Source organism: Pseudomonas sp. JC1203 (assembly GCF_056175065.1).
In genome coordinates this window covers 357,224-462,749 of sequence record NZ_JBWCAM010000003.1, presented here as the reverse complement: position 1 = coordinate 462,749, position 105,526 = coordinate 357,224, and the positions used below count along the sequence as shown (strand labels likewise).

Genomic DNA, 105,526 nt, shown 5'->3' with positions numbered 1-105,526 from the left:
AGCTCCGACGTGCTGGTGGTGATGGTGCAGACCGCCGCCGAAGGCTGCTCGCGCTACGAGACCATGCAGCCGATGGACGAGCTGATGTGGCAGCTGGACAACACCGCGGGCGTGCAGTCGACAGTGTCGCTGGTCACCGTGAGCAAGCAGGTGATCAAGGGCATGAACGAGGGCAACCTGAAGTGGGAAAGCCTGTCGCGCAACCCCGAGGTGCTCAACAGCTCGGTGGCCCGCGCCGACGGGCTGTACAACGGCAACTGTTCGCTGGCACCGCTGCTGGTGTTCCTCAACGACCACAAGGCCGAGACCCTCGACCGCGCCGTGGCGGTGATCAAGCAGTTCGCCGCCAGCCATGACCACGACGGCCTGCAGTTCCAGCTGGCGGCCGGCAACGCGGGCATCGAGGCGGCCACCAACGAGGTGATCAAACAGGCCGAGCTGACTATCCTGATCCTGGTGTACATCTGCGTGGCGGTGATGTGCCTGATCACCTTCCGCTCGTTCGCCGCCACGCTGTGCATTGTGTTGCCGCTGGTGCTGACCTCGGTGCTGGGCAACGCGCTGATGGCGTTCATGGGCATCGGCGTGAAGGTGGCGACCCTGCCGGTGGTGGCGCTGGGCGTTGGCATTGGCGTGGATTACGGCATCTACATCTACAGCCGCCTGGAAAGCTTCCTGCGCGCCGGCCTGCCGTTGCAGGAAGCCTATTACCAGACGCTGAAATCCACCGGCAAGGCGGTGCTGTTCACCGGCCTGTGCCTGGCGATCGGCGTGTGCACCTGGATCTTCTCGGCCATCAAGTTCCAGGCCGACATGGGCCTGATGCTGACGTTCATGCTGCTGTGGAACATGTTCGGTGCGCTGTGGCTGCTGCCGGCGCTGGCGCGGTTCCTGATCAAGCCGGAGAAGATGGCGGGCAAGGCGGGGGGATCGATATTCGCGCACTGACGCGGCCTACCGCCGCTGCTACACGGCACCTCGCGTAGCAGCTGCCGCAGGCTGCGTCCGGGCGTTACGCGGACGACGGGGTCAGGTGTTGGTCTTGAGCTTGGTCCACAAGCGCGTGGTCAGCCGGGCAATGGCCGGCGGCAGGTCCTCGACGATGAACACCCGCTCCATCACGTCCTTGGGCGGGTAGATGGCCGGGTCGTTCTTCACCGCAGGCGTCAGGTAGGCATCCGCCGCGCTGTTGGGGTTGGCGTAATGAATGCTGTTGCTGATGTTGGCGATCACTTGCGGCGTCAGCAGGTAGTTCATGTAGGCGTAGCCGTTCTTCTCGTGGGGCGCGGCCTTGGGCATCACCACCATGTCCATCCACAGGGTCGAGCCCTCTTTTGGAATCGAGTAGGCGATGTCGATGCCGTTGTGGGCCTCCTTGGCGCTGGCGGCGGCCTGGACGATGTCGCCGTTGAAGCCGATCACCGCGCAGATATTGCCGTTGGCCAGGTCGCTGACGTACTTCGAGGCGTGGAAATACTGAATGTACGGACGGATTTTCAGCAGCGCGGCCTCGGCCTGCTTGTAGTCGGCGGGCTCATGGCTGTGGTGCGGCAGGCCCAGGTAATTGAGGGTGATGGGCAGCACCTGGGTGGGGTTGTCGATGATCGCCACGCCGCACTGGCTGAGTTTATTGATGTTGGCTTCGTCGAAGAACAGGCTCCATGACCGGGTAACGTCGGTGCTGCCGAAGATCGCCTTGATCTTTTCGACGTTGTAGCCGATGCCGGCGGTGCCCCACATGTATGGGAAGCCGTACTGGTTGCCGGGGTCATTGGTTTCCAGTTTCTTCATCAGCACCGGGTCGAGGTTCTGCCAATTCGGCAGTTGGCGCCGGTCCAGCTTCTGGATGGCGCCGGCCTTGATCAGGCGCGAGAGGAAGTGGTTGGACGGGCTGACCACGTCATAGCCGGAGTTGCCGGTCATCAGTTTCGACTCCAGCACCTCGTTGCTGTCGTGCAGGTCGTAGGTGGCCTTGATGCCGGTGGCCTGGGTGAAGTTCACCAGGGTGTCGTCGGCGATGTAGCCGTTCCAGTTGGAGATGCTGACCTGTTCGTCGGCACCCGCGGCGAGCGCGAGGGTGGAGACCAGGGTTGCCGTGTAAAGCGTGAGTGCGCGCATGTTCTTGGACCTGTCGGGTTGACGTTATTGTTGTTCAGATTTCGCTGCGGGCGCGGACTGTTTCCACGCGCATGCGCAGCCACGCGCCGATATCCAGCAGCGGCTTGGGCGGCAGCCAGCCAGGGCGGGCGCGCTCGAGCACGGCCGACAGCAGCGGCGAGCGTTGGTCGCTGGCCAGCTCCGCCAGCAGCCGGCCCCACAGGGTGCCGCGGGCCACGCCCGAGCCGTTGCAGCCCGCCACCGCGTACAGGCCGCGTTCGACCTCGGCGAAGTACGGCTGGCCCGAACGCGAGGCGCTGAGGTGGCCGGTCCAGGTGTAGCGAATGTCCTCGGCGGCCAGCCACGGGAAGCGCCGTTGCAGGCCTTGCAGGTGGTGCTGACGGCGCTGCAGCAGTTGCGCGGCGGTCAGGTCGGTGCCGCGGTATTCGGCGGTGTTGCGGATCATCACCCGGCGGTCCGGGGTTAGCCGCACGGTGGCGCCCAGCGGGCGGGTGGACAGCACGCCCCACGGCGCGACGTCGCCCAGTTCCTGCTCGCTCAAGGGGCGGGTCAGGCTGGCGCTGAGCTCCATGGGGAAGGTGGCGCTGGCAGCAAGGCCGCTGCGGGCGATGAAGGCGTTCAGGCACACCAGCACCCGTGGTGCGCTGACGCTGCCATGCTCGGCCAGGGCGCGGAACCCGCCGTTGGCCAGCCGCTCAAGGCCGGTGACTGCGGTGTGTTCGTGCACCGTGACCGTGGCGGGCAGGGTGTCGAGCAGGCCGCGCACGTACTTGGCCGGCTGCAGCAGGGCATTGCCGCCCGCGCACTCGATGGCCGCCTGGTAATGGCCGGTGCCCAGGCGCTGCTGCAACGCCGCGCCCTGCAGGAAGCTGGCCTCGGCACCCACGGCGCGCAGGGTGGCCAGGGTGGCGTCGATGTCAGTGAGCTTGGCCGGGTCGTTGACCGCGAACAGGTAGCCGTCGTCGCGCAACTCGCAGTCGATGGCCAGGCGTGCCAGGCGCTGGCGCAGTTCGTCATTGGCGGCGCGAGAAATGGCGGTGTCCGCCTGGTAACCGGCGAAGCCTGGCTGGCCGATCAGTTCGTGGCCAGCTGGATGCTCGTGGGCCACGGCGAACCCGGAATTGCGTGCCGAGGCGCCCTGGGCGGCGCGTTGCCGGTCGAGCACGATGATGTGCGCCTGGGGGTGAAGTCCTGCCAACGCATGGGCGGCGTTGAGCCCGGTGATGCCGGCGCCGATGATCAGGAAGTCGGCCTGGCGGCTGCCGTTCAGGCGAGCGCGCGGGGCGGCGCTGCCCGCCAGCGCTATCCAGCCACAGTGATTGTTCATGGTTTGCCTCGATAAGAACCCGGCCTTCGCCAGCATGCAGAATATGCATGCTGGCTTTCAGTGGTCGGCCGTCGTGGCTACAATTTATGAGGTGGTGGAGGCTGCGGCCAACGTTAAATTCTCATTCGTCTATTCGGAAAACGCATGGATAACATTCGGCACGTGCCGTCGCTGCAAGGCTTGCAGGCTCTGGTGGAAGTGGCGGACAGCGGCAGTTTCACCCAGGCCGCCACAGTACTGTGCCTGACCCAGAGCGCGGTCAGCCGCAAGGTGCAGCAGTTGGAAAGCCATTTCGGCGTGCCGTTGCTGCTGCGCAACAGCCGAGGTTTGCAGGTCACGCCCGAGGGCGAGCAGGTGCTGGCCAGTGCGCGGCAGATCATTGGGCAGTTGCAGGCACTGCATGAACGCCTGTCGCCGCAGAAGCGGCCGTTCCGTATTCGTATGCACGTGTCGTTGGCGGTGCGCTGGCTGCTGCCCAAACTCAGCGATTTCTACCTGCGCCACCCCGAGGTGGCCCTGGCCATTGAGACCGTGGCCACCGAGGTGGTGGAACCGTCCAGCGACAGCGATGCGTTCATCCTCTACCTGCCGCAGCCGCCCGCTGACCCGGCCTGCCTGACCCTGTTCGAGGAAGCGCTGGTGCCGGTGTGCGCGCCGGGCCTGGGGCCGTTGACGGCTTTCGATGACCTGCAGCGGTTCGCCTTGCTGCACCGCTCGGCCGACCGCCAGGCCTGGCGCGAATGGCTGGCGGCGCATGGCGACCGGCCGCTGGACGCCTACCGGCACATCCCCTTCAACCTCGACGAACTGGCGCTGGACGCTGCCGCCCGAGGACTGGGCGTGGCCGTCACCGACCAGACCCTGGCCCAGGAGTCCCTGGACCGCGGGGTGTTGATAGTGCCGTTCGGCCCGGCGTTGCGTACCGGCGGCGTCTACGCCCTGTGCCCGCAGCCCTCGGCCGCCAGCCACCCGGCCTGCACACAGGTGATGCAGTGGTTCCAGGCCCAGGCCGCCCCTACGCCGCACTTGTAGCCGCAGCCTTCGGCAGCGGCTACAGGGCGCGTTGGGTCAGTGATCGTGGCGGTGGTGAATATCGGGAAAGTGCGCGTGGCTGTGGCGCAGCGGCTGGTGCTGGTGCGAGTGCACGTGGGGCTCCACGCCGTCCCAGGCGAAATCATGGCTGTGCTGGTGGTGCTCGTCATGCACGTGGGGGTGGGTATGGGCCATCGGGTCGTGCTGGTGTTCGTGGGCGTGGTGTTCGGTGAGGTGAATCCACACGCCCACGGCCATCAGCGCCGCCGCCAGCCAGAAGCTCGCGGTGACCGGCTCGCCAAGCACCAGGAGGGCGATGGCCGCGCCCAGGAACGGCGCCGTGGAGAAATACGCGCCGGTGCGCGCCGAGCCCAGCCCGCGCAGGGCCAGCACGAACAGCACCAGGCTGACGCCATAGCCCAGCAGGCCCACCAGCAGGGTAGGCGCCAGCAACGCCAGCCCCGGCAGCTGCGCGCCCAGCAGCAGCGCCAGGGCGGTGTTCACCGCGCCCGCCACCAGGCCCTTGATGCCGGCCAAAAACAGCGCGTCCGAGGCGGACACTTTGCGCGTCAGGTTGTTGTCGATGGCCCAGCACAGGCACGCCGCCGCCACGCCCAGCGGGCCCGGCAGGCCGGGCAACTGCAGGCCGGCGCCCGGCCAGGCCAGCACCACGCCGCCGGCGACGATCACCGCCATGCCCAGCACGATGCGCCGGTCGGCGTTTTCCTTGAACACCACCCAGGCCAGCAGCGCGGTCAGCACCGATTCCAGGTTCAGCAGCAGCGAGGCACTGGCCGCCGGGGTGCGTGTCAGCGCCAGCATCAGCGCCACTGGCCCCAACACCCCGCCAAAGCCGATGGCTCCCAGCAGCCACGACCACTCGCCGGGCGCCAGTCGCGGGCGCTGCCAGCCCTTGTCGCGCAGCAGCCGCACGGCCAGCAGGCCGACGCCGCTGCCCAGGTACAACAGGCCGGCCAGCAGCACCGGGTGAATGGCCAGGCCGAGGAGTTTGGCCAGCGGCGTGCTGGCGCCGAACAGCGCGGCGGCGGCCAGGGCGTAGAGGATGCTGATGGGCATGGCAAAAACCGAAGCAGGCTGGACAGACCCCCATCATACCCGTAGCAGCAACTGTCTTGTGGGAGCGGGCTGGCCAGCGAGCTGTTGGGGCCAAAAAGCTCGCTGGCAAGCCAGCTCCCACAGTGTGTACCTCGGCACACCGGGGCGAAGCTGGACGCCGCCTTCGGCAGCTGCTACGGGGGCGTGCTACCCGCCGATCGCGTCGTCTGCATCGCGGCCAAGGCCGGCTCCTACCCCGCACGCAACGCGGTTTCTGTAGCAGCGGCCGCAGGCCGCGTCCGAGGCGTCGCGCTTTTCCCGGCACATTGCGGTGAACCTGACGCCGCCTTCGGCAGCTGCTACAGGGGCGTGCGCCCCGCCGATCGCGTCGTCTGCATCGCGGCCAAGGCCGGCTCCTACCCCGCACGCAACGCGGTTTCTGTAGCAGCGGCCGCAGGCCGCGTCCAAGGCGCCGCGCTTTTCCCGGCACACTGCGGTGAACCCGGACGCCGCCTTCGGCAGCTGCTACGGGGGCGTGCTACCCGCCGATCGCGTCGTTTGCATCGCGGCCAAGGCCGGCTCCTACCCCGCACGCAACGCGGTTTCTGTAGCAGCGGCCGCAGGCCGCGTCCAAGGCGCCGCGCTTTTCCCGGCACATTGCGGTGAACCTGACGCCGCCTTCGGCAGCTGCTACAGGGGCGTGCGACCCGCCGATCGCGTCGTCTGCATTGCGGCCAAGGCCGGCTCCTACGTACTGTCAGGGTAGGTACGGCAGCAGGCGCTCGGTTTCCTTGCGCACCACCGCGTAGCATTCGCAGCTCAGCTGTTCCAGGCGGGCGCGGTCGAGCACTTTGATGTGCCCGCGGCTGTATTCGATCACGCCCAGGCGCTGCAGCTTGCCCGCAGCGTCGGTGACGCCTTCGCGGCGCACGCCGAGCATGTTGGCGATCAGTTCCTGGGTCATGGTCAGCTCATCGCCCGGCAGCCGGTCCAGGGACAGCAGCAGCCACCGGCACAGCTGCTGGTCGATGGAGTGGTGACGGTTGCACACGGCCGTCTGCGCCATCTGCGTGATCAGCGCCTGGGTGTAGCGCAGCATCAGCAACAGCATGTCGCCGTGGCGGTTGAACTCGTCCTTCAGCCGCTGCCCAGGCAGCCGCCAGGCGTGCCCGGCGCTTTGCACGATGGCGCGGCTGGGGGTGCTTTCGCCGCCCATGAACACCGCCACGCCGATCAGGCCTTCGTTGCCCACCACCGAAATCTCCGCCGAAGCGCCGTTTTCCATCACGTACAGCAGCGAGACAATGGCGTTGGTGGGAAAATACACATGCCGCAGGGCGTCGCCGGATTCGTACAGCACCTTGCCCAGCGGCAGGTCGACCAGGGTCAGGTGCGGCCGCAGGCGCGCGAGCGCCTCGGCGGGCAGGGCGGCGAGGAGGTGGTTCTGGTGGGGCAGCGGGGCGTTTGGCATGAGCACACCATACGCCTGTTTTCAGGCCTCCCCACGGACTCTCTGCTTGCCATCGGCGCTCAGTACCACCGCGCTCTCGGTGCCGCGCTTCACGTCGAAGTGATGCACCGTGCCTTCAAATCGATACTCCAGGCTGTACCCAGCCCAGTCCGCCGGCAGCAGCGGCTGCAGGCGTAACGTCGTGGCCTGGCGCCGCACACCCAGCAATGATTCGAGGACCAACCGGTACATCCACCCTGCAGAGCCGGTGTACCAGGTCCAGCCGCCACGCCCGGCATGGGGGCCGGCGCCGTAGACGTCGGCCGCCATCACGTAGGGCTCAACCTTGTAGCGGTCGATCAGCGCCGGGCTGCCCTGGCGCACCGGGTTGATCAGGCGCATCAGCTCCCACGCCTTGTCGGCGTCGCCCAGGGCGGCGAAGGCCATGCTCGCCCACACGGCGGCATGGCTGTACTGGCCACCGTTCTCGCGCACGCCCGGCACGTAGCCCTTGATATAGCCAGGGTCCAGCTGGCCCTTGTCGAAGGGCGGGGTCAGCAGCTGCACGATGCCGAGATCACGGCGTACCAGGTTGGTGTCCAGCGCCGCCATGGCCTGGCGCGCCCTGGTACGGGGCGCCGCTTCGGACAGCACGGCCCAGCTCTGGGCGATGGAGTCGATACGGCATTCGTCGTTGCTGGCAGACCCCAGCACCTGGCCGTCGTCGAACCAGGCCCGGCGGTACCAGGCGCCGTCCCAGGCATGGGCGTCCAGCTGGGTTTGCAGCGCGCTGGCGCGTTCGCCACAGCGCAGGGCAAAGGCGCTGTCGCCATGGCGCTGGGCCGTCACGGCGAACTGCTGAAGCACGTCGTAACCGAAGAATCCCAGCCACACGCTTTCGCCCAGGCCGCGCTCGCCCACCCGGTTCATGCCGTCGTTCCAGTCGCCGCTGCCCATCAGCGGCAAGCCATGGGCGCCGCATTGCAGGCCGTGGTCCAGGGCCCGCTGGCAGTGCTGGTACAGGCTTTCGGGCTGGCCGCAGATGCCGGGCAGGTCGTAATAGGACTCTTCGTCCGGGTTCAGCAGCCGGCCCTGGGCGTAGTCGACGCGCTCGTCCAGCACCCCCAGGTCGCCGGTCACCTGTACATAGCGGCTGGTGGCCAGGGGCAGCCACAGCAGGTCATCCGAGCAGCGGGTGCGGACGCCGCGGTCCAGTGGCGGGTGCCACCAGTGTTGCACGTCGCCTTCGCGGAACTGATGGCGGGCGCACAGCAGGAGGTGGCTGCGCGCCGCCTCGGGTGCGGCGTGCAGCATGGCCATGCTGTCCTGCAGCTGGTCGCGGTAGCCGATGGCGCCGCCCGACTGGTAAAAGCCGCTGCGGCCCCAGAAGCGGCTGGCGATGACCTGGTACATCAGCCAGCCGTTGAGCAGCACGTCCAGGCTTGGGTCAGGCGTCTTGACCTGCACGGCGCCCAGGGTGGTGCGCCAGTGCGCGCGCACGTTGTCCAGCTCCACGGCTGCCGCGCGGGCGCCACGGTACTGCTGCACGCGGCGGGTGGCGGCGGTGGCGTCGTGTTCGGCGCCCAGGCGGAAAATCACCTCCTGGCTGGCGCCGTCGGCCAGCGCCAGGCTGACCTGCATCACCGAGCAGGGGTCCAGGCCACCGCCACTGCGCCCTTGCAGGTGGGAGCGCGACAGCGCCGCCGGCGCCTGCAGGCTGCCATGGCGGCCGAGGAATTCGGCGCGGTCGCAGGTGATGCGCCGCCCCGGCTCGTCGGTGTCGAGAAAGGCCACGCGCTGGCTGAATTCGATCGACCAGGCATTGCGGGCGAACAGCGCGCCGCTGAACGGGTCAGCCTCGGTCACCACGTGCATGGCCGACTTGCTGCGCAGGTCGCCCAGCACCCACTCCACGTAGCAGGTGGCCGACAGGCGTCGTGGGCGGCCGCTGCTGTTACGCACGATCAGCCGCGAAAACTTCACCGGCGCATCCAGCGCCACGTACACCCACAGTTCGCTGTGCACGCCGTCCTGCTCATGTTCGAACACGCTGTAGCCGAAGCCGTGGCGGGTGCGGTAGCGGCCGCTGCCCGGGCACGGCTGCGGCGTGGGCGACCAGAAACGACCGCTGTCTTCATCGCGCAGGTACAGGGCCTCGCCACTGCCGTCGCTGACCGGGTCGTTGTGCCAGGGGGTAAGGCGGTACTCGTGGGCATTCTCCGCCCAGGTGTAGGCGCTGCCCACTTCTGACACCAGGGTGCCGAACTGCGGGTTGGCCAGCACGTTGACCCAAGGCGCTGGCGTCGGCTGGCCGGGGGTGTGGTCGATGATGTATTCGCGGCCGTCGGTGCTGAACCCACCGTAGGCGTTGGCCAGCAGCAGCGCCGGGTCCGGTTCCGGCAGCGGCGCCTGCACCGGCAGGGTCACCAGGCTGGCATCGAAGCGCGGCAGCGCCGGTTCGCTGCGCCGCCGGTGCACCTGCTCCGCCAGGCTGCCGAGGCTGTCGCGCAGCACCAGGCGCGCCACCGACAGCAGCAGGGTACGGTCCTCGGCCGACAACTGCTGGGCCGGGCGCACGAAAATGCCGCCCGGGCGGTCCACCAGGCTGGCTTCGCTGCCCGAGGTCACCAGGCCCATGATCAGGTCCTGCAATACCTGCCGGTAACCCGCCTGGCTTTCGTTCCAGATCACCAGGTCGACGGTCAGGCCTTTCTGCCGCCAGTAGGCGTGGGCCTGCACCATCTGCCGCACCAGTTCCAGGTTGGCGGCGTCGCCGATCTGCACCAGCACAATGGGCCGGTCGCCGGAAATGGCCTGGCCCCACAGCCCCGACTGGTTGCGGCGGTTGCTCAGCAGGGTGGCGCTGGCGGCGCGCAGCCCGGCGTTGGCGTAGATCACCGACGCGGCCATGTGCTCGAACATGTGGGCGTCGGTGCTGGATGCGTTTAGCTGGCGCAGCAGCACCTGGCTGTGGGTCCAGGCCAGGTCGAAGACGCGGTCGGCCAGGTGCCGGTCGCGGTATTTGTGGATCAGTTGCACGCAAGCCTCGCGGCTGGCGGCAAGGCCTGTCACCAGGTCCAGGGTCGCCGTCTGCCCCGGGTCCAGGGTAATGCGGCAGCGTACCGCGACAATCGGGTCCAGCACCGGGCCCTGCCTGCCGCTCAAATGTTCGACGCCCGGGTCGAGGGCCGCAGGCGCCATCAATGTGCGGTTGCGCCCAATGAAGCGGGCGCGGTCGGTTTCGTAGGAAATGCTGTCGATATCGACGCCATGGGCGGCCAGCAGGTGGCACAGCCATGGCAGCGTCTCAAGCTGTGAGCGCGGCCGGCGGGTGCAGACAATGGCCTGCAGTTCGGGCAGCAGTTCGGTCTGCACGAACAGCTTGCTGAACGCCGGGTGCAGGGCGTCCTCCAGGGCCGGGGCCAGTACCACTTCGGCGTAGCTGGTGAGTTCCAGGGTGCGCCGGCTGCGGCCGCGGTTGGTGAGGTGCAGGCGCCGCAGCTCGACGTCGTCCTCGGGCGACACGACGATCTCGGTGTGGCAGTCGAAATGCCGTTCGCGCAGGCGGAACTCGGCTCGCGCGTCACTGAAAATCGCTTCCTGGCTATAGGGGGTATGCAAGGTTGGCTGGTGGCTGGTGGACCAGAACGCGCCGCTGGCGACGTCGCGCAGGTAGCAGAAGGTGCCAAGGTTGTCGTTGACGCTGTCCTCGCGCCAGCGGGTCACGGCCAGTTCATTGCAACGGCTGTAGCCGGCCCCGGCGCTGTTGACCATCACGTGGTAGCGGCCGTTGGACAGCAGCTGGACGGCGGGGCGCTGCTGCGCGGGGTCGTTGAATACCCGCAGCACTGCTTCGCCGTGGCGGGCACTGTCGTCGCTGGCGCTGGTGTGGTCGGCCTGCAGGTAACGCGCGGCGTTTTTCGGCACGCGCTCCTGCAGCAGCAGGGCGCAGGCCTGGAACTGCGGGTCGGACTCGAAACGGCGCTGCATGGGCCGCTCCAGCAGCACCGAGGTCAGGGCCAGCAGGCTCATGCCCTGGTGGTGGGCCATGAACGAACGCACCACCGCCTGGCGTTGCCCCGGCGGCAGGCGCGCCTGGGTGTAGTCCACTGCCTCGTACAGGCCCAGGCGGCCGCTCAGGCCTTGTTCGTCCAGGCGTTGCAGGTTGCGGCTGGCCGCTTGCGGGTCGACCATCAGCGCCAGCACGCTGGCGTAGGGCGCCACCACGCGGTCCTCGCCCAGGCCGCGCTTGAGCCCCAGCCCCGGCACGCCGAACGCGCGGTACTGGTAATTGAAGGCGGCGTCCTGGGCGTTGTACGCCGACTCGGAGACGCCCCACGGCAGCCCCAGCTGGTTGCCGTATTCAACCTGGCGGGCCACGGCAGCCTGGCAGCTCTGGTCCAGCAGGGTGCCGGCGTAGGTGGGCATCACCAATAGCGGCATCAGGTATTCGAACATCGAGCCCGACCACGACAGCAGCACCGGCACGCCGCCGTTGCTGGTCAGCAGCCGGCCCAGGGAGAACCAGCTGGCCTGGGGCACCTGGCCCTGGGCGATGGCGACGAAATGGGTGAGGCGCACCTCCGACGCAAGCAGGTCGTAGTAGGCGCTGTCCAGGCGGCGTTCGCTGGCGTTGTAGCCAATGGCGAAGAGGTCTCGCGGCGCGTCGTAGAGAAAACTGAAGTCCATCACTGCCATGGCGGCGACACGGGCGGCCAGGGTGCTGGCCAGCCGGGCCAGGTCTGCGGGCGGGGCGCTCAGTTCCTGGTGCAGGTCCAGGCACTGCGCGTGCAGCGCCTGGTGCCAGTAGGTGACGTCTTCGGCGCTGCCGGGCACGGGCAGCGCAATGCCCCGTTGCAGCAATTGCAGCAGGGCGGGCTGGGCGCCATCGTCGGCGTGTAGCCAGGCCTGCGTGTCGCTGCGCAGGTCGTCGACAACCTGCGCCGGCAGGTCGGCAGCGGCGCAGGCGGCCAGCAACACATCCAGGGTGTCCAGCAAGCCGTTGACCACCGGCTTGCCAGCGGCGGGCCCCGCTGCCAGCGCCAGCAGGCCGGGGCGCAGGGTCAGCAGCAGGCCGGCGAGGTTGCCGCTGTCCACGGTGCTTATATACAACGGCGCCAACGGCGTCAGCGCCTGGGTGTCATACCAGTTGTAGAAATGGCCGCGGTAGCGTTCCAGGCCTTCCATGCTGGTCAGCATCAGGTCCAGGCGTTGCAGCAGGCGGCCACGGCCCAGGTAGCCAAAATCATGGGCGGCCAGGTGCGCCAGCAGCGCCATGCCCAGGTTGGTGGGCGAGGTGCGGTGGGCCACGTGGGCGTACGGGGGCTCCTGGATATTGTCCGGTACCAGCCAATGGTCGTCGGCGCTCACGTATTGGTCGAAGAACGCCCAGGTTCGCCGGGCCAGGGTGCGCAGGAAGCGCCGCTCCTCGGCCGAGGGGTCGAACACTGCCAGGGTCGAGGGCCGGCTGACCCACCAGGCCAGGGCAGGCCCGGCCAGCCACAGCAGCAGGAAGGGCGCGGCCACGCCCAGGGTCATGGGCCGGGCCAGCAACATCACGCCCAGCCCAACCGCCAGCAGCGGGCAGGCCCACAGGCTGCAATACAGGCCGAGCAGCTCGTTGCTGCCGCTGCGCTCCACGTCCCGGGAGGCGCTCCATTGCAGCAGGTGGCGTTTGCTCACGGCCATGCGCCACAGCGTGCGGGCGATGGCATCCAGGCTGAACGCCGCCTCGAACGGCAGCCACGCCAACGCCAGGCCGCTGCGCACGAACTGCAGCCCGGCGCTGCGCAGGGCAGCGGCCAGGTGTTGGCGCCATGATGCTTCGGTGGACTTGTGCAGCACCCCCAGCAGGCTGTCGAGCAGTGGTTGCACCAGCAGCAGGGCCAGCACGGTCAGGGTCCAGGCCAGCGGCTGGGCACTGCCCAGCCAGCCCCACAGCAGCAGCGCCAGTACGGCGGCCGGCTCCAGGCTGCGGCGCAGGTTGTCGAAAATCTTCCAGCGTGCCAGGGCATTCAGGCCGGTGCTGCGCCAGCCACCCGCAGCGCCCCTGGCCCACGGCAGCAGCCACGGCAGCAACTGCCAGTCGCCGCGTATCCAGCGGTGGCGGCGCTTGACGTCGGTGCTGTAGCCGGACGGGTATTGCTCGAACAGTTGCACATCGCTGAGCAGCCCTGAATGCGCGTAGCAGCCCTCGATCAGGTCGTGGCTGAGAATGCGGTTGGCCGGGAAGCGACCGTGCAGCGCCTGCTCGAAGGCGTCGACATCGTAGATGCCCTTGCCGATGAACGAGCCGTTGTCGAACAGGTCCTGGTACACGTCGGACACCGCGCGGGTGTAGGGGTCGATGCCGGCGTCAGTGCCGAACAGGCAGGCGTACAGCGAGCGGGCGGCGCTGGGCAGGCTGATGCCCACGCGCGGTTGCAGGATGGCGTAGCCGGCCACCACCTTGCCGGCCGCGTCCAGGCGGGCGTGGTTGAGCGGGTGCTCCATGGCGCCGACGAACTGCCGTGCGGTGTCGCGGGGCAGCTGGGTGTCGGTGTCCAGGGTGATCACGTAGCGCACGCGGCCCAGAGCCTCGATGGCGCCGACGATCAGCGCAAAGCCTGCACGGTTGCCCTCGCGCAGCAGGCTGTTGAGCTCTGCGAGCTTGCCGCGCTTGCGCTCGGCGCCCATCCACACCTGCTCGGCGGGGTTCCACAGCCGTGGCCGGTGCAGCAGGAAGAAACGCTCGCCAGCAGGGCCCGGATAGGCCTGGTTCAGCGCCTCGATCAACTGCCTGGCCTGGGCCAGCAACGCTTCATCCCCCGGCTGGCTGGCGGCCGGGGCATCCATGAAGTCGGTCAGCAGGGCAAAGTGCAGGTGTTCGTCGCGGTTGGCCAGGAAGCGCACGTCCAGCTCTTCCACCAATGCCTGCAGGTCGGCCACGCTGGCGATCAGCGTGGGTACCACCACCAGGGTGCGCGCGGCGGCGGGTATCCCTTCGCTGAAATCCAGGCGCGGCAACTGGCAGGGCGGTACGGTGAAGGTCACCAGGCCGTTGACCAGATTCATCGCCAGGCGGCTGGTCAACAGCAGGGCCGGCAGGGCCAGGAGTAACAGGGTCAGGCCGTCGACGGCGGCCAGCAGGGGCCACGCCAGCAGCAGCGACAGCAGGGCCACCGGGCCAAGGAAAAACGCCAGCGGCGCCTCGCGCAGCAACCGCTGCCCACGCTCAGCGAAAGGTACCTGGGCGTGCAATTGCCGTTCAAGCGTCGCCAGGCCGCTGCCTATCAGGTAATGGCCGACATGCCCGGCCACCGGGTCGCCCGGGGCCAGGCGGTGCTGGTCCATTGCCAGGGCCAGCACCGCCATGGCGATGTTGGCCTCGGTGTGGCGGCAATGGCGGGCCAGGCGTTCGATCACATGGCGGTAGTGGTCGCGGCTGGCGAAGTCCATGGCCGCATAGACACCCGCCGGGTCCTCGCGCAGGGTGCGCTCCACATGGCTCATGCGCTCGACGAACTCACGCCAGTCGGTGGTCGCCAAGCCGCGCAGGCTGGCGACGCTGTTGCTGATGGACACTTTGTCGGCGGCCTGCTGCTGGGCGTCCAACTGCACCAGGCGCTCGATGGTCTGCCCGGACTCGGCCAGCATCTGCTCCACCCAGGTCAGCGCCTGAATCAACAGGGCGCTCTGGCCTTGCAGGCGGCGGGTCAGCTCGGCAACGAAGGCCGGCGACATGGTCGGTTCCGAGCGGGCCATGTCGGCCACCGCCAGCACCACGTTGCGTGGGGCGTGCTCGGCGGTGTCGGTGAGCCGGTCCGCCCAGTCATTGGCCAGGTTGCGGTCGGCCCAGTTGGCCATGACCCGTGAAGCCACCCGGCGCAGGTTTTCGATAAGCGCCAGGCGCAGCATGATGGCAATGCCCCACAGCTCGCCCAGGGTCAGGGCCGTCACCGTCTGGTAGGCGTCGACAAAACGCACCAGGCTGTCCTCGTCGACGCGGCCGTCGCCGTGGGCAATGGTTTCCAGGGCAATGTCGTAGACCCGTGGCAGCCCGGCGCAGGGGCCATTGGCCAGGCGCGGCAATTCACGGCTGTAGCCTTTGGGCAGGTGGCTGCGGGCAATGCGGATGTGTTCCTCCACCAGGTAATAATTATCCAGCAGCCATTCCGCTGCCGGGGTCACGCGGCGGGTAGAGGGGTGAGCGCGGGCCAGCGCTGCGCAGCTGTGCGCCAGGGTGGCGTGGTTGTCGCCAAGGCGCGTCAGCAGCGAATCACTGCCGCCACGCGGGCTTAGCGCATGCTGGCGCGCCAGCAGGATGCCGTGGTCGGCCATCTGCTCGGCGCTGAACAATTCGGCGCGCAGGATGGCCTCGTAGGTGAAGTTACGGGGTGTGGGTGGCAGCAGCCGGGCGAGCAGTTGGGGCCAGAAAGCATTCATGGAGATCCTTGCCATGGGGCAGGATTTCAGTGTGGGCGGGTGGGGTGACGAGGTCTGTGCGTTAGCGTACAGACGCGGTGGCAAACCGCAGTTGAAATCCAGCCGTCCCCCGGTAAACCGGGTGTGATCTGGCTTTTGACGTGGCTTTTGACGTGGCTTGTGATCTAGCTGTTGATCTTGATTGTATGCCCCGTAAAGCGCCCGCGCCGGAAGGAGGGGACCCGTAGCGCAGCGTAGGGCCCAAGCAGGGGCAAGCGTTTTTTGCTTACTTTTTTTGGCGTCTGAAAAAAAGTGAGTCGGCGTAAGGCCGAAACGGTCGGTGGTCGCGCCGCGAAAATGGATATATTCGAAATCGCCGAAGCGGGAAACCAAATCCGTGACCATCAGCGCGCGCCCGCGCTACGGCGCTTGGTAATCGGCAAGCGTCGCCCGCATCACCGTCCTAATCCCCAGCACCCCACGAAACGCCAACAACGCCTCATTCATCGCAGCACGCACGCTTTCAACCTCCACACCCACCGCCCGAGTAATGTAAGGCAGGGTCGGGCTCTGCCGCGTACGCCCAAGAATACGCACGCCGGCCACCTCCTCGGCAGGCAGGTAGGCGAAGGTCACGCTGTCGATGGCCGCCAGGTCGGCCTTGCCGGTCGCCACCCAGGCCAGGCTTTGCCGGTGGCTGCCGCTCAGGCTTTCACGGCCGAAGAACTGCCCGCGCGGGGCCAGGGCTTCGAGGGTGTCGTACAGCAAGTGCGTGCCGCTGTTGGAGTCGCGGCTGTTCAGCGCCACATGGCTGCCACGCCATTGCTCAAGCGCGTGGCGGGGGTCGTCGCGGCGCACCACCAACAGGCTGCAGTGCATGCCATCGCGGGCATCAGGCAGGTCGAAGCAGGGGCGGCCGATGACCTGCACCTGTTCACCCAGGCGGGTTCGCAGCGGGTAGCCGCAGGTCTGCGCCAGCAGCAACCGCGGGTGCAGCCACAGGTCATACAGGTCGCCGGCGAAGCGCTCGCGCGCGCCAACGCCCAGCAGTTGCAAGGTCAGCGCCAGCCATTGTTCGCTGGCTTCGCGCACGGCGGCGGGCGCCACGTACATGGGCAGTTCGGCGATTTGCGCGACGGTCACGGCTGGGCTCCTGAATGCCAGGGGTGCCGCGGGCTGTCGATGGGGCGCAAGCCGTGGCGGCGGAACAGTTCACCATAGCCGCTCACCAGGAACTGGCCACTGCGGTGCAGCCAGTCGTCGCGGCGCGCGGCGTACACCCGGGGCAGGTAGTACCAGGGCAGCCCCGGCAGGTCATGGTGCACCAGGTGCAGGTTGAGGTTGAGGAACAGCCAGCGCCACGGCCAGCCGGCTTCGTTGAGTACCGAGCGCTGCTCCGGCGCGGCGGCAGGGCGGTGCTCGTAGTAGGAGCGCACCATGGACAGTGCCAACGCCAGCACGCTGGCCAGCAGGTAGGTGCCAATCGACAGGCCCTGGCCATGTACGTAGGCCAGCAGCACCGTCACCCAGGCGCCATGGCACAGCCACATGCCCCAGCCTTCGCCGCGGCGCAGGCGTGCCAGTTGGCCACGCACCAGGCTGACCAACGCCAGTACCGGCCCCACCAGCAGGCGCCCGCACAGGGTCTTGTTCAGCCAGTGCAGGCACCGCTCGGCATGGCTGCTGCGGTCCCAGGCGTGGTCGCCCAGGTAACGGCTTTCAGGGTCCAGGTCGGGGCGGGTCAGTTCGCTGTCGCGGTGGTGGCGCAGGTGGTCGTCGCGGTACAGGGTGTAGGGGTACCAGATGGCGATGGGCGCGTAGCCCAGCAACTTGTTCAGCTGCGGCCAGCGGGTTGGGTGGCCGTGCAGCAGTTCGTGCTGCAGTGACATCCACAGGGTGATCAGCGGCACCAGCAACAGCAGTGTCACGCCCTGGCCCAGGTGTGGGCTGGCGTGCACCAGGCCGAACCAGCCGGCCCAGGTGCCCAGCAACAGCAGCCAGGTAGGCCAGTCGCTGCGGGCGGTCCGGGTGGCAAGCAGGTGGTTGATATGCCGCTGGTGGGCGGCGTCGAGGTAGGCAGGCATAAGGTGCGACCGGCAGTGCTGATGGCCGCACCTTAGCAAGTCTGGTTATGTGCGAATAATCATATTGTGCTACTTGCATAGAACCAGAGTGCATTAAACCTCATGCGCCTGCCGCGGGATTCAATCATGGCCACCACCGGCCGCCCGCGCGGCCTATCGCGGCCAAGGCCGGCTCCTACATCTGTTGCAACGTGCCATGGCCGGATAGGGCGGCGTTGTGAGGTCAGAACCGGTAGGAGACCCCCGTGGTCACGCCGAAGCCGTCGCCGACGTAGAAGTTCGCCGAGTCCACGCCCTTGAGGTCGTAGGTGCTCTGGGTGGCGGTGACGTAGTGCTTGTCGGTGAGGTTGCGGGCGTCGAGGAACACGTTCCAGCGCTGGCCCGGGGCCTGGTAGCCGACCTTGGCGCCGAAGATGGTGTATTCGGGAGCCTTCACGGTGTTGGCGAAGTCGGCGTAGTAGCTGGAGGCATGGTTCATGTTCAGCTCGCCATAGAAGCCGCTGGGGTGCTGGTACTGCAGGGCGGCCTGGTACACCTGGCGGGGCAGGCCGGGCAGCTGGTTGTGGCCGAAGGTGGGGTCGTTGCGGAAGTAGAAGTCGTTCACCGTGAATGCCTGGCGCCAGTTGACGCTGGCGCCGTGGCTGCCGGTCCACAAGCGGGTGTTCAGCCCCAGCTCCACGCCCTGGTGGATGGTGCCCGAGGCGTTGGTATCGGAGATCACCTGGTTGGAGGTGGCGGTGGCTTCGGCGATCACCGCCGACAGCAGCTCGCCTTGCACCCAGGAGCGGTACACCGTCAGGCTGCCGTCGAAAATGCCCTGGCTACCGCGGATGCCCAGCTCCACGGTGTTGGCCTTCTGCGCGTGCAACGGGGTGACGTAGGGGTTGGATACCGGCCCTGTGGAGTAGTACCAGGTCACCGGCGGGTCGATGGAGCGGCTGACGTTGCCGTACACCTGCAGGCCCGGCGCGAGCGCGTAGCGGAAGCCGATGCGCGGGGCCAGGTTCCAGTCGTCGTAGTCCACCGCGCTGGGGAATTCGCTGGTGTTGGCGTTGGTGGAATAGGTGCTGCGCACGTCGCGCTTGGTGTTAGCCAGCGACAGGCCGGTGGTCAGCCAGGTGCGGTCGGTGAGCTGCAGTTCGTTGCCCAGCGAGAACACCGTGTCGCGCGAGCTGGCGAAGTCGTACTTCTGCACCAGCGCCCAGGTGTTGGGGTCGCGGACCTTCTCGTTACCGGGCATCAGCGTGGTGTTGCTGAAGCTCAGGGTGGTATCGCTGGGCAGGCCGAACAGGCTGTCGCCCTTGCGCAGGTAGCGCACCGAGGTGGAGAGGTCGGTGGAGTCCCACTGGCCGGGGTTGGCGTAGTAGTGCAGGCCGTCGGTGAGGGTGTAGTGGTGGTAGCCCAGGCCCACTTCCAGCTTGGAGTTGTCGTCGAAGGTGTAGGTGGTGGTGCTGCCCAGCAAGGTGGTGCCGGGCTTCTTGCGCACCCAGCGGTAGTTGTTGGCGGTGGGGTCGTGCTTGATCTGGTAGAGGGTGAGGGGGCTGGCGTTGGTGTTGACCTCGTCGCGGTAGCGGAAGGTCACGCGGGTCTCCAGCTTGTCGTTGAACACGTGGCCGAAGTTGGCGATCACGTCGTTGCCGTGGTTGGGCGAGTCGTCCTGGTAGCCGCGCCGTTCGTTGTGCAGTACCGACAGGTAGTAGTCGCTGTCGCCGACCACGCCGCCGGTGCTCAGCTGTTCCTTCTTGTAGCCGAAGCTGCCGCCTTCCAGCCGTACGTAGTTGCCCGGCGAGGTGTAGCCGGTGTGGGTCACCATGTTGATGGCGCCGCCCAGGTTCAGCGCGCTGTACTCGAAGGCGTTGGCGCCCGACAGTACCTCGGTGTGGTCGACGGCGGCCATGTCCAGCAGGTCCTCCTGGGTGCCGCCGGGGCCGGTGATGGGGATGCCGTCGTACAGGTACTTGATGCCCAGCGCATAGCCGCCGTAGAAACTGTCGAGGCCCGAGCCGCGAATGGATATCTTCGCGGCGCTCTGGCCGCTGGTGGCCTGGGCGTACACCCCCGGCTGGTAGGCCAGCACATCCTCGGCGGTGGCGGCGCGGCCTTTTTCCACCTCCTTGTTGTCGACCACGCTGGTGGCGCCGGCCACCTTGTTCAAGCGCGCCTTGTCGGCCTGGGCGTCGGTCTGGGCATGGCCGGTGACTTCCACGGTGCCAAGGCTTGGGGTGGTGTCATCGGCGTGGGCGGGGTTGGCAAGGATGGCCAGCGTGATGGCCGCGGCCAGTGGCAGGCGGGCGAAGGCGCGCGTGCGCGCCGGGTGGTTCATGGTCAAGTGCAATACCCCTGAGAGTCCATAGTCTGTGAGGAGCATCTATGTGAATAGTCTGGCTCGCAGGTGCTACAGCAAATGCCGTACCAGCCGGGCTAGAGCGGTTTCTGCGGGTTTGCGCGGGGTGGCGAGGTGGGCTGGGGGGCAGTTTGTGGATGGGCTGTTGCCACGGCGACAGCGACCGCGTAACGGCCGGACGCCGCCTGGCGGCAGCTGCTACGAGGTCTGCGCGGGGAGGTGGGCGACCAGGTAGTCGATCAGCACGCGGCACTTGGGTGGCAGGTAACGGTTGGGCGGGTACAGCAGCCAGGCGGTGCCGTGGTAGGTGGTCTCGTAGCGCCACTGCGGCAGCACTTCCACCACACGGCCTTCGGCCAGGGCCCTGGCGGCGGTGAAGTACGGCAGGCAGCCGATGCCAAGGTCGGCCAGCACGGCGTCCAGGCGCACTTCGCTGTGGTTACTGGCCAGGCGCCCGCTGACGTTGACCAGCACCTTTTCGCCGCTGTCACGGTGGCGCAGCTGCCAGCGGCTGTCCCCCGGGGTTTCGCCCAGGTAGATGCAGCTGTGCCCGGCCAACTCGTCGGGGTGCTGCGCAATGCCGGCTTGCGCCAGGTACTGTGGGCTGGCGCACAGTTGCTGGTGCACCTCCATCAGCGGCCGCGCGGCCAGGCCTGGCGGCGGCGCGTCGGTGATGCGCACCAGCAGGTCGAGGTCGTCGGCCATCAGGTCGCTGGGCTGGTCGCTGAGCAACAGTTGCACGTCCACCTGCGGGTAGCGCTGCAGGAAGCCGGGCAGCAGCGGGCTGATGATCTGCCGCCCCAGAGCCTTGGGCGCGCTCAGCTTGACCAGGCCCTGGGGGCTGCTGACGAAGCGCTCGGCGATTTCCTGCACGCCACGCGCCGCGTGCACCACCTCGCGGCAGCGGGCATAGACCTCGTTGCCCACTTCGGTGACGCGCAGCTTGCGGGTGGTGCGCTCCAGCAGTTTCACGCTCAGGGCCTGTTCCAGCGCCGCCACCTGGCGGCTCACGGCAGAGGCGGTCAGGCCAAGGTGTTCGGCGGCTGCCGAGAAGCTGCCCAGTTCCACCACCTTGGCGAACACGGACATCAGTGGCATCAGCCGGTTGGTGGATTCATTCTCGTGGCGCACAACTGTTGTCCTGGTGAGGGGGCTAATCGCCCGGCGGGCGCCCGACGATAATCCGCAGGCCGCGCTGGAATGTCCAGCCGCTTAGACCAAGGTTGTGGGCCATGCCGTTATCGAAAAGCCGAATGAGTGAATGGATGCTGTTGTTGGTGGCGCTGATCTGGGGCACCAGTTATGGCGTGGCCAAGAGTGCGCTGGTGTTTTACCCGGTGCTGGGTTTCCTGTGTGTGCGCTTCATTCTCACCTTCGTGCTGCTGACGCCCTGGCTGCGCCAGCACTGGCGCGTGGCGCTGAAACCGGGGCTGCTGCTGGGCGTGTTGCTGTGGGCCATTTTTCTCGCCGAGACCTTCGGCGTGGCGCACACCACGGCCAGCAACGCTGCGTTCCTGATCAGCCTGTGCGTGGTGCTGACGCCGCTGGTGGAATGGGCGATGTTCAAGCGCCGGCCCAGCGCCCAGGCGTTTGCCTGTGCCGGCCTGTCGTTGCTGGGCGCGTTGCTGCTGACCGGCGGCGCCAGCATCAGCTTGAACGCGGGTGACTGGCTGATGCTGCTGGCCGCGTTGCTGCGCGCGTTCATGGTGTGCAGCACGCGCAAATTGCTGGTGAACAAGGACATCCCGGCACTGGCGCTGACGGCGGTGGAAGTCGGCGTGGTGGGCTTTGGCTGCCTGTTGTTGCTGGTGCTGACCACCGGCGCCATCCCGCCGCTGCCCAGCACCTGGTCGTTCTGGGGCGCAACGGTGTACCTGGTGCTGTTCTGCACGCTGTTCGCGTTCTTTGCGCAGATATCGGCCCTGGGCCACACCAGCCCCAGCCGCGCCTCGCTGCTGATGGGCACCGAACCGCTGTTCGGCGCCTGCTTCGCGGTGCTGTGGCTCAATGAACAACTGACGATGATGGCGTGGGCGGGCGGGGTATTGATTGTGCTGGCGTCGTTGTGGGGCACACGCCCCGAGAAAGCGCCCGGCGTGCCGGTCCCCGGGGCGCCCACATCCGCGTAGCAGCGGCCGCGGCAGCGGCTACGCGTTAGTGGTTGTGGGCAGGGCTTCGTCGATGATTTCTATCCAGTGCCGCACGGGGGTGCGGCCGGCGCTGTCCAGGTGCGCCTGGCAGCCGATGTTGGCGGTGACAATGACGTCCGGGTGGCCGCTTTCCAGCGCGCCCAGGCGGTTGTCGCGCAACTGCCGGGCCAGCGCCGGCTGCGTCAGCGAATAGGTGCCCGCCGAGCCGCAGCACAGGTGGCCATCGGGCACCGCGCTGAGGCTGAAGCCCAGGCGCGTCAGCACGCCTTCCACCGCGCCGCCCAGTTTCTGCGCGTGCTGCAGGGTGCACGGGCAGTGGAAAGCCAGGCGCAGCTCGCTGCGCACCGCCAATTCGTGCAGCGGTTCATCACGCAGCACCTCCACCAGGTCCTGCGCCAGGGCACTGACGCGCCGGGCCTTGTCGGCGTAGTGCGGATCATCCTTGAGCAATACGGCGTACTCCTTGACGAACGCGCCGCAGCCGCTGGCCGTCTGCACGATGGCTTCGACCCCGGCCTGCACCGCCGGCCACCAGGCATCGATGTTGCGCCGCGCGCGGTCCAGGCCGCGAGGCTGGGCATTGCCGTGGAAGTCCACGGCCCCGCAGCAACCGGCGTGGGGCGCAGGAATCAGGCTGATGCCCAGGCGGTCGAGTACCCGCGCGGTGGCGGCGTTGGTGTTGGGCGAGAAACCCGGCTGCACGCAGCCTTCTAGAATCAGCATGCGCCGTGGGTGGCGGATGGCCGGGCGCACGCCGGCAGGCCTGGCCGTGCGCGGCAGCTTGGCCTGCAGGCCGCCGGGCAGCCACGGCCGCAGCACCTGGCCGGCGCGGGTCAGGGCGGTGAACAGGCCGGGGTGCGGCACCACGGCGCGCAGGCCGCTGCGCAGCAGGCGTTCGCCCAGGGGGCGGGGCACCTGCTGCTCGATGAAGTCGCGGCCGATGTCCAGCAGGGTGTGGTACTCCACGCCCGACGGGCAGGTGCTCTCGCAGTTGCGGCAGCTTAGGCAGCGGTCCAGGTGGGTCTGGGTGGCGGCGGTGATGGGCGCGCCTTCGAGCATTTCCTTCATCAGGTAGATGCGCCCGCGCGGGCCGTCCAGCTCGTCGCCCAGCAACTGGTAGGTGGGGCAGGTGGCGTTGCAGAAGCCGCAGTGCACGCAGCTGCGCAGCACCTTTTCCGCTTCGGCGGCGCGGGGCAGCAGGCGCGCCTGTTCGCTGAGGTGGGTTTGCATGTCAGAGCTCCGGGTACAGGCGGCCAGGGTTGAAAATGCCGTGGGGGTCGAGCTGCGCCTTGAGTTGTTGGTGGTAGCGCAGCAGGGCCGGGGCCAGGGGCTGGAACGGTGTGCCGCAGGCGCCGCTGCTGAAGCAGGTGGCGTGGCCGCCCAGGGCGCCGACCGTTGCGCGGAGCTGCACCGCGTCGGCATCGGACTTCAGCCAGCGCTGGGCGCCGGCCCAATCCAGCAGCTGCGTGCCTGGCAGCTCCAGCAGGCCGATGTTGAACGGCAACGACAGCCGCCACAGCGGTCGTGGATCACGGAAAAACGGCAGGCGCTGCTCGCGCAGGTCGGCCCAGAACTGTTCGTCGGCGGCGTTGCAGCCCAGCCGCTCGCGGGCTGCGGCCACCGAGCCTTCGCCACCTTCCAGGCGCAGGTGCAGTACCTCGCCGTCGTGGCAGGCGCCGCTGATGGGCAGCGCCTGTTGGCCCCATTCGGTCAGGCGTCGCAGCGCCTCGCCAGGGCTGAGGTCGAGCGTGAGGCTGGCGCTGCAGCGCGGTTTTGGCAGCACTTTCAGCGACACTTCGGTGAGCAGCCCCAGGCTGCCGAAGCTGCCTGCCAGCAGGCGCGAGAGGTCGTAGCCGGCGACGTTCTTCATCACCTCACCGCCAAAGCGCAGGTGCGTGCCGGTGCCGGTGATCACCCGCGTGCCCAGGACAAAATCGCGCACCGCGCCGCTCCATGGCCGCCGTGGCCCGGCAAGCCCGGCGGCGACCATGCCGCCGACCGTGGCCTGGCCGTCGAAGCCCGGCGGCTCGCAGGGCAGCATCTGCCCGGCTTCAGCCAGCGCGGCATTCAGTTCGCTCAGCGGCGTGCCTGCGCGCACGCTGACCACCAACTCGGTTGGGTCGTAGCTGACGATACCCCGGTGCCCGCGGGTGTCCAGCGGCGTGCCCGCAGTGGGCCGGCCAAGGAACGCCTTGCTGTCGCCGCCGCGGATGCGCAGCGGCGTGGCGCTGGCGATGGCCTGGTGCACGGCGTCCAGCAGCGTGTCCAGGCTCATCAGAAGCGCTCCAGGTCCGGGAACGGCAGCTGGCCGTGGTGAATGTGCATGGCGCCGAATTCGGCGCAGCGGTGCAGGGTGGGGATGTTCTTGCCGGGGTTGAGCAGGCCGCTGGGGTCGAACGCGGCCTTGATGGCGTGGAACACGGTGAGTTCGTCGGCGTTGAACTGCGCGCACATCTGGTTGATTTTCTCGCGGCCCACGCCGTGTTCGCCGGTGATGCTGCCGCCTACTGCCACGCACATTTCCAGAATCCTTCCGCCCAGCGCCTCGGCGCGCTCCAGCTCGCCGGCCTGGTTGGCGTCGAACAGAATCAACGGGTGCATGTTGCCGTCGCCGGCGTGGAAGACGTTGGCCACGCGCAAGCCGTATTCGGCCGACAGCGCGGCGATGCCCTTGAGCACCCCGGGCAGTTCGCGTCGCGGGATGGTGCCGTCCATGCAGTAATAGTCCGGTGAAATGCGCCCCACGGCGGGGAAGGCGTTCTTGCGCCCAGCCCAGAAGCGTACGCGTTCGGCCTCGTCAAGGGCCTGGCGCACCTCGGTGGCGCCGGCCTCGCCCAGCACTTGGCGCACGCGCTCGCAGTCTTCGTGCACGTCGGCTTCCACGCCGTCCAGCTCGCACAACAGAATCGCCTCGGCGGCCACCGGGTAGCCGGCGTGAATGAAGTCCTCGGCGGCGCGGATGGCCAGGTTGTCCATCATCTCCAGGCCACCGGGGATAATGCCGGCGGCAATGATATCGGCCACGGCGCGCCCGGCGTTTTCCACCGAGTCGAAGGCGGCCAGCAGCACCTTGGCCACCTGCGGCCTGGGCAGCAGGCGCACGGTCACTTCGGTGACCACGCCGAGCATGCCTTCGGAACCGGTGAACAGCGCCAGCAGGTCGAAGCCGGGGCTGTCGAGGGCGTCGCTGCCCAGGGTCAGGGGCTCGCCTGCCACGGTCAGCACCTCAAGCTTGACCAGGTTGTGCACGGTGAGGCCGTACTTGAGGCAGTGCACGCCGCCGGCGTTTTCGGCGACGTTGCCGCCGATGGAACAGGCGATCTGCGACGAGGGGTCTGGCGCGTAATACAGGCCGAACGGCGCTGCTGCCTGGGAAATCGCCAGGTTGCGCACCCCCGGCTGCACCCGGGCGGTGCGTGCCTGCGGGTCGATGTGCAGGATCTGGTTGAAGCGCGCCAGCACCAGCAGCACACCCTGCGCCAGCGGCAGGGCGCCGCCGGACAGGCCGGTGCCGGCGCCACGCGGCACCACCGGCACGTGGCGCTGGTGGCAGATGCGCAGAATGGTCTGCACCTCGTCCAGGTGCCGGGGCAGGGCCACCAGCAACGGCGTGGTGCGGTAGGCCGAGAGGCCGTCGCATTCGTAGGGCTTGAGGTCTTCGCTGCGGTACAGCAGGTCAAGGTCGGGCAGGGCGCCGATCAGCGCGTTGATCAGGCCCTGTTTGTCGACCTGCGGCAGGGCACCGTCCAGGCGCTCGTCGTGGAGGATGTTCATGGCCAGGCATCTTGTTGTTGTGATGCCTGCAAGCGTAGCAGTTGCGGTCGCCATGACGCGGCCTGGCGGCCGCTTGTAGCAGCTGCCGCAGGCGGCGTCCGGCGCCCCGGGTGGTCAGCGTTTCTTCTTGAAGAACTTGTTGATGTAGTACCCGGGGCTCAACAGGTCCTTGGGGCGTGGCTTGTAGTGGGTCTTGTGGCGCTGGTTGGGGTCGGCTGCGGGCAGGTCGGCGGTGTAGTAATACAGCGCGATGGAGCGCCGCGAGCGGTCCGGCGGGCAGGTCAGCGGCTCGGGGTGGCCGTGGTTGCTGTCGGGGTCGGTGTTGAAGATCACGCAGCGGTTGTACACCGGCAGCACCTTCTTCAGGCAGTTGCGCATGGGCTTGTCCCACAGCTCCAGGTGGCCGCCGTAGGCCTCTTCCCAGTCGGGGTTGAGGTAGATGATGGCGTTGATGCGCCGCTGCACCTTGAGCTTCTTGTTCAGGCGGAAGTCCGAGTGCACGCCCAGGAAGCCGCCCGCCTTGGTCTCGTGCAGGCCGCCACCGACGAAATACGGGTCGGGGATCAGCCCTTCGATGCCGGTCAGCTGTTCGAGGAAGCTGAGCATGGGCGCCGAGTTGAACACCGCGAACACCGACCGCAGATAGGGCGGGCATTCGTTGGGGCTGATCTGGCGCTTGAGCTGGCCCTTGTAGCCGCGCTCGTACAGGGTCTCGTTGGCGGTAGCTTCCACCGGGAACTCGGCGCAGATGCGCTGGATCAGCTCGTCGGGCAGAAAGTCATCGAGCACGATGTGCGCGAATGGCGACGCCGAACGGTATTCATCGGCCAGCGCCTGCCCCAGCTGGGTAGCGCCTGCAAGGTTGAAATCCAGTTCCGGCACGGCGGTGATGGGCAACGTGTGCATTGCAACTCCTTGAATGGGGGGCAGGGTTCAACCGTGCCAGCAGCGGTACCAGCCGTCGTGTTCGCTGACCTGCAGCTGGGTCTGGTACAGGTTCGACAGCTGCTCGCTGGTCAGCACCTGGGCCTTGGGCCCGTCGGCGATGATGCGGCCCTGGCTGATCAGCACCACGCGCTCGATCTCGGGGATGATCTCGTCGATGTGGTGGGTGGTGATGATCATCGCCCGGTCGTCGTGGCAGAAGTCGCGCATCAGGCTCAGCAGGCTGAGGCTGGCGCCCATGTCCAGGCCCGCAGTGGGCTCGTCGAGAATCAGCGCGCGCGGGTTGTGCACCAGCGCGCGAGCCAGCAGCAGGCGGCGTTTCTGCCCGGTGGACAAGCGCTGGAACATGCGTTGCTCGTCGATCTGCATGCCCAGCTGGGCCAGCAGCTCACGGGCGCGGGCCACCTGCTCGGCGTTGGGTTGCAGGTGCGCATGGCTGCCCATGGCGCCGAAGAAGCCGGAAATAACCACGTCCAGCGCCGAGGTGTAGGGCGTGTAGTCTTCCTGCATGTCCTGGGAGACGAAGCCGATCTTGGCGCGCAGATCCCACAGGTTGAAGGTTTCATGACCGAACAGGCGCAGGAAGCTGCCGGCGCGTTCCACCGGGTAGAGTTCGCGGTTGATCAGCTTGAGCAGCGTGCTCTTGCCAGCGCCATTGGGGCCCAGGATGGCCACGCGCTCGTTGTAGCCGATGTGCAGCGACAGCTGGTCGAACACGCGGTTTTCCTGTTGGAAGGCGGTGACCTGGTTCAGTTCGATCATGACAAGCCTTGGGCAAAGGGCGGGGGCGTCATTGAAGCAATCACGCGGCCTTATTGCAACGGGGGCTAGCGGTAGCCCTGCGCCTGCAAATCGAACAGCTGCGCATAGCGCCCGCCCGCCGCCATCAACTGCGGGTGGTTGCCTTCCTCCAGCACCCGGCCCTGGTCCAGCACCATGATGTGGTCGGCGCTGCGCACGCTGGAAAAGCGGTGCGAGATCAGCAGCGTCATGCGCCCGCGCGCATACTCGCGGAAGTGCTCGAACACCGCAGCCTCGGCGCTGGCATCCAGGGCGGCCGTGGGTTCGTCGAGGATCAGAATGTCCGCGTCGCGGCGCATGTAGGCGCGTGACAGCGCGACCTTCTGCCATTGCCCGCCCGACAGCTCCTGGCCGCCCACGAACCAGCGGCCCAGCTGGGTGGCGTAGCCGTGCTGCAGCTGCTCGATGAAGTCGGCGGCGATGCCTTGCGCCGCGGCATCGCGCCAGCGGCCCTGGTCATCGAAGGCGCGCACGTCGCCCACGCCCAGGTTCTCGCCCACGGTCATCTGGTAGCGGATGTAGTCCTGGAAAATCACCCCGATGCGTTGGTGCAGGGCGTGCTCGTCCCAGTCCTGCAGGTCGCTGCCGTCCAGCAGGATACGCCCCTGGCCCGGTGTATAGAGGCGGGTCAGCAGCTTGATCAGGGTGGTCTTGCCCGAGCCGTTCTCGCCCACCAGCGCCAGGCTGCGCCCCGGCGCCAGGTGCAGGTTGATGCCGCTGAGGGTATCGCGGCTGGCACCGGGGTAGCGGAACCCCAGCTGCTGGCAGCGCAGGCCATCGCCGGGCACCACGCCCTGCTTCAGCGTGCCGCGCGCCGGCGCTACCGGGTGGCCCAGGTACTCGTACAGGTCGGACAGGTACAGGCCGTCCTCGTACAGACCGGCGATGGCGCCCAGGCTGGCGCTGATAGCGCTCTGGCCCTGCTTGAACAGCACCAGGTACATGGTCATCTGGCCCAGGGTGGTCTGGCCGTCGATGGTGTCCAGCACCACCCAGGCATAGGCCAGGTAGAATGCCACGGTGCCCAGCAGGCCGAGGGCAAAGCCCCAGCCGTCGCGGCGCAGGGTCAGGCGGCGGTCTTCGGCGTACAGGCGGGTGAAGTTGTCGCGGTAACGCTGCAGCAACAGCGGCGCCAGGCCGAACAGCTTGACCTCCTTGGTGTGCGCCTCCTGCGACAGCAACGCCTCGAGGTAACCCTGCTGACGGGTTTCGGGCGCGCGGCGCTTGAACAGCCGGAAGGCGTCACCGGAAAAATGCGCCTCGGCAAAGAACACCGGCAGCGCGCCCAGCACCAGAATCGCCAGGGCCCAGGGCGAGAAATGCACCAGCAGCACTGCGAAGCTGATCAGCGAGATCAGGTTCTGCACCAGCCCCAGGCCCTTGGTCACCAGCCCCAGCGGCCGGGTGGAGGCGTCGCGGCGCACGCGCACCAGCTTGTCGTAGAAGGCCGAGTCCTCGAACTGCAGCAGCGACAGGGTCTGCGCCTTTTCCAGGATCAGCAGGTTGACCTTCTGCCCCAGTTGCACCCGCAGCAGCGCCTGCTGCACCGACAGCCCACGCTGCGCCGCCGCCAGCAGGCCCAGCACGCCAGCCTCCGCCAGCACATAGCGCAGCACCGGCCACAACGGCGCCTGGCCGCTGCTGGCGTGCAACTGCATAGCCGCCAGCACGGCATCGACAATGCGCTGGCCAATCCACGCCGCCAGCGCCGGCAGCATGCCCGCCGCCAGCGTAGCCAGCACCAGCCCGGCAAACAGCGGGCGCGAGGTGCTCCACACCAGCGCTACGGCGCGGCGGGCCTGGTCGGGAAACGTGGTGAAGCGATCAACAACAAGCATGCAGGAAGCAATTCCCCAGGAAAAAACGCGCGCCCACTGTAGCAGCTGCCGCCAGGCGGCGTCCCGGCACACCGCGCTGCGCCCGGTTCTGACGCGGCCTGACGGCCGCTGCTACGGGGGTGGGGATCGACGGCGGTGCAGCAGGGCCAGTATGCCCAGCAGCTGGATCACGGCGATCGCCCCCAGCACCTTCCATCCCGTGGCACCCAGCGTGCACAGCCAACCCACCAGCCACACCAGCCCCACCACGCACGCCGGCACCAGGCACAGCACGTACGCCGCTCGGATCAGCGTCCGATACCGGTGGATCCAGGTGGGGGCGGCTTCCATGTGCGCATGGTCGTCCAGTGCGCTGAGGCCCTGCAACAGCTCGATGAGCATATCCAGCATGGTGTGTCAGCGGCCTACCTGCAAAAGAACCAACTGTAGCAGCTGCCGCCAGGCGGCGTCCGGGTGCCACGACTCTATGTCTCGGCCCAACGGCCCCAGATTATCGCTGGTAACAATTCGCGCCTAGGTCCAGTCAGGCCACGGCGGCTATCATGCCGGCCCTCAGTTGTTTCGATTCGAGGCGGCACAATGTGGGAAGCAGGGAAGCTATGGGCGTTGACGGATAAAGTAGGGACGGTGCTTACCATCGTCAGTTTTTTCCTGACGGTGGGCATCTTGTTGTGCGCGGAATCAATAAGCAGCAGTTTGAAAAACAAGGTCAGGGTACCTGAAGCGATTTTCGAACTGTCGGGGCTCATGACGGACATGCGCGCGGTGCTAAGGGCCTGGGACCCTGCTGAAGGTGAAAGTGAGGCTGGCAGACAAGAGTTGAATGTTCTGATGCATCAGGCTGTCGCTTATCTGCAAAACATACGGCCCAGGTTGGACCCCCTCCAGAAGAACAGTGCTGACGAAGCGTTGCACACCATCGTCAGGACGACGGGTTACCTATGGTGGAAGCAAAAACAGTATCACGCATTCTCATCATCTCGCGCCTGGGATGTTCATAACAAGTTGCAGGGCTTTTCGGTTCACCTCAAAACCCTTGTAAAAGATAGATCGGCGGGTGGTATATGAGAGACAGGTTGGCAGGCAATTTGATCCTGAAGCTTATCGAGGAAACTTCACGCCGCTCGATCGCGTGGTCCATCGAGGAAGTACCGGAGTGGTTTGGCGGAGACTCGGATGAAATGATCAACCTGTTTCTCGTTACTTCCTATCGGCAGCAACGCATAGCGCTCTATGAGGCCAGGTTCAGGCATTTTGTCGATGAACAGAACTTTAGCTGGCTCTCCAACGTGCGCATCGCCCTGCTGGATAACGCTGGACGCCTGTTGTGGCGATATGAGGGCGATGACAAGGAGCTGCAGGAGCTGTTCCAGGACGCTCGCAGGTCGCTCGCCGAGGTTGACGCTTTTCTGAAACAGTTTCGTACGCTTTAAGCGTGAAGGCCTTGGTTCTCGGCCTTCACTACACATCCTGCAATACGCGCTTTTGAGCAGTTAAATTCCGGAGGCCAGCGGCCTCACTCCCCACCCTTCATCCGCCGCGCCACCAGGTACAGCCCCAGCCCCACCAGCGCCGTGGCGGCGCCAATGTAGCCGGTGCTGGTCCAGCCCAGCCCTGCGGTAATCGCCATGCCGCCCAGCCACGGGCCCAGGGCGTTGGCCAGGTTGAAGGCCGCGTGGTTGGAGGCGGCGGCAAGGCTCGGCGCCTCGTGGGCGATGTCCATCAGGCGGATCTGCAGCGGCGAGGCCAGCGCCACCATCGTGCCCACCAGGCCAATGCCCAGCATCACACCGGGCAGTGAACCTGCGGCGACGGGGAACAACAGCAGCACGGCCATGGACCATACCAGCAGCAGCCCGACGGCGCGGAAGCCCAGGCGGTCGAACAGTTTGCCGCCGGCTATGTTGCCGATGATGCCGCCCACGCCAAACGCGGCCAGGCCGAAGGGAATCCATTCCGGCGCCACGCGGGTGACGTCGAGCATGGTCGGCGCCAGGTAGCTGAACACGCAGAACATGCCGGCGAAACCAATGGCGCCGATGCTCAATGCCATCCAGATCTGCGGCTGTTTGAACGCGCGCATCTCCTTGCGTGGGTCGCTGCGCGGCTCGTCATGGCGGTCCGGCACGAAGCGCCAGATCAGCGCGATGGTAGCGATGGCAATCGCGCCCACCAGGGCGAATGCCGAGCGCCAGCCGAAGAATTGCCCCAGGAAGGTGGCGATGGGGTTGCCCAGCAGCATGGCCAGGGTCAGCCCCATCATCACCCGTGCCACGGCGCCAGCGCGCTTGTTGGCGGGCACCATGCTGGAGGCAACCACCGCCGCTATCCCGAAGAACGCGCCGTGGGGCAGGCCGCTGATGAAGCGGAATGCCACCAGGCTGCCGAAGGTGGGGGTGAAGGCCGTGGCCAGGTTGCCGATGGCATACAGCGCCATCAGCAGCATCAGCAGGTGCTTGCGCAACAGCTTGGCACCCAGGATGGCCAGCAGTGGCGCGCCCACCATCACGCCCAGGGCGTAGGCGCTGATGGCGTGGCCCACCTGCGGTTCGCTGAGGTGCAGGTTGGTGGCGATGTCGGGCATCAGGCCCATGATGGCGAACTCACCGGTGCCGATGGCGAAACTGCCCACCGCCATGGCGGCTTCCATTTTGGCGGCGGCGCGCGCAGGCAGTACAAGCCCCGGGGATTGCTGGATGGTCATGCGTCGCTCCGTTCTTCAGGGCTGGCAACAGGGAAAACCGCCAATGATAGCGAAATGGCGTCAAGAGCGTCTAGAACGGGGTTTTACGCAGGAGTTCCACGCACACGTGGCTACGGCGGACTTGCGGCGGCGTGCTTGTGCCGCCGGCAGCGTTCGGAGCAATAACGTACCTCATCCCAGCACCGCGCCCATTTCTTGCGCCAGGTGAACGGCAGCCCGCATACCGCGCAGGTCTTGACTGGAAGCTGGCTTTTGTTCAAAAAGTTCTCCTGTGTCCTTCAACCACCGAGGAACCGCCATGTTCAGTCACATCACCCTTGGCAGCAACGACCTGCCCCGGGCGCTGCACTTCTACGAGCAGGTGTTGAAACCGCTGGGCATAACCTTGCTGGCGCACCGCTTCAACCCCGAACGGGTGTTGTTCAGCCGGCCTGCCGACTCAGCCAATACCGTGTTCTGCGTCTACAGCCCGCTCGACGGCGAACCGGCCACGGTGGGCAATGGCACCACGGTGGCTTTCGAAGCGGCCTCACGCGCCCAGGTCGATGAGTTCCATGCCGTGGCCATGGCACTGGGGGCCACGGATGAAGGCGCGCCAGGCATTCGTGCGCATTATGCGCCCGATTACTACGGGACGTACGTGCGCGACCTGGACGGCAACAAGATCTGTTGCGTGTGCCACGCTAGCGGGTCAGTTTCAGCCAGGAATTGACTTTGCCGGTATTCGGGTCGACGAACCAATAGCCGTCACCCGCCACCTTCACCTGGCTGCATTCTGTGGGGTAGTCCTTCATGATGATGCATACCGTGCCATCCTTCAGCGTCCACCTCTCGGTCTCCGGCGGCTGGGGACTCATGGTAAATACATCAGTGCCATCGGCGGCGAAGACCAGCGAGTAGGGGTTGCCCGTACGCGTAGTGCCATAGAACGTCTTGCCCACCAACGCATCCCGCACCTGCCCATCGGTCAGGGCTGTCGCGCCCGGCGGCACGGGCGGTGGTTCATGGCTGCCGGGGCTGGCGCAGCCGGCCAGCAGAAGGATCAACGAGGCGGCGGCGAGCTTGTTGTTATTCATGGCACACCCTCTTCAAACGGCCGAAAAGGATTTTTTCGGCGTAAATCAAAGCCTAGATGAACGCATTCCCATCCGGGATCCATTGCGCCGAACGGTTGACGTCCACGCACCTTCGGCCCTCGACTACACTTAATGTCCCCTGCGTAATATTGCTTACAGGAGGGTGCGAAATGGACGAGGCAAAACTCAACGAGTTCATGGGCAGGCTGGTGTCCGACATGGGCGCCGCCGCCATGCTCGCCAACGTGATTCTGGGCGACGAACTGGGGCTGTACCAGGCCATGGCCGACAGCCAGCCCGTGACCCCGCAGGCACTCGCCGCCAGGACCGGCTGCAACCAGCGCCTGGTGCACGAATGGCTCAACGCCCACGTGGCGGCAGGCTACATGGAGCATCAGGACGGCCTGTTCGTGCTGCCCGAAGAGCAGGCCCTGGCGCTGGCCATCGAGGACTCGCCGGTGTACGTCGCCGGCGGCATGATGGTGGTGGCGTCGATGTTCCATGACAAGGACAAGCTGGTGGCCGCCATGCGCGGCAATGGCGGCCTGGCCTGGGGCGACCACCACCCGTGCATGTTCAGCGGCACCGAGCGTTTTTTCCGGCCCGGGTACAAGTCATTCCTGGTGGCGCAATGGCTGCCGGCGCTGGATGGGGTGGTGGCCAAGCTCGCCGCTGGCGCCAAGGTGGCCGACATCGGCTGTGGCCACGGCGCCTCCACCATCGTCATGGCGCAGGCGTTCCCGGCCTCGCGCTTCAGCGGCTTCGACTACCACGCGCCGTCCATCACCACCGCCACGCAACGCGCCAGGGACGGTGCCGTGGATGACCGCGTGCACTTCACCCAGGCCACGGCGAAGGACTTTCCCGGCAGCGATTACGACCTGATCTGCTACTTCGACTGCCTGCATGACATGGGCGACCCGGTGGGCGCGGCGCAGCACGCCTACCAGGCGCTGAAACCGGACGGCACGGTGTTGCTGGTGGAACCCTACGCCAACGACACCCTGGAGCAGAACATCAACCCGGTGGGCCGGCTGTTCTACGCTGCGTCCACCTTCATCTGCACGCCCAACTCGCTGTCCCAGGAAGTGGGCCTGGGCCTTGGCGCCCAGGCCGGCGAGGCGCGCCTGCGCGACGTTTTCAGCGCCGCAGGATTCAGCCAGTTCCGCAGGGCCACGGAGACGCCGTTCAACCTTATTCTTGAAGCGCGCAGGTGACCTCACAGGAAAACGATAATCCAGTATATTGACATTTAAGTTCTATATACTGGATTATCGCCGGACCTTCTCGCTCCGGCATCTTCATGGACATCAACACCCGTATCGCCACTCGCGTCAGCACCTTGCGCAAAGCCCTGCGCCTATCTTTGGAAGCGCTGGCGGAAAAAAGCGACGTCAGCCGCTCGATGATCTCCCTGATCGAACGCGGGCAAAGCAGCCCCACCGCCGTGGTCCTGGAAAAACTTGCCACTGCGCTGGGCGTGCCATTGTCCGCCTTGTTCGAGGCGCCGGCCGAAGAGGCAGGGCAGTTGCTGCGCGCCGCCGACCAGCTGCAATGGCGTGACCCGCAATCGGGCTACATCCGCCGCAACGTATCGCCCAGCGGCGCGCAGTCACCCATCCAGCTGGTGGAGGTGCAGTTCCCGGCAGGTGCGTCGGTGGCCTATGAAACGTCCACTCGCGATGTGCGGGTCGATCAGCAGGTGTGGCTGCTGGCCGGGCGCATGGACATTCATGTCGGCGAGCAGCGGTATCAGCTCGCGACCGGTGACTGCCTGGCGTTCGCCCTGGAGCAACCGACCCGCTTTCACAACCCGCATGCCGAACCGGCACGCTACGCGGTGATCATCGTCACCGACCACCGACGCTAAGGACAGCCCCATGCTCATTAAACGCCTGGCCCACCTCGACGACGCCACCTGCGCGCAACTCGCCGACATTCTGATTGATTGCGTGGAAGGTGGCGCCTCGGTCAGCTTCATGCTGCCCTTGTCGCGTACCCGCGCTGAAGCCTTCTGGCAGGGCCTGCGCGCCAGTATTGCCGCTGGCGAGCGGGTGTTGCTGGTGGCCGAGGACGAACACGGGCAATTGCTGGGCACCGTGCAAGTGGTGCTGGCCCAGCCGGAAAACCAGCCGCACCGCGCCGACATCGCCAAGCTGCTGGTGCACCGTCGCGGCCGCCGGTTGGGGGTAGGGCGAGCGTTGATGGAGGCGGCAGAGCGCGAAGCCATCGAAGAGGGCAAGGGCGTGCTGGTGCTGGACACCGCCACCGGCGGCGAAGCCGAACGCTTGTACCAGCGCCTGGGCTGGCAGGTGACGGGGCAGGTGCCCGGGTATGCGCTGTGGCCGGCGGGCGGGCTGTGCGCGACAACGATTTTCCATAAGTGGGTAGGTGGTTTCCAGTAAGGCGACCACCCCCCGTAGCAGCTGCCGCAGGCTGCGTCCGGCCCCCACCCGCCTACCCGCAACGCCAATGCCGTGGCTTGCACAACCACGCGCATCGAGCCTTGCCAAGCCCACCCTCCAAAGTTAATGATATGCATTACCAATGACTTTCCCCGGTCGATGTCGATGCCTGATCTTCCTCATACCCCTGCCATCGGCGCGCTTTACGCCCAGCACCACGGCTGGCTCAAAGGCTGGCTGCGGCAACGCACCCGCTGCAGCGAGCAGGCGGCGGACCTGGCGCAGGACACCTTTGTGCGCTTATTGCTGCAACGCGAGACCGCCATTCTGCGCGAGCCCCGAGCCTATCTGAGCAACATTGCCCGCGGTTTGCTGATCGACAAGCTCCGCCGCCGGCTGCTCGAAGACGCCTACCTGGAAGCCCTGGCCTGTGCCCCCGAGCCGGTCGATATTTCGCCCGAGCAGCGCCTGCTGCTGATCGAAAGCCTGATGGAAATTGACCGTCTGCTCGACGGCCTGGGCCCGCGCACCCGTGAGATTTTTCTCATGGCGCAGCTCGACGGCCTCAGCTACGTGGAAATCGGGCGCCGCCTGCAAGTGTCCGTCACCACCGTGAAAAAGCACGCGGCGCGCGCCATGACCCACTGCCTGCTGTTGATGGAAGACTGAGCCATGCTGCCCAAACCCCTGGACCTGGCCACGCTTGAGTCTGCCGCCGGCTGGTACGTGGACCTGCGCGCGGACGCCGATGACCCTGCGCTGCGGGCGGCCCACCAGCACTGGCTGGCCACGGATGCCCGGCATCGCCGGGCGTGGGACCGCGTGCAACGCCTGCAGGGCAAGTTCGATGAGCTGGCGAGCCCGTCGCTTGCCCGCGCCACCATGAAGGGCGCCGGGGCCAGGCGCCGCGACGTGCTCAAAGTGCTGGGCATACTGCTGGCGGCAGGCGCTGCTGGGCCACTGGCCTGGCATTCCGCCGCCGGCACGCGCTGGGCGGCGGACGTGCGCACGCAAACCGGTGAGCGCCGGCTGATCCGCCTGGAAGATGGCAGCCAGTTGCAGCTCAACACCGCTACGGCCGTGAACATCCGTTTCAGCGAGACCTTGCGCAAAGTGGTGCTGGTTTGTGGCGAGATCATGATTGAAACGGCGCAGGACCCCCGGCAGCGGCCTTTTGTGGTGCACACCGACGCGGGTAGCCTGCGCGCATTGGGCACGCGTTTCGTGGTGTATAGCGACGCGGCCGGCACACGCCTCAGCGTCATCAGCCACGCGGTGGAGGTGCGCCCCGCGCAGCAGCCGCAGGTCATGGCCACCGTAACGGCCGGGCAACAGCTCGGTTTCACCGCTGCCGCCCTGGGTGTTGTCGCGCCTGCAGACCCACAAGTGGACGCCTGGACGCGCAACATGCTGGTGGTCAGCAACTGGCGCCTGGCGGATTTTGTCGCGCAGGTGCAGCGCTACCGCCCGGGGTACATGAGTTGCGCGCCAGCGGTCGCCCCGCTGCGGATCTCGGGCGCCTTCAACCTGGGCAGTACCGACGCGATTCTGGAAAACCTGTGCCGGACACTGCCGGTCAGGGTCCGGCAGTTCAGCCCTTATTGGGTACGCATCGAAGCGGCATGAGCCTGGGGGTTATCGATTCGAATTCTCGTTCGGCTAGATAGGTAGGGGCGCTCAGACGCCTGCCACTGCCAACGAAGACAAGGAAACAGGATGTCCCTGCAATCAAGCACCGTTTACCGCCGTGCAACCTCCGCCAACCCTTTGCAACCTTGCCTGCGGCGCGCCGTGCATGCCGCGGCGTTCGGCCTAGCGGTGGGTGTGGGGTTGCCCGCGATGCTCGCCAGCACGACGGCTGCGGCCCAGGCCGAGGTCGCGCGTGAAGTGGCATTCGCCATTGCCGCCGGGCCGCTGGAGCAGGCGCTGGCGCAGTTCGCCGCCACTGCCGGTATCAGCGTCTCGTTCGAACCGGGTATCACCCACGGTCGCCAATCACCTGGGCTCAACGGCCGGTTCACGGTCGACCAGGGCTTGCGCCAACTGCTGGCGGGCACCGGTGTCGAGGGTGCCCGGCTGGCCAACGGTGGCTACGCGCTCAGCCTCGCGCCGTCCGCCAGCAATGCCCTGGAGCTGGGCACCACCACCATCAACGGCCAAGGCATGGGCGAGATGACCGAGAACACCGGTTCCTACACCACCGGGGCGGTGAGTGTCGGTTCCAAGACCCCGACCAGCCTGCGCTACACCCCGCAGTCGGTCACGGTGATGACCAGCCAGGCCATCCAGGACCGCGACGTCACCAGCCTTGAGGATGCGTTGCGGCTGACCCCGGGGGTCACCGTGCAGAAAACCACCAGCGACACCTACGAGTTCTACTCGCGTGGCTTCAACATTGACAACATCCAGATTGATGGCGCCGCGCCCATGGCGTTGTCGTCGGTGGCCACCAGTTTCTATTCGCGCAAGCTGTACAACCTGGCCGAGTACGACCACATCGAAGTGCTGCGCGGTGCCGGTGCGCTGTTCGGTGGCGTGGGCGACCCGGGCGGGGTAGTGAACCTGGTGCGCAAGCGCGCGTTGCCGGACTTCCAGCTGAAGTTCGAAGCGGCCGCCGGCACCTGGGACAATTACCGCAGCCAGCTGGACCTGACGGGGCCGCTGACGGATGACAAGCGTGTGCGCGGCCGCCTGGTCACGGCCTACACCGACCGCCAATACTTCACCGACAAGCTGGCGACGCAAAAGCCCACGGTATACGGGGTGCTGGAGTTCGACCTGGACCCGGCCACCACCTTCACCCTGGGCGGCATGTACGAGGAGGCGCACTCGAACAGTTCGCTGGGGCTGCCGCGCTATACCACCGGCGCCGACATCGGCCTGCCGCGCCACACCAGCCTGGGGCAGAACTGGTCCTATATGGACAACACGTCCCAGGAGATCTTCACCAAGCTGGACCACTACTTCGATAACGACTGGAAGCTCAACGTCTCGTACACCAACACCCGTGACGCGGGCAAGGCGCAGGCGGCGGTCACCGGTAACGCGGTGAACCCGGTGACCCTCGCAGGCCCTGTGTGGCGTGCCAGTTACAACGTCTATTCCACCAGCCAGGACCTGATCGACAGCAACCTTTCCGGTACCTTCGATGCCTTCGGCCGCCAGCATGATTTCGTCCTGGGCGCGGACTACCAGCGCGTCACCAGCCGCTGGCAAGGGTCAGGGGCGTTCACCGGCACCGGCGTGGCGCTGGATATCTTCGACCCCGGCTACTGGAAACCCACGTCTATCTCCCTGGTGACGCCGCGCGACTACAGCCCCAATACCCAGGAGCAGTACGGGCTGTACTCACGGGTGTCGCTGCACCTGGCCGAGCCGTTCCGGCTGATCCTGGGCGGGCGGCTGGCGCGTTACCACTTCGAACAGGTGTACACCAACGCCGGCGTGGTGCAGAGCGACATCGACATGCGCGAGCCCACGCGGTTCGTGCCGTTCGCCGGCGCCACCTATGACCTCGATGAGCACTGGTCGCTGTACAGCAGCTACTCGAAAATCTTCAAGCCACAGCAGAGTTACCTCAAGGGGCCGGTAGGCAGCGGGCAGGTGCTCGATCCGCTGGTGGGCAACACCTATGAGGTCGGTATCAAGGGCGAGCTGTTCGACGGCCAGCTGAACACTGGCGCGGCGGTGTTCTACACCAAGCGCAAGAACGGCGCGACACTGGACACCCAATACCCCGAGGCCAGCGTGCTGTACGGCGGCAGTTGCTGCTACGTGAACGAGGGTGAGGTGGTGAGCAAGGGGATTGAACTCGAGGCCTCGGGCGAGCTGATGAAAAACTGGATGCTCATGACCAGTTACGTCTACAACTACAACCGCAACCGGACCGCCGGCAGCGCGTTGAGCACCATCACGCCCAGGCACCAGGCCAAGGTCTGGAGCACCTACCAGCTACCGGGCGAGCTGGCCGACTGGACGGTGGGTGGCGGCGTCGACCTGCAGAGCGCCACGTACGTCAGCGGCACTTCGGTGCAGGTCGATGGCAACGGCAACGTGGTTGCCAGCGGCATTCCATTCGACTACAAGCAAAGTGGCTATGCGATCTGGAGTGGGCTGCTCAAATACCGCGTCGACAACCATTGGACGGTTGCCCTGAACGCCAACAACCTCTTCGACAAGACCTACTACCAGACGGTCTCCAGCGCGGCGAACGGTAACTTCTATGGCGACCCCAGGAACTACATGCTGACCCTGCGGGGCGAGTTCTGACAGCAATTGCCTGTGTTCGGCCGCTGCTACAGGTGCCGCGCGCTGGCCCCGGCGTACACTGAAGATCTTCAGCGTGGAAAAGGGCCAGCGCAGCCTCCGGCAGCGGCTACACCAAACCGCGTAGCAGCTGCCGCAGGCTGCGTCCGGCTACGGCGCGGTATACCTGGGGATGCGCGGTGTGTTCGGACGCGGCCTAGGGGCCGCTGCTACGGGTGCGGTGCGCGATCTGTAGCAGCAACTGTCTTGAAATGGCGTCGTCTGCATCGCGACTAAAGTCGGCTCCTACGCCGTACGTGGTAGGAGCCGGCCTTGGCAAGGGGTATCCGCATTCGCGTGGCAGCTGCCGCAGGCTGCGTCCGGCTATGCCGCGGTATGCCTGGGGATACGCGGTGTGTTTGGACGCGGCCTGGGGGCCGCTGCTACGGGTGCGGTGCGCGATCTGTAGCAGCAACTGTCTTGAAATGGCGTCGTCTGCATCGCGACTAAAGTCGGCTCCTACGCCGTACGTGGTAGGAGCCGGCCTTGGCCGCGATGCAGGCGGCGCGGTCCATGGGGTAACCGCATTCGCGTAGCAGCTGCCGAAGGCTGCGTTCGGCGGCGGTCCTGCGTTGCTCCAGGACGCGGCCTCCGGCCGCTGCTACAGGTGCCGCGCGCGATCTGTAGCCGCTGCCGCCAGGCTACACCAAACCGCGTAGCAGCTGCCGCAGGCTGCGTCCGGCTATGCCGCGGTATGCCTGGGGATATGCGGTGTGTTTGGACGCGGCCTTTGGCCGCTGCTACGGCTTTAGAAGTCCCAGCGGGTGGTGAGCATCACGTTGCGCGGTTCACCGTACACGGCCGAATTATAGAAGCCGATGTTGGTGTAGTAGTACTTGTCGAACAGGTTGTTGAGGTTCACCGTGGCCGACAGTTGCGGGGTGATCTGGTATTTGGTCATCAGGTCCGCCACCCAGTAGGCCTTCTGCTCGAAGGTTTCATACTCGTCATGGGGCGAGTTCCAGATCGCCTGCCAGGCCTTGCTCTGCCAGCGGCCGCCACCGCCCACGGTCCATTGGCTGAGTGCACCCGGCAGGTTGTAGGTGGTGTACAGGGTGAGCTGGTTCTCGGGTTCGAAGGTCGAGATTTTCTCGTTGTTGTCGTCGCGCACCACCTTGTGGGTGAAGCCGGCCTGCAGTTGCCAGCCCTTGGCCAGTTGCCCGGACACCTCCGCCTCGAAGCCCTTGGTTTGCGCGTCCGTGCCCTTGAAAGCGTAGTTGGGCGGCGTGGGGTTCTGGTTGTTGTAGGCGTCATCCGAGACCGGGCGGTTGCTTTCCTTCACCTGAAAATACGCCAGGCTGGCGTTGAGGCGGCCGTCGAAGAATTCGCCCTTGATGCCGGTTTCATAGTTCTCGCCCTCATCGGGGTCGATCAACTTGCCGTTGCGGTCGAGGTTGTAATAGTCCTGCGGGATAAAGATGTCGGTGTAGCTGGCATACACCGAGAAGTTCTTCGTCAGGTCGTAGACGGCGCCCGCATACGGAATGATCCGGCCGTTCTCGCGGTAGGTGTCGGTGGTGCCGGTGAGGGTGTAGTTCACCAGCCGCCCGCCGAGGATGAAATGCAGGTCGTCGGTGACCGCCAGGCGTGTGGCCAGGTAGAGGCCGGTCTGGCGAATCACGTCGTCATTCACCATCTGCGCCGTGCCCCAATAGGGTTTGTCGACGTTGCCGTGCCAGTTGTAGAAGTCCAGCTGGTTACCGCTTGGGAAGGTCACGTCCCAGTAGCCCTTGCCATCCCAGTGGGCCTTGCTGATGGAGCCGCCCAGCACCACCTCGTGCTCGCGGCCGAACAGGTTGAACGGGCCGCTGACATAGGCATCGGCGGCGTCGCTGGTGGTTTCGCCGCGGTAGCGCTGGGCGGTGATGTGGGCGGTGCCGTCAGCCTCCGGGGTGTTGCCCTGGATAGTGCCCATCTGCGCGTCGTAGCCGTTGAGCTTGTGGTCCAGCTGCAGCTTGCTCACCCAGCCATCGCCCAGCTGATGCTCGACGGTGGCGAACAGCGTGCGCGTGTACTGCCGCCAGCTGCTCCAGTCGGCGGCGTTGCTGAACGAACGCTTGACGCTGTTGCGCTCGCCCTCGGCGTTGATGAGCGGGAAGCTGCCCGACCAGGTGGAACCGCGCGGGGTGTTGTCCTGGTAGTCACCGCCCACGGTCAGCAGGGTGTCGGGTGACAGGTCGAATTCGAGGATGCCGTAGTACACCTCGGCCTTGCTGCTGTAGCGGTCCATGAACGACTGCTTGTCCTGGAGGGCGGCGACGGCGCGGCCACGGACATTGCCGGTGGGCGTGAGGGGGCCGCTGACGTCCACCTCGCTGCGGTAGTTGTCCCAGGAACCGGCGCCCAGGCTTACGTGGCCCTGGAAATCGGCCGTGGGTTTCTTGCGGATGAGGTTGATGGTCGCGCCCAGCGAGCCTGCGCCCACCAGCAGGCCGGGCGAGCCCTTGAGCACTTCGATGCGATCGTAGATGGCCATGTCGCTGAGCGTATTGCCCGCCGAGTAGCCGACGTTGCGCACTGCCGAGGGTATGCCGTCGTATTGGAAATTGTTGATGGAGAAGCCGCGGGCGTAGTAGTTCGAGCGGTCGCTGTCGTACGCCGACACGGTGATGCCTGGCGTGTGCCGCATCACGGCATCGACGTTGTCCAGGGCGAAGTCGTCCATGTGCTGGCGGGTCACCACCGTCACCGACTGCGGGGTTTGCCGGGGGCTGAGCACCAGGCGGGTGGCGGTGCCCAGCAGGCCGGGGGTGTAGGAGCCGGTGCCCTCGGTGATGTTGCCCAACTGGTTGCTGGTAATTTCGGTAGGCGCCAGGTCCAGCGCAGCGCTGGCGGGTGCCGCCGGCACCAGCACGAAACCGTCGGGCTGTTGCACCGCGTCCAGGCTGCTGGCTGCCAGCAGTTGGTGCAGCGCCTCGTCGGCGGTGAAGCGCCCGTGCAGGCCGGCGCTGCGCTTGCCGGCCAGCAGCTGTGGGTCAACGACGATGTTGACGCCGATGCTGCGGCTCAATTGGGTCAGGGCACTGTCCAGGCTGCCGGCCTGGATGTCGATCTGCAGCGGGTCGGCCGCCTGGGCCAAAGGGGCGCAAAGCCCGCCCAGGCTGCCGCAGAGCAGGGCGCGGCGCAGGGCCAGGTTGAGCAGCCGGGGGCGAAACGAAAGGGTGGCGCGCTGGGTCACGTCGGGAATCTCGATGGCAAGGAATGGGGCGTTCATGTAGCTATGCCGTCCCAGCTCCCAAACTCCATCAGCGTGCGTGAAGTATTTTTTCAAGCGGCGCTCACGCGCAGCCAGTAACGGCTGACCTGGCGCACCCGCCAGCCGTACGCCCGGGCGATCAGCGCAACGGATTGCTCGGGGTTCACCGTGCTGAAATTGCCACTCACCGGTGCATTGGCCAGCGTGGCCTCCCACCCCAGGTAGCCGACGCGATAGCGCCCCAGTTCCGCCAGCACCTGCGACAGCGGCAGGCTACGGGCGATCAACATGCCGTCGCGCCAGGCACCATGCTCTGCGCCAGGGGCGGGCAGCGGCCGGGCGCCGGCCTTGCCCACCAGCCATTGCTCGCCGGCGGCAACCGGGAACGGCGCCCCGGCGGCCTTGGCGGTGACCATGACCAGGCCCTGGGCGACCGTGACGCAGGTGCCGTGGGCCATCAGCCGCGCTTCGAAGCGGGCGTCGGTGGCTGCCACTTCGCAGTCCGGTGTTTCCAGGCGCCACGGTTGCGGGTTGCCAGGGGCCGTGGCCAGGGCCAGTTCACCGCGCAACAGCGTCAGCCGGTGCACCTCTTCCAGCGCCAGGCTGGCGGCGCTGTCGGTGTTCAGGTCCAGCACGCTGCCATCGGGCAGGGTCCAGCGCCGGTGTTCGCCGGTGCGCGTGCTGTAGTCGGCGATCAGCCGTTGCCAGGGCGCCTGGCGCTCGGCGGTCCAGCCGGTGGCGCCCACGGCCGTCGCCAGCATCGCAAACTTGAGTAGCTGGCGCCGCTGCAGGCGGGTGTCGGGTAGTTTGTTCAGGGTGGCGCGCGCAGCCTGCGCCGGCAACGCGGCAAACTGGCCGTTCAGGCTTTGAATGCGCAGCCATGCGCTGCGGTGCAGTTCATCCGCCGCCAGCCAGCGTTCGAACGCCTGGCGCGCCTGGGCGTCAGGGGTGTTGAAGGTGATTTTCAGCGACCAGCCGATGGCGGCGTCGAGCACCGCCGGGGGGATTTTCGGCGAAATGCGGCTCACGACAGGTCATCGCCGAAGGTCGCCGCGTAGCACTGGCGCAACGCCTGGGCGATGTAGCGCTCGACGCTGGGCACCGAGACGCCCAGCTCGCGGGCGATGGCGGGGCATTTCAGGCCGTCCAGCTGGGCCAGCAGGAACGCCTGGCGGACGATGGGGCGCAGGGTGTCGAGCAGGCGGTCGATGGTCATCAGCGCCTCGATCACCAACAGCCCGGTCTGCGGCGAAGGCGCCTCCTGGGCCGGCAACTCGGCCACGGTTTCAAGCCACGCCCGCTCTATGTCCCGGCGCCGCCACAGGTCGATTACCAGCCCACGTGCCACGGTGTGCAGGTAGGCGCGTGGCTGCGCCAGGGGCTGCAGCTTGCGCCGTTGCAGCAGCCGCACGAAGGTGTCCTGGGCAAGGTCGGCGGCATCCGCCGTGTTGCTCAGGCGCTGGTACAGCCACCCGCGCAGCCAGGCACTGTGGTCACGGTAGAGTTGTTCGACGAGTGCCGGGTGGTCGGAGCGCTGCATGGCGGATCCTGCGAGAGGTCTATTTGATAAACGATCGCATTATCATCTGTCATGTGGCGATTGGGAAGTGGGGCGGTGTTGTCGGACGCGGCTTGTGGGAGCTGGCTTGCCAGCGAGCTGTTGGGGCCATAAAAGTTCGCTGGCAAGCCAGCTCCCACAAAGACAGGTGCCGGTAGGTTCTACCAGCTGTACTTGACGCTGGTCAGCAAGGTGCGGCGCAGCCCTGGGTAGCACTCGTAGGTGTCGTCGCAGGTGGCGACGTATTCGGTGTTCAACAGGTTCTGCGCGTTCACCGACAGGGTCAGGTGCTGGTTGATCGGGTAGCTGGCCCCGGCATCGAACAAGGTGTAGTTGTCGATGTGGAAGGTGTTGGCGTTGTCGCCGTACAGCGCGCCGGTGTAGCGCGCGCCGCCGCCCAGGCTGAGGCCGTCCAGCAGGGTGTCGTGGAAGGTGTAGTTCAGCCACGCCGACGCCATGTGCTTGGGAACGTTGGCCGGGCGGTTGCCCTGGTCGCCGTTGTTGCTCTTGGTGATCTCGGCATGGGTGTAGGTGTAGGAGGCCAGCAGGTCCCAGTTGCGGTCCAGGCGCGCCTTGACCTCGGCCTCGATGCCATGTGACTGCTGCTCGCCGGAGGCCACCGAGAAGCCGGTGGTCACGCCGCCTACCAGCTGGTTGGTGAGCACGTTGGTCTTGGTCAGGTCGTAGGCGGCCACGGTCATCAGGATGGCGTCGCTTGGCTGGTACTTCACGCCCACTTCCCACTGGTGCGCCATGCTCGGGTCGAAGGCGCTGCCGGTGCTGCTGGTGCCGGTGTTGGGGTTGAACGACTCGGCGTAGCTGACGTACGGCGCCAGGCCGAAGTCGGTGAGGTAGGTCAGGCCCACGCGGCCGGTGAAGGCGTTGTCCTTCTGGTTGGTGGAAGCGCCCACGTGGTTGTCGAGGTCATTGCGCACGTAGTCGTAACGGCCGCCGGCGGTCAACAGCCAGTGGTCGTCGAACTTGATCTGGTCCTGCAGGTAGCCACCCACCTGCTGGATGGTCTGGTCGTAGTCGATGGAACTGAGGCTATTGGCGGCGCTGGGGCGGGCGATGCTCTGGCCGTATTGCGGGTTGTAGATGTTCAGGGTCGGCGCCAGGGTGCGCCAGCGGCTGATATCGGCGTCCTGCCAGGCGTAGTCCACGCCCATCAGCAGTTTGTGGACCAGGGGCCCGGTGCTGAAGTCGGCCTGCACCTGGTTGTCGAGGTTGAAGGTGTCCATGTGCTGGTCGAAGCGGTCGGCGATGCGCGAGGTGGTGCCGCTGGCAAGGTCGACGGCGGTGGGCAGCAGGTTCTGGAAAATCAGGTCCACCTGGCCGTAGCGGGCGTTCTGGCGGAACTCCCAGGTGTCATTGAAACGGTGGCGGAACTCGTAGCCCAGGGTGTATTGGTCCTGGTCCAGGTGATTGAAGCTGTGGTCGCCCATCAGCGTGCTGGTGGTGTGGCCGGTGGGCGTGCTGTAGGCAAACAGCGAGCCGCCGTTGTGGTCGCGCAAAAAATCGGTGAGCACGGTCAGGCTGGTGTCGGCGTCTGGCGCCCAGGTGAAGGAGGGCGCGATGTACAGGCGGTCGTCCTCTACCTGGTGGCCGTCGGCGTATTTCACCTGGGTGTCGGCATCGCGGGCCAGGCCCACCACCCGGTATAGCAGGCTCTGGTCATCGTTCAAGGCGCCGCCCACGTCGAACTGGCCCTGCAGGCGGTTGTTGTTGCCGCCGGTCAACTGCACTTCGTTGACGTGGTCGGCTTCAGGCTTTTTGCTGACGCGGTTGACGATACCGCCCGCATCGCCCTGGCCGAACAGGCTGGACGCCGGCCCGCGCGACACCTCGATGCGGTCGTAGGCATAGGGCTCGCTGCGGAAGAACGCGTAGCTGTTGTTCTGCTGGCGCAGGCCGTTCAGGTAGTCACTGGTGGCCTGGCCGTTGAAGCCGCGAATGTACAGCCAGTCGAAGCCCTTGGGGTCCAGGCCGTAGGCTTCCACCTTCACGCCTGGCACGTAGCGCAGGGCATCGGTGACGGTTTGCGCGCCCTGGGCCTGGATCTGCTGGCGGGTGATGACGGAAATCGACTGCGGAATCTCGATGATCGGCGTGTCGGTCTTGGTGCCCGCGCTGCTGCGCGTGGCCACGTAGCCTTGCTGCACGTCCGCGACGTCAGCGGCCTTGCCCGAGACGCTGGTGGGGCTCAGTTGCACGGCGGCGTCCACCATCGGCACCAGCGAGTAGCTGCCGTTGGCCAGCAACACCGCTTGCAGGCGCGTGCCGGCCAGCAGCTGGCGCAGGCCGGCGTCCACTGCGTAGCGGCCGTGCAGGCCGGGCGAGCGCTGGCCTTGGGCGGCCTGTGGGTCGTAGGAGATGTTCACGCCGGTGCTGGCGGAGAACTGCTCCAGCGCCGCGCCCACGGTGCCTGCGGGAATATCGAAGCGGAGGTCCGCAGCGGTTTGGGCCCAGGCCGCGGGGGCCACCAGCAGCGCCGTCATCGGCGCGGCCAGGGTCAGGCTCATCAGGCCCTGGCGCACCGCGCGCTTGAGCAGGTCAGGTCCATGGGTGGTTGGCTTGCGTACAGACATGTGTTTTCCCTTCGCCCCTGTGGCAGTCGTGGTGGCGTTAATCGCCTCTTCACTACCAAGTCGAACGAGATTCGAAATCGACAACACCCCCTGCAGCTATTTTTTTGCGCAGGCTTCAAGCCGGCTCCACGCGGGCCCAGTACGGGGTGAAATGGCGGATGCGCACGGGCAGGGTGGACGTCAGGTTGGCCAGCACGGCGTTGACGTCGGCCAGGTGGAAGGCGCCGGAGATGCGCAGGTTGGCCACCCCCTCGGCGCAGCCCAGGTAGCCGGGCCGGTAGCGCTGCAGTTCGCCGATCAAGTCGGCCAGGCGCCAGTCGTCGGCCACGAGCATGCCGTGGGCCCAGGCATCGGCCTGGCGGCTGGCCGGCTGCACGGCGCCCACCTGGTCGGCGCCAAACAGCAGCTGCTGGCCGGCGTCCACGCGCACGGACGGCAGCAGGGTGGCGGTGCGCACTTCAACCGCGTGCTCCAGCACGCACACCCGGGTGTGCTCGTCCTCGCTGCGCACCACGAAGCGCGTGCCCAGGGCGCGAATGCTGCCCTGTGGCGTATGCACCACGAACGGCCTGGCCTGGGTGTCGCGGGCGGTTTCAACCAGGATCTCGCCGCGCAGCAGTTGCAGTTCGCGCAGCTGCGGGCTGTAGTGGATATTCACCGCGGTGGCGGTGTTCAGCTGCAACTGGCTGCCATCTTCCAGCTGCACCCTACGCTGTTCGCCGGTGGCGGTGCGCTGGTCGGCCACCAGCGCCGGCAGCGGTGTGAGGCGCCAGGACAGCGCCGCAGTGCCGCCGGTGGCCAGCAGCAGCGTCAGCACCTTCAAGGTTTCGCGGCGCTTGAGGCGGGCGCTGCCCAAGGTTGGCCGCGCCACCCCGGGGCCCACCCGTTCCAGCCGCTCCTGCAAACGTGCCAGCCGCTCCCACGCCTGGCGATGGCCCGGGTGCGCAGTTAGCCACCGGTGGTGCGCCTCGCGGGTGGCCTGGCTGCATTCGCTGCAGCGCAGTTCCACGTACCAGCGCGCGGCGGCTTCCAGCACGGCATGATCCAGCGCCATGGGTTACTCCTCAGCCGCCAGCAGGCAGTGGGTCAGCGCCCTTGCCGCATGCTTCTTCACGGTGGTCACTGACACGTTCAGCTCGCGGCCGATCTGCACGTAGCTGAGGCCGTCGAGCTGGGCCATCAGGAAAATGTCCCGGGTCCGCGGGCCCAGGCCGTCCAGCAACTGGTCGATCTCCAGCAGGGTTTCAATGATCAGGTGGCGCGTTTCCGGCGAGATATCCTCGGCTTCGGGGCGCAGTGCCAGGGTTTCCAGGTACGCCTGCTCCAGCGCCCGGCGGCGGAACATGTCGATCATCAGGCTGCGGGCGATGCTGCTCAGGTAGGCGCGCGGCTCCCGCAGCTCCGGCGCCTTGCGCTGCAGCAGCACGCGAATGAAGGTGTCCTGCGCCAGGTCCGCGGCATGGTCGAAACAGCCCAGGCGTTTGCGCAGCCAGCCGCAAAGCCAGTTGTGGTGCTCGCTGTAGAGGGTTTCGATGGCCTGGTGCTGCGTGCGGTCGGACATTGCTCATACCTGAGACGAAGAATCATATGAAAATGAATCTCATTTTCTTCAGTGTCCAAGGTTTTGGCAATACGTGGTAGCGATTTGCAGCCAATTTGTATCAGGCGGGAGTGAATGCAAGGCCTGGCGGTACCCCAACGGTAGCCGCTGCCGTCAGGCTGCGGCTACAGGCGGGAACGCGTTTAGATTCCCATCTCGATGGTTTCCGGGTCTGGCCCCAGGCGCCCGGTCTGCTTGAGCTGGGCAATCGCCTGCAGTTCCTGGGCGCTCAGCTCGAAGTCGAACACGTCAATGTTGGCGGCAATGCGCTGGGCATTGGACGAGCGTGGAATCACCACGTGGCCCTGCTGCAGGTGCCAGCGCAGAATCACATGGGCCGGGGTCTTGCCGTGGCGTTTGGCGATGTCGGCGAACAGCGGCAGCTGCAACAGCTCGCCGCCCTGGCCCAAGGGGCTCCAGGACTCGGTGACGATGCCCTTGTCGCGGCACCATTGGCTGAGCTCGGCCTGGTTGAAGTCAGGGTGGATTTCGATCTGGTTCACCGATGGCACCACGCCGGTGTCGTCGATGATGTGGGTGAGGTGGTCGGCGTTGAAATTGGACACACCAATGGAGCGCACGCGGCCTTCCTGCTGCAGGCGCACCAGGGCTTTCCACGTTTCGCGGTAGGCACCTTTCTTCGGAATGGCCCAGTGAATCAGGTACAGGTCCAGGGTCTCCAGGCCCAGGCGTTGCAGGCTGGCATCAAACGCGCGCAAGGTGCTGTCGAAACCCTGGTCGGCGTTCCACAGCTTGGTGGTGACGAAAATCTGTTCGCGGGGCAGCTCGCTGTCGGCGACCGCGCGGCCCACGCCGGCTTCGTTGCCGTAGATCATCGCCGTGTCGATATGCCGGTAACCGGCGGCCAGCGCGGCCTTGGAGGACTCGTAGGCCTGCGCGTCATCCAGCTGCCAGACGCCAAGGCCCAGCTGCGGAATCTGTACGCCGTCGTTGAGGGTGATCAGTGGTGCGGATGGCATGACGAACTCCTGTTCAGGCTTGATTGAAAAGACTCTGGAGTTCGAGAGGGTAGTGCCGCACAAAGTTGCATTTCAAGGCAGGGGGGCAAATCTTCACGTGGGCGCCGTCATGTTTTTCCGAAGACGTGATCCGGCAGCTCTATCTGGAAGCGCACGTCGTGTTGCTCGAATTCCGGCACCTGGCGCAGCAGGGCGCTCAAGAAGGCCTTGATGGCGTGCTTGCCCTGCACGCGGCTGACGATGCCCACCGACTCCACATAGGAAATTTCCAGCACGTTTTCGTTGCTGGCCAGGGCTGCGGCAGGCGCTGCCCCGGGGTTCAGCTGATAGCCCTTGCGGGGCAGGGTCTGCAGGGTATGACGGTCGAGCTTGAGTAGGCGGCGCAGGGTGTTTATCTGCACGGCGAGGTTGTTTTCCGCCACGCACACGTCGGGCCACGCTGCGGCCAGCAGGTCGCGTTTGCTGACCACCCGATTGGCGCTTGCGATCAACCGCTCAAGCACATCGAACGCACGGCTGCCCAACGGCACTGGCAGGCCATCTACAAAGGCTTCACGCCGCTCCATCGATACATTTGCCGCACCCACGCGAATCATGGCCGTTCCCCGACTGGCTGGTAAGGGCCAGTGTGCCCGGCCTCAGACCAAGGGTGGAGAACGATCGGGCCATGTAAGAGTCCGATTGGGCCGTAGGTCTGTATGAAATGTGTTCCAGCGAAGGTCAGGCAAGGCGAAAACAGGCGAGGAAGCGGAGTTTACGGGTTGTAAATGAGCATTCCGAGCCTGTTTTCAACGCAGCATGGGCGAGCTGGGATACATTTCGTACAGAGCCTAGCGCGCCTTGCGCAGCGCGCTGGGGGCCAGGCCAAGATAGCGCTTGAACAGGCGCGCCAGGTAGGAGGGCGACTCCAGGCCAACCGCCAGGCTGATGTCGAGAATTGACAGCGACGTGGTCGAGATCAGCCGGGCCGCGCTTTCCACCCGGGCGCGGTGGGTGAACTCCAGCAGGGTCTGCCCGGTGACGGCCTTGAACACCCGGGTTAGCTGGCGCCGGGACAGGTGGAACTCATGGCCGATGGACGCCACCGTCAGTTCGCCGTCGAGGTTGGCCCGCACGTAGCGCTGAATGTCTCGCACCAGCAGGTCCGGCTGTTGGCGTTCGATGGGCTGCGGCTGGCCCGGCTGGCAGGCAATCAGCCGCGCACATTCGTTGAACAGCAGGTGGTTGAGCTGCGGCAATTGGCGCTGGAACGCCTGGGCCGAGGTGCTGCGTTGCAGCTGGTCGTGCAGGCGCAGGATGCTGTCCAGCGCCGCGCTTGCCTGCCAGACGCCCGTGCGGTCCACTCGTTTGCCAAAACCTGCGTAGCTGCAGGCGTGCTCTTGGTGCCGAACGTACGCGGGGTCTACGTACAGCGTCAGGTGTTCTTCCCGGCCAGGCGCTGCCTGGGTGGCGTGGGCGAATTCGGCCGGCACGAAGGAAAAGCACTGGTTCGACAGGTAGGCGTCCTGGCTGCTTTCGGTAGACAGGAACAGGCCACCCAGGCGCGGCAACAGCAGCATCGCGCCGTCATGCGCATGCCAGTCCACGCTGTAGCCGCTGGCGTTGCTGGTTTCCAGGTGAAACAGCCCAGTGGACGAGCCGTTGAGCTTGGGGGACAGGTAGGCCATGAAGCTGATTCCAGAGCGCTGTGATCAATATCCTACCTGACCGTTCTGCGCTATTGCGCGAGAAAATCCCGGATCGCCGCTATCGTCTGCGTGGGGGCCTCTTCCATCAACCAATGCCCGGCGCCCGGCACCACCACTTCGGTGACATGGTCGGCGGCGTTGCGCATGACGATGGCTTCATTGCTGCCAAATGATTTTTCCCCGCCAACCGCCAGCACCGGCATGGTCAGCCGAGCCTTCAGCGACGCCTGGTTGTCCACCGCGTCCTGGCGGATGCTGCGAAACTGCGCGAACGCCGCGTGCATGGCCCCCGGGCGGGCGTAGAGCCTGGCGTAGTGCTGGCGGGTGGCTTCGTCGATCTTGCCGGGGGTGCCGGCGAATTCGTTCCAGAAGCGGTCCAGGTAAATACGCTCACGGCCTTGCACCAGGCGTTCGGCATCCGGCCCGCCGAAGTCGAAATGCCACAGCAGCGGCGAGCGGACAATCTCGTTCCACGGCGGAACGCCCGGCACGGGCGCGTCCATCACCACCAGGCGGTCGGTCTGTTGCGGGTAGCGGGAGGCATAGGCGAAGGCAACCATGGTGCCGATGTCATGGCCGATCACCACCGAATGCTCGATGCCCAGGCTGGCAAGTAGGGCACGTATGTCGCCTGCCTGGGTTTTCTTCTCGTAGCCGCTGTCGGGAATCGATGACAGGCCCATGCCGCGCAGGTCCGGCACCACCACGGTGTGGTCCCGGGCGAGGTCGGCGGCCAGCGGTGCCCACATGTCACCGGTGTCGCCAAAGCCATGCAGCAGCACCACCGCCGGCCCCTTGCCGCCGACACGCACGTGCAGCGTGGCGCCGGGCACCTGCACTTCCTGTACGTGGAAGGCAGCGGGGAAGGGCATTACATCGGCATGGCCGGGCAGGCTGAGGGCCATGAGCACGGCAGCGGCAAGCAGGGCGCGGATCATCGCGGGTACTCCGGTGGAGGGGTGTGGAGGAGCGTAGTCCGCTTTCCGGCAACCACCCGGGTGCGTTGCCGCAACCGTCACTTCCTGAAGTCTCAAGCTACCTTCTATCACTACGCTGGCAGCGACTGCGGAGGTGACGGTGGACCGGTTTCTGGAAATGAAGGTGCTGTTGGCTGTCGTCGAGGCGGAAAGCTTTGCCGCGGGCGCCAGGCTGGTGGGCATGTCGCCCCCCAGCGTTACCCGGGTGATCGCCGGGCTGGAGGCGCGCCTGGGCACGCTGTTGCTGGCGCGCAGCACGCGCAGCCTGCGGCTGACCGAGGCGGGGCGGCGCTATGTGGAAGACTGCAAGCGCATCCTGCTGGAGCTTGAAGAGGCCGAGGCGTTGGCCGCCGGCAGCACGCTGCGCGCGCGGGGCAACCTGACGGTGACGGCGCCAGTGATGTTCGGGGAGTTGTTTTTGATACCCCTCATCAGCGAATACCTGGCCCAGCACCCGGACGTCACCATCAACGCCATCCTGGTGGACCGTGTGGTGAGCATGGCAGAGGAGGGCGTCGACGTTGCCATCCGCATCGGCGCCTTGCCTGACAGCGGTTTGCAGGCTGTGCCGGTGGGCACCGTTCGCCCGGTGGTGTGTGCGGCGCCGGCTTTTCTGGACCGCGTGGGCAGGCCGGCGTTGCCCGCGGATGTGCTGGCGCTGCCGGTGGTGATGTCGTCGGCCAGCAGCCTGCTCACCGAATGGCATTTTCAGGAAGGCGATCAACCGCTCGTGCTGCACCCGCAACCGCGCCTGCTGGTCAGCTCCAACCAGGGGGCCATCAATGCGGCCCGGCTGGGCGGGGGGCTCACCCGGGTGCTGTCCTACCAGGTGGCGCAGTGGGTGGCGAAGGGTGAACTGGAGGTGGTGCTCGAAGCGTTCCACACGCCGGCGCTGCCGGTGAACATTCTGTACCAGGCAGACCGTCAGGTGCTCGCCAAGGTCCGCACCTTCGTCGACCACTGCGCCCGCCGGTTCCTCGCCGATGCGGCGTTGCAAGCCGCCGTGATGAGCTAGCCAATGAGCCGCTACCGGGAAATGCACACTTTTGCGGCGGTGGCGCAGGCCGCCAGCCTGGCTGCCGCGGCCCGGCAGTTGCAGCTGTCGCCGGCCACCGTGATGCGCACCGTCGCCGCGCTGGAGGCGCGCTTGCACAGCACGCTGCTGGTGCGCGGCCCACGCGGGGTGACGCTGACCCCGGCAGGCCAGCAGTTCGCCCGCAGCTGCGAGCATCTCCTGGCGCAAACCGAGGTGGCCGAGCGCTCTGCCGCCGGCCTGCATGCCAGCCCCGAGGGCCGGCTGACGGTGGCCTTGCCGCTGCTGCTGGATGCGCAGGTTTTCGTCCCCATCGCCCACGCCTACCTGGAGGCCTTCCCGTGCGTGCGCTTGGTTATCCAGGCCAGCGCAGGCGTGCCCAGGCTGCTCAGGGACGGCATTGACGTGGCCATCGTTGTCGGCCCGCTGCCCGACTCTTCGGAGTTCGCCATCAGCCTGGGCGCAGTGCGGCCCATCGTCTGTGCGGCACCGGCTTATCTGGCGCGGTGGGGGCGCCCCGACACGCCCGAAGCGCTGCAGGCGCACCGCGCGGTGGTGGCTACCTCGGCGGCCCATGAGGCGCCGTGGCGTTTCCCTGGCAGTGGTTCCAGCCGCCGGGTGAAACCTGCACAAGTGCTGGGCTGCACGACCTTGCGCGGGGCCATCGACGCCGCCACTCAGGGCGTTGGGTTGATTCGCTGCATGAGTCACGAAGTCCACCGTGAAGTGCGCAGCGGCCTGCTTGTGCCGCTGCTCACCGACTTCGCCGAGGCCCAACTGCCGGTGCAGCTCATTTACCGCCATGGCCGCCGCGCCGAGGCGCGCGTGCGCACCTTCGTCGACTTCGCCGTGCCCCTGCTGCGCGCTCATCCAGCCTTTGTGCCGTGAGTGTTTGCGGGGGTTTATTCCGCAAAACGGAATTATGGATTGCGCAGCCTGGTGATTCTGCTGCGCGCTGGATGGGCGCAGCATCGCCACACCCATTGTCAGCCCCCTGCAGGAGACATCCCCATGCAAAACGCCATCAAACTGTACCGCCACCCCTTGTCCGGGCACTCGCACCGGGTGCAGTTGCTGCTTTCGCTACTGGGGCTGCCTACCGAGCTTGTGCTGGTGGACCTGGCCAAGGGCGAGCACAAACAGCCTGCGTTCCTGGCCATCAACCCGTTCGGGCAGGTACCGGTGATCGACGACAACGGCACCGTGCTCAGCGACTCCAATGCGATTCTCGTCTACCTGGCGAAGACGTACGGCAGCGGCAGCTGGAACGCCCGCGAGCCGCTCGCCGAGGCGCGGTTGCAGCGCTGGTTGTCGGTGGCTGCCGGCCAGTTGGCCTACGGGCCAGCGGCGGCGCGGCTGATCACGGTATTCGGCGCAGCCTTGAATGCCGACGAGGTGATCGCCCGCGCCCATTCGCTGCTCAAGCTGATGGACAGCGAACTGGCGAACAGCCCGTTCCTGGCGGGCCCCGAGCCGACCATTGCCGACGTGGCCAACTACAGTTACATCGCCCACGCGCCGGAAGGCAACGTGTCGCTGCACGAGTACCCCCATGTTCGTGCCTGGCTGCAGCGTATCGAGGCGCTGCCCGGGTTCGTGCCCATGCAGCGCACCGCTGCGGGCTTGCACGCCAATTGAGGAGCATGCGCCATGGACCATCCGCCAACGTCGCCCTGGCATGCTGGTGAGAAGCAGCTGCAGGCACTGTTCCATGCCTCCGAGCGCATGGATGAGATAGGCCCGCGGGTTATCCGCGACTACATGCCCGACCAGCACCGCGAGTTCTACCACCAGGTGCCGTTCATGGTGGTGGGCGCAGTGGACGGCGAAAACCGCCCCTGGGCCACGGTGCTGGAAGGGCCGGAAGGCTTTGTCAGCTCGCCCGACCCGCAGCACTTGCGCCTGGCGGTGCGCCCCGCCGCGCAAGACCCCGCCACCCCTGGCCTGCAGGTGGGGCAGGCGATCGGCATGCTCGGCATCGAGCTGCACACCCGGCGGCGCAACCGCATCAATGGCGTGATCCAGCACACGTCGGCGCAGGGCCTGGAGGTGGCGGTAGAGCAGTCTTTCGGCAATTGCCCCAAGTACATCCAGGCGCGCGGGTACAAGCGCAGCCCCGAGGCTGAAGGCGGCGATTGCGCGCGCCAGGACTTCGACGCGCTGGACGAGCACAGCCGCGCGCTGATCAGCGCAGCCGACACGTTTTTCGTCGCCAGCTACGTCGATCAGGTCCAGCATCGCTCGGTCGACGTGTCGCACCGCGGTGGCCGTCCCGGTTTCATCAAGGTGCAGGGCAACCGCCTGACCATTCCCGACTACGCCGGCAACCTGTTCTTCAACACCCTGGGCAACCTGCAGCAAAACCCGGTGGCCGGGCTGCTGTTCATCGACTTCGCCAGCGGTGACCTGCTGCAACTGACCGGGCGTACCGAACTGCTGCTGGACAGCCCCCTGATCAGCGCCTTCGAAGGCGCCGAGCGGCTGTGGGCGTTCGAGGTGCAGCAGGCGGTATTGCGGCCTGGCGCGATGAAACTGCGCTGGCAGTTTCAGGACTATGCCCCCACCAGCCTGGCCACCGGCACGTGGGCGGAAACCGACGAGCGCCTGCGCCAGAACGCCCAGCGCCGGCAGTGGCAGCAGTGGCGCGTGACCCGGGTGCAGCAGGAGAGCAGCGACATTCGTTCGTTCTACCTGGAGGCGCCGGGCGCCGCCGTTATCCCGTTCGTGCCCGGGCAGCACCTGCCCGTGCGCATAGCGGCTGGCGGCGAGGGCGCGCTGGTCAGGACGTACAGCCTGTCCAGTGCGCCCTCGGACGGCCAGCTTCGCATCAGCGTCAAACGCGAGGGCCAGGCGTCCAGCTACCTGCACGACCAGGTGCAGGTGGGCGACCTGTTGGACGTGCGGCCGCCGGTTGGCGGCTTCACCCTGCTGGAGGGCAGCCAGCGGCCGGTGGTGTTGCTGGGCGCCGGGGTGGGCATCACGCCGATGATCTCGATGGCCCGGCACCTGGTGGCGGAAAACCTGCACCAGGGCGGCGCGCGGCCCATCCACCTGTTCCAGAGTGCGCGCACCCTGGCGCAGTTGCCGTTCCAGCAGGAGCTTGCCCAACTGCAGCAGAACCCGGCCGCGTTGCTGCACGTTCACCGTGCGCTCAGCAGCCCCGGTGCCGATGCGCTGCCCGAGCGTGACTACCAGCTGGCTGGCCGCCTGGGTTTTGCCCAGGTGCAGGCGCGGCTGCCGCTGGACGACTACGACTTCTACCTGTGCGGCCCGGCCGGTTTTCTGCAAGCCATGTACGACGGCCTGCGCGGCATCAACATCGCCGACGAACGCATTCACGCCGAGGCGTTCGGCCCCTCGGCCCTGCGCCGCGCGGCAGCGTCACCGCCGGCTGCCGTGCCGCAGCCGCCTGCCGCCAGCGCGCCGGTGCCGGTGTATTTCAGTGCGTCGGGTATTGAAGGCCGCTGGAAACCCGGTGGCGGTACCTTGTTGGAACTGGCCGAAAGCCGCGGCCTGCAGCCCGAATTCAGCTGCCGCGGCGGCTCGTGCGGCACCTGCGGTACCCGGCTGGTCAGCGGCAGCGTGCATTACCCCAACCCGCCGGCGCAGTTGCCGGCGGCGGGTACGGTACTGATCTGCTGCGCGGTGCCGGCGCACAGTGAAGGCGATGCGCAGGCGTTGGTGCTGGATTTGTAGCGTCCCGTAGCAGCTGCCGCAGGCTGCGTCCGGCCTCTGCGCGGTCCGCCCGCCAATGCGCGGCGGCCGCTGCTACGGGGCCCTGTGTACCTCGTTGATCGTGATGCAGACGACGCCGTTTCAAGGCAGTTGCTGCTACATCCTGTGGGAGCTGGCTTGCCAGCGAGCTGTTGAGGCCCTAAAAACTCGCTGGCAAGCCAGCTCCCACAAAGACAGTTGCGGCTACGGGCGCGGTGTCAGAAGCGGTATTTCGCTGTCACCATCATGTTGCGCGGGCTGCCGTAGCTGTCGCCACCGTAGCTGATGTCGTTGGCGATGGACTGGTAGTACGTGCGGTCGAAGATGTTGTTGGCGTTGAGCTGCAGGTCCAGGTGCTGGTTGACGCGGTAGCCGGCCATCAGGTCGGTGACGGCATAGGCGCCCTGTTTCAGGCGGTAGATGCTGCCGTCGGCCACCTCGAAATCGTTGTACAGGCGGCTCTGCCAGTTGACGGTGCCACCCACGCGCAGGTTCTGCAGCGGGCCCTGGAACTGGTAGGTGGTGGTCAGTTTGAACTGGTGCTCAGGCACGTCGGTGTCGAAGCGCTGGTTGACGTTCTGCGGGTTGGCCTCATCCTTCACCGTGTGGATGCGCGCATAGGTATAGCCGCCGCCCACCTGCCAGTTCTCGGTCAGCGCGCCTTGCAGTTCCAGGTCCACGCCCTGGCTGCGGATCTCGCCGGAAGGCTCGTAGCAGCTGGCTTGCGGGCAGTTCGGCACCACCACCTGCACGGCGCGGTTTTCCTGGTCGACACGGAACACCGCCAGGCTGGCGTTCAGCGCGCCGTCGAAGTATTCACCCTTGATGCCGATCTCGTAGTTCTTGCCCACGATCGGCTTCACTGGCGTGCCCGAAGTGCCTTTCTCGGTCTGCGGGGTGAAGATGTCGCTGTAGCTGGCGTACACCGAGTGGTGTTCGTCCAGGTCGTAGATCAGGCCGGCATAGCGGGTGACGTTGCGGGTGACCTTGTAGTCGCCATCGCCATCGCGGTTGTCGTAGTCATACCAGTCCAGGCGGCCGCCCAGGATCAGTTTCAGCGGGTCGGCGAGGCTCAGGCGGGTGGTCATGTACACGCCGTCCTGGGTGGTGACTTCACGGCTGCTGCCAGCGTGCAGGAAGTCCGGTTTGCCGCCATCGATCGGCCAGTCGAGGCTGTAGGGGCTGTAGCTGTGGGTGGTGTTGTCGAAGATGCGTTCGCTTGCGCCCAGCACCAGTTCGTGGGTACGGCCGAAGGCTTCGAAAGGCCCGCTGACGAAGGCGTCGACGCCGGTCTGGTGTTCATTCTGGCCAGCCTGGTACACGGTGCGCGCCAGGGTGTTGTTGACCCAGCGCGACTGGTAAGAGCCGGAGAACAGCGCGTTCTGCGCCGAATAGTTGGCGTTCACCTGCAGCTTCCAGCCGTTGGCCAGCAGGTGGCGCAGTTCGGCGAATACCGTGTTGATCTCCTGGTCCTTGTTCTCCCAGTGCGTGCCAGGGTTGTAGGAGCGCGGCAAATCCAGGTGGTGGCCATCCTGGCCGACCATGGACGAGCCCCAAAAATAGTTGGTCTTGTCCTTCTGGTGCGAGAAGCCCAGGGTCAGGGTGGTGTCTTCGCTGAGGTCAGCCTCGGTGACCGCGTAGAACAGGCCGTGGTCCTCCTGCACGCCGTCGATGAAGCTGTTGGCGTCGCGGTATGAAGTCACCACCCGGCCGCGCAGGCTGCCGCTGTCGTTCAGCGGGCTGGAAGCGTCCACCTCGCCACGGTAGTCATCCCAGCTGCCGGCGGCGCCGGTCAGGGTCACCTGCTGGTCGGCCAGCGGCCGCTTGCGCACCAGGTTGATAGCCGCCGAAGGGTTGCCCGAACCCGTCACCAGGCCGGTGGCGCCGCGCACGATCTCCACCCGGTCAAACATCGCCAGGTTCGGCTGGGCGCCCACCGAGACGCCGTTGTAGCCGCTGGGAATGCCGTCATACATCAGGTTGTCGATGTCGAACCCGCGCGCCGTATACGTCTGCCGGCCGGGGCCGCTGGAAAAGTTCAGGAACAGCCCGGGGGTGGCGCGCACCACGTCGTTGATGCTGGTCATGGCCTGGTCGTCCATGCGCTGGCGGGTCATCACCGTCACCGCCTGGGGCGTTTCGCGCATGGTCAGCGGCAGCTTGGTGGCGGTGGACATGGCGCCGGTGGTGTAGGAATGAGTGCCCTCAGTGGTGCTGCCCAGGTCGCTCAGTTCAGTGTTGTTGATGGCGGTAGCGCTCAATTCAATCGCCGTTCCCGTGGTTTTCTCCTGCTCCTCGCTGCGTTCATCGGCCAGTGCCGGGGTGAGGGTGGCCATGCACACGGCCATAGCGAGGAGGTTGCGGGAGGGGCTGAAACTGCGGGACGACATCAACTGCGACATGAAGGCTTCCTGGCTCTACTGCTGATAACGATGATGGTTATGAGAATCATTCGCTAAAAATTGTGTCAGGATTTGATACAGATAAACAGGGTTTCATGAAAAAAAGTTCAGAAATGTTCTGGTGTCGTGTCAGCGCGCGGTCGAGGTGGCCGTCAGCAGCAGGGACTGTGGGACGGGGCTTTGCGGGTGTTGCGGCTCTTGTAACGACGCCAGGCGAAAGCCGGCCATGTCGAGGGCGTTGATCCAGCTGGCCAGCGTGCGGAAGTACCACGGCATCGGCTGCCAGTGGCCCGTAAAACCCGCGAAAGTTTCCTCGCGCCAGCCATCCTGATAATCCCCCGCTGCCGCGGCCCACGGGTGCAGCGTCTGGATCACCAGCGCGCCGCCGGGGGTGAGGAGGGCGTGCATGGCCGCCAGCAGCGGGATGATGTCCTGGTGCAGCAAGGCAAAGTTGGCGCACACCAGGTCATAGCCACTGCCGATGTCCACCGTCGCGTCCACCAGCGCGGCGTAGCTTGCCACGTGCACCGGCGAAGCGCCCGCCGCCCTTGCCGCGTTCACCAGCGTGGCATCGCCATCCACCCCTACCGCCGCGACGCCGCGCTGGGCCAGCGCCCGCAGCAGCCAACCTTCGCCGCAGCCCAGGTCCAGCACACGCTCTGGCTGGCGCCCCAGCACCGCCAGCAGCATTGCCTGGTCAGTGACCTGGCGGCGGCTTTCGATGGTGCCGTTGCGAATCGCGTCGATCCAGGCGCCGGCGTTGTGGTGCCAGCTTTGCAGCAGGGCGGATTCAGGGGTGGGCATGGCGCGGTCCGGGATCAAAAAACAAAGCATAGCCAACCCCCGTAGCAGCTGCCGCCAGGCTGCGTCCGGCCCCCCACCTCAACGGCTTTTAACCCACAACCCAAACTCCCGCATCACTTCCACCACCGGTGCCAGCCGCCTGCCGTCCTCCGTCAGTTCGTATTCAACGGTCACCGGCACGGTAGGAAACACAGTGCGCTTGAGCAGCCCCGCTTCTTCCAGCGCCCGCAGGTCAAGGGTCAGCATGCGCTGCGAAATGGCCGGCATGTCACGCCTCAGGGCGTTGAAACGCTTGGGGCCCTCCAGCAGGTAAGAGGCGATCAGCAAGCGCCAGCGGCCACCCAGCAAGCGCATTGCTTCTTCCACCGAACAACCGGATACGTTGTTTTTCATCAGCTCAAATCCCGGGCAAAGTAGGTATACATTTTGTACCTATACTACAAAATACTGCCTTCTTCTTATTTTATACTCGCGCTCTAGAATGGGCCGAAGCCGCCACTGCGCCGATATCCGCGTGGCGTTTTCCCACGTTCTGGAGTCCATCAATGAAGCTGTACTACATCCCCGCGTCCTGCTCGCTGTCCCCCCATATCGTGCTGAACGAGTTGGGCCTGGAAGCGGTATTGATCAAGGTCGATCACAAGAAACACCTCACCGATTCGGGCGCCGATTACCTCGCGGTCAACCCCTTGGGGTACGTGCCCGCTCTTGAGCTGGAAGACGGCGCCGTGCTGCGTGAAGGACCGGCGATTGTTCAATACCTCGCCGACCTGAAGCCCGAGTGCGGGCTTGTGCCACCGGCAGGCACCCTGGCGCGATATCGGCTGCAGGAGTGGTTGAATTTTCTATCGGCGGAAGTGCACAAGGGCTTCATTCCCTTACTGTACGCAACCCTGGCCGGTTCATACGTGGCCACCGCCAAACCCAAGCTTGAACAGCGCTTTCAATGGATCGATGCTCAATTGTCGGAAAAGCCGTACCTTATGGGGGAGGCCTTCAGCGTGGCGGACGCTTACCTGTTCGCGCTGACCGGCTGGGGGCAGGCCAGCTGGTTGACCAGCTACTACAAGGCCGACATCCACTTTGATCAGCTTGATAACCTGCGCGCCTGGCATGAGCGGGTCAAAGCGCGGCCTGCCGTTCAAAAAGCGTTGCGTGAAGAAGGGCTTGCATGACCACGACCACGTCACTGGCATTCCACAAAATGCACGCCAATGGCGACGACTTCGTCATCGTCGATGCCCGGCGCGTGCCCGTCGCCACCACCGGGCAGCTTGCCCAACGATTGGGTGACAGGCACCGCGGCATCGGCTTCAACCAGCTCGCCGTCATGCAGGCCTGCGAAAGCGCCGACGCACAGTTGCTGTTCTGGAACGCCGATGGCTCGCCCTTGGCTACCTGCGGCAGTGCAACCCGTGGCGCCGCTGACTTGTTGATGCGTGAAGGCAACACCGCCTCTGTGGTACTGCGGACCAGCCGCGGTTTTTTGACGTGCACGCGTACCGCCACCGGCGACATCGCCGTCAGCATGGGCCAGCCCTCGTTGGGCTGGGCTGAAGTGCCCCTGGCCAGGGAAATGGACACCCGCGAGCTGCCCATTCCCGGCAGTCCGGCGGCCGTGAGCATGGGCAACCCGCACTGCACCTACTTCGTGGACGACCTGGCCACGGTGGACGTGGCCGCCCTGGGCCCTGCGCTGGAACACCACGCGCTGTTTCCGGCGCGAACCAACGTGCATTTCGTCCAGGTCATCAACCGCCAGCACATCCGCCTGCGCATCTGGGAACGCGGCGGCGGAGTGGCGCTGGGCTCGGGTTCCTGCTCGTGCGGCGCCGCGGTAAACGGCATGCGCCGGGGCCTGCTGGACAGCGCGGTGCGGGTTGAATGCGATGGCGGCAGCACCACGGTTGAGTGGGATGGCGAGGGGCCGGTGATGTTGATAGGGCCAGTGGAGCAGCTGTATTCGGGCCGCCTGGCGGACGGGCTTTACCTCCCGTAGCAGCTGCCGCCAGGCTGCGTCCGGCCCCGACGCGGTCCACCTGAAAACACGCGGCGGCTGAGACGCGGCCTGGTGGCCGCTGCTACAGTTGCTCGCAAACTTCAGCGTACCCTCAGGTAACCGTAATGGACTACACCACCCACCTCGATAGATTTGCAGCCGCCATCCAGGCCACCGACTTCCAGGCCATCAAGGATGCCTCGCAGATACCGCCCGCATTTCGCCTGGCCCAGGACGGCGGCCTCACCAGCCACTACACGCCCTTCGAGTACATCAATGCCACGGCCAAAGTGGTGTTGGTGGGTATAACCCCCGGGTTCACCCAGTGGAAGAACGCCATGTGCGCGGCCCAGGCGGAGCTCGCCATGGGCTCGAAGGCTGACAAGGTGTTGCAGACTGCCAAACGCACCGGCGCGTTCAGCGGCGCCATGCGCCCGAACCTGGTGGGGTTGCTGGACCGTATCGGCGTGCACACCTGGCTGGGGTTGGAGTCCTGCGACAGCCTGTTCAGCCACCATGCACATTGGGTGCAGTCGACGTCGATCCTGCGCCATGCCATTCACGTCGCTGGCGAAAATTACAGCGGCGCGCCAAACATGATCCGCCAGCCGCTGCTGCAGCAGCAACTGCTGGAGCACTTCGCCCCGGAGGCGCGTGCCTTGCCGGACGCGGTCTATATTCCGCTTGGGCCGAAGGTCAGCGAAGGACTGGATTGGCTGGCACGCCAGGGCGTGATTGCCAGCGACCGAATCCTTCACGGTTTGCCACACCCCTCCGGCGCCAACGCTGAACGAATTGCCTACTTCCTCGGGCGCAAGCCTGCCGGGCAGCTTTCGGTGAAAACCAATGCCGGCAAGCTTGATGCGCTGCGCGAGAGTTTGACTGCGCAGGTGTTGGCCCTGCGGTAGCACCAACTACCGCGCGCCCCCCCGTAGCAGCTGCCGCAGGCGGCGTCCCGAGGCCCACCAGGTTCACTGCGGTGCCTGTTACGCGGCCTGGCCGCCGCTGCTATGGGGTCCGTGTCACCCAGGCGATTGCTGCCAGCGCCATGCCTGCCACGTTCAAGGTCACCGGGTTGAAGGCATCCATCAGCATCGAAGGTTGCACCAGCGCCACATCCACCAATAACGCCAACAACGCCACGCCCGTCACCAGTAATGGCCAACTGCGCCCAGGAGCCAACACCAACAACACCGCCAGCGCCAGTTCGGCCATTCCGGCCGCCTGTGAAAACCACAGCGCATCCCCCAGGCCATGGGCCTGCAGCAACGTGCGCTCCCCAGGGGCCGTCATGATCAGCTTGGGCACCAGCCCATGGTAGGCAAACATGAACGCCAGGCCGCCGCGCCCCAGCCAGTGCGCCCGGCGCAGGCGGTTCATGCCGGCGCCTTGAGAAAGCGCCGCTGATGGTCCGCCGTGGGCATCAGGCACACGTCATATTTGCCGAACAGGCGGTAGCGGTTGAGCGCGATGCGGTCGTAGGCCCAGTCGCGCAACCACAATGGGCAAACGCGCAGCGCCCGCAACGCCGGCCAGGGCGTGGGCAGCAGCGCCACCACCGCAAAAAACGCCTCCGAGCGCACCCAGTAATGGTGATCGCGGATGACCGCCATGGTGTCGAATGCATCCACCGGCAAACCGGCCCACGCCAGCAACGCCTGCCCCTCGGGCGACTGCACCGTGGCCAGGCGAACCCGCTGGCTGCGGTCATGGCGAATCAGAAACTTCGCCCAGCCGTTGCAAAGCTTGCACACCCCGTCGAACAGCACCACGGTTTCACCAGGGGCCAGCAGCGGGGCGGGGGTGGGGCGGTGCAGGGTGGTGGGCATGGGCAGGGCTCGTTGGTGGGGCTTAGGGAAGCAGTGTAACCCGCTATTCATTCATTGCACTGCGGCGCCAAGAAGCGGCCTGGTGGCCGCTGCTACGGGGCCGTGGACATCTCTACAGACCCAAGCACATGCTTTCTTGATTGCAAAATGATATCGTTTTACTTTGTCCAAGATCGTGTCAGTTCGACACATGGAATCCCGATTGGGAAAGGAAACCTGAATGTCATCCCTGCAAGCCGAAATGCTTATTGAACAGAAAGTGGCAAACGCCAAGAAGTCCACTGGCGTTGCCTACCTGTTGTGGTTTTTCGTGGGCGGCTTCGGCGCACACCGTTTTTACCTGGGTAAAACGGGCACTGCTGTGGCTCAACTGATCATCACCGTTATCGGTTGTTTCACCATCTTCCCGCTTATCATTACCGGCCTTTGGTTATTGGTGGATGCGTTCCTGATTCCAGGCATCATCCAGGAGCACGCGGAAAAAGCGCGCCGCGAGGCACGCCTTGAAGTAGCGTTGATTCAACAGAATCAAGCGTGATGCCCCCTGTAGCCGCCGCCTGACAGCCGCGGCTACAACCCCGCCAGCGCCAAACTCACCCCCAAACCGATCAACGCCGCACCAATTACCCTGTCCAGCAACTTTTGCCTCGCCAGCAAACGCCCGCGCAACGCCTCCGACGAAAAGAACATTGCCACAACACTGAACCACCCCCAATGCGCCAGCGACATGAATAGCCCATAGCCCAAATCAGTCGCCAAACTGTTGCTGACCTGCACCACCTGGCTGTAAGTGGCAACCACGAACAGCATCGTCTTGGGGTTCAGCGCGTTGGTCAAAAAACCCATGCCGAACGCCTTGCCAGCAGACGGGCGCGGCCCGCTGGCCATGCCCACCTCCAAGGCCGACATGCTGCTCAACGACTTCCAGCCCAGGTAGATCAGGTAACCGGCACCCAGCAGCTTCATCGCCATGAACACCATCGGCGAGTGGATGATGATGAGTGCAATGCCTAACACCGTATAAAACACATGCACCTGCACCCCGCAGGCAATGCCCAACGCTGCGATCAGCCCGCTGCGGCGCCCGTAGGCGTAGCTGTTGCGGGTGACCATCGCAAAGTCCGGCCCTGGGCTGATCACCGCCAGCATCGTGATCGCCGCTACGGCCAACAACTCATTCATACCAGTTCCTCATTTTGCACGACGTTTTCGCACAGGTACCCATGCGCCATGCCGCGCAGATTGGCGCTTTGCGATGGTGAATAAAAACGATTTATAGTGCCGTGAATCTGTGAGAAATCATCGTCTATATGAAACTGCCAGCGCTCACCGCCTTCCACTTCTTCACCGTCGCCGCCCAAACCCAGAGCTTCGTCCAGGCCGCCCGCCTGCTGCACGTCACCCACGGCGCCGTCAGCCGCCAGGTGCGGCTGCTGGAAGAAGGCATCGGCGTGGAGCTGTTCGACCGGCGCAACCGCGCCATCTTCCTCAACGACGCCGGCCGGCTGCTTTACAACGTCACCGGCCCGTTGTTCGAACAGCTCGAAGGCGCCGTCGACACCCTGCGCCGCGACGCTCGCGAAGAGGTGTTGGTTGTCTCCTGCGAGCCCACCATCGCCATGAAATGGCTCATCCCGCGCCTACCGAACTTCCACGCCGCCCACCCGCACCTGCAAGTGCAACTGCTGACCGCTGGCGGCCCCATCGACTTCGCCCGCACCGGCGCCGACGTGGCAGTGCGGCGCGATGACTTCTACTGGGGCGAGGCGCTTTACAGCGAAACCATCTGCGAAGAATGGATAGGCCCGGTGTGCACGCCAGCGCTATGGCCCGCAGGCCAACAGCTGGACGGCATGCGCCTGTTGCGCAGCAAGACCCGGCCGTTGGCGTGGGAGCATTGGCTGCGGTTGGCGGAAGTGGCCGCACCGGCATCGACGCGGTTGGAATACGAGCATTTCTACCTGTGCATCCAGGCGGCTGCGGCGGGGTTGGGGGTGGGGTTGTCGTCGTTCCTGATGGTGCAGGATGAACTGGCGGCGGGGCAGTTGGTGGCACCGTTCGGGTTTCAGCGAGATGGGTCGAAGTATTGCCTGCTGGCGCCGCGGGGGTTCGACGAGGGCGGGAAGGGATGGTTGTTCCTGCAGTGGATTCGCACACAGATGGCAGCGATAGAGCCCACGTAGCAGCTGCCGAAGGCTGCGTCCAGAGCTCAAGCCAAATTCCGAAACCAGCAAATTTCCCTTCCCCCAGCCATTTGATTTCGATTGGCCCTCAGCCCGTCTGGCGCGGAGCTGAGCCTGGTGGCGCCGATGGCATTAGCTGAGTTGCGAATAGCTGCTCGGTCGAAGAAGGGTAAACCGAGCTGCTGACCTGCTATTTACACTTAACCAAAACAACCCGACAAGTCCCCGGCGTCCCCCCGGACCTACCCGCATAAGTAGCGCAATCACGCACCGCCTTCCCCTCGGCAGCCTTTGCACTAGGCCCCCAAGCCAACCCGCCTTCACCCTGCGTAGGCAGCGCCTTCGCGTAACAGCGCGAACGATCGCTCGCGCATCCCGTCATCAGCAGGGCCAGCAAAGCGGGCAGCGCCCAGGTCAGAACGGTACGGCCGGTAATTGTGTTCATTGCGATTCCATACGGCAAAAAGCGGCGTCATCTGGCGGAGAAGCCAAACGTGAGGCAATCATTATGCGGCAGGTGGCGCGGACTAAAAGATGAATTCTCAGCGGGGGCGGCTTCAGGGCGGGGGTGTGGCTGAGGGCCAGCGCAGCCTGCGGCAGCGGCTACGGGCCGCTGCTGCAGGCGAAGGCGTTACTTCGCCGCAATCAGGGCGTCGACCAGGCCTTTGGCGCCTTCGATGTGGTGCAGGGTGGACCACACCAGGCCCTTTTCAACGCCGTCGCCGTCGGTGAGTTCGTAGGCGGAGTCGTAGGCGCAGCGCAGCATGTGCGCCAGGTGGCACAGTGCGTCCTCCAGGCTGATGCCGGCATTGACGCTGAAAAACGGCTGCTGCCGTGAGTCGCGCATGCCGAATGGCACTGCGGCGGTTTGCAGAAATTCGCTCATGTTCAATATCCCTTTGTATAAACCAGCGTGGCGGCCCGGCGCGTAGGTGAAGTGGGGCAGCCACGTGCAGCGCGTTGCGATTATCAGGCTTTACGCCAGCGCCAGAATTGCCACCATCGAGTGGGTGCGCGGGTGAGGAGGGCTGCGTTGCGTCGTGCGACCTCCAGCAGGGTGCTTTGATGCACGAAATATTCAACCACACGCTTGGGGTCTGACTCGATGCGGGGCAAAGGGAAGGCGTAGAGCGGGTGATCGGGGGTGAGCTTTTTGCTGAAAGGTGGATCGGGTGTTGGCTTGACCATGATGGAACTCCCAACGGATGGAAAGACCCTCCACTGCATCGTGACCAAACGAATAGGTGGCGGCTGTGCGAGGGTTGGTCAACCGGAGTTGGGCACCCGGCGCATCCGAGGATGCCCCGCGCACAGCTGCCATAAAACTTCACACTCGCCGTAATGGCGAGCATGGATGGCGACGCTGGTGCGCCCAATTCCCGGGTGACCAAACCCGGCCGCTCTTGTGCAGCGGTGGCGGGAGGTTAGTCAGCGAGGAATGCAGGCGCAAGTGTGAAAATGTAAGCTAATTATACGATTATCGCTGAATTTGTAGGAAATTTCCTAGGAATTTCCTGATGGTGTTTGTTTCTGAAGATGTGCTGGGGACCGGGACGCAGCCTGGCGGCAGCTGCTACGGGAGAAGTGGGTGGCAGCTGTGTGCGGGTTGGTCAACCGGAATTAGGCCACCGGCGCATCCGAAGACGCCCCACACACAGCCCTCAGCTTGTCCATGGGCTCGGTGTATGCCATGGTTGTCGCCTGACAACCAATTACCTCGCGCCATGCCAGCACCAAGCCACGGAGCAACAGAGATGGAATTTACCTTCACTCTCAAGTACCACCTACCCACCCACGATACCGACACCGACGCACTTACCGAGCGCCTGGCAGAGCAGGGGTGTGACGATGCATTGGTAGGCGTAGGCCAGCCCGGGCGACTGGGGCTCGAATTTGTACGCGAAGCCGCTTCGGCCAGGGAAGCGGTTGAAAGCGCGTTGGCGGATGTTCAGCGGGCGGTACCCGAAGCCCTATTGATTGAGGCAACGCCCGACCTCGTGGGACTTACCGATGTTGCCGAGGTGATGGGGGTAACGCGGCAGAACATGCGCAAGCTGGTGATCAGTTATCCAACCTTTCCAACGCCGGTGCATGAAGGCAGCTCTGCGATCTGGCATCTGGCCGAGGTGCTGGGGTGGATGGAGGGTAAGGGATACCAGCAGGTTCCGCGCGTTGTCCTGGATGTGGCGCGTGTGGCGATGCAGGTGAATATCAGGAAGGAAAATGCGCGTGTGGCGGGTGATCCTGCGATGGCCGTTCTGGCGTTTTAAGCGTCTGCGGGCCAGCGCAGCCTGACGGCAGCGGCTACGCGAAATCTGTAGCAGCGGCCGCAGGCCGCGTCACGGGCGCCGTGGTCCGGCAGGCACACCGAGGTGCTCTTTTCGCGGGCAGAGCCCACTCCCACAGCAGTGCCAACCCCACAGGTTGCATTGGGATGACTCACGTCACCGCGTAGTATTTACGCACATAGCTCGTACTCAACCATCCACAAGAAGTGCCCTTGGCCACAAACACCGTATCCCCGGCATGCACCACCAGTTCCTCGCCACCAGCCAACCGCAGCGTCACTTTCCCTTCGGTCAGGTGCATGAACTCGTGGCACAAATGCCCACGGCCATGGCGCTCATAAGCCGTCGAATCCCACACGCCAACGCGTAACGGGCACTCTTCGAACGCCCCCTGCGCCCGGCACTGCGGCGCGCGGCTGATCAGTATCTTGTCATCGGGCGGCGCCGACGGGCTCAGGTGCAAGTCGCGATGCACCACGGTCAAGCCAGGTACCACCGCAGCCTCGGAGCGCGTGGCGGCAAACCAGGCCCATAGCCCATCGGCGCTGGCGTCCAGTGAAAACGCCGTACCCCGCGCAATGACCAGGCAACCCCCGGCCTTCAGCACAATCGTCTGTTCGCCGCTGGTGAACTTCAGTTCGCCTTCGTGCACTACCAGCGTCTCGGTGAACGGGTAGGCCGCCACGTCATACCGGCCAGAGACTGCCGCCAGCCCTGCGGCGTACCCCTGTTCATCGCTGAATACGGTGCTGCGATGCGCACCGAACGGGTCGCCCTCGGCCAGCCCGCCGGCTTCACCGCTTTGAAAGGCGGCACGGCCATCCGCAAACGCCAACACCACTGCAACTGAACCCGACATGTCACTTCCTCGATTAATCAACCAATGGCCTGTGTCACCAACGCGAACGGCTGTACGCCTTCGCACGCCTGCGGAATTTCGCCGCGGCTCATGCAGGTGACGGTGTCTATGGCGGGCAGGCCGACGCTGTCCAGGTAGCCTTCCAGGCCGCAACCCACGGGGATGTCGATGCGCACGAAGGCATCCGGCACGGTGGCCAGCAGCTGCGCGATCAATGCCTGCGCCTGCGCAGCATTTTGTGCCACCACCGGGCCGATGCAGCGGCCACGACCGAAGGGCCGCAGTACCGCAAACGCCTGCAGCTGGCCGTCCACATCAAGGCCCACGGCCTGCTCGATGTCGGGGAATACGGCGTGCATCACCGCGCCGCGGTCCAGGCCGGTGGCGGCGCTGGCCAGGTAGCTCATGCGCGGGTGATCGTCTGCGCTCAGGGTGCGGCCAGCAGAAGCTGCTGCAACCACGCCAACGGTACCCTGGCGCTGCTGGATCTGCCCGAACTCGACGAAGCCCATTTTCCGGTACAGCGGTGCGCCGGCCACGGTGGCATTCAATAGCGCGGTGCGCGGGCCCACGCTGTCCAGCGCCAGGTCCATCAGGCGGCGGCCGATGCCGTGGCCCTGGTATTCATCGCTGACGATGACCAGGCCAATGGTCGACCAGCCGCCCTGGTGGCAGGCGAAGGCCGAGCCGATGACGCGGCCCTGGTCCAGGGCCACGAAGCCGTCTGCCACGCTTTGCAGCATGGCCCAGTCCTGGGCGCGGTGCGGCCATTTCAAGGCGACGGATAAAGCATGGGCGGCCGGCACGTCGGCGGCGGTCATGGCGCGGTACTGGTAATCAGTCATGCAAAGGCTCCGTTTGAGTCGCGATGGCGCCTTGTATCGCACCTGCGGCAAGGGGGTGGCAATAGGGCAGGGCAAGTTCGGCAGATTGTGCAGCGCCATGACGGCCGAGCCACATTAACTGCTTCAACCCGGACGGCCGCCAGCAGTAAATACCAGGCACACGCCATGTTAAGGCCTGTGAACCTACCTGGCGCCCGTCTTGCATTGGTCTACGCTGACGCAGATTCTGCTGTGGTTTATTGGGGCCGCCCGCGCCATCCCCGTATTTCGGGCCCAAAACAGCGCACTTTTTTGCGGTTTGCCCGCGTGTGGAGCAGGAAGCACGCTCTGCTGCCGGAACGCGTCAAAACGGTTTTTTGTGTTTTCAAGGCTGCGCTTTAAACGCCATCTGCTGAATTCACGGTGTTGTAATGAAGTCGCTGCGCAACGGAGGGGTTGCCCTCCTTAGGACTGTATACCGGGCCTTTGCGCCACAGACTTCCACGAACTCAGGAACGGCACCATGAGCTTTCTTCGCCCTAAATTCATTACCTTCGACTGCTACGGCACCCTCACCAACTTCCACATGGGCACCATGACCCGCGAGCTGTTCGCCGACCGCGTGCCGGCAGAAAAGATGGACGCCTTCGTCAAGAGTTTCTCGGCCTACCGCCTGGATGAAGTGATGGGCGACTGGCAGCCCTACGACGTGATTCTCAAGAACGCCCTGGAGCGCACCTGCAAACGCTGGAACGTGGCATTCAAGGAAGCCGAGGCGCGCCTGTACTACGACGCCGTGCCTACCTGGGGCCCGCACCCGGACGTCACCGCCGGCCTTGCGAAAATCGCCGACAAGATCCCGCTGGTGATTTTCTCCAACGCCAGCGACTCGCAAATCATGTCCAACGTCGACAAGCTGGGCGTGCCGTTCCACAAGGTGTTCACCGCCGACCAGGCCAAGGTCTACAAGCCGCGCCTGGCCGCCTTCGAGTTCATGCTGGACAACCTGGGCTGTGGCCCGGAAGACGTGCTGCACGTGTCCTCCAGCTTCCGTTATGACCTGTTCTCGGCCCACGACATGGGCATCAAGAACAAGGCCTTCGTCGCCCGTGGCCACGAGCCTGCGGCCAACGCCAGCTACGAGTACAACCAGATCGCCGACATTGGCGGGCTGCCGGGCCTGGTCGGTCTCTGACCCTTGCCCCTGGCTGCCACCGGTGGTGGCAGCTGCATTCAACCGTGGCCCGCAGGAGCAATACATGAGCAGTGAATCCTACTGGTTGGACACCGCACCGGCCTTTGGCCTTGGCCAGGTTGGCCCTGTTGAAGGGCAGGTGGACGTGGCCATTGTCGGCGGCGGCTTTACCGGCCTGTCGGCGGCCCGCGCGCTGGCGATGAAGGGCGCACGGGTGGCGGTGTTCGAGGCGGGCCGGGTGATTGGCGAGGCGTCTGGCCGCAACGGTGGCCAGTGCAACACGGGGGTAGCCCAGGATTACGCGGCGCTGTCGGCCAAGCTGGGCGCCACCCAGGCGCGCGAGTTCTACCAGGCGTATGAAAGCGCGGTGGCCAGCGTTGACGAGATTGTGCGCAGCGAAGGCATCGCCTGCGACTACCAGCGCAACGGCAAGTTGAAGCTGGCGGCCAAGCCCGAGCATTTTGCCGGCATGGCCAAGACTTATGAGTTGATTCGCCGCGAGGTGGACGCCGACGTCGAGCTGCTGTCGGCAGGGGATGTACGCCGCGAGGTGGACTCGGATCAATTTCACGGCGGCCTGTTGCAGCGCAACGGCGTGCAGATGCACGTGGGGCGTTTCGGCGTGGGCCTGGCCGAGGCGGCGGCGCGCAAGGGCGCGCTGATTTTTGAGCAGGCGGCGGTCAGCCAGTGGCAGGCCAGCGCAGGCGGCTACCAGGTGCACACCGCGCGCGGTTCGGTGCAGGCCGGGCAGTTGCTGCTGGCCTCCGGGGCATCGCAGGTGGGTGACTTGAACTGGTACCGCCGGCGCATGGCGCCCGTGGGCAGCTTCATCATCGTCACCGAGGTGCTGCCCCAGGCGGTGCTGACGCGCTTGCTGCCGGCCCAGCGCTCGTACGTGACCAGCCGCATCATCGGCAACTATTTCCGCGTTACCCCCGACAACCGCCTGCTGTTCGGCGGCCGGGCGCGCTTTGCCATGTCCAGCCCACGCTCGGATGCGAAAAGCGGCGAGATTCTGCGCGCCGCCCTGGCGCAGATGTTCCCCGAGCTTGCCCAGGTGCGCATCGACTATTGCTGGGGCGGCCTTGTGGACATGACTGCCGACCGCTTGCCGCGTGCAGGCTCCCACGACGGCATTTTCCACTCCATGGGCTACAGCGGCCATGGCGTGCAGATGTCGGTGCACATGGGCCGGGTGATGGCCGATGTGCTGGACGGCAACGCTGCCGCCAACCCGTGGCGCAGCCTGGATTGGCCGGCCATTCCGGGGCATTTCGGCAAGCCGTGGTTCTTGCCGTTGGTGGGCGCGTATTACCGCCTGCAGGACCACTTGCACTGATTGAACCTGCTTTCGCTTCAAGCACGTTCGCGGTCAACCGCGAGCCCTTCGTGTAACCCGATTATCGACAGGTAGAACCGACATGACAGACAAAAAGGTCGAATCCCAGCTCATCACCGGCCCCGACAGTGTGCGTATTTTCGAAGGCTTGAACCGTGGCATGTCGCGCCGTGAAGCGCTGCGCATGCTGGGTGTGGCGGGCATCATGGCCAGCAGCGTGGGCGGTTTGCTGGGCGGCGCAGGTTCGGTGTTCGCCGCCGAGGCGGATGCAGGCGCCGCTACCATGGGCAAGAAGGGGGGGCGCATTCGGGTGGCGGGCATGTCCTCGTCCACCGCCGACACCCTTGACCCGGCCAAGGGCGCGCTGTCCACCGACTACGCCCGTCAGTACATGTTCTACAACGGCCTGACCCGTTTCGACTCGCACCTGGTGCCGCAGCTGGAACTGGCCGAGAAAATCGACCATACCGACGCCAGCCTGTGGATCATCACCCTGCGCAGCGGCATCACCTTCCACAACGGCAAGTCGCTGACCGCCGATGACGTGGTGTTCTCGCTGGCCCGCCACAAAGACCCGGCCACTGGCTCCAAGGTGATGCCGCTGATGGAGCAGTTCGCCGAGATCAAGGCCACCGGCCCGCTGGAAGTGCAGATCAAGCTGACTGCACCGAACGCCGAGCTGCCGTCGATCCTGGCGGTGTCGCACCTGTTGATCGTGCCGGCCGGCACCACCGACTTCAACCTGGGCATCGGCACCGGGCCGTTCACCGTCAAGGAGTTCCGCCCAGGCGTGCGTTCGGTGGCGGCGCGCAACCCCAACTACTGGAAGCCGGGCCTGCCGTACCTGGACGAGATCGAGTTCATTGCCATCTCCGACGAGCCGTCGCGGGTGAACGCGCTGCTGTCGGGCGACGTGCACATGATCAACGAGGTCAACCCGCGCTCCACCCAGCGCATCGCTGCCAGCGCCGGGCACAAGGTGGTGGACGCGCCGTCGGGCAACTACACCGACATGATTTTGCGCCAGGACCAGATGCCTACCCAGAACGCCGATTTCAGCCAGGCCATGAAGTACCTGCTGGACCGCGAACAGGTGAAGTCGGCGGTGTTCCGTGGCTACGCGGTGGTGGGCAACGACCACCCCATTGCGCCGGGCTCGCGCTACTACAACGCCGACCTGCCGCAAACCCCGTACGACCCGGACAAGGCGCGCTTCCTGCTGAAGAAAGCCGGCATGAGCAGCGTGAAGATGCCGCTGGTGGCGTCGCCGGCGGCCACAGGTTCCGTGGACATGGCGGTGCTGCTGCAGCAGTCGGCCAAGCAGGCAGGCCTGGACCTGACCGTGAACCGCCTGCCGCCGGACGGGTACTGGTCCAACCACTGGATGAAGCACCCCATCAGCTTCGGCAACATCAACCCGCGGCCGAACGCCGACATCATCTTCTCGCAGTTCTTCCAGTCCACCGCGCCGTGGAACGAATCGGGCTGGAAGAACGAGCAGTTCGACCAGTTGCTGATGACCGCGCGCGGCGAGACCGACGACGCCAAGCGCAGCCAGATGTACAAGGACATGCAGACCCTGGTGCACGACCACTGCGGCATCGGCATTCCGGTGTTCATCAGCAACATCGACGGCGTGGATGCGCGCATCAAGGGCTACGGCAGCAACCCGCTGGGCGGCTTCATGGGCTACATGTTCGCCGAGCAGGTGTGGCTGGACGCGTGACCTGAGCTTTAGCGGGCCTGTGGGAGCTGGCTTGCCAGCGAGCTTTTCCAGGTCCCCAAAAGCCTGGTGTTTGCGGGGGGGGGGGGCCGGGGGCGGCCCCGCGTGTTTTCCCCGCCCCCCAAAAGCTCGCGGGCAAGCCAGCTCCCACAAAAACGGTGCAGGAGACGTACCATGCACAACACTCTGTACTGGCTGATCGCGCGGCGCCTGGGGCTGGTGGCCCTGACGCTGCTGATTGTGTCGATGGTGGTGTTCGCCATCACCGCGGTGCTGCCCGGCGACGCCGCGCAACAGGCCCTGGGCCAGTTCGCCACGCCTGAACAGGTGGCGGCGCTGCGCACCCAGCTGGGCCTGGACCAGCCCGGCATCGTCCGTTACCTGCACTGGCTGGGTGGCCTGGTCACCGGCCACCTGGGCGAGTCGGTGTCCAACGCCATGCCGGTCAGCGAGCTGATGGCCGGGCGGCTGCCCAACACCCTGATGCTGGCGGCCGTGACCGCGCTGGTGTCGGTGCCGGTGGCGCTGACCCTGGGCATCGTCTCGGCCATGCGCCGTGGCGGGCGCCTGGACAGTGTGCTGAGCTTCTGCACCCTGACCCTGGTGGCCGTGCCGGAATTTCTGGTGGCGACCCTGGCGGTGCTGATTTTCGCCGTCAAGCTGCGCTGGCTGTCGGCCTTGTCGTTCGCCGCCGAGGTGCACACGCCGATGGAATTCCTGCGCGCCTATGCCTTGCCGGTCGTCACCCTGTGCTGCGTGATCGTGGCGCAGATGGCGCGCATGACCCGCGCCGCGGTCATCGACCAACTCGACAGCCCCTACGTGGAAATGGCCCGCCTGAAGGGTGCCAGCCCCGTGCGCATCGTGCTGCGCCATGCCTTGCCCAACGCCATCGGCCCCATCGTCAACGCCGTGGCGCTGAGCCTGTCGTACCTGCTGGGCGGCGTGGTCATCGTCGAGACCATCTTCAACTACCCCGGCATCGCCAGCCTGATGGTGGACGCGGTCACCAACCGTGACATGGCCCTGGTGCAGGCCTGCACCATGCTGTTTTGCGCCGCCTACCTTGCGCTGGTGCTGGTGGCCGACGTGGTGGCAATCATCTCCAACCCGAGGCTGAGACAGCGATGAACAACGTGATTGGCAAGACCGCTGGTTTCAAACCCCTGGCCCGCCCGCGCACCCCGGTGCTGGGCGTGGTGGGCGCCGTGGTGTGCCTGTTCTGGCTGCTGGTGGCCATATTCGGCGGCCTGCTGGCGCCCCACGGCGTGGGTGACGTGATCTCCAACAACGTCTTCGACGACCTGGGCCGCGCCTTCCCGCTGGGCACCGACTACCTGGGCCGCGACATGCTCAGCCGCGTGCTGATCGGCGCGCGTTTCACCGTCGGCCTGGCGCTGGTGGCGGCGGTGCTGGCCAGCACCGTGGGCACCGCGCTGGCGCTGTTGTCGGTGGTGTCGTCGCGCTGGCTGGACGGCTGCGTCAGCCGCATCATGGACGCGCTCATCTCCATCCCCAGCAAGATGCTGGCGCTGGTGGTGGTGTCGGCGTTCGGCGCCTCGGTGGAGCTGCTGATCGCCACGGCGGTGCTCAGCTACGCGCCGGGCTGCTACCGCATTGCCCGTAGCCTGGCCACCAACATTGAAGCGCTGGAATACGTGCAGGTGGCACGCACCCGTGGCGAGCCGCGCTGGTACATTGCCTGCGTGGAAATTCTGCCGAACATGCTCAACCCGGTGCTCACCGACCTGGGGCTGCGCTTCGGCTTCATCGTACTGCTGCTCAGCGGCATGAGCTTCCTGGGCCTGGGCGTGCAGCCACCGGACGCCGACCTGGGTTCGCTGGTGCGCGAAAACATCGGCGGCCTGAGCCAGGGTGCACCGGCGCTGGTGATTCCAGCGCTGGCCATCGGCTCCATGACCGTGGGCATCAACCTGCTGATCGACAGCATTTCCAGCCGTCGCCAGCGCAGCAAGGGAGGGCACTGAATGAGCCATCTCATCCAAGTCAAAGACCTGCGGGTGAATGCCTGTGGCGACCACGGCGAGACCGAGATCGTCAAAGGCGTGAGTTTCAACCTGGAACGCGGCGAGGTGCTGGCGCTGATCGGTGAGTCCGGTTCGGGCAAGACCACCATCGCCCTGTCGTTGCTGGGCTATGCCCGCCGCGGCTGCCGCATTGCCGGTGGCCAGGTGCGGGTGGGCGACGACGACCTGCTGGCCCTGAGCGAAAGCGAGCTGCAGGCCCTGCGTGGCAACCGTGTGTGCTACGTGGCGCAAAGCGCGGCCGCAGCCTTCAACCCGGCGCAGAAGCTGATTGACCAGGTGCTGGAAGGCGCGCTGATTCACGGCGTGGGCGGCACTCGCGAGCATCTGCGGGTGAAGGCCATCGAGCTGTTCCGCGACCTGGCCCTGCCAGACCCGGAACACATCGGCGAGCGCTACCCGCACCAGGTGTCGGGCGGACAGTTGCAGCGCATCATGGCGGCCATGGCGCTGATCAGCGACCCGCTGCTGGTGGTGCTCGACGAGCCCACCACGGCGCTCGACGTGACCACCCAGATCGACGTGCTGCGCGCCTTCAAGCGTGTGGTGCGCGAGCGCGGCGCCACGGCGGTGTACGTCAGCCACGACCTGGCGGTGGTGGCGCAGATGGCCGACCAGATCATCGTGCTCAACGGCGGGCAGATCCTTGAAGACAACGGCACCGCCGCGCTGCTCAAGTCGCCCAACCACGAATACACCCGCAGCCTGCTGGACGCCGCGCGGCCGGCGGCAAAAATTCGCGTGGACGACGTGGCGCGCGGCAACACGCCGCTGCTGACCATCAAGGGCATGACCGCCGGCTACGGCCCGCGCGACCTGCACGGGCTGCCGCGCATTCGCGTGCTGGAAGACGTCGACCTTACCCTGCACCGTGGCCAGGCCATGGGCATCATCGGTGAGTCGGGCTCGGGCAAGTCGACCCTGGCACGGGTGGTGGCCGGGCTGCTGCAACCGGCGCGCGGCGAAGTGCTGTTCGACGGCCAGCCGTTGTCCGGCGACCTCAAGGGCCGCAGCGCCGACCAGTTCCGCCGCATCCAGATGGTGTTCCAGAACGCCGACACGGCGCTGAACCCCATGCACAGCATCGCCAACATCCTCGGCCGGCCGCTGCGCGCCTACCACGGCCTGAAAGGCGCGGCGCAGCGCAAGCGCATCGATGAGCTGCTGGACCTGGTGAAGCTGCCGCGCAGCATCGCCGAGCGCCGCCCCGGTGCCTTGTCGGGCGGGCAGAAGCAGCGCGTCAACCTGGCACGGGCGCTGGCGGCCAAGCCGGACCTGATTTTGTGCGACGAGGTCACCTCGGCGCTGGACACCGTGGTGGGCGCGGCCATCCTGGAGTTGCTGGCCGAACTGCGCCGCGAGCTGAAGGTGTCGTACCTGTTCATCAGCCACGACATTTCCACCGTGCGCGCCCTGTGCGACGACGTGGCGGTGATGTACAGCGGCCACATCGTCGAGAGCGGCAGCCGCCAGGCCCTGGCCCAGGCGCCGTTCCACCCCTATACCAACCTGCTGATCAATTCGGTGCCGGCGTTGCGCCAGGGCTGGCTGGAAAGCACGGCGGTGGCCTGCAAGCTGCCGCCCATCAGCGCGCCCACCGCCAACCAGCGCGAGCTGTGCACCTTCCTCAACCGCTGCCCGCTGCGCGTGGAAGGCCTGTGCAACCACACCGCGCCCAACCGCCGCGCCATTGTCGGCGGCAGCGAGATCCTCTGCCACCTGGACAGCCCGCAGCTGGCCGCTGGCCAACCGACCCTCATTTTGCCCACCCAGGGAGCCTACGCATGAGTGCCCGTTTTGTCCGCCTGGCCGAGCAGCAACGCCCGGCCGTTCACCTCAAGGTCGATGGCCAGCCGGTGCAGGCGCTGGAAGGCGACACGCTGATGGTGGCGCTGCTGACCTGCGGCGACAGCCTGCGCGGCTCGGAATTCGACAACGGCCGCCGGGCCGGCTTTTGCCTGATGGGCGCCTGCCAGGACTGCTGGGTATGGACCCGCAGCGGCGAGCGCCTGCGCGCCTGCAGCCAGGACGTGCGCGACGGCCTGGACATTCTCACCTCACAACCGGAGGCACTATGGCCACTGCGCGGGTAACCATTGTAGGTGCCGGGCCTGCGGGCATCCGCTGCGCCGAGACCCTGCTGGCTGCGGGCATCCGCCCGACGCTGGTGGACGAGGGCCGCCGCGCCGGCGGGCAGATCTACCGGCGCCAGCCCGAAGGCTTCAAGCGTGATTACACGCAGTTGTACGGCAGCGAGGCGGGCAAGGCGCGCGCCCTGCACGAACGCTTCGACCAGCTGCGCGAGCAACTGGACTACCGCCCCGACACCCTGGTGTGGAACCTGGCCGACCAGCAGCTGTGCTGCGCCAGCCAGGGCCGGCATTCGGCGCTGGACTACGACGCGCTGGTGCTGTGCACCGGCGCCACCGACCGGCTGCTGCCGGTACACGGCTGGCAGCTGGCGGGCACCTACAGCCTGGGCGGCGCGCAGATCGCGCTGAAGGCCCAGGCGGTGTCCATCGGCGCCAGCGTGGTGTTCATGGGCACCGGGCCGCTGCTGTACCTGGTGGCCAGCCAGTACGTGAAAGCCGGCGCCAAGGTGGTGGCGGTGCTCGACACCTCGCCGTTGTATTCGCGGTTGAAAGCCACGCCCAAGCTGATGGCGCGCCCCGGCGTGCTGGCCACCGGCATCAGCCTGCTGGCGGGCCTGTACCAGGCCGGCATCGCGGTGCACCTGGGCGTCACGCCGCTGCAGATTCACGGCGACGAACGCACCGGTGTCGAAGGCGTGACCGTGCGCACCGGCAAGGGCGCGCTGCTGCGCGTGGCCTGCGACGCGGTGGCCCTGGGTTACCACCTGCGCCCGGAAACCCAACTGGCGGACCTGGCCGGCTGCGCCTTCGCCTTCGACGAGGCCTCCGGGCAGTGGCTGCTGCAGACCGACGAAGACGGCCGCACCTCGCTGGCCAACGTCTACGCTGCCGGTGACGGCGCGCGCATTCGCGGCGCCGACGCGGCGGAAGCGGCGGGGCGCCTGGCGGCCCTGGCGTTGCTCAAGGACCTGGGCCTGCCAGTGGCCGACGACGCCGTGGCCACCCAGCGTCGCATTTTGGCGCAGATGGACCGCTTCCGCCTCGGCCTGACCCAGGCCTTCCCGTGGCCGGCGGCCCAGGTTGAATACCTGCCGGATGAGGCCATCGTCTGCCGTTGCGAGATGATCAGCGCCGGTGAGCTGCGTGGCGTGGTGCGCGAAAAGGGCGCCTGCGAGGTCAACCGCGCCAAGGCCTTCAGCCGTGTGGGCATGGGCCGTTGCCAGGGCCGTTACTGCTCCCAGGCCGGCGCCGAAATCATCGCCGCCGAGGCCGGCGTGCCGGTCAGGGAAGTGGGCCGCCAGCGCGGTCAGGCGCCGGTAAAACCGCTGACCCTGAGCTTGCAGGAGGTACAGGCATGACTACCCGACAGGCCGATGTAGTGATTGTGGGCGGCGGCTTCATGGGCGCCGCTGCGGCGTTTTTCCTGCGCGAGCACGGGCGCTCGGTGATTCTGCTGGAGCGCGACCAGATCGGCCAGTACGCCAGCGGCGTCAACTTCGGCAACGTCCGCCGCCAGGGCCGCTACTTGTGCCAGCTGGAACTGTCGAACCGCTCGTTCCACCTGTGGAAACGCCTGCCGGAGCTTATCGGCGAAGACCTGGAGTTCCTGCCCAGCGGCCACATGCGCGTGTGCTACGACGCCGCGCACATCGCCGACCTTGAGGCCTACGCCCAGGCGCCAGAAGCCCGCGAGTTGGACCTGCAGATTTTCAGCGGCAAGGCCCTGCACGAACGCTTTCCGTTCCTGGGCCCGGACGTGCAGGGCGGCTCCTACGCCCCCCACGACGGCCATGCCAACCCGCGCCTGGCCGCCCCGGCCTTCGCCCGCGCGGCCATTCGCGCCGGCGCCACGGTGCATGAACGCACCGAGGTGCGCGAGGTGCAGAAGGTGGGCGGCGATTTTCACATCGATACCACCGACGGCCGCCGCTTCAGCGCGCCGAACCTGCTGGTGACTGCCGGCGCCTGGGGCGACAAGCTTGCGGCGCAGTTCGGCGAGCCGGTGCCGCTGGAGACCAACGGCCCGCAAATGGCCGTCACCGAGCCAGTGCCTTATGCGCTGAAGACGGTGATTGGCGTGTACACGAAGATTCCCGAAGAAGTGATCTACTTCCGCCAGATCGCCCGTGGCAACATCGTCATCGGTGGCGGCTACCGCAGCAAGCCGGACATGCTCAACCGTCGCGCCCACGTGGAGCCGCGCAGCATCCTCAACCAGATCAGCCAGATGCGCCGGCTGGTGCCGGGTATTGCGCCGTTGAACATCATCCGCGTGTGGAGCGGCATCGAGAGCTACACCCCCGACTCGTTGCCGATCATGGGCCCCAGCGGCCAGGTCGATGGCCTGTACTACGCCTTCGGCTTCTGCGGCGCCGGCTTCCAGCTGGGCCCGGGCGTGGGCGCGGTAATGGCCGAACTGATTGCCACGGGCAGCACCAGCACGCGTATCCATGACTTCCACATCAACCGCTTCGCCTCTGTGGGAGCTGGCTTGCCGGCGAGCTTTTCAGGGGCCCAACAGCTCGCTGGCAAGCCAGCTCCCACAAAAACGGCCCCTACAGCGTGAAAATCATGAACACCCGCACCCTGGATATTCTCAAGCAGCTGATCAGCTTCGACACCACCTCCAGCCAGTCCAACCTGGCGCTGATCCACTACGTGCAACAGTTACTCAACGCCCACGGCATCGACACCACCCTGGTGCACGACGAAGCCGGCACCAAGGCCAACCTGTTCGCCAGCGTCGGCCCCCAGCACGTCCCCGGCGTGCTGCTGTCCGGGCACACCGACGTGGTGCCGGTGGCCGGCCAGGCCTGGACCAGGCCGCCGTTCCAGGCCACGGTCAGCGACGGCAAGCTGTACGGCCGTGGCAGCTGCGACATGAAGGGCTTCATCGCCGTGGCCCTCGACGCGCTGCTGAGCGCCGTGGGCCAGCCGCTGCAACGCCCGCTGCAACTGGCGCTCAGCTACGACGAAGAGATCGGCTGCGTGGGCGTGCGGCGCCTGCTGGACGTGCTGCACCTGGCGCCGCAACGGCCATTCCTGTGCATCGTCGGCGAGCCCACCAACATGCACTTCGCCCTGGGCCACAAGGGCAAGGCCTCGTACCGCGTGCACTGCCACGGCCAGGAGGCGCATTCGTCGCTGGCGCCGCTGGCAGCCAACGCCATCCACCTGGCCAGCGACTTCATCGCCAGCCTGCGCAATACCCAACAGCGCCTGCAGCAGCAGGGCGCCCATGACGATGCCTACGACATCGCCTACAGCACTGTGCACGTCGGCCGCATTGACGGCGGCAAGGCGCTGAACATCGTGCCGAACCTGTGCACCCTGGAATTCGAGATCCGCCACCTGCCGGCCGATGACCCCGAGGTGATGCTGGCGCAACTGGCCGAGCAGGCCGAGGCCATCGCCCGCGAAGCGAAGAAGGTCAGTGGCGTGGCGGATATTCGTATCGAGAGCCTGAACGCCTACCCGGGGCTGGATACCTCGCCCACGGTTGACGCGGTGCGCTGGCTGCAGGCGTTTGCGGCGCCGGAAACGGCGCAGGTGAAGGTGGCGTTCGGCACTGAAGGCGGGCTGTTCGCCCAGCGCCTTAACGTGCCGGTAGTGGTGTGCGGGCCGGGCTCGATCGAGCAGGCGCACAAGGCCGATGAGTATGTGGAGCTGGCGCAACTGCAAGCCTGCGAACGCCTGCTCCAGACCCTGCTGAAATCCCTGTAGCAGCGGTAACCTGTGGGAGCTGGCTTGCCAGCGAGCCGTTGGGGCCACTGAAAAGCTCGCTGGCAAGCCAGCTCCCACAAGGTTGCATTACACCTTGAACTGCAACACCACCTGATTCAACTGCACCGCCAACCGCGACAACTCGCCACTGGCCGACGAGGTCTGGTCGGCGCCCGCCGAGGTCTGGATCGACAGGTCGCGGATGCTGGTCAGGTTGCGGTCCACTTCACGCGCCACCTGTGCCTGTTCCTCGGTGGCGGTGGCGATGCTGACGTTGCGCTCGTTGATCTGCACAATCGCCGCGGTAATCTCGGCCAGCGCCTGGCCGGCGCCCTGGGCCACTTCCAGGCTGGCGCGTGCGCGTTCGCTGCTCTGGCCCATGGAGGTCACTGCCTTGCTGGCGCCACCCTGGATGGAGACGATCATGGTCTCGATTTCCGCCGTGGACTGCTGTGTGCGGTGGGCCAGGGCCCGTACTTCATCCGCCACCACGGCGAAGCCACGCCCGGCGTCACCGGCACGCGCCGCTTCGATGGCGGCGTTCAGGGCCAGCAGGTTGGTCTGCTCGGCCACCCCGCGAATCACGTCCAGCACGCCGCTGATGTCCTTGAGCTGCAAGGCCAGGCCGTCGATTTCCACCGCAGTGGCGCCTACCGACTCATGCAGGGCGTTGATCACGCTCAGGGTTTCGTCGACGCGCTGGCGGCCGTTTTCCGCCGACTGGCTGGAATCGCGGGCTGCAGTGGAGGCCAGGGCGGCGTTGCGCGCCACTTCTTCGACGGCGGCGCTCATCTGGTTGATGGCGGTGGCGGCCTGGTTGATTTCGTCGTTCTGGCGCTGGATGCCGTGCAGGGCGTCCTGGGTCAGCGCGGCCATTTCTTCCGACGTGGAGGCCAGGTGGTTGGACGAGCCACCCAGCTCGGCCAGGGTGTGCTGCAGGTTCGCCTGCATGCGCGCCAGCGCCGCCAGCAGGCGGCCCGGTTCGTCGTGGCCGTCCACCAGAATGGGCTTGCTGAGGTCGTTGGCGGCGATTTGCTCGGCCACCGCCAGGGCGCGGGCCACCGGCGTCACCAGGCTGCGGGTGAACAGCGTGGCCAGGCCCAGGGTAGCGGCCAGGGCCACCAGGATGGCGCCGATGGTCACGTTGCGCGCCTGGCTGTAGGCGTCGTTGGCCACCACGTCGGACTCGGCCATTGTCTGGTTGACCTGCTGGGCGACGGCGTCGATGTCGCTGCTGAACTGGTTGCCGGCCACGGTCTGCTCGCCGGTGGGCTGGCTGAGGGCGGTGGCGACGTCGTCACGCTTCTGCTCGATGGCCTGCAGGAAGCGCGTGTGCACCTCCAGGTAGCGGCCCATGGCGGCTTCCAGTTGCGCGTAGGCCTGCAGCCCGGCGTCGCTGCGCAGCATGGTCTTGAGCTTGCGCACATCGGCCTGCAGGTCGTCGCGGCCACGGTTGATGCTGCCGCGTGCCAATTCCGCGCCCTGGCTGCTGAGGGCCACGCGCAGGTTGGTGTTGCCCAGGCGGATGGTCAGCAGGTCGCTCTTGATTCGGCCGATGGTCTGCACGGCGGGCAGCACCTGGTCCTGCAGGGTGGAACGCGAGCTTTTCAGCTGGCTGAACTGCAACAGCGAAAACAGCCCGAGGGCGGTGATCAGCAGGGCGAAGAAACCGAAGCACAAAAGTGATCGGGGTGCGATGTTCAAGTGGCGAAGATTCATCAAGAAGGTCTCGATAGTGGCAAAGTGATAACCTTCTTTCGGCATGAAACGTTTAAGCTTGAGGCCCGGACTAGACGCTTCGGCAACTTTGTATAGACCGGTACGTAAAAATTAAGCAGCACCTGCTGCCTGCTTCCCTTTTTCAGCATTCGCCACTGTTGCCGAGGCGTTTTCGGCATCCTGCGGCGCCGCATGTTTTTAGACTGGGCCTACCGTGACTCACAGGACCCGCCCATGCTGCGCAACCGACTGAAAGACCCCACCTTGTTGGCCGAACGCGCCTACATCAACGGCCAATGGCTGGCCGCCGACACCGGCGCCACCCTCAATGTGCTGGACCCGGCCACCGGCGAGTGCATTGCCCGGGTGCCGGCGCTGCTGGGCGCCGAGACCCGCCATGCCATCGCCGCCGCCGAAGCGGCGTTGCCGGCCTGGCGCGCACGCCCGGCGGCCCAACGGGCACTGCTGCTGGAGGCCTGGCACCAGGCGATCCTCGACAACCTCGATGACCTGGCGCTGATCATGACCCTGGAACAGGGCAAGCCGCTGGCCGAGGCCCAGGGCGAGATCCGCTACGGCGCCAGCTTCGTCAAATGGTTCGCCGAGGAGGCCCGGCGCATCTACGGTGACACCATTCCGGCACCCGCCGGCGACCGCCGCCTGCTCACGCTCAAACAACCGGTGGGCGTGTGCGCCGCCATCACCCCGTGGAACTTCCCCACCGCGATGATCACCCGCAAGTGCGCGCCGGCGCTGGCCGCGGGCTGCACCATCATCGTCAAGCCGTCGGATTTGACGCCGCTGTCGGCCCTGGCCCTGGCGGTGCTGGCCGAGCGCGTGGGCATCCCGGCCGGGGTGTTCAACGTTATCACTGGCTTGCCCCAGGCCATCGGCGCCGAGCTGACTGGCAACCCCACCGTGCGCAAGATCTCGTTCACCGGCTCCACTGCCGTCGGCCGCCTGCTGATGCGCCAGAGTGCCGAGCACATCAAGCGCCTGAGCCTGGAGCTAGGCGGCAACGCGCCGTTCATTGTGTTCGACGACGCCGACATCGAGCAGGCCGTGGCCGGGCTGATGCTGAGCAAATTCCGCAACGCCGGGCAGACCTGCGTGTGCGCCAACCGCATCCTGGTGCAGAGCGGCATTTACGAGCGCTTCGCCGAACGCCTGCTGCAGGAAGTGGCCACGCTGAAGCTGGGCAACGGCCTGGAAAACGGCGTGACCCTGGGCCCGCTGATCAACCAGGCGGCGGTGGAGAAGGTCGCCCGCCATGTCGATGACGCGCTGGGGCAGGGCGCGCGGCTGCTGTGCGGCGGGGTGCCGGATGCCGCCAGCCCCTTCGTGGCGCCGACGGTGCTGGCAGACGTGACCACCGGCATGCTCTGCACCCAGGAGGAAACCTTCGGGCCGCTGGTGCCGTTGATTCGCTTCGACAGCGAAGCCCAGGCCATCGCCATCGCCAACGACACGCCCTATGGCCTGGCGGCGTATTACTTCACGCAGAACCTGCAGCGTTCATGGCGCGTGGGCGAGGCCCTGGACTTCGGCATGGTGGGCTTGAACACTGGCGTCATTTCCATGGAAGTGGCGCCGTTTGGTGGCGTGAAGCAGTCCGGCCTGGGGCGCGAGGGTTCGCGCTACGGGTTGGACGAGTACCTGGAGATCAAGGCCTTCCATATCGGCGGTGTCTGAAGCAGACGCCGCCTGCGGCAGCTGCTATATCCTGTGGGAGCTGGCTTGCCAGCGAGCTGTTAGGGCCATAAAAGCTCGCTGGCAAGCCAGCTCCCACAAGACAGTTGCTGCTACAGCCCGTAGCAGCGGCCGCAGGCCGCGTCAGTACCCGTCGACGCGGTCTATCTGCCCATTCAACCGCTCGCCGCGCTGGTGCCGGCGGATGTTGTCCAGCAGCACCGCAAAGGCGCTGTCGGGCTGGGTCATGGCAGCAATGTGCGGGGTGAGCACGATGCGCGGGTGCTGCCAGAACGGGTGGTCGGCGGGCGCGGGCTCCTCGGCCAGCACGTCCAGCACCGCGCCGCCGAGCTGGCCGCTGGCCAGGGCGGCCAGCAGGTCCGCTTCGTTCAGGTGCGCGCCACGGCCCATGTTGATCAGCCCGGCGCCCCGGGGCAGCTGCGCGAACAGGCGCCCGTCGAGGATGCCACGGGTGTGCTCGGTCAACGGCAGCAGGCAGATGAGCATGTCGCACTGGGCCAGGAAGGCCGGCAGCTGTGCGTCACCGGCAAAGCACGCCACGCCGGGCAGGTCATGGGCGCTGCGGGCCCAGCCGCTCAGGGCAAAGCCGAAGGGCTGCAGGGCGTTGACGATGGCCTGGCCCTGCTGGCCCAGCCCCATCACGCCCACGCGGCGCTGGCTGGCCGGCACCAGCGCGTGGTCTTCCCACACGCCGGCCTGCTGCTGGGCACGGTAGCGCAGTATGTCGCGGTGCAGGCTGAGCACCGCCCAGGTGGCGTACTCGCACATGCCCTGGGTGATGCCGGGGTCGAGCATGCGCGCCACCGGCAGGTGGGCGGGCAGGGTGGCCAGGTTCAGCTGGTCGACGCCGGCGGAAATCGCCAGCAGCGCCTTGAGGTTGGGCAACAGCGTGGCCAGGTCGTCCGGCGCCTGCCAGGCGGCCAGGTAGTGAATGTCGGCGGGGTCGCCGATGTCTGGCCATTGGCGGAATTCGATGTCGGGGGCGTGGGCGGCGAACAGTTGTCGCCAGCGCTCGCCACGCTGTGGGTCGGCTTTGTAGAGCAGGGCCATGGTGTCCTCGGTGGCAAAAAAGGGCTGTGCCTATTGTGGTCCATTGGTGCCAAGCGATTCTGCCGTTTGCGCCCTGCAAAACAGTGGATCTGCGCAGGCTGGCAGGCAAGTTCGGCCAAGTCGGCTCCGCGCAACCCGTACTCTGGAATGCATCGAAACCCACCCCCGGGCATGGCCAGAGGAACCCTTATGAACAGCAAACTCAACGATACCCCCCGCCTGCTGCAACAGCGTGAACAATCGGTGCCGCGCGGCGTGCTCACAGCCCACCCGCTGGTCATCGACCGCGCCCAGGGCTCGCAGCTGTGGGACGTCGACGGCAAGCGCTTCCTGGACTTCGTGGGCGGTATCGGCGTGCTCAATATCGGGCACAACCATCCAAAAGTGGTCGAAGCGGTGCAGGCGCAGCTGCAGAAGGTCTCGCATGCCTGCTTCCAGGTTGTGGCCTACCCACCGTACATTGAACTGGCCCAGCGCCTCAGCCAACTGGTAGGCGGTGACGTGCCGCACAAGGCGGCGCTGTTCACCTCGGGTGCGGAAGCGGTGGAAAACGCCATCAAGATCGCCCGCGGCCACACCAACCGCCCAGGCGTGATTGCCTTCCGTGGCGGCTTCCACGGCCGCACCCTGCTGGGCTGCAGCCTGACCGGCATGAGCCAGCCGTACAAACAGAACTTCGGCCCGTTTGCCCCGGAAATCTTCCACACCCCGTACCCCAACCCGTACCGCGGCGTGAGCAGCGACGATGCCCTGGCCGCGCTGCAGGAAGTGTTCGCCACCCAGATTGCCCCGGACCGCGTGGCCGCCATCATCGTCGAGCCGGTGCAGGGCGACGGCGGTTTCCTCACCGCGCCGCCCGAGTTCCTGCAAGCCCTGCGCAGGCTCACCGAGCAGCACGGCATTGTGCTGATCCTTGATGAAATCCAGGCAGGCTTCGGCCGCACCGGGCGCTGGTTCGGCTTCCAGCACGCGGGCATCCAGCCCGACCTGGTCACCGTGGCCAAGAGCCTGGCTGGCGGCCTGCCGCTGTCAGCCGTGGTGGGCCGCAGCGAGATCATGGACGCGCCCACCCCAGGCGGTCTGGGCGGTACCTACGGCGGCAACGCCCTGGCCTGCGCGGCGGCGCTGGCGGTGATCGACGCCTTTGAAGAAGAGCAGCTGCTGGCCCGTGGCGAACAGCTGGGCGTGCGCCTGCGCAAGGGCCTGGAGGCCCTTAAACAACAGCACTCGCGCATTGGCGACGTGCGTGGCCAGGGCTTCATGCTGGCCATGGAGATGGTGACTGCCGACGGCAGCGCCAGCCCCGACGCGGCCCTGGCGCAACAGGTGATCGACGCCGCCCGCGAAGGTGGCCTGCTGGTGATCAAGTGCGGCGTGCACCGCAACGTGGTGCGTTTCCTGGCGCCGCTGACCACCACCGACGCCGAGCTCGACGAAGCCCTGGCCATTCTCGACCGCGCCTTGGCACGGGTCTTGATTGCCTGAATTCCACGACAGGCCCGGGCTTCGCTGCCCGGGTCGCCGTTGTCCATCATAGGGATGAAGTTGGCATGCGCCTGACTGATTATCGTGTGTTGCTGCTGGATTGTGACGGCGTGCTGATCGACCGTGACAGTGGCGTCTGGACGGCGCTGCAGGGCCTGTTCGCCGGTGCCTGCGCGGTGCCGGAAAAAGCTTCGGTGCTGGACCGCTTCGAACAGGTGCTGCACGGCCTGTACCCACGGTTCGACGAGCTGGGTTTTACCGGGCTGTTGTGCTTTACCCACCGCCAGCTGGCGGAAGGGCTGGGGCTGCGGGCCAGTTGGGAGGAGAGCCTGAGCTTCGCGCGCACCCCCGTGACCTGGCCGCTGTTCGAGGACGCGCCGGGGGCCTTGCTGTACCTGCGCAAGTTCTACCGGCTGGTGATACTGTGTGACCGCGACGCCCAGGACCGTGAAGCCTTGTGCGAGCGCCTGGGCATCCAGGGTGATGAGCTGCTGGCGCCCGGCGAGGCCCAGGCCTGGCTCGACCAGCAACAAGTGCCGTTCGAGCAGGCGCTGTGGGTGCGCGCCAGCGTGCCCGAACCTGCCCAGCAGGGGGCGGTGTGCTTGCTGCGCAGGGGCCGGCGGCACACGGGGGAATGCCCGGTGGACGAGTGCATCAACAGCCTCGCCGACCTGGTGTCGCAACATCAGCTATGGTTACGCCGTTGAATTGATTGAAGAACCTCAGGGACATTGGCATTCGAGGGCTACACAATGGAAGGCATGGTCAAACTGGACCGCATCGACATCAACATCCTGGTCGAACTGCAAAAAGACGGCCGCATGACCAACGTCAGTCTCGCCGACGCCGTGGGGCTGTCGGCCAGCCCCTGCCTGCAGCGGGTGAAGCGCCTGGAAGCGGCGGGGTATATCTCCAGCTACAAGGCCCACATCAACCTGGCGAAGATCACCGAGTCGGTGACCATCTTCACCGAGGTCACCCTCAGCGACCACAAACGCGAGGATTTCGCCAAGTTCGAAGCCAACATTCGCCAGGTCGACGAGGTGCTCGAATGCCACCTCATCAGCGGCGGCTACGACTACCTGGTGCGCTTCATGACCCGTAGCATCCAGCACTACCAGGAAGTGATCGAAAGCATCATCGACAAGAACATCGGCATCGCCAAATACTTCAGCTACATCGTCATCAAGTCACCGGTGATGAAAGAGGTGGTGCCCCTGCGCAAGCTGATCCGGCATTAACGCGCAGTTTACCCCCGGCGATACAGCACAACCTCCCATGCAGCCGCTGCGAACGGCACGCGGCGCGGGGGCGGGTTTGGTAGCGTAGGCGTCATGGATTTTTCCTTTTTTCGGGGCCCCGCCAATGACCGACCACACCGCGAACACCTTCAGCATCGACCCGGCCCTGACGCGCCGCCTCTACATCAACGGCGACTGGTGCCTGCCGGTGCAGGCGGCCGGCAGCCTGCCGGTGGTGAACCCGGCCACCGAAGCGGTGGTGGCCGAGGTGGCCGCAGGCTCGGCGGCGGATGTGGACAACGCGGTGGTGGCCGCCCGCGCCGCGTTTGTCCAGTGGAGCGTGTCGTCGGTGGCCACCCGGGTGCAGGTGCTGACGCGCTTGCATGAGCTGATGCTGGAGCGCACGGAGCAATTTGCCCAGGCGCTGTCGCTGGAGATGGGCGCGGCCATCAGCTTCGCCCGCACCTTGCAGGTGCCGCTGGCCGCCGAACACATTCGCGTGGTACGTGACCTGCTGCCGACTTACCCGTTCCAGAAGCTGGAGCACGGCACGGCCATTACCCGCGAGGCCATCGGCGTGTGCGCGCTGATCACGCCGTGGAACTGGCCGCTGTACCAGATCACCGCCAAGGCCGCCGCGGCCATTGCCGCGGGCTGCACCGTGGTGCTGAAGCCCAGCGAGCTTTCGCCCCTGAGCGCGCTGCTGTTTGCCCAGCTGGTGCACGATGCCGGGGTGCCGGCCGGGGTGTTCAACCTGGTCAACGGCAGCGGCGCCGAGGTGGGCGAGGCCATGGCCAGCCACCCCGATATCGACATGATTTCCATCACCGGCTCCAACCGTGCCGGCGCCCTGGTGGCGCAGGCGGCCGCGCCGACGGTGAAGCGGGTGACCCAGGAACTGGGCGGCAAATCGCCCAACGTGCTGCTGCCCGACGCCGACTTTGCCAAGGTGGTGCCGCTGGGGGTGATGACTGCGTTCCGCAACGTCGGCCAGTCGTGCAGCGCGCCGACGCGCATGGTGGTGCCGCGCGCGCGCCTGGCGGAAATCGAAGCGTTGGCGGCGGCGACCGCCAATGACATTCTGGTGGGCGCGCCGAGCTCGTCTGACACCGTGCTGGGCCCCATTGCCAACCAGGCGCAGTTCAACCGCGTGCAGGCCATGATCGCCAGCGGCATTGACGCTGGCGCCAAGCTTATCTGCGGCGGCCCAGGCCGGGTGGCGGGGCTGGACGTTGGCTATTACGCGCGGCCAACCATCTTCTCCGAGGTAGACGCCGACATGGCCATCGCCCAGGAAGAAATCTTCGGCCCGGTGCTGTGTATCATCCCCTACGACAGCCTCGACGAAGCCGTGGCCATCGCCAACAACACCGTCTACGGCCTCAGCGCCCACGTGCAGGGCAGCGACCTTGGCGTGGTGCGCGCCGTGGCTGCGCGCATCCGCGCCGGCCAGGTGTTGCTCAACCACCCGGCCTGGAACCCCCACGCCCCGTTCGGCGGCTACAAGCGCTCGGGCAACGGCCGCGAATTCGGCGTACATGGTTTCGAGGAATACCTGGAAACCAAGGCCATCATCGGCTACGAATAACCCCCTGGCCACGCGCCGATCCTGTGGGAGCTGGCTTGCCAGCGAGCTGTTGGGGCCATAAAACCTCGCTGGCAAGCCAGCTCCCACAAGACAGTTGCTGCTACGGGAGGCGGTGTATTGCAACCATGGTGCATCAGGGTGAAGCTTGGGGTTTTGCCCCGCAAGGATCCACCATGCGCCGCCTGCCATCCCTGACCGCCTTGCGCACGTTCGAATGCGCCGCCCGCCACGCCCACTTCGGCCGTGCTGCTGCCGAGCTGTGCGTCACCGACAGCGCCGTCAGCCACCAGATCCGCCAGCTGGAAGGCGAACTGGGCGTGGAATTGTTCGTGCGCGAAGGCCGCCAGGTGCGGCCCACACCCGCCGCGTTGCGCCTGCTGCAACGCCTGCAACAGGCGTTCGAACTGGTGGGTGACGCCTGCGACGAGCTGCGTGACCCGGCCTCCCAGGCCGTGCTGCGCATTGCCGTCACCGCCGAGCTGGCGCAGAAATGGCTGGTGCGGCGCCTGGCTGATTTCACGGCGCAGTGCCCGCACATCACCCTGCACGTGCACGAGCAGGCCATCGACGCCAGCGCGCCGGGCGAGGACATCGACATTGCCATCACCTACGGCGCCGGCCCGGACGACGGCGGCGCCTATTGGGTGAAGCCGTTGCCGGTGCTGGTGTTCTTCCCGGTGTGCAGCCCTGTGCTGTTCAACCAGGGCACCCTCGGCGAGCCGCGCGACCTGGCACGCCACGGCCTGCTGCACGACGACCAGGACGGCAGCACCTGGGCCACCTGGCTGGCCGCCCACGCAGGCCATGTGCAGGGCCTGCGCCACGCCTACTTCGCCCACGCCGGCCTGGCCCTGGAAGCCGCCGCGCAAGGGCAGGGCGTGGCCATGGGCGACAACCTCACGGCCACCGAGGACCTGGCCAGCGGGCGCCTGGTGCGGCCCTTCAGCGCCAGCATCACCGCGCTGGGCCAATACGCCATTGTCTGCGAGCGCCTGCGCCTGGAACGCCCCGCCGTGGCGGCGTTCCTGCAGTGGCTGGAAGGGCAGCTGCACCTTGCCTGAATTTAACTCACCTATCGCTTAGAAATGCTCGTTGGAAGGCCCTGCATGGCGGGTGTTAGCGTGCCTGTCATCCCCACCCAACGAGGCGTTGCCCATGTCCCGCTCCCTGCACACCACCCCCAAGGCCGATGGTTTCCGCCTGCCCGGCGAATTCGAGCGCAAAAGCCGTTGCTGGCTCGGCTGGCCCGAGCGCCCGGACGTGTGGCGCAACGGCGGCAAGCCGGCGCAGCAGGTGTGGGTGCAGATCGTCAGCGCCATCGCCCAGAGCGAACCGGTGACGGTGTGCGCCTCGGCGGCCCAGTACGCCAACGCCCGGCGCCTGCTGCCCGAGCACATTCGCGTGGTGGAGATGACCTGCAACGACACCTGGTTCCGCGACAGTGGCCCCTGCTTTGTGGTCAATGACGCCAGCGGCGAGGTGCGCGGCGTCGACTTCCAGTTCAACGCCTATGGTGGCCTGGACGGCGGGCTTTACTACCCTTGGGACAAGGACGACCAGATCGCGCAGAAGATTCTCGAAATCGAGCAGTTCGACCGCTACCGCGCGCCGCTGATCGCCGAGCTGGGCGGCATCCAGAGCGACGGCCAGGGCAGCATCCTCACCACCGAGCAGTGCCTGCTCAACCGCAACCGCAACGCCCACCTGGGCAAGGAAGAGGTCACCCGGCGCCTCACCGATTACCTGGGCGCCGAGCAGATCATCTGGCTGCCACGCGGCTGCAAGTTCGACGAGACCGACGGTCACGTCGACGACCTGGCCTGCTTCGTGCGGCCCGGCGAGGTGGTGCTGCAATGGACCGACAACCGTGACGACCCGCAGTGGGAGATCTACCAGGAGGCCTACGACATTCTGCGCAGCACCCGCGACAGCCGCGGCCGCGAGCTGGTGGTGCACAAGCTGCAGCAGCCCGACGTGCTGGAATGGACCGCCGAGGAAGCCGCCGGCCTCGACCACATCGACGGCACGCACGTGCGCCAGGCCGGCACGAAAATCTGCGCCTCGTACATCAACTACTACGCCGGCAACTCGGTGATCGTGGTGCCCCTGTTCGGCGGCCAGCACGATCAGGCGGCGCAGGCCACGCTGGCCGAACTGTTCCCCGGCCACCGCATCATCGGCATCGAGAACTCGCGGGAAATCCTGCTGGGCGGCGGCAACGTGGCGTGCATCACCATGCCGCAATACGCCGGCGGGGTGAGGGCATGAAGGGCCTGCTCGCAGCCGCCCTGCTGACGGCGGCCGTGGGCGCGGCCGCCGCCGAGCCGCCCACGGTGAACTTGTACATCTGGGGCGAGTACCTGGCGCCGGATACCCTCAAGCGCTTCGAAGCCGAGACCGGTATCCGCGTGGTGGAGGACCACTTCGACTCGCTGGAAACCATGGAGACCAAGCTGCTGACGGGCGGCAGCGGCTACGACCTGGTGCTCAGCGCCGGCCAGCACCTGAGCCGCGCCATCGAGGCCAAGGCCATCCAGCCGCTGGACAAGGCGCAGTTGCCGCATTTCGCCGGCATTGGCGAGGAGTTCCGCCAGCACATGGCGGTGTTCGACCCGGGCAACCGCTACGCCGGTATCTACGGCTGGGGCACCACCGGCGTTGGCTACCAGCAGGAGGCTGTGAACAAGCGCCTGCCCAGCGCCCCGACCGACAGCTGGGCGATGTTGTTTGACCCGGCCGTGGTGGCGAAATTCGCCGACTGCGGGGTCAGCCTGCTCAACGACCCCAACGAGCTGTACGCGGCGGTGATGCGCTACCTGGGGCTGGACATCAACAACCAGAACCTGGCCGACCTGAAGACCGCCCAGGCGCAGCTGATGAAGATTCGCCCCTACGTGCGCTACTTCGACAACGACCGCAACATCAGCGACCTGGCCAACGGCGACACCTGCGTGGCGATGTCGTGGAACGGCAACGTCGGCATCGCCGCAGCCCAGGCCAAGCAGGCCGGCAAGCCGTTCAGCCTGCACTACAGCATCCCCAGGGAGGGCACGCTGATCTGGTTCGACGCCATGGTCATCCCCAAGGACGCCCCGCACCCGGCAGCGGGCCTGGCGCTGATGGACTTCCTGATGCGCCCGGACGTGATCGCGCCCATCACCGACACCATCCACTACGCCAACGCCATCACCGCCGCCGACGCGCTGGTCAGCCCCGAGATCCGCAACGACCCCGGCACCTACCCACCGGCGGCCGTGCGCGCCACGCTGTTCAGCAAGAACGACAACGGCAAGGCCTTCAACCGCGCCCTGACGCGAGCGTTCACCGCCCTCAAGGCCGGCGAATAAACCCCGTAGCAGCAACTGGTTCCTGTGGGAGTGGGCTCTGCCCACGGAAAGAACGCCGAGTGGTATCAGGTATTACGCAGTGTTCTTTTCGCGGGCAGAGCCCGCTCCCACGGGGGGCGTGACGTCATACGAGCTCGTGGGTGTCGACGATGGTGGCGTAGTCCATCGCCAGGTTGCTCAGCGACAGGGCATGCACGTCTTCGGCCGGCCAGGTGCGGCCGTTCAGGTCCACCTGGTCGAAGGTATAGCAGGCGTCGCCCACCACCTGCACCGCAAAACCCAGGTTGCCGCCGGTGCGTGCCGTGGCTTCCACCGAGTTGTTGGTGACCACGCCGGCGATCACCAGGTGGCGAATGCCGCGCACATGCAGCCAACGCTCAAGCCCGGTGGCGATAAAGGCATCCGGGACGTTTTTCTCCACCACGTGTTCAGCGGCCAGCGGTGCCAGCGCCGGTTGGAACTCGCAACCCGGCTGGCCGGGCCAGAACACTGAGCCGGGCGTGCGCGACATGTGCCGCACGTGCACCACCGGCCGCTGCGCAACGCGCCAGGCGTGCAGCAGTTGCGCAATGTGCCCCTCGGCGCCGGGGTTGTTGCGGCGGCCCAGGGTAGGAGTGTTCATGCCCTGTTGCATGTCGATGATCAGCAGGGCGGTGTTGGCGTGCGGTACAGGCATGGCAGGTCCATTTGCAATACGGCGGCCCATCCTACCGTCCCGTAGCAGCTGCCGCCAGGCAGCGTCCTGCAACCGCTCCATACCAGGCAGATGAGCGCCAAGGCATAAGGTTATAATTTTTTAATCTTTGTTTTTGCTGTTGTTTTTCAATCAACTACACGCCTTTTGCGCGGACGACAGTTGATGACGGAACGATTCGAATCATTGGTCCTGGGCCTTGGCGCCATGGGCGCGGCTACCGTGTACCAGCTGGCCAGGATGGGCGTGAAGGTGGCGGGTATCGACCGCCATCACCCGCCCCACACCTTTGGCTCCAGCCATGGCGACACGCGCATCACCCGCCTGTCGGTGGGCGAGGGGGCGCAGTACGTGCCCATCGTGCGCAATTCGCATCGCATCTGGCGCGAGCTGGAAGCGCTGTCGGGTGAAGCGCTGTTCGACCAATCGGGCCTGCTGGTGCTGACCTCCAGCCCCGACTTCGACCCCAGCGACAAGACCGACTTCACCCTGCGCACCATCGGCCTGGCGCAGGCCTACGGCATCGAACACGAAGTGCTCGACGCCGCGCAGATTCGCCAGCGCTTCCCGCAGTTCGCCCATGTGCGCGACGACGCCATCGGCTATTTCGAGCCGGGCGGCGGTTTTGTGCGCCCCGAGCGCTGCATCGATGTACAGCTGAAACTGGCCGAGCAGCACGGCGCCACCCTGTACAAGGGCGAGACCGTGACCGCCATCACCTCGGACGCCCAGGGCGTGACGGTAACCACCGACCAGCGCACCCTGCAGGCCGACAAGCTGGTGATCAGCGCCGGCAATTGGGCCGGTGGCCTGCTGGGCGCGCCTTTCGAGGGCTTGCTCAAGGTGTACCGCCAGCAGCTGTTCTGGTTCGAGCTTGCGGACGAGGCGCTGCTGGGGGCCTCGCCAACCTTCATCCTTACCCACGGCCGCGGCGACGACAAGGTCAACTACGGCTTCCCCGCCTTGCCCGGCGAGGGCACGCTGAAGATCGCCACGGCGCAGTACCACACCGCATCGCAGCCCGACACCCTGGACCGCAGCGTGTCGGCTGCCGAGGAACAGGCCATGTACGCCCGCCAGGTGCAGGGCCGTATCGCCGGTGTCGGGCCACGGGTGGTGAAGTCCGCCGTCTGCGCCTACACCGTCACCCCTGACCGCCATTTCATCATCGATGAACACCCGTCCCTGCAGCACACCCTGGTGGTGTCGGCCTGTTCGGGCCATGGCTTCAAACACTCCGCGGCACTGGGCGAGGCCTTCGCCCAGTGGTGCACCCGTGGCACCACCGACCTTGATCTGTCGTCCTTTTCCCTGAAACGCTTCGAAGGTAAACCATCGTGAAACGTGTCGCCCTGTCCCTGGCGTTGCTGGTAGCCGCCGTCGGTTCCGCCTATGCCGAAACCCTGAAGATCGCCGTGGTACCGGTGCCCCACGCCGAGATCCTCGAATTCCTCAAGCCGGAACTGGCCAAGGAAGGCGTGACCCTGGACGTCAAGGTGTTCGCCGACTACGTGCAGCCGGACCGCCAGACCGATGAAGGCCTGCTGGACGCCAACTACTTCCAGAGCAAACCGTACTACGAGGCGTACAAGAAGGACCGCCCCAGCAGCGACCAGGTGCCGATAGTGGCAGTGCACATCGAGCCGTTCGGGGCTTATTCGAAGAAAATCAAGAATATTGCCGAGCTGAAGGATGGCGCCACCATTGCCATCCCCAACGACCCCACCAACTCGGGCCGCGCCTTGCTGCTGATCGCCAAGCAAGGCCTGATCACCCTGAAAGACCCGAGCAATATCATGGCTACCCGCCAGGACATCGTCAGCAACCCCAAGCACCTGAAGTTCCAGGAGCTGGAAGCGGCCATGCTGCCGCGTGTGCTGAACCAGGTCGACCTGGCGCTGATCAACGCCAACTACGCGCTGGAAGCCAAGCTTGAGCCGCACAAGGACTCGTTGTTCATCGAAAGCTCCGACTCGCCCTACGCCAACTACCTGTACGTGCGCCGCGACAAGGCCAACGACCCAGCGGTGCAGAAGCTGGGCGCCTTGCTGAACTCGCCGCAGGTGAAGCAGTTCATCCTGCAGCGCTACCACGGCGACGTAGTGCCGGCGTTCTAACCCGGCCCCCGTAGCAGCTGCCGCAGGCGGCGTCTTGCAACCGCGGTGTACCAGGCGCACCGCGGCGCTCTGGGACGCGGCCTTCGGCCGCTGCTACGTGCAGGCGCCTGGGTCTTTGTAGACTTCGCACCAGGCCGCTTTCAGCAGTGTCCTGCAGCCTGAGTCATGCTTGGCCCGGAACGCTGCGACGCTTTCGACGCTCATCTGCCCCGGGATTTCCTTGCGCAGCGTTACCAGTTGCTGTGCCACCACTTCCTGCGCCTGGGGGGTATCGCCTGCCTGCTTCAACAGGGCGTAGAACGCCTTGGAAGCTTGCTTGGCGCTGATGTCCAACTGGTCGCCATCCACCGAGAGCAGTTCGTAGTAGGCCGAGCAGACCAGGCGTGGGTCGTCGGCCGCGTTGGCGTGGGAAATGCTGAACACGCTGGCCGACAGCGCGAGGAGAAGAGGCAAACGCATTGGGAAAATCACATCCGGATTCAGGCTGGCGATGTCACGATGATACTACGCTGCCATGGTTGTGATCCAATCTTGATCGTCATGGCGCAGGCGTCTCGTTGCGCTCGAACCAGTCCGCCGCCGTGCGCCACAGGCACACGCCAAGGAAATACGCCGACATCAGCAGCCATAGCGTCAGCACCAGCGGGTTGATGGCCGGGTGGTCGTGCACCAGCGACAGGCTGCACAGCAGCCAGATGGCGGTGACGGCGATGTTCACGGGCATGAAGCGGCGCACCCGGAACGGGTGCAGGAATTTCATCCGGGTGACGGTCAGCAGCGCCAGCAGCACGATGGTCGCAAGCGTCCACCACGGCGACGGGCTGAGGGTGTACAGGCACAGCGCAACCACGTTCCAGGCGGCGGGGAAGCCCTGGAAGTAGTTGTCCTTGCTCTTCATGTTGACGTTGCAGAAGCAGAACAGCGACGACACCAGCATGATCGAGGTGGCCACCAGCGCGGTGTAGTCGGGCAGCGGGATGTAGCGGTAGATGAACAGCGCCGGGATGAACACGTAGGTGAGGTAGTCGATCACCAGGTCCAGCACCGAGCCGTCGAAGTGCGGTAGTACCGTCTGCACATTGACCCGGCGCGCCAGCGAGCCGTCGACGCCGTCGACGATCAACGCCACGCCCAGCCACATCAGGCAGGCCTTGGGCTGGTTTTCAAACAGCGCCAGGGTGGCCAGGAAGGCGGTGACCACGCCGGTCGCGGTAAAACCATGGGCGCCCCAGGCTTTGAGCCTGGCCATGTGCAAGGTCGAGATCACAATGCGTCTCCGAAAAAGGGAAGGGCAGCAACGTGCTGGCTGCACCTACAGACCGGGTGTGGGCGGCAGGGTTCAGCGGCCGTGAGTTCAGAATAGGCAATCCGCTGTACAGCGTGTTGGAAAAATATTCTGTCACCAGCGCTAAACTGCGAATAAAATTCGACAGACTTCTCTGCCAGGCAAGCCCCATGGACAAACTCGACCGCGCCATCCTCGATATTCTGCAGGTGGACTGCACCCGCTCGGTCAGCGACATCGCCGACCAGATCGGCCTGGGCAGCACCGCCTGCTGGCGGCGCATCCAGAAAATGGAGGAGACGGGCATCATCCGCGCCCGCGTGGCGCTGCTCGACGGCAAGCAGCTGAACGTGGGCGTGGTGGTGTTCGTGTCGATCCGCACCACCCAGCACAACGCCGAGTGGATCGAGGGCTTCCACCGCGCCGTGGCAGATATCGAAGAGGTGGTGGAGGTGTACCGCATGGCCGGCGACACCGACTACCTGCTGCGCGTGGCGGTGCCGGACGTGGCGGGGTATGACGCGGTGTACAAGCAGTTGATTCGCATACCGGGGCTGTCGGACATCAGCTCGAGCTTTTCCATGGAACAGATCAAGTATTCCACGCGGTTGCCGCTGCGCTACGCGCCGTAAACCCGTCGCAACAACTGTCTGATGGGGGCAGCCTGGCATCTGTAGGAGCGGGCCGTGCCCGCGAAGCAGACGCCGCAGGATTTCAGGCACTGCGCGGTGAGGCCTTCGCGGCCACCGGCCGCTCCTACAGAGGGCCAGGTTGACTCACAGACGCCGCCTGCGGCAGCTGCTACAGGAGGTCCAGGAAGCGCTGGATGGCGGGGGTGACGCGGTCTTCGTTCCATACGTACCACAGCTCCGCGTACGCGCCTTCATCGGTCAGCGGCCGGAAGCTCACCGTGGGCATCGCCAGGCTGGCAATCGACGCCGGCACGATGCCGTAGCCCATTCCCGCCGCCACCAGGCCGAGAATGCTCGCCACCTCCGGCACCCGCCAGGCCACGTTCAGCTGCACCCCGGCGCGCTGGGCCAGAGTGTGGGCGATTTGCAGGATGGCCAGGCTGGAAGGGTCATCGAAGCTGATCATCGGCTCGGCGGCAAGGTCGGCGATGCTCACCGCTGCCTGCGCCAGCAACGGGTTGTCGTTGGGCAGGGCGACGATCAGCGGCCGCCGCGAGCCCACGCGTTTCTGCTGGCGCGGCCCCAGTTCCACCCCCGGCGCGCGCACCACGGCGATATCCAGCTCGCCGCGCTGCAGGGCGGCCAACTGGTCTTCGATGCGCTGTTCGTGCAGGGCCAGGCGCACGCCGGGGTACTGGCTGCGCAGGCGCTTGAGCAGTGACGGGAACTCGGGCTCGAACATGGCCGAGCCCACGTAGCCCAGGTGAATCGAGCCCAACTCACCGCGGGCGGTGCGCTGCGCCACCTCGCTGGCCTGCGCGTGCATGGCCAGCAGGCGCTGCACCTCCAGGCGGTAGGCGGCACCGGCGACGGTCAGCTCGATGCCGCGCTTGCGGCGCAGGAACAGCTGCACCGCAAGCTCTGTCTCGAGTTTCTTGATCTGCTGGCTCAGCGCCGGCTGGGCGATACCCAGGCGCTCGGCGGATTTGCCGATGTGCAGGGTTTCACACACGTCGAGGAAGTAGGCGAGGCGGCGCAATGAGGTAGTCATGGCTGGATTATAAGTTTTTTCTTATCAATAACGCACCTTCCAGTGGATGGATCATCCATTCATTCGGGTTCATTGTGGCTGCACCTTACGTGTAGAGCCAGACAGAGGCGAAGAACCCATGCACAAGCACCCGATCAACGACCTGCGCAGCGCGCTCGCCCGCCTGCAAGACCACCCCGGCCAACTGCTGGAGACCGACCACCCGGTGAACCCCAACGCGCAACTGGCCGGCGTCTACCGCCGCATTGGCGCTGGCGGTACGGTGAAGCGCCCGACCCAGTTGGGCCCGGCGATGATCTTCAACAACATCGAAGGCTACCCCCATTCCCGCGTGCTGGTAGGCCTGATGGCCAGCCGCGAACGCGTCGGCCTGTTGCTGGACAGTGCCCCGGAAAAACTTGCCGAACGCATGGGCGAGGCGGTGCGCAACCCGGTCGACCCGGTGATGGTGGAACACGCCGACGCACCGTGCCAGGAAATCGTCTTCCACGCCGAAGACCCCGACTTTGACATTCGCACGCTGCTGCCGGCGCCCACCAATACCGCCGAGGACGCCGGGCCGTTCTTCTGCCTGGGGCTGGTGCTGGGCAGCGACCCCGAGCATGGGCACACCGACGTCACCATCCACCGGCTGTGCGTGCAGGACCGCGACAAACTGACGATTTTCTTTGCCCCCGACCGCCACATCGACCACTTCCGCCAGAAGGCCGAGGCTGCCGGCAAGCCGCTGCCTATCACCATCAACATGGGCCTGGACCCGGCCATTCCCATCGGCGCCTGCTTCGAGGCACCGACTACGCCGCTGGGCTACGACGAGCTGAAAATCGCCGGTGGCCTGCGCGGCACCGGCGTGGAACTGGTGGACGCGGTCAGCGTGAACCAGAAGTCCATCGCCCGTGCGGAGATTGTCATCGAAGGCGAGATCCTGCCCTACGAGCGCATGCGCGAAGACATCAATACCAACACCGGCCACGCCATGCCCGAGTTCCCCGGCTACAACGGGCCGGCCAACCCGGCGCTGCCGATTATTCGCGTGACCGCCGTGACCATGCGCCGCGAGGCTATCCTGCAGACCCTGGTGGGCCCGGGCGAGGAGCACACCAACCTGGCCGGCATTCCCACCGAGGCCAGCATTCGCAACGCCGTCGACCTGGCCATGCCCGGGTTCCTGGTCAACGTGTATGCGCACACCGCCGGTGGCGGCAAGTTCCTGGCGATTCTGCAGGTGGCCAAGCGCAAGGCCGGCGACGAAGGCCGCCAGCGTCAGGCGGCGATCATCGCCCTGGGCGTTTACCGCGAGCTTAAAAACGTGATTCTGGTGGACGAGGACGTCGACCCCTTCGACTCCGATGACGTGCTGTGGGCCATGCAGACCCGCTACCAGGGCGACATGGACACGATGTTCCTGCCGGGCCTGCCAGGCCACGTGCTCGACCCCTCCCAGGGGCCGGAATACAACCCGGCGCTGCTGGTGCGCGGCAACACCTGCAAGACCATCTTCGACTGCACCGCGCCGTTCCACCTGCGCGAGCACTTCACCCGCGCCGAATTCGTCGACGTCGACCCGCACCCCTACGCGCCACACCTGTTTCCCCGGAGGCCAGCATGAGCAGTAAACGCCAACGTCTTGTTGTGGGCATCAGCGGCGCCACCGGCATCATCTACGGCATCCGTGCCCTGCAGATGCTCAAGGCCCTGGGCGTGGAGAGCCACCTGGTGGTGTCGAAAGCCGCGGAAATGACCCGTTCCTACGAGACCGACCTCAGCCGCGAGCAGCTGTATGCGCTGGCCGACCACGTGCACCCCATCGCCGACGTCGGCGCCAGCATTGCCAGCGGCTCGTTCCGCACCCTGGGCATGCTGGTGGCGCCGTGCTCGGTGCGCACCCTGGCGGAAATCGCCAGTGGCGTGACCACCACGCTGCTGACCCGCGCCGCCGACGTGGTGCTCAAGGAGCGTCGGCGCCTGGTGCTGATGGTGCGCGAGGCACCGCTGCACTCCGGGCACCTGCGCAACATGCTTGCCGTCAGTGACCTGGGCGGCGTGATTCACCCGCCGGTGCCGGCGTTCTACACCCACCCCACAAGCCTTGCCGACATTGTCGACCACACCGTGGCACGGGCGCTTGACAGCTTCGGCCTGGAGGTGGAAGACATGCCGCGCTGGGGCGAGAACATCGACGTGGCACCGGCCGCGCGCAAATACGCGGCGGCCGTTGGCCACTGACTGGCACTCAGACGCGCTGGTCCTTCATGGCCTGGGCAATGAAGTCGGCCTGGCGGATCGCCAGGGTGACGATGGTCAGCGTCGGGTTCTCGGCCGCACTGGTGGTAAACTGGCTGCCGTCGCTGATGAACAGGTTGGCGATTTCATGGCTCTGGCCGAAGCCGTTGCACACGCCATCCTCGGGCTTGGCGCTCATGCGGCAGGTGCCCAGGTTGTGGGTGGAGGGGTAGGGCGGCACGCGGTGGGTCTTCAGCGCACCCACGGCGGTGTACAGCGCCTGGCCCTGGGTGAAGGCGTGCTCGCGCATGGCCAGGTCGTTGGGGTGGTCGTCGTAGTGGACGTTGGCCACCGGCAGGCCGAACTGGTCCTTCACCTGGGCGTTGACGGTGACGCGGTTGCTTTCGCGCGGCATGTCCTCGCCCACGATCCACAGGCCTGCCAGGTGCGTGTACTGCTCCATCACCCGGGTGAAGTCGGGGCCCCAGGCGCCGGGGTTGAAGAAGGCGCCGAGGAACGATGGGCCCAGGGATATCGTCTCCATCTCGTAGCCGCCGACAAAGCCGCGTTCGGGCTTGAACTTCACTTCGTCGCTGATGATGCCGGCCATGATGGTGCCGCGGTAGAAGTGCACCGGTTCACTGAACTCGGCGAACACCGAGCCGGTGGTATGGCGCATGTAGTGCTTGCCGACCATGCCGGCGCCGTTGCCCAGGCCGTTGGCGAAGCGGCCGCTGTGGGAGTTGAGCAGCAGCCGTGGGGTTTCGATGGCGTTGCCGGCCACCGCCACCAGCCGCGCTTTCTGCCGTTGCAGCTGGCCGGTGGCGTCGGCGTAGACCACGGCGCTCACCAGGCCCTGGTCGTTGTGTTCGATGTGCACCACTTGCGATGACGGCCGCAGGTCGAGCTTGCCGGTGGCTTCGGCGGCAGGGATCTCGGTGTACAGCGTCGACCACTTCGCGCCCATCTTGCAGCCCTGGAAGCAGAAGCCCAGCTGTTGGCACGAGGCGCGGTTGGCGCGCGGGCGGCTGTTGATGGCCATGTGGCCGGTGGAGCACTCGGTGTAGCCCAGCTTCTGGGCGCCGTTGTACAGCACCTTGAAGTTGTTGTTGCCGGGCAGGCCGGGGATGTCGTTGGTGCGGGTCACGCCCATCTTGTCCTCGGCGCGGGCGTAGTAGGGCTCAAGTTCGGCCAGGGTCACGGGCCAGTCCAGCAGGTTGGCGTCCTTGATCGCGCCGTAGGTCTGCAGCGCGTGGAATTCGTGTTCCTGCAGGCGCAGGCTGGCGCCGGCCCAGTGGGTGGTGGTGCCGCCCACGGTCTTGCAGATCCAGGCGGGCAGGTTGGGGAAGTCCTTGGCCACCCGCCAGGTGCCCGAGGTGGTGCGCGTGTCGCCCCACGACAGCTGTGAGAACGACGGCCATTCGTCGTTGATGAAGGTGCCCGGGCTCTGCCGCGCGCCGGCCTCGAGCAGCACCACCTTGATGCCTTTCTGGCACAGTTCGTTGGCCAGGGTGCCGCCGCCGGCACCCGAGCCGATGACGACCACGACCGAGTCGTCGTCATGGTTGAAGTTGGTCATGGGCGTGCTTCCTCAAGAGAACGGATCGGGGCTGGCCGAAGCAGGCGGGGCGGGCAGCCAGGACAGGTCATTGAACCCGCGCATCAGGTAGCCGCCCTTGGGAAAGGACGCGCCTTCGTAGCCGAAGTGCAGGTAGGCCAGTTCGTTGCTGTACAGGCTGTTGACTGCGTTGCCGCGCACCAGCGCGAAGAACGGTGTGTCCTGGATGTCCTGGAGGATGGCGAACTGGCGCGCCGCGTCGAGCTTGCGCCAATCGCCGCCAGCCTTCTGGTCGAGGGTGGCGATGCCTTGCTTGAGGGTGTCGGCGACGCCTGGGTCGGTACTGGCCTTCTGGTCCAGGGCCTGCACCGGGAAGGCGTAGACCGCGTCTTCCATGGTGTCGTGGGGGTAGATGCGGCGGATCATCAGCAGCAGCTTGTCGCCGCTGTCGCTGTCGAGGGTGGTCATGGGCAGGGCCCAGCTCTGGCTGGGGGCCATCAGGGCAATGGGACCGCTGGCGAACAGCAGCGTGCCCAATAGCACGCCGCCGCTGCCCTGAAGAAACCGGCGACGATCGAGTGTCAGGTTACTCATGGCGATGTCCTTCTTATTGTTGTTGTCACGCAACCCATAGTAGTAACGCCAGCGGGGGCCGGGTAATAGGCGCCTACTACGTTGGAATAAGCTTAGACCCGTAGTAGGCGCCTATTACCCGGCGCTGGCGCGGCAGTTCTACAATGGGCTACCTCACTTGAGTGCCCCTGCCATGTCCTTCATCAGCGAAAACCAGCCAGGCGTGTGCCTGGAACCCGATGCCGAAACCCAGGCCTACGTGTTCAACCACAGCATGATCCGGGTCAAGGACCCGTGCCGTTCGCTGGATTTCTACACTCGCGTGCTGGGCATGCGCCTGTTGCGCCAGGTGGATTTCCCCGAGGCGAAGTTTTCGCTGTTGTTCCTGGCCATGACGGCGGGCGAGACCGTGCCGGACGAGCGCGGCGCCCGCCAGGTGTATACCTTCGGCCGCCAGTCGGTGCTGGAGCTGACGCACAACTGGGGCACCGAGAGCGACGACTCGCAGTACCACAACGGCAACAAGGACCCGCGCGGGTTTGGTCACATCTGCTTCAGCGTGCCGGATATCGAGGCTGCCTGCGCGCGCTTCGAACGGCTGCAGGTGCCGTTCGTCAAGCGTCTGGACAAGGGCATGAAGCACGTGGCGTTCATCAGCGACCCGGACGAGTACTGGATCGAGATTGTGCAGGCGGATTTGTTGGCTGACCTGGGGCAGTGAGGGGGCTGGACGCGGGGGGGGGGGGCGGGGGGCGGGGGGGGTTGCTGCGGCCCACAGGCGCCGGGGGGGGCAAAAACCCC

93 protein-coding genes and 1 pseudogene are annotated in these 105,526 nt (G+C 66.1%); 47 read left to right on the top strand and 47 right to left on the bottom strand.

What is annotated here, in order from left to right:
* Positions 1 to 948: efflux RND transporter permease subunit (locus tag AC0SZ7_RS07450; RefSeq protein WP_475503780.1), on the top strand; the 948-nt coding region annotated here is incomplete at its 5' end.
* An 81-nt stretch (positions 949 to 1,029) separates the two neighbouring features.
* Here AC0SZ7_RS07450 and AC0SZ7_RS07445 read toward each other — a convergent pair.
* Together AC0SZ7_RS07445 and AC0SZ7_RS07440 are read right to left on the bottom strand one after the other, a co-directional pair.
* Positions 1,030 to 2,118 (bottom strand): polyamine ABC transporter substrate-binding protein, encoded by a 1,089-nt coding sequence (locus tag AC0SZ7_RS07445; protein ID WP_475503779.1) that lies wholly within the window; start codon positions 2,116 to 2,118, stop codon positions 1,030 to 1,032.
* A 34-nt stretch (positions 2,119 to 2,152) separates the two neighbouring features.
* Entirely contained in the window at positions 2,153 to 3,445 is a 1,293-nt protein-coding gene (locus tag AC0SZ7_RS07440) for an NAD(P)/FAD-dependent oxidoreductase (protein WP_475503778.1), read from the bottom strand.
* Between the two features lie 144 nt (positions 3,446 to 3,589).
* On the opposite strand from AC0SZ7_RS07440, the gene AC0SZ7_RS07435 reads away from it, so the two are divergent.
* Entirely contained in the window at positions 3,590 to 4,477 is an 888-nt protein-coding gene (locus AC0SZ7_RS07435; protein ID WP_475503777.1) for a LysR substrate-binding domain-containing protein, read from the top strand.
* Between the two features lie 36 nt (positions 4,478 to 4,513).
* Here AC0SZ7_RS07435 and AC0SZ7_RS07430 read toward each other — a convergent pair whose 3' ends face one another.
* The 7 genes from AC0SZ7_RS07430 to AC0SZ7_RS07400 all read right to left on the bottom strand — a co-directional run bounded on the left by AC0SZ7_RS07430 (position 4,514) and on the right by AC0SZ7_RS07400 (position 20,912).
* Entirely contained in the window at positions 4,514 to 5,554 is a 1,041-nt protein-coding gene (locus AC0SZ7_RS07430; protein ID WP_475503776.1) for a DMT family transporter, read from the bottom strand.
* Between the two features lie 736 nt (positions 5,555 to 6,290).
* Entirely contained in the window at positions 6,291 to 7,004 is a 714-nt protein-coding gene (locus tag AC0SZ7_RS07425) for a Crp/Fnr family transcriptional regulator (protein ID WP_475503775.1), read from the bottom strand.
* Positions 7,005 to 7,025: 21 nt separating this feature from the next.
* Complete coding sequence (locus tag AC0SZ7_RS07420) at positions 7,026 to 15,407, bottom strand: glycoside hydrolase family 94 protein (protein WP_475503774.1); 8,382 nt, start codon at positions 15,405 to 15,407, stop codon at positions 7,026 to 7,028.
* 399 nt (positions 15,408 to 15,806) lie between these two features.
* Positions 15,807 to 16,499, bottom strand: a complete 693-nt coding sequence (locus AC0SZ7_RS07415; protein WP_475503790.1) for a phosphate/phosphite/phosphonate ABC transporter substrate-binding protein — start codon at positions 16,497 to 16,499, stop codon at positions 15,807 to 15,809.
* Between the two features lie 26 nt (positions 16,500 to 16,525).
* A complete protein-coding gene (locus AC0SZ7_RS07410; protein WP_475503773.1) occupies positions 16,526 to 17,470 on the bottom strand; it encodes a fatty acid desaturase in 945 nt (314 codons plus the stop codon).
* Between the two features lie 223 nt (positions 17,471 to 17,693).
* Positions 17,694 to 19,793 (bottom strand): TonB-dependent receptor family protein, encoded by a 2,100-nt coding sequence (locus AC0SZ7_RS07405; RefSeq protein WP_475503789.1) that lies wholly within the window; start codon positions 19,791 to 19,793, stop codon positions 17,694 to 17,696.
* A 219-nt stretch (positions 19,794 to 20,012) separates the two neighbouring features.
* Complete coding sequence (locus AC0SZ7_RS07400; protein WP_475503788.1) at positions 20,013 to 20,912, bottom strand: LysR family transcriptional regulator; 900 nt, start codon at positions 20,910 to 20,912, stop codon at positions 20,013 to 20,015.
* Between the two features lie 155 nt (positions 20,913 to 21,067).
* Between AC0SZ7_RS07400 and AC0SZ7_RS07395 the strand changes: the two genes are divergently transcribed.
* On the top strand, positions 21,068 to 21,943 hold the full coding sequence (locus AC0SZ7_RS07395; protein ID WP_475503772.1) for a DMT family transporter: 876 nt from the start codon (positions 21,068 to 21,070) through the stop codon (positions 21,941 to 21,943).
* Between the two features lie 18 nt (positions 21,944 to 21,961).
* Here AC0SZ7_RS07395 and glcF read toward each other — a convergent pair whose 3' ends face one another.
* The 7 genes from glcF to AC0SZ7_RS07360 all read right to left on the bottom strand — a co-directional run bounded on the left by glcF (position 21,962) and on the right by AC0SZ7_RS07360 (position 29,712).
* Complete coding sequence (gene glcF / locus AC0SZ7_RS07390) at positions 21,962 to 23,194, bottom strand: glycolate oxidase subunit GlcF (RefSeq protein ID WP_475503771.1); 1,233 nt, start codon at positions 23,192 to 23,194, stop codon at positions 21,962 to 21,964.
* 1 nt (position 23,195) lies between these two features.
* Positions 23,196 to 24,239, bottom strand: a complete 1,044-nt coding sequence (glcE, locus tag AC0SZ7_RS07385; RefSeq protein ID WP_475503770.1) for a glycolate oxidase subunit GlcE — start codon at positions 24,237 to 24,239, stop codon at positions 23,196 to 23,198.
* A complete protein-coding gene (glcD, locus tag AC0SZ7_RS07380) occupies positions 24,239 to 25,738 on the bottom strand; it encodes a glycolate oxidase subunit GlcD (RefSeq protein WP_475503769.1) in 1,500 nt (499 codons plus the stop codon). Before glcD ends, glcE begins: the two co-directional genes overlap by 1 nt.
* A gap of 114 nt (positions 25,739 to 25,852) precedes the next feature.
* Positions 25,853 to 26,644 (bottom strand): 2OG-Fe(II) oxygenase, encoded by a 792-nt coding sequence (locus tag AC0SZ7_RS07375; protein WP_475503768.1) that lies wholly within the window; start codon positions 26,642 to 26,644, stop codon positions 25,853 to 25,855.
* A gap of 27 nt (positions 26,645 to 26,671) precedes the next feature.
* Complete coding sequence (locus AC0SZ7_RS07370; protein ID WP_475503767.1) at positions 26,672 to 27,445, bottom strand: ABC transporter ATP-binding protein; 774 nt, start codon at positions 27,443 to 27,445, stop codon at positions 26,672 to 26,674.
* Positions 27,446 to 27,510: 65 nt separating this feature from the next.
* On the bottom strand, positions 27,511 to 29,322 hold the full coding sequence (locus tag AC0SZ7_RS07365; protein WP_475503766.1) for an ABC transporter ATP-binding protein: 1,812 nt from the start codon (positions 29,320 to 29,322) through the stop codon (positions 27,511 to 27,513).
* A gap of 111 nt (positions 29,323 to 29,433) precedes the next feature.
* Positions 29,434 to 29,712, bottom strand: a complete 279-nt coding sequence (locus AC0SZ7_RS07360; protein ID WP_475503765.1) for a hypothetical protein — start codon at positions 29,710 to 29,712, stop codon at positions 29,434 to 29,436.
* 189 nt (positions 29,713 to 29,901) lie between these two features.
* Between AC0SZ7_RS07360 and AC0SZ7_RS07355 the strand changes: the two genes are divergently transcribed.
* Together AC0SZ7_RS07355 and AC0SZ7_RS07350 are read left to right on the top strand one after the other, a co-directional pair.
* Complete coding sequence (locus AC0SZ7_RS07355) at positions 29,902 to 30,390, top strand: hypothetical protein (protein WP_475503764.1); 489 nt, start codon at positions 29,902 to 29,904, stop codon at positions 30,388 to 30,390.
* A gap of 8 nt (positions 30,391 to 30,398) precedes the next feature.
* Positions 30,399 to 30,755, top strand: coding sequence for a hypothetical protein (locus AC0SZ7_RS07350; RefSeq protein ID WP_475503763.1), 357 nt, complete (start codon positions 30,399 to 30,401; stop codon positions 30,753 to 30,755).
* 83 nt (positions 30,756 to 30,838) lie between these two features.
* On the opposite strand, the gene AC0SZ7_RS07345 is transcribed toward AC0SZ7_RS07350, so the two are convergent.
* Positions 30,839 to 32,026, bottom strand: coding sequence for an MFS transporter (locus AC0SZ7_RS07345; protein ID WP_475503762.1), 1,188 nt, complete (start codon positions 32,024 to 32,026; stop codon positions 30,839 to 30,841).
* A gap of 110 nt (positions 32,027 to 32,136) precedes the next feature.
* Complete coding sequence (locus tag AC0SZ7_RS07340; RefSeq protein ID WP_475503761.1) at positions 32,137 to 32,286, bottom strand: DUF2256 domain-containing protein; 150 nt, start codon at positions 32,284 to 32,286, stop codon at positions 32,137 to 32,139.
* A gap of 38 nt (positions 32,287 to 32,324) precedes the next feature.
* Here AC0SZ7_RS07340 and AC0SZ7_RS07335 point away from each other — a divergent pair, with 38 nt between their 5' ends.
* Positions 32,325 to 32,738: a VOC family protein gene (locus tag AC0SZ7_RS07335; protein WP_475503760.1), complete on the top strand. Its 414-nt coding sequence runs from the start codon at positions 32,325 to 32,327 to the stop codon at positions 32,736 to 32,738.
* Here the strand turns inward: AC0SZ7_RS07335 and AC0SZ7_RS07330 are convergent.
* The gene (locus AC0SZ7_RS07330; protein WP_475503759.1) at positions 32,710 to 33,102 is read right to left on the bottom strand and encodes a hypothetical protein; all 393 of its coding nucleotides are present in this window, start codon (positions 33,100 to 33,102) and stop codon (positions 32,710 to 32,712) included. The genes AC0SZ7_RS07335 and AC0SZ7_RS07330 overlap by 29 nt on opposite strands.
* 170 nt (positions 33,103 to 33,272) lie before the next feature.
* Here AC0SZ7_RS07330 and AC0SZ7_RS07325 point away from each other — a divergent pair, with 170 nt between their 5' ends.
* From AC0SZ7_RS07325 to AC0SZ7_RS07295, 7 genes and pseudogenes are all read left to right on the top strand, one after another.
* A complete protein-coding gene (locus AC0SZ7_RS07325) occupies positions 33,273 to 34,319 on the top strand; it encodes a class I SAM-dependent methyltransferase (RefSeq protein ID WP_475503758.1) in 1,047 nt (348 codons plus the stop codon).
* 56 nt (positions 34,320 to 34,375) lie between these two features.
* A pseudogene (locus tag AC0SZ7_RS07320) lies at positions 34,376 to 34,597 on the top strand (helix-turn-helix domain-containing protein); the annotation flags it as partial.
* Positions 34,583 to 34,972: a cupin domain-containing protein gene (locus AC0SZ7_RS07315; protein WP_475503787.1), complete on the top strand. Its 390-nt coding sequence runs from the start codon at positions 34,583 to 34,585 to the stop codon at positions 34,970 to 34,972. The pseudogene AC0SZ7_RS07320 and the gene AC0SZ7_RS07315, both read left to right, overlap by 15 nt.
* Before the next feature lie 10 nt (positions 34,973 to 34,982).
* Complete coding sequence (locus AC0SZ7_RS07310) at positions 34,983 to 35,507, top strand: GNAT family N-acetyltransferase (protein ID WP_475503757.1); 525 nt, start codon at positions 34,983 to 34,985, stop codon at positions 35,505 to 35,507.
* 159 nt (positions 35,508 to 35,666) lie between these two features.
* Positions 35,667 to 36,176 carry a sigma-70 family RNA polymerase sigma factor gene (locus tag AC0SZ7_RS07305; protein WP_475503756.1) on the top strand — a complete coding sequence of 170 codons (510 nt, stop codon included), beginning with the start codon at positions 35,667 to 35,669 and terminating at the stop codon, positions 36,174 to 36,176.
* A 3-nt stretch (positions 36,177 to 36,179) separates the two neighbouring features.
* The gene (locus AC0SZ7_RS07300; protein WP_475503755.1) at positions 36,180 to 37,133 is read left to right on the top strand and encodes a FecR domain-containing protein; all 954 of its coding nucleotides are present in this window, start codon (positions 36,180 to 36,182) and stop codon (positions 37,131 to 37,133) included.
* Positions 37,134 to 37,223: 90 nt separating this feature from the next.
* Positions 37,224 to 39,776 carry a TonB-dependent siderophore receptor gene (locus AC0SZ7_RS07295; protein ID WP_475503754.1) on the top strand — a complete coding sequence of 851 codons (2,553 nt, stop codon included), beginning with the start codon at positions 37,224 to 37,226 and terminating at the stop codon, positions 39,774 to 39,776.
* Between the two features lie 784 nt (positions 39,777 to 40,560).
* Here the strand turns inward: AC0SZ7_RS07295 and AC0SZ7_RS07290 are convergent.
* The 10 genes from AC0SZ7_RS07290 to AC0SZ7_RS07245 form a co-directional block, all read right to left on the bottom strand.
* A complete protein-coding gene (locus AC0SZ7_RS07290) occupies positions 40,561 to 43,026 on the bottom strand; it encodes a TonB-dependent siderophore receptor (RefSeq protein ID WP_475503753.1) in 2,466 nt (821 codons plus the stop codon).
* 53 nt (positions 43,027 to 43,079) lie between these two features.
* Positions 43,080 to 44,036 (bottom strand): FecR domain-containing protein, encoded by a 957-nt coding sequence (locus AC0SZ7_RS07285; RefSeq protein ID WP_475503752.1) that lies wholly within the window; start codon positions 44,034 to 44,036, stop codon positions 43,080 to 43,082.
* A complete protein-coding gene (locus AC0SZ7_RS07280) occupies positions 44,033 to 44,548 on the bottom strand; it encodes a sigma-70 family RNA polymerase sigma factor (RefSeq protein WP_475503751.1) in 516 nt (171 codons plus the stop codon). The genes AC0SZ7_RS07285 and AC0SZ7_RS07280 overlap by 4 nt, the downstream gene beginning before the upstream one ends.
* A gap of 179 nt (positions 44,549 to 44,727) precedes the next feature.
* Positions 44,728 to 47,154, bottom strand: coding sequence for a TonB-dependent siderophore receptor (locus AC0SZ7_RS07275; RefSeq protein WP_475503750.1), 2,427 nt, complete (start codon positions 47,152 to 47,154; stop codon positions 44,728 to 44,730).
* 115 nt (positions 47,155 to 47,269) lie between these two features.
* The gene (locus tag AC0SZ7_RS07270; protein WP_475503749.1) at positions 47,270 to 48,208 is read right to left on the bottom strand and encodes a FecR domain-containing protein; all 939 of its coding nucleotides are present in this window, start codon (positions 48,206 to 48,208) and stop codon (positions 47,270 to 47,272) included.
* A gap of 3 nt (positions 48,209 to 48,211) precedes the next feature.
* On the bottom strand, positions 48,212 to 48,715 hold the full coding sequence (locus tag AC0SZ7_RS07265; RefSeq protein WP_475503748.1) for a sigma-70 family RNA polymerase sigma factor: 504 nt from the start codon (positions 48,713 to 48,715) through the stop codon (positions 48,212 to 48,214).
* Positions 48,716 to 48,897: 182 nt separating this feature from the next.
* Complete coding sequence (locus AC0SZ7_RS07260) at positions 48,898 to 49,734, bottom strand: aldo/keto reductase (RefSeq protein WP_475503747.1); 837 nt, start codon at positions 49,732 to 49,734, stop codon at positions 48,898 to 48,900.
* 107 nt (positions 49,735 to 49,841) lie between these two features.
* Positions 49,842 to 50,330 carry a winged helix-turn-helix domain-containing protein gene (locus AC0SZ7_RS07255; protein ID WP_475503746.1) on the bottom strand — a complete coding sequence of 163 codons (489 nt, stop codon included), beginning with the start codon at positions 50,328 to 50,330 and terminating at the stop codon, positions 49,842 to 49,844.
* Between the two features lie 234 nt (positions 50,331 to 50,564).
* Complete coding sequence (locus AC0SZ7_RS07250) at positions 50,565 to 51,401, bottom strand: AraC family transcriptional regulator (protein ID WP_475503745.1); 837 nt, start codon at positions 51,399 to 51,401, stop codon at positions 50,565 to 50,567.
* A gap of 50 nt (positions 51,402 to 51,451) precedes the next feature.
* The gene (locus tag AC0SZ7_RS07245) at positions 51,452 to 52,360 is read right to left on the bottom strand and encodes an alpha/beta fold hydrolase (RefSeq protein ID WP_475503744.1); all 909 of its coding nucleotides are present in this window, start codon (positions 52,358 to 52,360) and stop codon (positions 51,452 to 51,454) included.
* Positions 52,361 to 52,499: 139 nt separating this feature from the next.
* Here AC0SZ7_RS07245 and AC0SZ7_RS07240 point away from each other — a divergent pair, with 139 nt between their 5' ends.
* From AC0SZ7_RS07240 to AC0SZ7_RS07225, 4 genes are all read left to right on the top strand, one after another.
* Complete coding sequence (locus tag AC0SZ7_RS07240) at positions 52,500 to 53,414, top strand: LysR family transcriptional regulator (RefSeq protein WP_475503743.1); 915 nt, start codon at positions 52,500 to 52,502, stop codon at positions 53,412 to 53,414.
* Between the two features lie 3 nt (positions 53,415 to 53,417).
* Positions 53,418 to 54,320 (top strand): LysR family transcriptional regulator, encoded by a 903-nt coding sequence (locus tag AC0SZ7_RS07235; RefSeq protein WP_475503742.1) that lies wholly within the window; start codon positions 53,418 to 53,420, stop codon positions 54,318 to 54,320.
* 123 nt (positions 54,321 to 54,443) lie between these two features.
* Positions 54,444 to 55,070: a glutathione S-transferase family protein gene (locus tag AC0SZ7_RS07230; RefSeq protein WP_475503741.1), complete on the top strand. Its 627-nt coding sequence runs from the start codon at positions 54,444 to 54,446 to the stop codon at positions 55,068 to 55,070.
* Between the two features lie 12 nt (positions 55,071 to 55,082).
* A complete protein-coding gene (locus AC0SZ7_RS07225) occupies positions 55,083 to 57,128 on the top strand; it encodes a pyridoxamine 5'-phosphate oxidase family protein (protein WP_475503740.1) in 2,046 nt (681 codons plus the stop codon).
* 236 nt (positions 57,129 to 57,364) lie between these two features.
* Here the strand turns inward: AC0SZ7_RS07225 and AC0SZ7_RS07220 are convergent, their stop codons facing one another.
* The 3 genes from AC0SZ7_RS07220 to AC0SZ7_RS07210 form a co-directional block, all read right to left on the bottom strand.
* Entirely contained in the window at positions 57,365 to 59,548 is a 2,184-nt protein-coding gene (locus AC0SZ7_RS07220; RefSeq protein WP_475503739.1) for a TonB-dependent siderophore receptor, read from the bottom strand.
* 129 nt (positions 59,549 to 59,677) lie between these two features.
* The gene (locus AC0SZ7_RS07215; RefSeq protein ID WP_475503738.1) at positions 59,678 to 60,352 is read right to left on the bottom strand and encodes a class I SAM-dependent methyltransferase; all 675 of its coding nucleotides are present in this window, start codon (positions 60,350 to 60,352) and stop codon (positions 59,678 to 59,680) included.
* A 78-nt stretch (positions 60,353 to 60,430) separates the two neighbouring features.
* A complete protein-coding gene (locus AC0SZ7_RS07210; protein WP_475503737.1) occupies positions 60,431 to 60,745 on the bottom strand; it encodes a winged helix-turn-helix transcriptional regulator in 315 nt (104 codons plus the stop codon).
* A gap of 152 nt (positions 60,746 to 60,897) precedes the next feature.
* Between AC0SZ7_RS07210 and gstA the strand changes: the two genes are divergently transcribed.
* From gstA to AC0SZ7_RS07195, 3 genes are all read left to right on the top strand, one after another.
* Entirely contained in the window at positions 60,898 to 61,527 is a 630-nt protein-coding gene (gene gstA / locus AC0SZ7_RS07205; protein WP_475503736.1) for a glutathione transferase GstA, read from the top strand.
* The gene (dapF, locus tag AC0SZ7_RS07200) at positions 61,524 to 62,351 is read left to right on the top strand and encodes a diaminopimelate epimerase (RefSeq protein WP_475503735.1); all 828 of its coding nucleotides are present in this window, start codon (positions 61,524 to 61,526) and stop codon (positions 62,349 to 62,351) included. Before gstA ends, dapF begins: the two co-directional genes overlap by 4 nt.
* 125 nt (positions 62,352 to 62,476) lie before the next feature.
* Positions 62,477 to 63,259 (top strand): hypothetical protein, encoded by a 783-nt coding sequence (locus AC0SZ7_RS07195; RefSeq protein ID WP_475503734.1) that lies wholly within the window; start codon positions 62,477 to 62,479, stop codon positions 63,257 to 63,259.
* A 100-nt stretch (positions 63,260 to 63,359) separates the two neighbouring features.
* Here the strand turns inward: AC0SZ7_RS07195 and AC0SZ7_RS07190 are convergent, their stop codons facing one another.
* Positions 63,360 to 63,731 (bottom strand): DoxX-like family protein, encoded by a 372-nt coding sequence (locus AC0SZ7_RS07190; protein ID WP_475503733.1) that lies wholly within the window; start codon positions 63,729 to 63,731, stop codon positions 63,360 to 63,362.
* The gene (locus AC0SZ7_RS07185) at positions 63,728 to 64,180 is read right to left on the bottom strand and encodes a thiol-disulfide oxidoreductase DCC family protein (RefSeq protein WP_475503732.1); all 453 of its coding nucleotides are present in this window, start codon (positions 64,178 to 64,180) and stop codon (positions 63,728 to 63,730) included. Before AC0SZ7_RS07185 ends, AC0SZ7_RS07190 begins: the two co-directional genes overlap by 4 nt.
* Before the next feature lie 220 nt (positions 64,181 to 64,400).
* On the opposite strand from AC0SZ7_RS07185, the gene AC0SZ7_RS07180 reads away from it, so the two are divergent.
* Positions 64,401 to 64,718: a TM2 domain-containing protein gene (locus AC0SZ7_RS07180; RefSeq protein WP_475503731.1), complete on the top strand. Its 318-nt coding sequence runs from the start codon at positions 64,401 to 64,403 to the stop codon at positions 64,716 to 64,718.
* Between the two features lie 32 nt (positions 64,719 to 64,750).
* Here the strand turns inward: AC0SZ7_RS07180 and AC0SZ7_RS07175 are convergent, their stop codons facing one another.
* Positions 64,751 to 65,362 (bottom strand): LysE family translocator, encoded by a 612-nt coding sequence (locus tag AC0SZ7_RS07175; protein ID WP_475503730.1) that lies wholly within the window; start codon positions 65,360 to 65,362, stop codon positions 64,751 to 64,753.
* Between the two features lie 128 nt (positions 65,363 to 65,490).
* On the opposite strand from AC0SZ7_RS07175, the gene AC0SZ7_RS07170 reads away from it, so the two are divergent.
* A complete protein-coding gene (locus tag AC0SZ7_RS07170) occupies positions 65,491 to 66,363 on the top strand; it encodes a LysR substrate-binding domain-containing protein (RefSeq protein WP_475503729.1) in 873 nt (290 codons plus the stop codon).
* Between the two features lie 631 nt (positions 66,364 to 66,994).
* Here AC0SZ7_RS07170 and AC0SZ7_RS07165 read toward each other — a convergent pair.
* On the bottom strand, positions 66,995 to 67,249 hold the full coding sequence (locus AC0SZ7_RS07165; protein WP_475503728.1) for a DUF3077 domain-containing protein: 255 nt from the start codon (positions 67,247 to 67,249) through the stop codon (positions 66,995 to 66,997).
* Between the two features lie 83 nt (positions 67,250 to 67,332).
* Positions 67,333 to 67,551 (bottom strand): hypothetical protein, encoded by a 219-nt coding sequence (locus AC0SZ7_RS07160; protein WP_475503727.1) that lies wholly within the window; start codon positions 67,549 to 67,551, stop codon positions 67,333 to 67,335.
* A gap of 566 nt (positions 67,552 to 68,117) precedes the next feature.
* On the opposite strand from AC0SZ7_RS07160, the gene AC0SZ7_RS07155 reads away from it, so the two are divergent.
* Positions 68,118 to 68,633, top strand: coding sequence for a helix-turn-helix transcriptional regulator (locus AC0SZ7_RS07155; protein ID WP_475503726.1), 516 nt, complete (start codon positions 68,118 to 68,120; stop codon positions 68,631 to 68,633).
* Between the two features lie 169 nt (positions 68,634 to 68,802).
* Here the strand turns inward: AC0SZ7_RS07155 and AC0SZ7_RS07150 are convergent, their stop codons facing one another.
* Both AC0SZ7_RS07150 and AC0SZ7_RS07145 read right to left on the bottom strand, forming a co-directional pair.
* The gene (locus AC0SZ7_RS07150; protein ID WP_475503725.1) at positions 68,803 to 69,510 is read right to left on the bottom strand and encodes a cupin domain-containing protein; all 708 of its coding nucleotides are present in this window, start codon (positions 69,508 to 69,510) and stop codon (positions 68,803 to 68,805) included.
* A gap of 17 nt (positions 69,511 to 69,527) precedes the next feature.
* Positions 69,528 to 70,355: a GNAT family N-acetyltransferase gene (locus tag AC0SZ7_RS07145; RefSeq protein WP_475503724.1), complete on the bottom strand. Its 828-nt coding sequence runs from the start codon at positions 70,353 to 70,355 to the stop codon at positions 69,528 to 69,530.
* 502 nt (positions 70,356 to 70,857) lie between these two features.
* Between AC0SZ7_RS07145 and AC0SZ7_RS07140 the strand changes: the two genes are divergently transcribed.
* From AC0SZ7_RS07140 to argE, 10 genes are all read left to right on the top strand, one after another.
* Positions 70,858 to 71,529 carry a haloacid dehalogenase type II gene (locus AC0SZ7_RS07140; protein ID WP_475503723.1) on the top strand — a complete coding sequence of 224 codons (672 nt, stop codon included), beginning with the start codon at positions 70,858 to 70,860 and terminating at the stop codon, positions 71,527 to 71,529.
* Between the two features lie 64 nt (positions 71,530 to 71,593).
* Positions 71,594 to 72,868 (top strand): NAD(P)/FAD-dependent oxidoreductase, encoded by a 1,275-nt coding sequence (locus AC0SZ7_RS07135; RefSeq protein WP_475503722.1) that lies wholly within the window; start codon positions 71,594 to 71,596, stop codon positions 72,866 to 72,868.
* An 82-nt stretch (positions 72,869 to 72,950) separates the two neighbouring features.
* Positions 72,951 to 74,594: an ABC transporter substrate-binding protein gene (locus tag AC0SZ7_RS07130; RefSeq protein WP_475503721.1), complete on the top strand. Its 1,644-nt coding sequence runs from the start codon at positions 72,951 to 72,953 to the stop codon at positions 74,592 to 74,594.
* A 171-nt stretch (positions 74,595 to 74,765) separates the two neighbouring features.
* Positions 74,766 to 75,722 (top strand): ABC transporter permease, encoded by a 957-nt coding sequence (locus AC0SZ7_RS07125; protein ID WP_475503720.1) that lies wholly within the window; start codon positions 74,766 to 74,768, stop codon positions 75,720 to 75,722.
* On the top strand, positions 75,719 to 76,579 hold the full coding sequence (locus AC0SZ7_RS07120; protein ID WP_475503719.1) for an ABC transporter permease: 861 nt from the start codon (positions 75,719 to 75,721) through the stop codon (positions 76,577 to 76,579). Before AC0SZ7_RS07125 ends, AC0SZ7_RS07120 begins: the two co-directional genes overlap by 4 nt.
* Positions 76,580 to 78,424, top strand: coding sequence for an ABC transporter ATP-binding protein (locus AC0SZ7_RS07115; protein ID WP_475503718.1), 1,845 nt, complete (start codon positions 76,580 to 76,582; stop codon positions 78,422 to 78,424).
* A complete protein-coding gene (locus AC0SZ7_RS07110; RefSeq protein ID WP_475503717.1) occupies positions 78,421 to 78,729 on the top strand; it encodes a (2Fe-2S)-binding protein in 309 nt (102 codons plus the stop codon). Before AC0SZ7_RS07115 ends, AC0SZ7_RS07110 begins: the two co-directional genes overlap by 4 nt.
* Complete coding sequence (locus AC0SZ7_RS07105; RefSeq protein ID WP_475503716.1) at positions 78,711 to 80,087, top strand: FAD/NAD(P)-dependent oxidoreductase; 1,377 nt, start codon at positions 78,711 to 78,713, stop codon at positions 80,085 to 80,087. Before AC0SZ7_RS07110 ends, AC0SZ7_RS07105 begins: the two co-directional genes overlap by 19 nt.
* The gene (locus AC0SZ7_RS07100) at positions 80,084 to 81,295 is read left to right on the top strand and encodes an NAD(P)/FAD-dependent oxidoreductase (protein WP_475503715.1); all 1,212 of its coding nucleotides are present in this window, start codon (positions 80,084 to 80,086) and stop codon (positions 81,293 to 81,295) included. Before AC0SZ7_RS07105 ends, AC0SZ7_RS07100 begins: the two co-directional genes overlap by 4 nt.
* 5 nt (positions 81,296 to 81,300) lie before the next feature.
* Positions 81,301 to 82,452 carry an acetylornithine deacetylase gene (argE, locus tag AC0SZ7_RS07095; protein WP_475503714.1) on the top strand — a complete coding sequence of 384 codons (1,152 nt, stop codon included), beginning with the start codon at positions 81,301 to 81,303 and terminating at the stop codon, positions 82,450 to 82,452.
* 87 nt (positions 82,453 to 82,539) lie between these two features.
* Here the strand turns inward: argE and AC0SZ7_RS07090 are convergent, their stop codons facing one another.
* A complete protein-coding gene (locus AC0SZ7_RS07090; RefSeq protein ID WP_475503713.1) occupies positions 82,540 to 84,171 on the bottom strand; it encodes a methyl-accepting chemotaxis protein in 1,632 nt (543 codons plus the stop codon).
* A 234-nt stretch (positions 84,172 to 84,405) separates the two neighbouring features.
* Here AC0SZ7_RS07090 and AC0SZ7_RS07085 point away from each other — a divergent pair, with 234 nt between their 5' ends.
* A complete protein-coding gene (locus AC0SZ7_RS07085; protein WP_475503712.1) occupies positions 84,406 to 85,863 on the top strand; it encodes an NAD-dependent succinate-semialdehyde dehydrogenase in 1,458 nt (485 codons plus the stop codon).
* A gap of 141 nt (positions 85,864 to 86,004) precedes the next feature.
* Here AC0SZ7_RS07085 and AC0SZ7_RS07080 read toward each other — a convergent pair whose 3' ends face one another.
* Complete coding sequence (locus AC0SZ7_RS07080) at positions 86,005 to 86,931, bottom strand: 2-hydroxyacid dehydrogenase (RefSeq protein ID WP_475503711.1); 927 nt, start codon at positions 86,929 to 86,931, stop codon at positions 86,005 to 86,007.
* Positions 86,932 to 87,120: 189 nt separating this feature from the next.
* On the opposite strand from AC0SZ7_RS07080, the gene gabT reads away from it, so the two are divergent.
* The 7 genes from gabT to AC0SZ7_RS07045 all read left to right on the top strand — a co-directional run bounded on the left by gabT (position 87,121) and on the right by AC0SZ7_RS07045 (position 94,592).
* Positions 87,121 to 88,416: a 4-aminobutyrate--2-oxoglutarate transaminase gene (gene gabT, locus AC0SZ7_RS07075; RefSeq protein ID WP_475503710.1), complete on the top strand. Its 1,296-nt coding sequence runs from the start codon at positions 87,121 to 87,123 to the stop codon at positions 88,414 to 88,416.
* A gap of 65 nt (positions 88,417 to 88,481) precedes the next feature.
* On the top strand, positions 88,482 to 89,123 hold the full coding sequence (locus tag AC0SZ7_RS07070; protein ID WP_475503709.1) for an HAD family hydrolase: 642 nt from the start codon (positions 88,482 to 88,484) through the stop codon (positions 89,121 to 89,123).
* A gap of 45 nt (positions 89,124 to 89,168) precedes the next feature.
* Positions 89,169 to 89,657: an Lrp/AsnC family transcriptional regulator gene (locus tag AC0SZ7_RS07065; protein ID WP_158153280.1), complete on the top strand. Its 489-nt coding sequence runs from the start codon at positions 89,169 to 89,171 to the stop codon at positions 89,655 to 89,657.
* A gap of 124 nt (positions 89,658 to 89,781) precedes the next feature.
* Positions 89,782 to 91,245: an aldehyde dehydrogenase family protein gene (locus AC0SZ7_RS07060; RefSeq protein ID WP_475503708.1), complete on the top strand. Its 1,464-nt coding sequence runs from the start codon at positions 89,782 to 89,784 to the stop codon at positions 91,243 to 91,245.
* 173 nt (positions 91,246 to 91,418) lie between these two features.
* Complete coding sequence (locus AC0SZ7_RS07055) at positions 91,419 to 92,306, top strand: LysR substrate-binding domain-containing protein (protein ID WP_475503707.1); 888 nt, start codon at positions 91,419 to 91,421, stop codon at positions 92,304 to 92,306.
* Positions 92,307 to 92,400: 94 nt separating this feature from the next.
* Positions 92,401 to 93,513 (top strand): agmatine deiminase, encoded by a 1,113-nt coding sequence (gene aguA / locus AC0SZ7_RS07050; RefSeq protein WP_475503706.1) that lies wholly within the window; start codon positions 92,401 to 92,403, stop codon positions 93,511 to 93,513.
* Entirely contained in the window at positions 93,510 to 94,592 is a 1,083-nt protein-coding gene (locus AC0SZ7_RS07045; protein WP_475503705.1) for an extracellular solute-binding protein, read from the top strand. The genes aguA and AC0SZ7_RS07045 overlap by 4 nt, the downstream gene beginning before the upstream one ends.
* Positions 94,593 to 94,716: 124 nt before the next feature.
* Here AC0SZ7_RS07045 and AC0SZ7_RS07040 read toward each other — a convergent pair whose 3' ends face one another.
* Positions 94,717 to 95,268 carry a cysteine hydrolase family protein gene (locus AC0SZ7_RS07040; protein WP_475503704.1) on the bottom strand — a complete coding sequence of 184 codons (552 nt, stop codon included), beginning with the start codon at positions 95,266 to 95,268 and terminating at the stop codon, positions 94,717 to 94,719.
* 183 nt (positions 95,269 to 95,451) lie between these two features.
* Here AC0SZ7_RS07040 and solA point away from each other — a divergent pair, with 183 nt between their 5' ends.
* Positions 95,452 to 96,627 (top strand): N-methyl-L-tryptophan oxidase, encoded by a 1,176-nt coding sequence (solA, locus tag AC0SZ7_RS07035; protein ID WP_475503703.1) that lies wholly within the window; start codon positions 95,452 to 95,454, stop codon positions 96,625 to 96,627.
* The gene (locus AC0SZ7_RS07030; protein ID WP_475503702.1) at positions 96,624 to 97,403 is read left to right on the top strand and encodes a MetQ/NlpA family ABC transporter substrate-binding protein; all 780 of its coding nucleotides are present in this window, start codon (positions 96,624 to 96,626) and stop codon (positions 97,401 to 97,403) included. Before solA ends, AC0SZ7_RS07030 begins: the two co-directional genes overlap by 4 nt.
* Positions 97,404 to 97,496: 93 nt before the next feature.
* Here the strand turns inward: AC0SZ7_RS07030 and AC0SZ7_RS07025 are convergent, their stop codons facing one another.
* The gene (locus tag AC0SZ7_RS07025; RefSeq protein ID WP_475503701.1) at positions 97,497 to 97,862 is read right to left on the bottom strand and encodes a hypothetical protein; all 366 of its coding nucleotides are present in this window, start codon (positions 97,860 to 97,862) and stop codon (positions 97,497 to 97,499) included.
* 79 nt (positions 97,863 to 97,941) lie between these two features.
* Complete coding sequence (pcsA, locus tag AC0SZ7_RS07020) at positions 97,942 to 98,670, bottom strand: phosphatidylcholine synthase (protein WP_475503700.1); 729 nt, start codon at positions 98,668 to 98,670, stop codon at positions 97,942 to 97,944.
* A gap of 188 nt (positions 98,671 to 98,858) precedes the next feature.
* Here pcsA and AC0SZ7_RS07015 point away from each other — a divergent pair, with 188 nt between their 5' ends.
* Positions 98,859 to 99,320 (top strand): Lrp/AsnC family transcriptional regulator, encoded by a 462-nt coding sequence (locus tag AC0SZ7_RS07015; RefSeq protein WP_416423846.1) that lies wholly within the window; start codon positions 98,859 to 98,861, stop codon positions 99,318 to 99,320.
* A 169-nt stretch (positions 99,321 to 99,489) separates the two neighbouring features.
* On the opposite strand, the gene AC0SZ7_RS07010 is transcribed toward AC0SZ7_RS07015, so the two are convergent.
* Positions 99,490 to 100,371, bottom strand: a complete 882-nt coding sequence (locus tag AC0SZ7_RS07010; RefSeq protein ID WP_475503699.1) for a LysR substrate-binding domain-containing protein — start codon at positions 100,369 to 100,371, stop codon at positions 99,490 to 99,492.
* 118 nt (positions 100,372 to 100,489) lie between these two features.
* Here AC0SZ7_RS07010 and AC0SZ7_RS07005 point away from each other — a divergent pair, with 118 nt between their 5' ends.
* Both AC0SZ7_RS07005 and AC0SZ7_RS07000 read left to right on the top strand, forming a co-directional pair.
* Positions 100,490 to 101,980, top strand: coding sequence for a UbiD family decarboxylase (locus AC0SZ7_RS07005; RefSeq protein WP_475503698.1), 1,491 nt, complete (start codon positions 100,490 to 100,492; stop codon positions 101,978 to 101,980).
* Positions 101,977 to 102,597: a UbiX family flavin prenyltransferase gene (locus AC0SZ7_RS07000; RefSeq protein WP_475503697.1), complete on the top strand. Its 621-nt coding sequence runs from the start codon at positions 101,977 to 101,979 to the stop codon at positions 102,595 to 102,597. Before AC0SZ7_RS07005 ends, AC0SZ7_RS07000 begins: the two co-directional genes overlap by 4 nt.
* Positions 102,598 to 102,604: 7 nt before the next feature.
* On the opposite strand, the gene AC0SZ7_RS06995 is transcribed toward AC0SZ7_RS07000, so the two are convergent.
* Positions 102,605 to 104,173, bottom strand: coding sequence for a GMC family oxidoreductase (locus tag AC0SZ7_RS06995; protein ID WP_475503696.1), 1,569 nt, complete (start codon positions 104,171 to 104,173; stop codon positions 102,605 to 102,607).
* Positions 104,174 to 104,185: 12 nt separating this feature from the next.
* Positions 104,186 to 104,746: a twin-arginine translocation signal domain-containing protein gene (locus AC0SZ7_RS06990; protein ID WP_475503695.1), complete on the bottom strand. Its 561-nt coding sequence runs from the start codon at positions 104,744 to 104,746 to the stop codon at positions 104,186 to 104,188.
* A gap of 172 nt (positions 104,747 to 104,918) precedes the next feature.
* Here AC0SZ7_RS06990 and gloA point away from each other — a divergent pair, with 172 nt between their 5' ends.
* A complete protein-coding gene (gene gloA, locus AC0SZ7_RS06985; protein ID WP_475503694.1) occupies positions 104,919 to 105,446 on the top strand; it encodes a lactoylglutathione lyase in 528 nt (175 codons plus the stop codon).
* Positions 105,447 to 105,526: the final 80 nt, after the last annotated feature.

Bases quoted from the DNA above. Each gene is read 5' to 3' on its own strand.
- AC0SZ7_RS07445 (WP_475503779.1), bottom strand. From the start codon at position 2,118: ATGCGCGCACTCACGCTTTACACGGCAACCCTGGTCTCCACCCTCGCG.
- AC0SZ7_RS07440 (WP_475503778.1), bottom strand. From the start codon at position 3,445: ATGAACAATCACTGTGGCTGGATAGCGCTGGCGGGCAGCGCCGCCCCG.
- AC0SZ7_RS07435 (WP_475503777.1), top strand. From the start codon at position 3,590: ATGGATAACATTCGGCACGTGCCGTCGCTGCAAGGCTTGCAGGCTCTG.
- AC0SZ7_RS07430 (WP_475503776.1), bottom strand. From the start codon at position 5,554: ATGCCCATCAGCATCCTCTACGCCCTGGCCGCCGCCGCGCTGTTCGGC.
- AC0SZ7_RS07425 (WP_475503775.1), bottom strand. From the start codon at position 7,004: ATGCCAAACGCCCCGCTGCCCCACCAGAACCACCTCCTCGCCGCCCTG.
- AC0SZ7_RS07420 (WP_475503774.1), bottom strand. From the start codon at position 15,407: ATGAATGCTTTCTGGCCCCAACTGCTCGCCCGGCTGCTGCCACCCACA.
- AC0SZ7_RS07415 (WP_475503790.1), bottom strand. From the start codon at position 16,499: ATGTACGTGGCGCCCGCCGCCGTGCGCGAAGCCAGCGAACAATGGCTG.
- AC0SZ7_RS07410 (WP_475503773.1), bottom strand. From the start codon at position 17,470: ATGCCTGCCTACCTCGACGCCGCCCACCAGCGGCATATCAACCACCTG.
- AC0SZ7_RS07405 (WP_475503789.1), bottom strand. From the start codon at position 19,793: ATGAACCACCCGGCGCGCACGCGCGCCTTCGCCCGCCTGCCACTGGCC.
- AC0SZ7_RS07400 (WP_475503788.1), bottom strand. From the start codon at position 20,912: ATGCCACTGATGTCCGTGTTCGCCAAGGTGGTGGAACTGGGCAGCTTC.
- AC0SZ7_RS07395 (WP_475503772.1), top strand. From the start codon at position 21,068: ATGAGTGAATGGATGCTGTTGTTGGTGGCGCTGATCTGGGGCACCAGT.
- glcF (WP_475503771.1), bottom strand. From the start codon at position 23,194: ATGCAAACCCACCTCAGCGAACAGGCGCGCCTGCTGCCCCGCGCCGCC.
- glcE (WP_475503770.1), bottom strand. From the start codon at position 24,239: ATGAGCCTGGACACGCTGCTGGACGCCGTGCACCAGGCCATCGCCAGC.
- glcD (WP_475503769.1), bottom strand. From the start codon at position 25,738: ATGAACATCCTCCACGACGAGCGCCTGGACGGTGCCCTGCCGCAGGTC.
- AC0SZ7_RS07375 (WP_475503768.1), bottom strand. From the start codon at position 26,644: ATGCACACGTTGCCCATCACCGCCGTGCCGGAACTGGATTTCAACCTT.
- AC0SZ7_RS07370 (WP_475503767.1), bottom strand. From the start codon at position 27,445: ATGATCGAACTGAACCAGGTCACCGCCTTCCAACAGGAAAACCGCGTG.
- AC0SZ7_RS07365 (WP_475503766.1), bottom strand. From the start codon at position 29,322: ATGCTTGTTGTTGATCGCTTCACCACGTTTCCCGACCAGGCCCGCCGC.
- AC0SZ7_RS07360 (WP_475503765.1), bottom strand. From the start codon at position 29,712: ATGCTGGATATGCTCATCGAGCTGTTGCAGGGCCTCAGCGCACTGGAC.
- AC0SZ7_RS07355 (WP_475503764.1), top strand. From the start codon at position 29,902: ATGTGGGAAGCAGGGAAGCTATGGGCGTTGACGGATAAAGTAGGGACG.
- AC0SZ7_RS07345 (WP_475503762.1), bottom strand. From the start codon at position 32,026: ATGACCATCCAGCAATCCCCGGGGCTTGTACTGCCTGCGCGCGCCGCC.
- AC0SZ7_RS07335 (WP_475503760.1), top strand. From the start codon at position 32,325: ATGTTCAGTCACATCACCCTTGGCAGCAACGACCTGCCCCGGGCGCTG.
- AC0SZ7_RS07330 (WP_475503759.1), bottom strand. From the start codon at position 33,102: ATGAATAACAACAAGCTCGCCGCCGCCTCGTTGATCCTTCTGCTGGCC.
- AC0SZ7_RS07325 (WP_475503758.1), top strand. From the start codon at position 33,273: ATGGACGAGGCAAAACTCAACGAGTTCATGGGCAGGCTGGTGTCCGAC.
- AC0SZ7_RS07310 (WP_475503757.1), top strand. From the start codon at position 34,983: ATGCTCATTAAACGCCTGGCCCACCTCGACGACGCCACCTGCGCGCAA.
- AC0SZ7_RS07305 (WP_475503756.1), top strand. From the start codon at position 35,667: ATGTCGATGCCTGATCTTCCTCATACCCCTGCCATCGGCGCGCTTTAC.
- AC0SZ7_RS07300 (WP_475503755.1), top strand. From the start codon at position 36,180: ATGCTGCCCAAACCCCTGGACCTGGCCACGCTTGAGTCTGCCGCCGGC.
- AC0SZ7_RS07295 (WP_475503754.1), top strand. From the start codon at position 37,224: ATGTCCCTGCAATCAAGCACCGTTTACCGCCGTGCAACCTCCGCCAAC.
- AC0SZ7_RS07290 (WP_475503753.1), bottom strand. From the start codon at position 43,026: ATGAACGCCCCATTCCTTGCCATCGAGATTCCCGACGTGACCCAGCGC.
- AC0SZ7_RS07280 (WP_475503751.1), bottom strand. From the start codon at position 44,548: ATGCAGCGCTCCGACCACCCGGCACTCGTCGAACAACTCTACCGTGAC.
- AC0SZ7_RS07275 (WP_475503750.1), bottom strand. From the start codon at position 47,154: ATGTCTGTACGCAAGCCAACCACCCATGGACCTGACCTGCTCAAGCGC.
- AC0SZ7_RS07270 (WP_475503749.1), bottom strand. From the start codon at position 48,208: ATGGCGCTGGATCATGCCGTGCTGGAAGCCGCCGCGCGCTGGTACGTG.
- AC0SZ7_RS07265 (WP_475503748.1), bottom strand. From the start codon at position 48,715: ATGTCCGACCGCACGCAGCACCAGGCCATCGAAACCCTCTACAGCGAG.
- AC0SZ7_RS07260 (WP_475503747.1), bottom strand. From the start codon at position 49,734: ATGCCATCCGCACCACTGATCACCCTCAACGACGGCGTACAGATTCCG.
- AC0SZ7_RS07255 (WP_475503746.1), bottom strand. From the start codon at position 50,330: ATGATTCGCGTGGGTGCGGCAAATGTATCGATGGAGCGGCGTGAAGCC.
- AC0SZ7_RS07250 (WP_475503745.1), bottom strand. From the start codon at position 51,401: ATGGCCTACCTGTCCCCCAAGCTCAACGGCTCGTCCACTGGGCTGTTT.
- AC0SZ7_RS07245 (WP_475503744.1), bottom strand. From the start codon at position 52,360: ATGATCCGCGCCCTGCTTGCCGCTGCCGTGCTCATGGCCCTCAGCCTG.
- AC0SZ7_RS07235 (WP_475503742.1), top strand. From the start codon at position 53,418: ATGAGCCGCTACCGGGAAATGCACACTTTTGCGGCGGTGGCGCAGGCC.
- AC0SZ7_RS07230 (WP_475503741.1), top strand. From the start codon at position 54,444: ATGCAAAACGCCATCAAACTGTACCGCCACCCCTTGTCCGGGCACTCG.
- AC0SZ7_RS07225 (WP_475503740.1), top strand. From the start codon at position 55,083: ATGGACCATCCGCCAACGTCGCCCTGGCATGCTGGTGAGAAGCAGCTG.
- AC0SZ7_RS07220 (WP_475503739.1), bottom strand. From the start codon at position 59,548: ATGTCGCAGTTGATGTCGTCCCGCAGTTTCAGCCCCTCCCGCAACCTC.
- AC0SZ7_RS07215 (WP_475503738.1), bottom strand. From the start codon at position 60,352: ATGCCCACCCCTGAATCCGCCCTGCTGCAAAGCTGGCACCACAACGCC.
- AC0SZ7_RS07210 (WP_475503737.1), bottom strand. From the start codon at position 60,745: ATGAAAAACAACGTATCCGGTTGTTCGGTGGAAGAAGCAATGCGCTTG.
- gstA (WP_475503736.1), top strand. From the start codon at position 60,898: ATGAAGCTGTACTACATCCCCGCGTCCTGCTCGCTGTCCCCCCATATC.
- dapF (WP_475503735.1), top strand. From the start codon at position 61,524: ATGACCACGACCACGTCACTGGCATTCCACAAAATGCACGCCAATGGC.
- AC0SZ7_RS07195 (WP_475503734.1), top strand. From the start codon at position 62,477: ATGGACTACACCACCCACCTCGATAGATTTGCAGCCGCCATCCAGGCC.
- AC0SZ7_RS07190 (WP_475503733.1), bottom strand. From the start codon at position 63,731: ATGAACCGCCTGCGCCGGGCGCACTGGCTGGGGCGCGGCGGCCTGGCG.
- AC0SZ7_RS07185 (WP_475503732.1), bottom strand. From the start codon at position 64,180: ATGCCCACCACCCTGCACCGCCCCACCCCCGCCCCGCTGCTGGCCCCT.
- AC0SZ7_RS07180 (WP_475503731.1), top strand. From the start codon at position 64,401: ATGTCATCCCTGCAAGCCGAAATGCTTATTGAACAGAAAGTGGCAAAC.
- AC0SZ7_RS07175 (WP_475503730.1), bottom strand. From the start codon at position 65,362: ATGAATGAGTTGTTGGCCGTAGCGGCGATCACGATGCTGGCGGTGATC.
- AC0SZ7_RS07170 (WP_475503729.1), top strand. From the start codon at position 65,491: ATGAAACTGCCAGCGCTCACCGCCTTCCACTTCTTCACCGTCGCCGCC.
- AC0SZ7_RS07165 (WP_475503728.1), bottom strand. From the start codon at position 67,249: ATGAGCGAATTTCTGCAAACCGCCGCAGTGCCATTCGGCATGCGCGAC.
- AC0SZ7_RS07160 (WP_475503727.1), bottom strand. From the start codon at position 67,551: ATGGTCAAGCCAACACCCGATCCACCTTTCAGCAAAAAGCTCACCCCC.
- AC0SZ7_RS07155 (WP_475503726.1), top strand. From the start codon at position 68,118: ATGGAATTTACCTTCACTCTCAAGTACCACCTACCCACCCACGATACC.
- AC0SZ7_RS07150 (WP_475503725.1), bottom strand. From the start codon at position 69,510: ATGTCGGGTTCAGTTGCAGTGGTGTTGGCGTTTGCGGATGGCCGTGCC.
- AC0SZ7_RS07145 (WP_475503724.1), bottom strand. From the start codon at position 70,355: ATGACTGATTACCAGTACCGCGCCATGACCGCCGCCGACGTGCCGGCC.
- AC0SZ7_RS07140 (WP_475503723.1), top strand. From the start codon at position 70,858: ATGAGCTTTCTTCGCCCTAAATTCATTACCTTCGACTGCTACGGCACC.
- AC0SZ7_RS07135 (WP_475503722.1), top strand. From the start codon at position 71,594: ATGAGCAGTGAATCCTACTGGTTGGACACCGCACCGGCCTTTGGCCTT.
- AC0SZ7_RS07130 (WP_475503721.1), top strand. From the start codon at position 72,951: ATGACAGACAAAAAGGTCGAATCCCAGCTCATCACCGGCCCCGACAGT.
- AC0SZ7_RS07125 (WP_475503720.1), top strand. From the start codon at position 74,766: ATGCACAACACTCTGTACTGGCTGATCGCGCGGCGCCTGGGGCTGGTG.
- AC0SZ7_RS07120 (WP_475503719.1), top strand. From the start codon at position 75,719: ATGAACAACGTGATTGGCAAGACCGCTGGTTTCAAACCCCTGGCCCGC.
- AC0SZ7_RS07115 (WP_475503718.1), top strand. From the start codon at position 76,580: ATGAGCCATCTCATCCAAGTCAAAGACCTGCGGGTGAATGCCTGTGGC.
- AC0SZ7_RS07110 (WP_475503717.1), top strand. From the start codon at position 78,421: ATGAGTGCCCGTTTTGTCCGCCTGGCCGAGCAGCAACGCCCGGCCGTT.
- AC0SZ7_RS07105 (WP_475503716.1), top strand. From the start codon at position 78,711: ATGGCCACTGCGCGGGTAACCATTGTAGGTGCCGGGCCTGCGGGCATC.
- AC0SZ7_RS07100 (WP_475503715.1), top strand. From the start codon at position 80,084: ATGACTACCCGACAGGCCGATGTAGTGATTGTGGGCGGCGGCTTCATG.
- argE (WP_475503714.1), top strand. From the start codon at position 81,301: ATGAACACCCGCACCCTGGATATTCTCAAGCAGCTGATCAGCTTCGAC.
- AC0SZ7_RS07090 (WP_475503713.1), bottom strand. From the start codon at position 84,171: ATGAATCTTCGCCACTTGAACATCGCACCCCGATCACTTTTGTGCTTC.
- AC0SZ7_RS07085 (WP_475503712.1), top strand. From the start codon at position 84,406: ATGCTGCGCAACCGACTGAAAGACCCCACCTTGTTGGCCGAACGCGCC.
- AC0SZ7_RS07080 (WP_475503711.1), bottom strand. From the start codon at position 86,931: ATGGCCCTGCTCTACAAAGCCGACCCACAGCGTGGCGAGCGCTGGCGA.
- gabT (WP_475503710.1), top strand. From the start codon at position 87,121: ATGAACAGCAAACTCAACGATACCCCCCGCCTGCTGCAACAGCGTGAA.
- AC0SZ7_RS07070 (WP_475503709.1), top strand. From the start codon at position 88,482: ATGCGCCTGACTGATTATCGTGTGTTGCTGCTGGATTGTGACGGCGTG.
- AC0SZ7_RS07065 (WP_158153280.1), top strand. From the start codon at position 89,169: ATGGAAGGCATGGTCAAACTGGACCGCATCGACATCAACATCCTGGTC.
- AC0SZ7_RS07060 (WP_475503708.1), top strand. From the start codon at position 89,782: ATGACCGACCACACCGCGAACACCTTCAGCATCGACCCGGCCCTGACG.
- AC0SZ7_RS07055 (WP_475503707.1), top strand. From the start codon at position 91,419: ATGCGCCGCCTGCCATCCCTGACCGCCTTGCGCACGTTCGAATGCGCC.
- aguA (WP_475503706.1), top strand. From the start codon at position 92,401: ATGTCCCGCTCCCTGCACACCACCCCCAAGGCCGATGGTTTCCGCCTG.
- AC0SZ7_RS07045 (WP_475503705.1), top strand. From the start codon at position 93,510: ATGAAGGGCCTGCTCGCAGCCGCCCTGCTGACGGCGGCCGTGGGCGCG.
- AC0SZ7_RS07040 (WP_475503704.1), bottom strand. From the start codon at position 95,268: ATGCCTGTACCGCACGCCAACACCGCCCTGCTGATCATCGACATGCAA.
- solA (WP_475503703.1), top strand. From the start codon at position 95,452: ATGACGGAACGATTCGAATCATTGGTCCTGGGCCTTGGCGCCATGGGC.
- AC0SZ7_RS07025 (WP_475503701.1), bottom strand. From the start codon at position 97,862: ATGCGTTTGCCTCTTCTCCTCGCGCTGTCGGCCAGCGTGTTCAGCATT.
- AC0SZ7_RS07015 (WP_416423846.1), top strand. From the start codon at position 98,859: ATGGACAAACTCGACCGCGCCATCCTCGATATTCTGCAGGTGGACTGC.
- AC0SZ7_RS07010 (WP_475503699.1), bottom strand. From the start codon at position 100,371: ATGACTACCTCATTGCGCCGCCTCGCCTACTTCCTCGACGTGTGTGAA.
- AC0SZ7_RS07005 (WP_475503698.1), top strand. From the start codon at position 100,490: ATGCACAAGCACCCGATCAACGACCTGCGCAGCGCGCTCGCCCGCCTG.
- AC0SZ7_RS07000 (WP_475503697.1), top strand. From the start codon at position 101,977: ATGAGCAGTAAACGCCAACGTCTTGTTGTGGGCATCAGCGGCGCCACC.
- AC0SZ7_RS06995 (WP_475503696.1), bottom strand. From the start codon at position 104,173: ATGACCAACTTCAACCATGACGACGACTCGGTCGTGGTCGTCATCGGC.
- AC0SZ7_RS06990 (WP_475503695.1), bottom strand. From the start codon at position 104,746: ATGAGTAACCTGACACTCGATCGTCGCCGGTTTCTTCAGGGCAGCGGC.
- gloA (WP_475503694.1), top strand. From the start codon at position 104,919: ATGTCCTTCATCAGCGAAAACCAGCCAGGCGTGTGCCTGGAACCCGAT.